General features: G+C 34.0%; 112 protein-coding genes and 3 pseudogenes (2 of these 115 only partly in view). 53 read left to right on the forward strand and 62 right to left on the reverse strand.

The window, feature by feature from the left end; all coding sequences use genetic code 11:
- From J3D55_RS18575 to gldB, 3 genes are all read right to left on the reverse strand, one after another.
- Positions 1-464: the beginning of a cystathionine gamma-synthase gene (locus J3D55_RS18575; RefSeq protein WP_259133084.1), read on the reverse strand. 676 nt of this gene lie to the left of the window's left edge; 464 of the gene's 1140 nt are visible here — the first part of the coding sequence; its start codon is at positions 462-464; its stop codon lies beyond the left edge, outside the window.
- A gap of 97 nt (positions 465-561) precedes the next feature.
- Entirely contained in the window at positions 562-888 is a 327-nt protein-coding gene (gene gldC / locus J3D55_RS18580; protein ID WP_259133085.1) for a gliding motility protein GldC, read from the reverse strand.
- Between the two features lie 50 nt (positions 889-938).
- On the reverse strand, positions 939-1922 hold the full coding sequence (gene gldB / locus J3D55_RS18585) for a gliding motility lipoprotein GldB (RefSeq protein ID WP_259133087.1): 984 nt from the start codon (positions 1920-1922) through the stop codon (positions 939-941).
- A 51-nt stretch (positions 1923-1973) separates the two neighbouring features.
- On the opposite strand from gldB, the gene J3D55_RS18590 reads away from it, so the two are divergent.
- The 10 genes from J3D55_RS18590 to J3D55_RS18635 all read left to right on the forward strand — a co-directional run bounded on the left by J3D55_RS18590 (position 1974) and on the right by J3D55_RS18635 (position 10481).
- Positions 1974-2612, forward strand: coding sequence for a leucine-rich repeat domain-containing protein (locus tag J3D55_RS18590; protein WP_259133089.1), 639 nt, complete (start codon positions 1974-1976; stop codon positions 2610-2612).
- 3 nt (positions 2613-2615) lie between these two features.
- Positions 2616-3137, forward strand: coding sequence for a GNAT family N-acetyltransferase (locus J3D55_RS18595; RefSeq protein WP_259133091.1), 522 nt, complete (start codon positions 2616-2618; stop codon positions 3135-3137).
- Positions 3138-3209: 72 nt separating this feature from the next.
- Complete coding sequence (locus J3D55_RS18600) at positions 3210-4199, forward strand: leucine-rich repeat domain-containing protein (RefSeq protein WP_259133093.1); 990 nt, start codon at positions 3210-3212, stop codon at positions 4197-4199.
- Positions 4200-4220: 21 nt separating this feature from the next.
- Positions 4221-5012, forward strand: a complete 792-nt coding sequence (gene nadE, locus J3D55_RS18605) for an NAD(+) synthase (RefSeq protein ID WP_259133095.1) — start codon at positions 4221-4223, stop codon at positions 5010-5012.
- Between the two features lie 87 nt (positions 5013-5099).
- Positions 5100-5597, forward strand: coding sequence for a ribonuclease domain-containing protein (locus J3D55_RS18610; protein WP_259133097.1), 498 nt, complete (start codon positions 5100-5102; stop codon positions 5595-5597).
- A 64-nt stretch (positions 5598-5661) separates the two neighbouring features.
- A complete protein-coding gene (locus J3D55_RS18615; protein ID WP_259133099.1) occupies positions 5662-6201 on the forward strand; it encodes a matrixin family metalloprotease in 540 nt (179 codons plus the stop codon).
- The gene (locus J3D55_RS18620; protein WP_259133102.1) at positions 6198-6506 is read left to right on the forward strand and encodes a barstar family protein; all 309 of its coding nucleotides are present in this window, start codon (positions 6198-6200) and stop codon (positions 6504-6506) included. Before J3D55_RS18615 ends, J3D55_RS18620 begins: the two co-directional genes overlap by 4 nt.
- 859 nt (positions 6507-7365) lie before the next feature.
- Entirely contained in the window at positions 7366-7566 is a 201-nt protein-coding gene (locus J3D55_RS18625; protein WP_259133104.1) for a hypothetical protein, read from the forward strand.
- Between the two features lie 210 nt (positions 7567-7776).
- Positions 7777-9357, forward strand: a complete 1581-nt coding sequence (locus J3D55_RS18630) for a helix-turn-helix transcriptional regulator (RefSeq protein ID WP_259133106.1) — start codon at positions 7777-7779, stop codon at positions 9355-9357.
- Positions 9354-10481 (forward strand): tetratricopeptide repeat protein, encoded by a 1128-nt coding sequence (locus J3D55_RS18635; protein ID WP_259133108.1) that lies wholly within the window; start codon positions 9354-9356, stop codon positions 10479-10481. The genes J3D55_RS18630 and J3D55_RS18635 overlap by 4 nt, the downstream gene beginning before the upstream one ends.
- Positions 10482-10568: 87 nt before the next feature.
- Here the strand turns inward: J3D55_RS18635 and pafA are convergent, their stop codons facing one another.
- Entirely contained in the window at positions 10569-12215 is a 1647-nt protein-coding gene (pafA, locus tag J3D55_RS18640) for an alkaline phosphatase PafA (RefSeq protein ID WP_259133110.1), read from the reverse strand.
- 389 nt (positions 12216-12604) lie between these two features.
- Here pafA and J3D55_RS18645 point away from each other — a divergent pair, with 389 nt between their 5' ends.
- From J3D55_RS18645 to J3D55_RS18705, 13 genes are all read left to right on the forward strand, one after another.
- Positions 12605-12931, forward strand: a complete 327-nt coding sequence (locus J3D55_RS18645) for a hypothetical protein (RefSeq protein ID WP_259133112.1) — start codon at positions 12605-12607, stop codon at positions 12929-12931.
- Between the two features lie 3 nt (positions 12932-12934).
- Positions 12935-13474 carry a GNAT family N-acetyltransferase gene (locus J3D55_RS18650; protein WP_259133114.1) on the forward strand — a complete coding sequence of 180 codons (540 nt, stop codon included), beginning with the start codon at positions 12935-12937 and terminating at the stop codon, positions 13472-13474.
- A gap of 76 nt (positions 13475-13550) precedes the next feature.
- Positions 13551-15269: a S41 family peptidase gene (locus J3D55_RS18655; RefSeq protein ID WP_259133124.1), complete on the forward strand. Its 1719-nt coding sequence runs from the start codon at positions 13551-13553 to the stop codon at positions 15267-15269.
- 292 nt (positions 15270-15561) lie between these two features.
- Positions 15562-16146 (forward strand): TetR/AcrR family transcriptional regulator, encoded by a 585-nt coding sequence (locus J3D55_RS18660; protein WP_259133126.1) that lies wholly within the window; start codon positions 15562-15564, stop codon positions 16144-16146.
- A gap of 152 nt (positions 16147-16298) precedes the next feature.
- Positions 16299-17036, forward strand: a complete 738-nt coding sequence (locus J3D55_RS18665) for an SDR family oxidoreductase (protein ID WP_259133128.1) — start codon at positions 16299-16301, stop codon at positions 17034-17036.
- A 4-nt stretch (positions 17037-17040) separates the two neighbouring features.
- Positions 17041-18096 carry an aldo/keto reductase gene (locus tag J3D55_RS18670; RefSeq protein WP_259133131.1) on the forward strand — a complete coding sequence of 352 codons (1056 nt, stop codon included), beginning with the start codon at positions 17041-17043 and terminating at the stop codon, positions 18094-18096.
- Between the two features lie 273 nt (positions 18097-18369).
- Complete coding sequence (locus tag J3D55_RS18675; protein WP_259133141.1) at positions 18370-19347, forward strand: SDR family oxidoreductase; 978 nt, start codon at positions 18370-18372, stop codon at positions 19345-19347.
- 292 nt (positions 19348-19639) lie between these two features.
- Positions 19640-20434: a helix-turn-helix transcriptional regulator gene (locus J3D55_RS18680; RefSeq protein WP_259133143.1), complete on the forward strand. Its 795-nt coding sequence runs from the start codon at positions 19640-19642 to the stop codon at positions 20432-20434.
- A 157-nt stretch (positions 20435-20591) separates the two neighbouring features.
- Entirely contained in the window at positions 20592-21470 is an 879-nt protein-coding gene (locus J3D55_RS18685) for an NAD(P)H-binding protein (protein WP_259133145.1), read from the forward strand.
- Between the two features lie 189 nt (positions 21471-21659).
- Positions 21660-22580: a helix-turn-helix domain-containing protein gene (locus J3D55_RS18690; protein ID WP_259133147.1), complete on the forward strand. Its 921-nt coding sequence runs from the start codon at positions 21660-21662 to the stop codon at positions 22578-22580.
- A 75-nt stretch (positions 22581-22655) separates the two neighbouring features.
- Positions 22656-23237, forward strand: a complete 582-nt coding sequence (locus J3D55_RS18695) for a TetR/AcrR family transcriptional regulator (protein WP_259133149.1) — start codon at positions 22656-22658, stop codon at positions 23235-23237.
- Between the two features lie 50 nt (positions 23238-23287).
- Complete coding sequence (locus tag J3D55_RS18700) at positions 23288-24079, forward strand: SDR family NAD(P)-dependent oxidoreductase (protein WP_259133152.1); 792 nt, start codon at positions 23288-23290, stop codon at positions 24077-24079.
- A gap of 165 nt (positions 24080-24244) precedes the next feature.
- Positions 24245-24925, forward strand: a complete 681-nt coding sequence (locus tag J3D55_RS18705) for a metal-dependent hydrolase (RefSeq protein WP_259133153.1) — start codon at positions 24245-24247, stop codon at positions 24923-24925.
- 86 nt (positions 24926-25011) lie between these two features.
- On the opposite strand, the gene J3D55_RS18710 is transcribed toward J3D55_RS18705, so the two are convergent.
- The 5 genes from J3D55_RS18710 to J3D55_RS18730 form a co-directional block, all read right to left on the reverse strand.
- Entirely contained in the window at positions 25012-25938 is a 927-nt protein-coding gene (locus J3D55_RS18710) for a malate dehydrogenase (protein ID WP_259133155.1), read from the reverse strand.
- 130 nt (positions 25939-26068) lie between these two features.
- A complete protein-coding gene (locus J3D55_RS18715) occupies positions 26069-26620 on the reverse strand; it encodes a biliverdin-producing heme oxygenase (protein ID WP_259133157.1) in 552 nt (183 codons plus the stop codon).
- Positions 26621-26647: 27 nt separating this feature from the next.
- Positions 26648-28840 (reverse strand): ATP-binding protein, encoded by a 2193-nt coding sequence (locus tag J3D55_RS18720; protein ID WP_259133159.1) that lies wholly within the window; start codon positions 28838-28840, stop codon positions 26648-26650.
- A 168-nt stretch (positions 28841-29008) separates the two neighbouring features.
- The gene (locus tag J3D55_RS18725) at positions 29009-29986 is read right to left on the reverse strand and encodes a hypothetical protein (protein ID WP_259133162.1); all 978 of its coding nucleotides are present in this window, start codon (positions 29984-29986) and stop codon (positions 29009-29011) included.
- 147 nt (positions 29987-30133) lie between these two features.
- Positions 30134-31147 carry a nucleoid-associated protein gene (locus tag J3D55_RS18730; RefSeq protein ID WP_259133165.1) on the reverse strand — a complete coding sequence of 338 codons (1014 nt, stop codon included), beginning with the start codon at positions 31145-31147 and terminating at the stop codon, positions 30134-30136.
- Between the two features lie 207 nt (positions 31148-31354).
- On the opposite strand from J3D55_RS18730, the gene J3D55_RS18735 reads away from it, so the two are divergent.
- From J3D55_RS18735 to J3D55_RS18750, 4 genes are all read left to right on the forward strand, one after another.
- On the forward strand, positions 31355-31501 hold the full coding sequence (locus J3D55_RS18735) for a hypothetical protein (RefSeq protein WP_259133167.1): 147 nt from the start codon (positions 31355-31357) through the stop codon (positions 31499-31501).
- A 17-nt stretch (positions 31502-31518) separates the two neighbouring features.
- Positions 31519-31875 carry a DUF7674 family protein gene (locus tag J3D55_RS18740; protein WP_259133170.1) on the forward strand — a complete coding sequence of 119 codons (357 nt, stop codon included), beginning with the start codon at positions 31519-31521 and terminating at the stop codon, positions 31873-31875.
- 78 nt (positions 31876-31953) lie between these two features.
- Entirely contained in the window at positions 31954-32085 is a 132-nt protein-coding gene (locus J3D55_RS18745) for a hypothetical protein (protein ID WP_259133171.1), read from the forward strand.
- 50 nt (positions 32086-32135) lie between these two features.
- Positions 32136-32531, forward strand: a complete 396-nt coding sequence (locus J3D55_RS18750) for a DUF7674 family protein (RefSeq protein ID WP_259133174.1) — start codon at positions 32136-32138, stop codon at positions 32529-32531.
- Between the two features lie 51 nt (positions 32532-32582).
- Here the strand turns inward: J3D55_RS18750 and J3D55_RS18755 are convergent, their stop codons facing one another.
- Together J3D55_RS18755 and J3D55_RS18760 are read right to left on the reverse strand one after the other, a co-directional pair.
- Positions 32583-32744, reverse strand: coding sequence for a hypothetical protein (locus tag J3D55_RS18755; RefSeq protein WP_259133176.1), 162 nt, complete (start codon positions 32742-32744; stop codon positions 32583-32585).
- On the reverse strand, positions 32719-33099 hold the full coding sequence (locus J3D55_RS18760; protein ID WP_259133178.1) for a DUF255 domain-containing protein: 381 nt from the start codon (positions 33097-33099) through the stop codon (positions 32719-32721). Before J3D55_RS18760 ends, J3D55_RS18755 begins: the two co-directional genes overlap by 26 nt.
- Before the next feature lie 126 nt (positions 33100-33225).
- On the opposite strand from J3D55_RS18760, the gene J3D55_RS18765 reads away from it, so the two are divergent.
- Both J3D55_RS18765 and J3D55_RS18770 read left to right on the forward strand, forming a co-directional pair.
- Positions 33226-33423, forward strand: coding sequence for a hypothetical protein (locus J3D55_RS18765; RefSeq protein WP_259133180.1), 198 nt, complete (start codon positions 33226-33228; stop codon positions 33421-33423).
- Positions 33411-33734 carry a hypothetical protein gene (locus J3D55_RS18770; RefSeq protein WP_259133182.1) on the forward strand — a complete coding sequence of 108 codons (324 nt, stop codon included), beginning with the start codon at positions 33411-33413 and terminating at the stop codon, positions 33732-33734. The genes J3D55_RS18765 and J3D55_RS18770 overlap by 13 nt, the downstream gene beginning before the upstream one ends.
- A gap of 253 nt (positions 33735-33987) precedes the next feature.
- Here J3D55_RS18770 and J3D55_RS18775 read toward each other — a convergent pair whose 3' ends face one another.
- A complete protein-coding gene (locus tag J3D55_RS18775) occupies positions 33988-34527 on the reverse strand; it encodes a hypothetical protein (protein WP_259133184.1) in 540 nt (179 codons plus the stop codon).
- Between the two features lie 138 nt (positions 34528-34665).
- On the opposite strand from J3D55_RS18775, the gene J3D55_RS18780 reads away from it, so the two are divergent.
- Together J3D55_RS18780 and J3D55_RS18785 are read left to right on the forward strand one after the other, a co-directional pair.
- Positions 34666-35430 carry a helix-turn-helix domain-containing protein gene (locus tag J3D55_RS18780; RefSeq protein WP_259133185.1) on the forward strand — a complete coding sequence of 255 codons (765 nt, stop codon included), beginning with the start codon at positions 34666-34668 and terminating at the stop codon, positions 35428-35430.
- A 28-nt stretch (positions 35431-35458) separates the two neighbouring features.
- Positions 35459-35557, forward strand: a complete 99-nt coding sequence (locus J3D55_RS18785) for a helix-turn-helix domain-containing protein (RefSeq protein ID WP_259133187.1) — start codon at positions 35459-35461, stop codon at positions 35555-35557.
- Positions 35558-35697: 140 nt separating this feature from the next.
- Here the strand turns inward: J3D55_RS18785 and dnaK are convergent, their stop codons facing one another.
- Positions 35698-37590: a molecular chaperone DnaK gene (dnaK, locus tag J3D55_RS18790; RefSeq protein ID WP_259133189.1), complete on the reverse strand. Its 1893-nt coding sequence runs from the start codon at positions 37588-37590 to the stop codon at positions 35698-35700.
- A 477-nt stretch (positions 37591-38067) separates the two neighbouring features.
- Here dnaK and ppk1 point away from each other — a divergent pair, with 477 nt between their 5' ends.
- The 6 genes from ppk1 (at position 38068) to J3D55_RS18820 (ending at position 46546) form a co-directional block, all read left to right on the forward strand.
- Positions 38068-40140: a polyphosphate kinase 1 gene (ppk1, locus tag J3D55_RS18795; RefSeq protein WP_259133197.1), complete on the forward strand. Its 2073-nt coding sequence runs from the start codon at positions 38068-38070 to the stop codon at positions 40138-40140.
- A complete protein-coding gene (locus J3D55_RS18800) occupies positions 40137-41021 on the forward strand; it encodes a Ppx/GppA phosphatase family protein (protein WP_259133199.1) in 885 nt (294 codons plus the stop codon). Before ppk1 ends, J3D55_RS18800 begins: the two co-directional genes overlap by 4 nt.
- A 550-nt stretch (positions 41022-41571) precedes the next feature.
- A complete protein-coding gene (locus tag J3D55_RS18805) occupies positions 41572-42225 on the forward strand; it encodes an NAD-dependent epimerase/dehydratase family protein (protein WP_259133209.1) in 654 nt (217 codons plus the stop codon).
- Positions 42222-42374: a hypothetical protein gene (locus J3D55_RS18810; RefSeq protein WP_259133211.1), complete on the forward strand. Its 153-nt coding sequence runs from the start codon at positions 42222-42224 to the stop codon at positions 42372-42374. Before J3D55_RS18805 ends, J3D55_RS18810 begins: the two co-directional genes overlap by 4 nt.
- Before the next feature lie 228 nt (positions 42375-42602).
- Positions 42603-45644, forward strand: a complete 3042-nt coding sequence (locus J3D55_RS18815) for a choice-of-anchor I family protein (protein WP_259133215.1) — start codon at positions 42603-42605, stop codon at positions 45642-45644.
- 95 nt (positions 45645-45739) lie between these two features.
- On the forward strand, positions 45740-46546 hold the full coding sequence (locus tag J3D55_RS18820) for a HEAT repeat domain-containing protein (protein ID WP_259133220.1): 807 nt from the start codon (positions 45740-45742) through the stop codon (positions 46544-46546).
- A 39-nt stretch (positions 46547-46585) separates the two neighbouring features.
- Here the strand turns inward: J3D55_RS18820 and J3D55_RS18825 are convergent, their stop codons facing one another.
- The 7 genes from J3D55_RS18825 to J3D55_RS18855 form a co-directional block, all read right to left on the reverse strand.
- Positions 46586-47200, reverse strand: a complete 615-nt coding sequence (locus J3D55_RS18825; protein WP_259133225.1) for a response regulator transcription factor — start codon at positions 47198-47200, stop codon at positions 46586-46588.
- 453 nt (positions 47201-47653) lie between these two features.
- The gene (locus J3D55_RS18830; protein ID WP_259133241.1) at positions 47654-49222 is read right to left on the reverse strand and encodes a flotillin family protein; all 1569 of its coding nucleotides are present in this window, start codon (positions 49220-49222) and stop codon (positions 47654-47656) included.
- 26 nt (positions 49223-49248) lie between these two features.
- The gene (locus J3D55_RS18835; RefSeq protein WP_259133243.1) at positions 49249-49812 is read right to left on the reverse strand and encodes an NfeD family protein; all 564 of its coding nucleotides are present in this window, start codon (positions 49810-49812) and stop codon (positions 49249-49251) included.
- 483 nt (positions 49813-50295) lie between these two features.
- Entirely contained in the window at positions 50296-50544 is a 249-nt protein-coding gene (locus tag J3D55_RS18840; protein ID WP_259133245.1) for a NifU family protein, read from the reverse strand.
- 45 nt (positions 50545-50589) lie between these two features.
- A complete protein-coding gene (locus J3D55_RS18845) occupies positions 50590-51696 on the reverse strand; it encodes an Mrp/NBP35 family ATP-binding protein (protein ID WP_259133247.1) in 1107 nt (368 codons plus the stop codon).
- Between the two features lie 121 nt (positions 51697-51817).
- Positions 51818-52546 carry a hypothetical protein gene (locus tag J3D55_RS18850; protein ID WP_259133248.1) on the reverse strand — a complete coding sequence of 243 codons (729 nt, stop codon included), beginning with the start codon at positions 52544-52546 and terminating at the stop codon, positions 51818-51820.
- A gap of 4 nt (positions 52547-52550) precedes the next feature.
- A complete protein-coding gene (locus J3D55_RS18855) occupies positions 52551-54509 on the reverse strand; it encodes a hypothetical protein (RefSeq protein WP_259133251.1) in 1959 nt (652 codons plus the stop codon).
- A gap of 352 nt (positions 54510-54861) precedes the next feature.
- Between J3D55_RS18855 and J3D55_RS18860 the strand changes: the two genes are divergently transcribed.
- Positions 54862-56379, forward strand: coding sequence for a GH92 family glycosyl hydrolase (locus J3D55_RS18860; protein ID WP_259133263.1), 1518 nt, complete (start codon positions 54862-54864; stop codon positions 56377-56379).
- Positions 56348-57667, forward strand: coding sequence for a glycoside hydrolase domain-containing protein (locus J3D55_RS18865; protein ID WP_259133265.1), 1320 nt, complete (start codon positions 56348-56350; stop codon positions 57665-57667). Before J3D55_RS18860 ends, J3D55_RS18865 begins: the two co-directional genes overlap by 32 nt.
- 275 nt (positions 57668-57942) lie before the next feature.
- Here J3D55_RS18865 and J3D55_RS18870 read toward each other — a convergent pair whose 3' ends face one another.
- Both J3D55_RS18870 and J3D55_RS18875 read right to left on the reverse strand, forming a co-directional pair.
- Positions 57943-58656, reverse strand: coding sequence for a phytanoyl-CoA dioxygenase family protein (locus J3D55_RS18870; protein WP_259133275.1), 714 nt, complete (start codon positions 58654-58656; stop codon positions 57943-57945).
- 198 nt (positions 58657-58854) lie between these two features.
- A complete protein-coding gene (locus J3D55_RS18875; RefSeq protein ID WP_259133278.1) occupies positions 58855-60108 on the reverse strand; it encodes a dicarboxylate/amino acid:cation symporter in 1254 nt (417 codons plus the stop codon).
- Positions 60109-60330: 222 nt separating this feature from the next.
- Here J3D55_RS18875 and J3D55_RS18880 point away from each other — a divergent pair, with 222 nt between their 5' ends.
- The 5 genes from J3D55_RS18880 to J3D55_RS18900 all read left to right on the forward strand — a co-directional run bounded on the left by J3D55_RS18880 (position 60331) and on the right by J3D55_RS18900 (position 66197).
- Positions 60331-60822, forward strand: a complete 492-nt coding sequence (locus J3D55_RS18880) for a BON domain-containing protein (RefSeq protein WP_259133281.1) — start codon at positions 60331-60333, stop codon at positions 60820-60822.
- Positions 60823-60827: 5 nt separating this feature from the next.
- Entirely contained in the window at positions 60828-61247 is a 420-nt protein-coding gene (locus J3D55_RS18885; protein WP_259133283.1) for an SH3 domain-containing protein, read from the forward strand.
- A gap of 85 nt (positions 61248-61332) precedes the next feature.
- On the forward strand, positions 61333-62070 hold the full coding sequence (locus J3D55_RS18890; protein ID WP_259133285.1) for a TonB-dependent receptor: 738 nt from the start codon (positions 61333-61335) through the stop codon (positions 62068-62070).
- The gene (locus tag J3D55_RS18895) at positions 61991-64048 is read left to right on the forward strand and encodes an outer membrane beta-barrel protein (RefSeq protein WP_259133287.1); all 2058 of its coding nucleotides are present in this window, start codon (positions 61991-61993) and stop codon (positions 64046-64048) included. Before J3D55_RS18890 ends, J3D55_RS18895 begins: the two co-directional genes overlap by 80 nt.
- A 286-nt stretch (positions 64049-64334) precedes the next feature.
- Positions 64335-66197 (forward strand): CocE/NonD family hydrolase, encoded by a 1863-nt coding sequence (locus J3D55_RS18900; protein WP_259133292.1) that lies wholly within the window; start codon positions 64335-64337, stop codon positions 66195-66197.
- Between the two features lie 233 nt (positions 66198-66430).
- Here J3D55_RS18900 and J3D55_RS18905 read toward each other — a convergent pair whose 3' ends face one another.
- From J3D55_RS18905 to speB, 3 genes are all read right to left on the reverse strand, one after another.
- Positions 66431-67039, reverse strand: a complete 609-nt coding sequence (locus J3D55_RS18905; protein WP_259135136.1) for an alpha-ketoglutarate-dependent dioxygenase AlkB family protein — start codon at positions 67037-67039, stop codon at positions 66431-66433.
- 182 nt (positions 67040-67221) lie between these two features.
- On the reverse strand, positions 67222-68082 hold the full coding sequence (locus J3D55_RS18910; RefSeq protein WP_259133294.1) for a bifunctional helix-turn-helix domain-containing protein/methylated-DNA--[protein]-cysteine S-methyltransferase: 861 nt from the start codon (positions 68080-68082) through the stop codon (positions 67222-67224).
- A gap of 68 nt (positions 68083-68150) precedes the next feature.
- The gene (speB, locus tag J3D55_RS18915) at positions 68151-69005 is read right to left on the reverse strand and encodes an agmatinase (protein ID WP_259133296.1); all 855 of its coding nucleotides are present in this window, start codon (positions 69003-69005) and stop codon (positions 68151-68153) included.
- 182 nt (positions 69006-69187) lie between these two features.
- On the opposite strand from speB, the gene J3D55_RS18920 reads away from it, so the two are divergent.
- A complete protein-coding gene (locus J3D55_RS18920) occupies positions 69188-69847 on the forward strand; it encodes an HAD family hydrolase (RefSeq protein WP_259133298.1) in 660 nt (219 codons plus the stop codon).
- A gap of 135 nt (positions 69848-69982) precedes the next feature.
- On the opposite strand, the gene J3D55_RS18925 is transcribed toward J3D55_RS18920, so the two are convergent.
- The 7 genes from J3D55_RS18925 to cmoA form a co-directional block, all read right to left on the reverse strand.
- On the reverse strand, positions 69983-71374 hold the full coding sequence (locus tag J3D55_RS18925) for a type III PLP-dependent enzyme domain-containing protein (RefSeq protein WP_259133300.1): 1392 nt from the start codon (positions 71372-71374) through the stop codon (positions 69983-69985).
- Between the two features lie 110 nt (positions 71375-71484).
- A complete protein-coding gene (locus tag J3D55_RS18930; protein ID WP_259133302.1) occupies positions 71485-72360 on the reverse strand; it encodes a tyrosine-protein phosphatase in 876 nt (291 codons plus the stop codon).
- 194 nt (positions 72361-72554) lie between these two features.
- Positions 72555-73184, reverse strand: a complete 630-nt coding sequence (locus J3D55_RS18935; RefSeq protein WP_259133304.1) for a thiamine diphosphokinase — start codon at positions 73182-73184, stop codon at positions 72555-72557.
- Complete coding sequence (locus J3D55_RS18940) at positions 73174-73806, reverse strand: tetratricopeptide repeat protein (protein ID WP_259133306.1); 633 nt, start codon at positions 73804-73806, stop codon at positions 73174-73176. The genes J3D55_RS18935 and J3D55_RS18940 overlap by 11 nt, the downstream gene beginning before the upstream one ends.
- 1 nt (position 73807) lies before the next feature.
- Positions 73808-74377: a cob(I)yrinic acid a,c-diamide adenosyltransferase gene (locus J3D55_RS18945; protein WP_259133308.1), complete on the reverse strand. Its 570-nt coding sequence runs from the start codon at positions 74375-74377 to the stop codon at positions 73808-73810.
- A 452-nt stretch (positions 74378-74829) separates the two neighbouring features.
- Positions 74830-75549 (reverse strand): methyltransferase family protein, encoded by a 720-nt coding sequence (locus J3D55_RS18950; protein WP_259133310.1) that lies wholly within the window; start codon positions 75547-75549, stop codon positions 74830-74832.
- The gene (cmoA, locus tag J3D55_RS18955) at positions 75546-76286 is read right to left on the reverse strand and encodes a carboxy-S-adenosyl-L-methionine synthase CmoA (protein WP_259133311.1); all 741 of its coding nucleotides are present in this window, start codon (positions 76284-76286) and stop codon (positions 75546-75548) included. The genes J3D55_RS18950 and cmoA overlap by 4 nt, the downstream gene beginning before the upstream one ends.
- 286 nt (positions 76287-76572) lie before the next feature.
- On the opposite strand from cmoA, the gene J3D55_RS18960 reads away from it, so the two are divergent.
- Positions 76573-77064, forward strand: a complete 492-nt coding sequence (locus J3D55_RS18960; RefSeq protein WP_259133313.1) for a DinB family protein — start codon at positions 76573-76575, stop codon at positions 77062-77064.
- Between the two features lie 454 nt (positions 77065-77518).
- On the opposite strand, the gene J3D55_RS18965 is transcribed toward J3D55_RS18960, so the two are convergent.
- The 3 genes and pseudogenes from J3D55_RS18965 to lptB all read right to left on the reverse strand — a co-directional run.
- On the reverse strand, positions 77519-78472 hold the full coding sequence (locus J3D55_RS18965; protein ID WP_259133315.1) for a helix-turn-helix transcriptional regulator: 954 nt from the start codon (positions 78470-78472) through the stop codon (positions 77519-77521).
- Positions 78473-78559: 87 nt separating this feature from the next.
- Positions 78560-80288: pseudogene (locus J3D55_RS18970) on the reverse strand (ABC transporter ATP-binding protein).
- 509 nt (positions 80289-80797) lie between these two features.
- A pseudogene (lptB, locus tag J3D55_RS18975) lies at positions 80798-81523 on the reverse strand (LPS export ABC transporter ATP-binding protein); the annotation flags it as partial.
- Between the two features lie 330 nt (positions 81524-81853).
- Here lptB and J3D55_RS18980 point away from each other — a divergent pair.
- Positions 81854-82582, forward strand: coding sequence for a hypothetical protein (locus J3D55_RS18980; RefSeq protein WP_259133327.1), 729 nt, complete (start codon positions 81854-81856; stop codon positions 82580-82582).
- A 90-nt stretch (positions 82583-82672) separates the two neighbouring features.
- Here J3D55_RS18980 and hemB read toward each other — a convergent pair whose 3' ends face one another.
- Positions 82673-83662 carry a porphobilinogen synthase gene (gene hemB, locus J3D55_RS18985; protein ID WP_259133329.1) on the reverse strand — a complete coding sequence of 330 codons (990 nt, stop codon included), beginning with the start codon at positions 83660-83662 and terminating at the stop codon, positions 82673-82675.
- A gap of 121 nt (positions 83663-83783) precedes the next feature.
- Between hemB and J3D55_RS18990 the strand changes: the two genes are divergently transcribed.
- From J3D55_RS18990 to J3D55_RS19000, 3 genes are all read left to right on the forward strand, one after another.
- On the forward strand, positions 83784-84134 hold the full coding sequence (locus J3D55_RS18990; RefSeq protein ID WP_259133331.1) for a T9SS type A sorting domain-containing protein: 351 nt from the start codon (positions 83784-83786) through the stop codon (positions 84132-84134).
- Between the two features lie 115 nt (positions 84135-84249).
- A complete protein-coding gene (locus J3D55_RS18995; protein ID WP_259133333.1) occupies positions 84250-85161 on the forward strand; it encodes an ABC transporter ATP-binding protein in 912 nt (303 codons plus the stop codon).
- A gap of 2 nt (positions 85162-85163) precedes the next feature.
- Positions 85164-86474, forward strand: coding sequence for an ABC transporter permease (locus J3D55_RS19000; protein ID WP_259133341.1), 1311 nt, complete (start codon positions 85164-85166; stop codon positions 86472-86474).
- A gap of 173 nt (positions 86475-86647) precedes the next feature.
- Here the strand turns inward: J3D55_RS19000 and J3D55_RS19005 are convergent, their stop codons facing one another.
- The 9 genes and pseudogenes from J3D55_RS19005 to J3D55_RS19045 form a co-directional block, all read right to left on the reverse strand.
- The gene (locus J3D55_RS19005; RefSeq protein ID WP_259133343.1) at positions 86648-87313 is read right to left on the reverse strand and encodes a porin family protein; all 666 of its coding nucleotides are present in this window, start codon (positions 87311-87313) and stop codon (positions 86648-86650) included.
- Positions 87314-87329: 16 nt separating this feature from the next.
- Positions 87330-88203: pseudogene (gene sucD / locus J3D55_RS19010) on the reverse strand (succinate--CoA ligase subunit alpha).
- 91 nt (positions 88204-88294) lie between these two features.
- Positions 88295-89197 (reverse strand): UDP-3-O-(3-hydroxymyristoyl)glucosamine N-acyltransferase, encoded by a 903-nt coding sequence (locus J3D55_RS19015; protein WP_259133346.1) that lies wholly within the window; start codon positions 89195-89197, stop codon positions 88295-88297.
- Positions 89198-89387: 190 nt separating this feature from the next.
- On the reverse strand, positions 89388-89954 hold the full coding sequence (gene efp, locus J3D55_RS19020; protein WP_047399744.1) for an elongation factor P: 567 nt from the start codon (positions 89952-89954) through the stop codon (positions 89388-89390).
- A gap of 16 nt (positions 89955-89970) precedes the next feature.
- Positions 89971-90303 (reverse strand): hypothetical protein, encoded by a 333-nt coding sequence (locus J3D55_RS19025; protein ID WP_259133349.1) that lies wholly within the window; start codon positions 90301-90303, stop codon positions 89971-89973.
- A gap of 13 nt (positions 90304-90316) precedes the next feature.
- On the reverse strand, positions 90317-91111 hold the full coding sequence (gene lpxA / locus J3D55_RS19030; protein ID WP_259133351.1) for an acyl-ACP--UDP-N-acetylglucosamine O-acyltransferase: 795 nt from the start codon (positions 91109-91111) through the stop codon (positions 90317-90319).
- Positions 91112-92509 (reverse strand): bifunctional UDP-3-O-[3-hydroxymyristoyl] N-acetylglucosamine deacetylase/3-hydroxyacyl-ACP dehydratase, encoded by a 1398-nt coding sequence (locus tag J3D55_RS19035; RefSeq protein ID WP_259133353.1) that lies wholly within the window; start codon positions 92507-92509, stop codon positions 91112-91114. It lies immediately after the preceding gene.
- Positions 92502-93533 (reverse strand): UDP-3-O-(3-hydroxymyristoyl)glucosamine N-acyltransferase, encoded by a 1032-nt coding sequence (gene lpxD, locus J3D55_RS19040; protein ID WP_259133355.1) that lies wholly within the window; start codon positions 93531-93533, stop codon positions 92502-92504. Before lpxD ends, J3D55_RS19035 begins: the two co-directional genes overlap by 8 nt.
- 72 nt (positions 93534-93605) lie before the next feature.
- Entirely contained in the window at positions 93606-94832 is a 1227-nt protein-coding gene (locus tag J3D55_RS19045; protein WP_259133357.1) for an HD domain-containing protein, read from the reverse strand.
- 303 nt (positions 94833-95135) lie between these two features.
- Between J3D55_RS19045 and J3D55_RS19050 the strand changes: the two genes are divergently transcribed.
- The 3 genes from J3D55_RS19050 (at position 95136) to J3D55_RS19060 (ending at position 99293) form a co-directional block, all read left to right on the forward strand.
- Positions 95136-96776, forward strand: a complete 1641-nt coding sequence (locus J3D55_RS19050; protein ID WP_259133360.1) for a S41 family peptidase — start codon at positions 95136-95138, stop codon at positions 96774-96776.
- Positions 96777-96907: 131 nt separating this feature from the next.
- The gene (gene porX, locus J3D55_RS19055; protein ID WP_259133362.1) at positions 96908-98452 is read left to right on the forward strand and encodes a T9SS response regulator signal transducer PorX; all 1545 of its coding nucleotides are present in this window, start codon (positions 96908-96910) and stop codon (positions 98450-98452) included.
- 76 nt (positions 98453-98528) lie between these two features.
- Complete coding sequence (locus tag J3D55_RS19060) at positions 98529-99293, forward strand: exodeoxyribonuclease III (RefSeq protein WP_259133364.1); 765 nt, start codon at positions 98529-98531, stop codon at positions 99291-99293.
- Positions 99294-99352: 59 nt separating this feature from the next.
- Here the strand turns inward: J3D55_RS19060 and J3D55_RS19065 are convergent, their stop codons facing one another.
- From J3D55_RS19065 to J3D55_RS19145, 17 genes are all read right to left on the reverse strand, one after another.
- Positions 99353-99724: a septal ring lytic transglycosylase RlpA family protein gene (locus tag J3D55_RS19065; protein ID WP_259133366.1), complete on the reverse strand. Its 372-nt coding sequence runs from the start codon at positions 99722-99724 to the stop codon at positions 99353-99355.
- Between the two features lie 402 nt (positions 99725-100126).
- Positions 100127-100846 carry a hypothetical protein gene (locus J3D55_RS19070; protein WP_259133376.1) on the reverse strand — a complete coding sequence of 240 codons (720 nt, stop codon included), beginning with the start codon at positions 100844-100846 and terminating at the stop codon, positions 100127-100129.
- Positions 100847-100880: 34 nt separating this feature from the next.
- Entirely contained in the window at positions 100881-101513 is a 633-nt protein-coding gene (locus J3D55_RS19075) for a phage tail-like protein (protein WP_259133378.1), read from the reverse strand.
- Between the two features lie 412 nt (positions 101514-101925).
- Complete coding sequence (gene rimO / locus J3D55_RS19080; protein WP_259133380.1) at positions 101926-103227, reverse strand: 30S ribosomal protein S12 methylthiotransferase RimO; 1302 nt, start codon at positions 103225-103227, stop codon at positions 101926-101928.
- A 95-nt stretch (positions 103228-103322) separates the two neighbouring features.
- Complete coding sequence (gene rfbC, locus J3D55_RS19085) at positions 103323-103868, reverse strand: dTDP-4-dehydrorhamnose 3,5-epimerase (protein ID WP_259133381.1); 546 nt, start codon at positions 103866-103868, stop codon at positions 103323-103325.
- A gap of 40 nt (positions 103869-103908) precedes the next feature.
- Positions 103909-104481 carry a sugar transferase gene (locus J3D55_RS19090; RefSeq protein ID WP_259133383.1) on the reverse strand — a complete coding sequence of 191 codons (573 nt, stop codon included), beginning with the start codon at positions 104479-104481 and terminating at the stop codon, positions 103909-103911.
- Positions 104482-104491: 10 nt separating this feature from the next.
- Positions 104492-105628, reverse strand: coding sequence for a DegT/DnrJ/EryC1/StrS family aminotransferase (locus tag J3D55_RS19095; protein WP_259133385.1), 1137 nt, complete (start codon positions 105626-105628; stop codon positions 104492-104494).
- Between the two features lie 15 nt (positions 105629-105643).
- Complete coding sequence (locus tag J3D55_RS19100) at positions 105644-106234, reverse strand: acetyltransferase (protein WP_259133387.1); 591 nt, start codon at positions 106232-106234, stop codon at positions 105644-105646.
- Between the two features lie 9 nt (positions 106235-106243).
- Complete coding sequence (locus J3D55_RS19105; RefSeq protein WP_259133389.1) at positions 106244-106846, reverse strand: sugar transferase; 603 nt, start codon at positions 106844-106846, stop codon at positions 106244-106246.
- Between the two features lie 10 nt (positions 106847-106856).
- Positions 106857-108068: a glycosyltransferase family 4 protein gene (locus J3D55_RS19110; RefSeq protein WP_259133391.1), complete on the reverse strand. Its 1212-nt coding sequence runs from the start codon at positions 108066-108068 to the stop codon at positions 106857-106859.
- Positions 108069-108071: 3 nt separating this feature from the next.
- Complete coding sequence (gene wecB / locus J3D55_RS19115; RefSeq protein ID WP_259133400.1) at positions 108072-109208, reverse strand: non-hydrolyzing UDP-N-acetylglucosamine 2-epimerase; 1137 nt, start codon at positions 109206-109208, stop codon at positions 108072-108074.
- 2 nt (positions 109209-109210) lie between these two features.
- Positions 109211-110884 (reverse strand): glycosyl hydrolase family 28-related protein, encoded by a 1674-nt coding sequence (locus J3D55_RS19120; RefSeq protein ID WP_259133402.1) that lies wholly within the window; start codon positions 110882-110884, stop codon positions 109211-109213.
- Entirely contained in the window at positions 110881-111999 is a 1119-nt protein-coding gene (locus J3D55_RS19125) for a polysaccharide biosynthesis C-terminal domain-containing protein (RefSeq protein ID WP_259135151.1), read from the reverse strand. Before J3D55_RS19125 ends, J3D55_RS19120 begins: the two co-directional genes overlap by 4 nt.
- A gap of 2 nt (positions 112000-112001) precedes the next feature.
- On the reverse strand, positions 112002-112424 hold the full coding sequence (locus tag J3D55_RS19130) for a WxcM-like domain-containing protein (RefSeq protein ID WP_259133404.1): 423 nt from the start codon (positions 112422-112424) through the stop codon (positions 112002-112004).
- Between the two features lie 5 nt (positions 112425-112429).
- The gene (locus tag J3D55_RS19135; protein ID WP_259133406.1) at positions 112430-113464 is read right to left on the reverse strand and encodes a polysaccharide biosynthesis protein; all 1035 of its coding nucleotides are present in this window, start codon (positions 113462-113464) and stop codon (positions 112430-112432) included.
- Between the two features lie 8 nt (positions 113465-113472).
- The gene (locus J3D55_RS19140) at positions 113473-114480 is read right to left on the reverse strand and encodes a glycosyltransferase (RefSeq protein ID WP_259133408.1); all 1008 of its coding nucleotides are present in this window, start codon (positions 114478-114480) and stop codon (positions 113473-113475) included.
- A gap of 156 nt (positions 114481-114636) precedes the next feature.
- On the reverse strand, positions 114637-115343 hold the 3' portion of the coding sequence (locus J3D55_RS19145; RefSeq protein WP_259133410.1) for a glycosyltransferase. 121 nt of this gene lie beyond the right edge of the window; only the last 707 of its 828 coding nucleotides appear in the window; its start codon lies off the right edge, out of view; it ends in the stop codon at positions 114637-114639.

Below are 115343 nucleotides of genomic sequence, written 5' to 3' on the forward strand. Positions count from 1 at the left end.
GCCTTAATATCAACCAATTTCATCAACGGATTGGTTGGTGTTTCAATCCAGATCAGTTTTGTCTTGTCTGTAATAACGTCTGCGATTTTCGAAGCATCATCAAAATTCACGAAAGTAAATTTCAACTGATATTTTTCAAAAAGTCTTGTAAACATTCTGTACGTTCCACCATACAAATCATCAACTGCAACTACCTCATCACCAGGATTTAATAATTTTAAAACACAGTCGATAGCAGCCAAACCAGAACCGAAAGCCAAACCTCTTGCTCCGTTTTCAATGCTTGCCAAAGAGTCTTCCAAAGCCTGTCTTGTAGGGTTGGCCGCTCTTGAATATTCGTAACCGGAATGTACTCCCGGACTTTTTTGTGCGAATGTAGACGTTAAAAATACAGGAACGTTCACAGAACCCGTTGCAGATTCGTGATGTTGTCCTCCGTGTATAACTTTTGTATTAAAATTCATTGTTTTATAATTTAACAATATAACAATTTACCAGTTTACCAATGCTTAAAAAATTGTTACATTGTTATACTGGTAAATTGTTACATTTTATTATTATTTACATTTTTATTGCAGATTTAATAGCAAATTCTTCCGCGATCTGCTCGATCCACTGTGCCACATCTTCCTCTCCTGTTGCTCTTTGATACGTACTTCCAAGAGAAACTAAAATCTGATGCATAAACATTTTCATTTGGTCAACCGGCATTTCTTTTGTCCAAAGGTCGATTCTTAAAGCTTCCATTGCTTTTTCGTCCCAAACAGAAATCATGACAGCTTTTGTTTCTTCTTTTTCCACTCCGCCATCTGCTGCATTCCAAGTCATTAATTCCGGGATGTGGTTTTCATCCAATTCTACATCTATCGTAATCTGAGTTTTTCTCATAACTTTCTATTTATTTCTAAAATTTTAAATTCTACTAATTCTTTTAATTTCTATTTAAGTTTCGGCTTATATCCCGACTGATTAAATATCACTGTTGCATCCATTTTCAGGAAATCGAGAAGTTTTGTCTCAGGTTTTTCCTGAAAATAAGCTTTACACACTTGCCATCCTGCAAAAATTCCGACCTGCGGTGAAGATTCGTTGTCGATTTCCGTATAAAATTTTGAGAACGGTCCCGGTGCAATAAAACGGTCTTCCAATCTGTGATCGTCGCCAAAAATCAGGTTATTTTCTACGAAATAGTTCCAGATATTGGCTTCGTTAGAAACGGTCCATTCGTATTGTTTTTGGGTATAATTCATTTTCAGATAATCCGGATAAGTCGGCAAAAATGCGTCTTTAAGGATCATTATTTTCCCGTTAAAAATCATCACATCGATAAATTTCTGATGATCTGCAGATTCTTTTACAAAACCTTCCGCAAACATCTGTGCTACTTTCGGAACGATATTATTAGGGTTCATTGATTTCTGAAAATACAGTTCCAATCCTTTATAATTAGCGTTTCCATCTCCCATGAAACCTGAAATATCTATAAACAAAAGATTTCCTTTAGCATCATAAAAAATCGGATCCTGAATCATCTGTAGAGACGACGAAAACAAAAATACTTTCGGACTTTTGAATTCCGGGAAATAAAATTTGATATGAGAAAACAAATCCTGAAGGTCGGACTGAAGCTTTTTCTCGTCTATTTTCCCGATAGCTTCTTTATAAATTTTGATTTCCTCGGGATCGGCTCTTCGTTTTCCGAAATCAGCATCGCTTACCGTTCCCTGAAACCACGGAAACTTAGCTTTAAACTGATCCAAAGGAATATTCTGGTCATACAAATCTTTAGAAATATCTGTGATTTCTACCTTTTCTGCTGGGTTTTTGACTTCCACGTTCCATTGATTCTGAGTTTCTTTTTTACAAGAATTCAACCCCAAAACTAATACCGAAGAAAGCGCAATAATTCTGAAAATCTTCATATTTTTACACGAAATTAAAGTTTACAAAAATAATGATTTAAACATAACATAATGATGAAAAACAAAATAATTACATCTCTCTTTTTGATTTCGGCAATCCCCCTTTTTTACGGTCAAAATCTTGTTTTTAAAGATAAAAATTTTGAAAAAGCGGTGGTTGAAAATTTCGACATCAATAAAGACGGTGCAATTAATCAGTTTGAAGCCGACCGAGTTGAAAATTTATTTTTAGTAAAAAAAGAAATTAATGTTGCCGATGATATTTCTTACTTCAAAAATGCAAAAATGATTATCCTTGATGACAACATCATTCCCAATGTTTCCCTTAAAAATATGGATCATGTACAGCTTTTTTCCTGTACCGGCTGTAAGATTTCAAATTTTAAGGCTGAAAATGTAAAAAGTCTGGCTTCATTATATCTAGACAACAATAATATTGAAAATATTTCGCTAAAAACGACTCCAAGAATTGACCAATTAACCGTATCTTTAAATAAAATTAAGACCATTGATTTAAGTGCGCTCAAAAATCTAAAAAACTTAAATCTTGAACATAATCAGATCCAAAAACTGGATATTTCGGAAAATCTGAATTTGCAGACTTTAAATGTCAAACAAAATCCATTGAAGGAAACCGACATTAAAAAAGGCGCAAAAGATGTTAGCATTTTTGGATTTCAGCAACAATAAACCATGCATCTAGAAACGAAAAGACTGATTTTGAGAAAATTTGAAGAAACAGATTTTGAACGTGTGTTTCTCATTGACTCGAATCCGGAAGTCATGAAATACATCGGAGTTCCTCCTCTTTCAGACATCGGCCAATCTAAAAATATTATTAAAATGATCCAACAACAATACCTGGACAATGGTATTGGAAGACTCGCTGTGATTGAAAAGGAAAGTAATTTATTAATTGGCTGGAGCGGATTAAAATTTTTAACCCAAGAGATCAATGGTTATAACAATATTTATGAACTTGGTTATCGTTTCATGCCGGAATATTGGGGAAAAGGCTATGCACTAGAATCAGCAAAAGCTTCTTTGGATTATGGTTTTAATGATCTCAATATAGATATAATTTATGCGATGGCTCATTGTGAAAATGAAGGTTCAAATCACATTTTAAGAAAATTAGGCTTCGAAAAAACCGGTGAATTCACAGAACCGGACGGACTGTGTTTCTGGTATGAACTAAAAAGAAAAAATAATTAAAGTACAATCATTGTGGGCTGTCAACAAACAAAACATTTCTTAACATTTTTACTGATTTTTGCATTAACAACCATGTCATGTCAGGAAATTATTTTTAAAGATAAAAACTTTGAGGCTGCCTTGGTTTCAGAAAAATTTGACTTAAACAGAAACCGAAAAATTGAGAAAGATGAAGCTGAAAAAATAGAAAAAGTCTTTAATATGAATGGTTTTGAAGTGACTTCTCTCGAAGATATTTATTTGCTTCCCAACCTCACTTTTTTTTCGATAAACGGAAAAAATTTAAAGAATATCAGCTTGAAAAATCTCCCGAAACTGGAAGTTTTTAAATGTTGGAATTGTCAACTTGACACTGCCGAATTTTCAGATATGCCTAATCTTAAAGAAATTAATCTTGTAAAAAATAATCTTACATCATTATCTGTAAAAAATGTCGGTAACCTGACAAAATTAAATTTATCTGAAAATCAACTGACTCATTTTGAGCCTAAGAATTACCCCAATCTGGAACAGTTACAAATTTCAAATAATCAACTTAGCACTATTGATTTGTCTTTTAATAAGGCTCTACAATGGTTTTCTGCGCCTGTTAATCAGCTTACCAAGTTAGACTTTTCCCAAAATCCTCAGTTGTATTATATTTTGCTGTACCGAAATAAAATAAAGTCGATTAACATAAGTAAAAATCCTGAACTAAAGATTTTAAATCTGAACCAAAACCTTCTTTCAAAGATAGATATCACTGCGAATAAAAGTCTTACACACTTAGAACTTACAGATAACCAATTAATTGAAATCAATACAGATTTTAATCTTGAACTTCTGAATCTAAATTTAGAAGGGAATAAAATTTCTCATCTTAGTGTTGTTAAAAATACTAAACTTACCTATATTACAGCTTCTGGTAATCCTCTCAAAAACCTCAATATTTCAAACAATCCCAGTTTGAAATCCGTTGATCTTATCGGAAATCCAAAGATCGTTAATATCAACAGAACCAAAGGATCAAACACTGAGATTTTATGGGATTATCCGAAAAATGTTCCCCCACCTGTTAAATAATATAAACTTAAAATATAAACAATGCAGACACAAAAAGTAATAGATCATATTGTAAGCTGGCTGAAAGATTATGCAACGAAAGCGAATGTAAACGGATATGTAATTGGAGTTTCGGGAGGTGTAGATTCCGGTGTGGTTTCTACACTTTGCGCAATGACGGGATTGGAGGTTTTACTTTTGGAAATGCCGATCCGTCAGAAAGAAGATCAGGTAAACAGAGCGCAGGATCATATTGCAGATTTAAAGAAAAAATTCCCGAATGTTCAGGGAAAAACGATCAATCTGACTCCTGTTTTCGAAAGTTTTGAAAATGTTGTTCATGATCATGCGGAAGGAAAATGGAGCAATAATCTGGCTTTGGCAAATACAAGATCGAGATTCAGAATGCTGAATTTATATTATTTTGGTCAGCTTCACGGGCTTTTGGTTTGTGGAACAGGAAATAAAGTAGAAGATTTCGGAATCGGATTCTATACAAAATATGGCGACGGCGGTGTTGATGTTTCGCCAATCGCTGATCTTTATAAAACTGAGGTTTATGAATTGGCAAGAGGTTTAAATCTTATCGAAAGTATCCAAAATGCAATTCCTACGGACGGACTTTGGGATGCTGAAAGAACAGACGAAGACCAAATCGGGGCAACGTATCCTGAACTGGAAAAAATTCAGAAAGAATATGGTACAAAAGCCGTTGATGATTATGAAGGTCGCGACAAAGAAGTTTTCATGATTTTCGACAGAATGCATAAAGCGGCAAAACATAAAATGGTTCCGATCCCGATTTGCGATGTTCCGGAGGAATGGAGAGCGTAAATTAATGTAACAATTTATCAGTGTAAAAATGTAACAATATTGATAAACTGGTAGATTGTTATATTGCTACATTTTAATTTTAAAAATATGAATGGTAAAATAAGATCTCTTTTGTTCGTCTTTATAGGACTTCTTTTCGGAATGTCGGCGATGTATGTTTACAATAATTTTATTGCGGATAAAAAAACAGTTTCAACAAATACAGCCATTGTTGAATATGGAAAAATAAATGATAATTCAGGAAATTCTTCTCAACAATCTATCGATCAGTTGACGGAAGAGAAAACGGTAATTAATTATGTAAAACAAAATCATAAGCTTCCGGATTATTACCTCACAAAAAATGAAGCCCGACAACAAGGCTGGAATCCTGCAAAAGGAAATCTTTGTGACGTTTTGCCGGGAAAAGCAATTGGCGGAGATACATTTGGCAACAGAGAAGGAAATCTTCCCAACGATGAAAAATATTTTGAAGCGGATGTGAATTACACTTGCGGAAACAGAAATTCTGACCGGATTATTTTCACTAAAAACGGTGATGTTTATCTTACTAAAAATCATTATAAGAGTTTTGAGAAGCAGTAGATTTTGTTTCATCCTATTATTTTTAACCTTCATTATTTCCTGCTCAAAAAATCAGCAGAAAACGATGAAGGAAGAAAAACCGATTACCATTTTGGTGCAGCCGTTTAAAGACATCCCATCTGAAAAGGTTCAAATGGTCACTAATGAAATCAAAAAGGTTTATCCATACATCAAGATTTTAGATCCGATCGATTTCCCCGAAAACACTTATTATAAAGAAAGAAATCGTTATAGAGCAGATTCTATAATTAAATTTTTATCTAAAAATGCAAAAGAAGGTTTTGTAATTATTGGTTTAACCTCAAAAGATATTAGTACAACCAAAGGAAAAATAAAAGATTTTGGAGTGATGGGTTTAGGCTTCACACCCGGAAAAGCTTGTGTTGCTTCAAATTTCAGATTAAATAAACAAAATTCTAACGAACAATTTTTTAAAATAGCCATTCATGAGCTTGGTCATACGCAAGGTTTAAGACATTGCCCGGAAAAAACTTGCTTTATGAGAGATGCGCAAGGTAAAAATCCCACCGATGAAGAAACCGACTTTTGTAAAAAATGTAAACAAGTTCTAATTAATAAAAACTGGAAATTCAATTCAATATGAGTACAATATATATAGATTTTACAGACATAGGAGATTATGAAGACTTTTATGCTCAATTAAAAGAAAAAATTGCCCTTCCTGAGCATTTTGGGGATAATCTGGATGCACTTTCTGATGTGATTACGGGTGCGCTGGAAATGCCGCTTCATATCGAATTTGTGAATATGACGGTAGATCAACTAGAAACTTTTGAAGACCTTCTAACGACTTTGGAAGATGCGGAAGACGAAGCAGAAGATTTTAGTTTTACCTATTATCTGGAGCAATATGAAGATGACGAAGAAGATGTTACAGATGAAGAATAATTAAATATCAAATTAGTTTAAACTAAGAGTCTGTTTTAAATTTGATTCAAACATTTTAAAATTTACTGCTGATTTTTTAATGCAACGATTTATTCAACAGTACTTAGTATAAAATGAGCAAAGATGAATCAACAAGTTGATTTGATGAAGCGCTGTTTTCACGCTTTGCGAAGTAAATTTTATTTGCCTTTGCCTTCTAAAAATAATGCGTAATGTAAATAGAATCTTTGCGTTAAAAAGAATAACAGATTCTGTTTGAAAAGATCTTAAGTCTTTCAATGTAAAAACTTTCACCTTCAAAAAAATACATTTTCAAACAGGTTACAAAATTTGTAATATAAAATTTAAACAGGCTCTAATTCATCAATAAAAAACAAAACTCGCAGAAAGATTCTGCGAGTTTTTTGGTCTAAGTTTCTTTTAAGTGTGTTGGTATTGCCTAATTTTGTTTTATGAATATAAAACCTTGTGAAACTTCCCCTCTCACGAATAACTGTAACACAAATAATTCCCTATAGATAAAGACGATACATCAATCCGACTCTCAACAGACGACAACATCTTTACCTTTTGACCGACCATTTTGTAAATTCTTTTATCTCTTTTCATCCAGATTCAGATGATATATTTTTGTAGTTCAGACATTATTAGAAATTGCCAACGGAAGAGAAAAATCACTCCGTTTCACAGCAATTTCTAAACTAAACTTGAGATTCTTATTGAATTAACACATTCTATTCATTAAAAAAGAGCCTTCTCCAATTATCGGAAGTGCAGGGATCTAAAAAAAAGCCAATAACTAACCCGCTGTTTGCGGAGGATCCCGAACACTACCTTTGAAGAAGGCTGTGGAATTAGGATGTGTCATCTATATAAATCCGGAGAAAAACTTCCGGACAAAGGATTCAGCATTGCTGTCCTTTTTATTACTATTTTCGTTCGTAGGGATGACATCAGTTACGGAATTTTACAATTTCCTGTTACTGCTATTGGTCATCAATACGTATTTTTCAAAGAGCAAAACGAGAACAATTTCCAAAATTTTCTTCGTTATGGATAAACGTTTTTCTTAATGTATCAGATTAATATTTTGGATTTGGTTTGAACAATATTAATATTATATTTACCTATTCAAAAGCTTTTAGCTTATAAAATTCACGAAATTTAAAAGAACAAAAACAATAAACAATTAAAAATCAACAATATATAAAAACACCATTTTGAAGATATTCTTTTTGTGATTGAGAAGAAACCACATAAAAACATTCTTTTGAAAAAAGAAACATTGACAAAAAACATCCAAATATTGCTCATCCTTCTGTTTTCGGTTTTCCTGAAAGCACAATCTGGTCCCGATTTTAATATTTTGGCGGATAAAGCTTTTCAAAAATTATATCAAAATCCGGACGACTGCATCACTTATTCTCTAAGTATTTTAAACAGTGACCAGAATATTGAGCATAAAATAATCTTAAGAAATATCATTTCTCAGGCTTATGCTATGAAAGGCGATTATCTGCAGTCTGTAAATATTGCGAGCCAGAGAGAAGAATTTCAAGAGAAGAAAAATCTATCTTATTTTATGCAGGTTTTTGGGGATTATAATCTCGCAGATCAGTATCAAAACCTTGATCTTTACAGACAGTCTCAAAAAATTATTTTCGATCTTTTATCCGAAGATAAATTGGTAAGAAGTGATAATAAGATAATGAGAATCTTAATTGCAAAACTTTATCAGCTTCAGGCTCTTAATTTGGGGATCAACAGAAATCCGGCTTCAGCTCTGGAAAACTTAAAGAAAAGTGATCAATATATTGATTATCATAATGAAGAAAATAAAATCACAAGCCTTGAAAATAAGATTTTCCGTTCTTCTTATCTGATGCAGCAAAGCAAACCGGAAGAAGCAAAAAAAATTCTCTCCGGTGTCATTTTAAGTATTGAAAAACAGAATGACAATCCTTTTTTATCTGCTTTAGCCTATGAAAATCTTTCAAGATATTATTTTGTAAAAGGGGATTACAATTCGGCAATTAATGAGCTTGAAAAAGGACTTTCAGAAATAGAAAACCTTTCTTATAATCCTTTGAAATACAGAATTTATGCCTCTTTATCTAAAAATTATTTAGCGCTTCACAACAACGAAAAATACCATCAATATAACAAACTTTATGTAGATTCCAGAGCACAAATAGATGTAAGTACAAAAGAAGCAATACGATATATTGTAAAACTTGTTGAAAATTCGCAAAATAAAAGCCTTGAATTTCAAAAACAAAATCAATCAAGCCGTTTCTGGATTCTTGCTTCTATTTTTTTATTGATTATCGTCAGTTTATTTATCTATTTTTTAGCCTTAAAAAGTAAGAATAAAGATTTAAAAAAGCAGTTTGAATTCTTTGAAAAACAGAAGAAAAAAGAAAAATCAATTCAGATTCAGGCTGATGTTCCGAAAGAAGACGAAATTCTCAACGTAAATAAAGTTTCTAAAGAAAAAGAAGACGAAATTCTACAAAAACTAGAAGAATGGGAAGAAACTGATGAATATTTAAGCAAAAATATGTCACTTTCTATGCTTTCTGCACAAATAGGAGTAAATACAAAATACCTTTCTGAGGTCATTAATAATACGAAAGGAAAAAATTTCAACGGATATATTAATGAATTGAGAATCAACCACATTGCTCATTTATTAAAAACAGAACCTACTTATCTAAATTATAAGGTAAGTTATCTTGCAGAATATTCGGGATTCTCTTCTCACAGCGCGTTTACAACGATTTTCAAATCTGTGACAGGAATGTCTCCAAACGTATATATTCAAGAAATAAGTAAAAGCAGAACATCATGAAATTAGTGTTAAAATTTATTTCGGTTGTATTTTTGATCTGTCAAATCACGGTTTTTGCACAGAAAACTTCTGATTCTGTTCTTTTGGAAAAAGCGGATCTTGAAATTTATGACAATCCCGATAATGCGATACGTATCGTTAAAAATCTGCTTAAAAAAGAGAAAGACATCAGCAAATCTATTTCGCTTTACATGCTTCTTTCTACCGCGAATATTGCAAAAAGAGATTTTAATGAATCGCTTAAATATATTTTAAAAGCTAAAGAATTAGGAGCAAAAACGAACGATTTGAAAATCCAGACAAGAGTTTTAATTTCTGTTGCGATACAATATCAGCAGATGGAATTATTCAGTAAAAGTCTGGAAACATTGGACGAAGCAGACGAATATCTCGCAAAAATTCCGGATGATTCTTACGAAAAAAATAGTGAAACCGCCAGAAGCTACGCTATTCGAGGGATGATCTACAAAAGCCAGTCGAATTCTGAAATTGCTCTCGAAAAGTTCTTAAAATCTATTGAAAGCTTTAAAAAAATAAATTCTCCAAAAACGTATGCCAATATGAGTATTGTTTTCTACAATATTGGTCATTGTTATCTTAATCTTAATCAAATCGATAAAGCCGAACAGGCATTTTTGGAATCTGCTAAATATGCTCAAAATAATCATGCAAAAAGTCTGGAAGCCTTCGCTTTGAAAGGAATGGCAGAAGTTTACAAACAAAAGCAGCAACATCAGACTGCTCTTGATTTCTTAATGAAAGCTGAAAATCTGTGTAAAAACACGAACGACTTGGTTCTTAATGAAGGGATTTTTAAAGAAATGGCGGATAATTATCTGGCGCTGGGAAATCAAAATCAATATCAGATTTACAATAAAAAGTATTTTGAAATGCGCTTCAAAAGAGAGCAAAACGAACTGAACTCCATTAACCAAGCCATTGATAACCATAATAAGGAAACTTTAATAAAAAGTGAAGAACTTACCACTCAATTTAAATATTGCCTTGCTTCTGTGATTGGTCTTGGAACGTTGATTATTGTGTTGCTTCTCACATTTATTTTTAAATTCAGAAGACAGAACAAAAAGTATCATAAAGAAATTCAACGGTTGATAAGATCTTAATTTTTATCGTTTTATTTAAAATTTAAAGCAATAAAAAATCCTTAACCGAAACAGCTAAGGATTTTTAAGTTTTATATAATTTCAAAATTATTTTCCAATAACTTCAGTAATCGGGTTTCCGACATTTCCGCTTGGAAACTGAATTTTTAATAACGAAGAAACAGTCGGTGCAATATCTGTCATATTGTATGCCTTATTGCTTTCTCCATGCTGAATTCCCCATCCCATAAAAATCAACGGAATGTGCGAATCATAAGAATTCCAAACGCTGTGCGTAGTTCCTGTTTTTGAATATGGAGGAAGCATAGAGTCGTGAGAAATCAATTGAATATCGCCACTTCTCTGTCTGTTGATCCCGTTGATAATTCTTTGTTTAATAGGTTCCGGAATAGTAGATTCCTGTACTTTTTCTACAGAAACAGCATATAAAACCGTAGAATCTTTTTCTAATTCTTTAATGGTAAAATTTCTGATATCATCCAATTCCAGCTTATTATCTCTCATTAATTTTCTGTCGAAATAAACCTGATAATTTTCCACCGAATTGATTAGTTTATCAACCCCGAATTTATCTTTTAATTTTTGATTGATATCTTTTTCCATTCCTTCTCCGAAGAAACCTGTGGTTATTTTATGTTCCTGTAAAAAGCCTACAGAATGCGCTCCACCGTGGTCTGCAGAAAGGAAAACCGTGTACTGCCCTTTTCCGACTTTCGTATCCAGATAATTGAAAAACTGAGCTAAATCCTGGTCTAATCTTAAATAAACATCTTCCACTTCAATAGAATTAGGACCGAATTTGTGACCTGCATAATCTGTTGAAGCTAAGTTAATAGCCAACATATCCACAACATCATCACTTCCTAATTTTTCTCCTTCTACAGCGGCTTCAGCCAACTTTAAAGTTAACGTATTTCCGAAAGGTGTATAACGAATATTATCTTTTTTCGCCTGATAATCAGCCGGTAAATTACTGTAAGGGAAAGTCGGCGTTTTTGAACTTCCCAACAAACCTTCCCAAGAAGAATTATCCGGTGAACTTTCTGTGTACTGATTGATCGGAAGCAAAGTATTCCAACCGTTTGCCACCAATTTATCCGGTAAATTCTGGGAGTTGAAAGATTTTACCCATTGAGGAAGATCATTCATATACCAAGAACTTGTAATAAAATCTCCTGAAGAATCATCAAACCAAAAAGCTCCGTTCGGATTGTGACCCGCCGGAAGAATAGAAGCGCGGTCTTTCAAGGAAACACCGATTACTTTCCCCTGAAAATTGGTTGCCAATCTTAATTCATCAGAAATAGTGGTCGACCAAAGATTTTTCGGAGAATGACTTCCCACTTTTGCATTGGTCGTTCCTACCGGTTTTACGCTTTCGTCTGTTGTACAATATACATTTTGTCCTGTTTCCTTATCTGTCCAGTCATTTCCTGCAATCCCATGAATCGCCGGAACAGAACCTGTATAAATACAAGTATGCCCCAAAGCTGTAATCGTGGGAACATAAGGAATATGAACGTTATTTAAAGAATATCCTGTATTCAAAAGTCTTTTGAAACCATCATTGCCGTATTTGCTGTAAAAACGGTACAAATAATCCCACCTCATCTGATCTACCACCAAACCTACAACGAGTTTTGGTCTTTCTAACTGAGAATTTTTGTTCTTCTGCGCATTGATTGTAAGTACGGACAAGAAAGTAGCCGTCGCAATCGAAATTTTCCTAAGCATTCAGTAAAAATTTTTGTTGACGACAAATTTACATGTTTTGAAAATTTTGGTATGTGAAATTTTAATTAATTTCGACCTTGTATATATTTATTTACAAACCCATTAAACTAATAAAAAAATTTAACCACAAAAGATACAGATCTATTATTAATCAATTAAAATTCTGCTCATTATGAAAGTAAAAACTCATAAAAGAATAAAATCTTTGATTCTTTTAAAACTAATGTGTTAACCTTTTGTATTTTTTGTGATTAACTGATTGTTAACAATTTGTTTAAAGACGAAACTTTTACACACATTTTATAAATTCATCCCCTTTTTAAAAATGATTTATTTAAATTTGGGGAAACACAACAATGTTCTTAATGTTCCCAAAAAACACTTTATTCATGAAACTCATCAGACCTTTTTTATTATTCATTTCAATTATATTGTTTGGATGGTTATTTATGAGCAACATCAACCTCATTAATGTTGCCAAAACGCTGAACGACGCAGAAATCAATTCGGAGATCACAAAAGTAAACGATTTTACTAATATAGATCAGCTCAAAAAATTTACCATTGAAAAGATCAATTACATGGAAGTTATCCGCGAAAGATTTTCAGAAAATGCGTTGGTAAGAGTTGCCGTTATTTCGGTTTTGGTGCTGTTACAAATTGTTCTTTACTCTACAAAAGGGAATTCCTTTAATTCTAAAACAATAGATTTTTAATCTATGGAAATCAAAAAACTAGAAAAACTAACTGAAAATCCGACACTCAGTTGGGGATTCAACGGCTATAAAACTGATAAAATATTCGTTGTTTCTGCTATTGAGGTTTCCAATACATTTGAATTTAGTATAAGAGAAAAAAATCAATCGTACACAAAAATTTGGGAAACAAATTCCGCTGATATTGATGATTTAAATAAAATTATTGAACAAAATCATTCTTTCGGCGCTTTTCATGAAGGTAAAATCGTCGGCTGGATTATCTGTGATTTCAGAGCATGGAATAACAGTCTTTTCATTGAAAATATCTTGATCAGCGAAGAATTCAGAGGGCAAAATATCGGAAGATTATTAATAAAAGCGGTTAATCGGGAAGCAAGAGAATTGCAATGCCGAATGGTCGAGCTTGAAACGCAAAATACCAATTATCCGGCGATACAATTCTACAAGAAAGCAGGTTTTGCCATTACAGGAATCAATACAAAACTGTACAAAGACTCTACAGAAACAGCTGTATTCATGAGTTTTGATGTGATGAGTTGAAAATAATTCTCTCATCGATGATAATAAATATTTTTAATTAATAGATAAATATTATATTTATAAATTACTTATTATCATGAAAAAAGCCACATTTATTTTATTCTTTTGTCTATTTCAGCAATTTATTTTCGCTCAGAAATATCAATACAATGATTTCATGAAAACATGGAATTTTATTAAATATTATCATCCCGATGTCGCAAGCGGAAAAATTGATGCCGACAGTTTGTTTTTAACTACTCTTAAAAATATCAGTTCAAAAGATGATTTTAATTCCGTAATAGGGAAATTATCACAAAATTTAAATAAAAACTTTAAAAATCAGGCTCCTACAGAGACTTCAAAAGATGTTCTGACAAAAAATCAGAATTTCGACTGGTTTCAGAAAAACGGAAAAATAAATTCCGAAAACAAATCTTTTTTGAATTCTATTTATAATCATCGATACAATTTTGAACTTTTAAAAGAAGGAAAATCGGTAAGTGATGAAAAAAAATATTCGCTTCCGAAAAATGAGAACCTTTCGTCTGAATACCGTTTGCTGACATTGGCGAAAATCCAGGGAACTGTCGATTATCTTTTTCCACACAAATACATTATGGATAAAGGTTTTGACGAATATTTTAAAAATGTTTTAGATGAAAATTCAAAAATAACGTCAAGAAAAGATTTTGAAATTGTATTGGCAAAATTGGTTTCAAAATTTAAAGACAGTCATTCATTCAGTTTTTACAAACAGTTGAATTATAAGAAAGATATTTTTCACGGCAATTATCTTGCGCCATTTGATTTTCAGATTGTTGACGATCATATTTTGGTAACAAAACTTATTTTTCCGGAAATCTGTTCAAAAGATCAGATCAATGTTGGAGACAGAATTACTTCCATTAATAGAAAAACGATTCCTCAAATCCTCAAAGAAAAAGGAGAATTGTTATCGACTTCCAATACTGAAAAACTGGTGTACATGCTTTCAAAATATGAAAATAATCTGATCTGGACAGATGATCTTCAACAAAAGACTTTAGAAGTAAAATCAGCGAAAACCAATAAGAAATTTTCCACAAAAATTGATATGATTGACGCTTCAAATAAGGAAAAATATGATTTGATCGTAACTTATTTACAGGAGAAAATCAAGAAAAGAGAAAATCGAAAAATTAATAATAATGATATTGCTTATTTTAAAATCAATCACACCTACCAGTTTATTAATGAGCTGAGCGACGACAAAATAGATACAGTGATGGACAGTATTGTAAGCAATGCTGCACAAAAAAAGGCGATCGTTTTCGATATGAGAGCGTATCCCGATTGGGGCGGTTTTGTGAATCATTTTATCTACAAATACTTCTCTCCTACTGAAAATTATTTTTACAAATATTATGCTCCCAATCTTAAAAACATCGGTACGTTTGTGTATTTGGACGATTCGAGTCATTATTTTACTCAAATTAAAGATAAAAAAACGCATCAATATCAGGGGAAAGTTTTCATTCTCGTTAATCCCGAATCGCAAAGTGCAAGCGAATGGTACACGATGAGTCTTCAGAAAATTTTCCCGCAATCTTTAACAATCGGTCAGCAAACAGCCGGTGCAGACGGAGATTTGGTGAAAGTAAATCTTCCGGGAGATTATCTTTTGGAATTTACAGGAAACGGAATTTTTTATCCTGACAATTCCCAAACCCAACAAACAGGAGTCAGAATTAATGAATTGATTATATATACAGATCAGGATTTTCTTGAAGGTCGCGATCTCGAATTTGAAAGGGTTTTGAATTCTTTTAAATAAGATTTGAATTAACGATTTGTTGGTTCTTCGCAAAGGCGCAAGACACTTCGACAAACTCAGTGTGACAAAAGGTTTACACTATTCAACGAAATCAATTTTATCGAAGATAAAATCTTTGCGCCTTAAAAACATCAAGTTTCAATTACTTGCGCCTTTGCGTATTCCAACAAACCAAAATAGCCAAGCAAGCTAGATCATAAAACTTTATCGACAAAAACTATGAAAGATATTTGAAATTTAATTTTGTACTAATCGGTACAATTATATACCTTTGTCTCATCAAAATAAAGAAATGGCAGGAAGACCAAAAATATTCGACGAAAATCAGGCAATTGAAAAAGCGATTGAGGTTTTCAGAAACAAAGGCTACGACACAGCTTCTGCAGAAGAATTACTGAATGCCATGGGAATCGGAAAAGGAAGTTTTTATTTAGCTTTTAAAGGTGGAAAACAGGAATTGTATGTAAAATCTATTGAACAGTTTTCTGAAAGTTTTTATAAAAGATTGGCAGAAGGAATTGAAGAATCCGAAAACGGAATTGAATTCATCAAACAGTTTTTTTTAAGTCAGGCTTATTCTCCCGAAAATGAAAAAGAAAGAGGATGTTTTTTAGGAAATTCTTTGGTTCAGTTATCTGAAAAAGATGCAGAAATAAAGAAAATCTCAATAAAGATCGTAAAAAAATTACAAGAGCTTTTTGCAGAAATTATTGAAAAAGCACAGGAAAATAATCAAATCAAAAGCACAGAAAATCCAGAGATTTTGGCTTGGCATTTAACCAATTTATGGAACGGGATTCATGTAACAAGACGCATGGAAAATTCTCCGGAAATCCTTAAAAGTATTATTGAATTGAATTTAAAATTACTGGAATAAACTGGTTGGGAGTTGGGTGATGGAAGCTGGAAGTTAATTCCTGACCGTCTATTTACTGAAGTTATAACTTCCATGATTAAAAAATTTTCTCAAATTTTGTACCAAATAGTACAATATTAAAAATTAATATAAAATATTTAAAAACAAACGTTATGAACATTACAAACAACACAATTTTAATTACTGGCGGAGGTTCAGGAATCGGTTTAGAAATCGCAAAAGCATTAAGCCCTGCGAACAAAATTATCATCGTTGGAAGAACCAAAGAAAAATTAGACGCTGCAGCGAAAGATCTGGAAAATGTATTCACCATTCAGGCGGATATTACGAATGAAAGCGATGTCAACAGATTATATGAAGAAGTAAAAACAACCTTCGGAGGTCTGAATATTTTGATCAATAATGCCGGTCACGCTCATTATTACACGATTTCAGAAAACTCTAACACGCACGATAAAGCATTAGATGACTTTACCACCAATTACTTCGCACCCATCAGACTGACAGAAAAATTTCTTCCTTTATTAAAAGAACAAAATGAAGCTGCCATTGTGAATGTTTCATCCATCGTGGGATATGTTCCTGGCTATCACCTTCCGACATATTCTGATTCAAAAGCGGCTTTGCATTCTCACACTCAAGTTTTGAGATTTCAATTGGCAAAAGATACCAATATAAAAGTTTTTGAATTGATGCCTCCATTGGTAAACACAGATTTCTCTGCAGAAATCGGAGGAAAAGAAAACGGAATTCCGGCTTCAGATGTTGCCAATGATTTGGTAAAAGCTTTTCAGGAAAATATTTATGAAGTTCGTGTAGGAAATACAGAATTGCTGTACCAAAATTTCTTTGCAGGAACGGAAGGTGCATTCAGTACTTTTAATAATTAAGAGAATGAAATACAAAATTTTTGGCAAGAAAACGGGGCTTAGAGTTTCAGAACTGGCTTTAGGAACCGGAACTTTCGGGACAAAATGGGGTTACGGCTCTCAACCCGAAGAAGCGCAAAGAGTTTTTGATCGATACATCGAAGCAGGCGGAAATTTCATAGACACAGCCGATGGATATCAATTGGGAGAATCAGAAGAATTATTAAGCAAAATGATCGCCGATAAACGCCAAAACCTGGTTTTAGCAACGAAATATACAATGGGTGGTCGCGAATTGTTAACTTCAGGAAACAGTCGAAAAAACCTCATCCGCTCGGTAGAAGCAAGTTTAAAAAGATTGAATACAGATTACATCGATCTTTACTGGGCCCATCTTTCGGACGGACAAACACCGATCGAAGAGATCGTTCGCGGCTTCGATGATTTGGTAAGAGACGGAAAAGTTTTATATGCAGGATTTTCTAATTTTCCTGCATGGAGAATCGCCAATGCTTCATTAATGGCTGATTTGCGTGGATGGTCGCCGATCGCAGGAATTCAGATTGAATATAATTTGATTGAAAGAACTCCCGACAGAGAATTGCTTCCCATGGCTGAAGCACTTGGTTTGGGTGCAGCTTTCTGGTCGCCTCTTGCCGGCGGTACCCTTACCGGAAAATATCGTAATCCCGAATCAGCGGAAACTTCCCGCAAAAAAGAATGGAACGGATATCTTTTAAAAGACGAAAAAAGTTCCCGTGAAACCGCTATTATCGACACTCTTGCCAAAATAGCAGAAGAAAAAAATGTAAAAATCGGTCAGGTTGCTTTAGCTTGGTTGCGTCAGAAACATGACCGTAGCTCGTTATCAACCGTAACCATTCTTGGTGCCAAAAATATCAGTCAGCTTGATGATAATCTTGAGTCGTTATCCGTAATTCTTTCAGACGAACAAATCCAACAACTGAATGAAATAAGCAGCATCGAACTCGGTTCACCCCACGAAATTATCACTAATTCTCAACAAACGATTTTTGGTGAAAGTTCAGGACTCGTGACACAGAAAACTCCTGTCGCCTAATTCGACAAGTTTCAATATATAAATTTCATAGACCGAGCTGGCGTAATCTTTTTTGCGCTGGCTTTTTTGTTTTCTACTTTTGGAAAATTAAAGACAATTAAATATTTTATTTTCCCCACAGATAACGCACATGATTGTCCTAAAAAAATCTGCGTTATCTGTGAAATCTGTGGGAGATTAAAACATGAACTTCACAACAAACAAAAATTGAACTCCACAACAAAGCCTTAACCCAAAATAAACCCCAACTTTGTACTGTAAAATTTAAACAAAATGGAAAACTTACAGACAAATAAAAAAGTATTGGTAACGGGAGGAACAGGATTTTTGGGAGTTCATACCGTTCTGCAATTATTGCAACAAGGATATGAAGTGAAAACAACTCTTCGTTCATTAACAAAAAAAGACGCCATTCTAAAAGCATTAGAAGAAGGCGGAATTACAAATTTTTCAAACCTTTCATTTATTGAAGCCGATCTTACGAGCGACAACAATTGGGATGTAGCCATAAAAGATTGTGATTACGTTCTTCACGTGGCATCGCCCTTCCCTGCTCAAGATCCGAAAGATGAAAACGAACTCATCATTCCTGCAAGAGACGGAGCTTTGCGCGTTTTGAAGGCGTCGCGTGATGCGGGAGTAAAAAGGGTGGTTTTGACCTCTTCTTTTGCGGCAGTCGGTTACAGTAAGAATATTGCAGACCATGTTTTCACGGAGGAAGACTGGACGGATACCAATAAAGAACTTCCGGCTTACATCAAATCAAAAACTATCGCTGAAAAATCGGCTTGGGAATTTATCGAAAAAGAAGGTAATGGTTTGGAATTGACGGTCATTAATCCTGTCGGAATTTTCGGTCCTGCCATTGGTGGAATTACTTCTGCTTCGTTGGATATCGCAGTTTCAGGGATTTTAAACGGAACGATGAACCAAACTCCGCCTTTCACGATGGGTGTTGTTGATGTGAGAGATGTTGCGGACATTCATATCAAAGCGATGCTTCATCCGAATGCTTCGGGAGAGCGTTTTATTGCGACTTCAGATGGTATGATGAGCTTTTATGATGTTGCCGAACTGTTCAAAAAAGAAAGACCGCAATACACTTCCAACATTCAGAATTTAGAACCGATCGGAAAAGAATTGTACAAAGAAATGTCAAACAAAAAAGCAAAAACCATCCTCAACTGGAATCCAAGAAGCCGTGAAGAAGCTTTGTTGGCAAGTGCTGATAGTTTGATGGGAAATCAGTAAATTTGTAAGACAAGTCATTGTAAAACCAACAGTTAAACTTGGTCAAATTTACATCGACATCGGAAAATGGAGCGTTAAGAAAATTTAAATTTAATCCGTTAAAAGACTCTCACTGTTCGAAGCACGACACAAATATTGAACAGAAAAACCAATAGTAAATTCGCACAAGTTTTGGGGATTTTAGGAGTAAGTTTAAATTTTTAGCGGAAGTTTCCAAGTCTTGAACTTTTGTTTCTTTTGTTTGACTATGTCGAATCTTATTTCAAGGCAAAAGAAATTAATTATAAAAAAAATGAAATTCAACAACATACAATCCTGTCATCTCGGACCAGAAATATCACCGGAACAGTTTATTCCGGAGCATTTCTTTTTATTTTTACTGAAAGGTTCGATGGTTTCGTACGATGGTTACAAGCATTACACAATGAAACAGGGAGATTATTGTATTGCAAGGAAAAATCATCTGGTTCGTTACACAAAATATAAGGAAGACGGGGATTTTGAAAAGGTGATTATTGCTTTCGACGAAAAATTTTTAAATAAATTTCTGGAACGCCATTCTTATCAAGCCGAACCGACGGACAATGATGATTCTTTTTTGTTCATTAATGAAGATAAATTAGTCAGGAATTTTATTCAGTCCTTAGAACCTTATTACAACGGAACTGAACAGCTGGATGATACTTTTGTTGATATAAAACGTGAAGAACTTCTCATGATTTTACTAAAGAACAATCCTGATCTGAAAGATATTTTCTTCAATTTCAATGTTCCGCATAAAATTGATTTGGAGTTATTTATGAACCATAATTTTAAATTCAATATCAGCTTAGAACGTTTTGCTTTTATGACAGGACGAAGTTTATCGACTTTTAAAAGAGAATTTAAAGCCATTTTCAACACCACTCCTGGAAAATGGCTGATGAATAAACGTCTTCAGGAAGCCTATTTCCTGTTGGATAAAGAACATAAAAAACCGACAGATATTTATGTTGATCTCGGTTTTGAAGATCTTTCTCATTTTTCTTTTGTTTTTAAAAAAGAGTTTGGAGTTTCGCCTTCGGAAGTTGGGAAACAGAAAGTATAAGATTTTTTGAGGGCAGTTTTTCCGCTCTTTTTTGTTTTCAGTCTCTCTTTTTTCGGCTACACAAAAAGTAGATTCGGCTACACCCCGCTTCTCCACAATCCTGAACTTTGTCTCAATAAAAAATCAAACAAAATGAAAATTATCGTAACAGGTTTCTTTGGGAAATATCAGTAAACCTTTAACAAAAGAATTAGTAGAAAAAGGTCACGACGTAACGGTGATCAGCAGCAGTTCTGAAAGACAATCAGAAATTGAGGCTTTAGGTGCAAAAGCTGCGATCGGAACAATGGAAGATGTAGATTTCTTAACCGAAACTTTTAAAGGTTCAGATGTTGTTTACGCAATGGAAGCATTAAATGCAGGAGTTTTTTTTGATCATCATATTAATATTATTGATGCCAATATTCAAATTGTTAAAAATTATAAAGCAGCGATTGAAAAATCCGGAGTGAAAAATATTATTCATTTAAGCAGTATCGGAGCGCATACCAACGAAGGAAACGGGATTCTGAAATTTCATTATGAAGCAGAAAAAGTATTGAATGAACTTCCGGAAAATGTATCCATAAAATTCATGCGTCCAGTTGGATTTTATTATAATATGTTTGCGTTTATTCCGACAATTAAATCTCAAAATGCGATCATTCAAAATTACGGTGGTGACGATCAGGAACCTTGGGTTTCACCTTTGGATATTGCTTCCGTTATTGCTGAAGAAGTTGAAAAACCTTTTAACGGAAGAGAAATTCGATATATTGCCAGTGAAGAAATTTCGCCTAACGAAATTGCAAAAACTCTGGGTGAAGCCATCGAAAATCCTGACTTACAATGGATCACAATTCCCGATGAAGACTTATTGAACAATCTTATAAAAGTCGGAATGAATCCTGAAACCGCAAAAGGCTTTGTAGAAATGAATATGGCGAGACGAGGCAGCGTTTTGTATGAAGATTATTTGAAAAACAGACCGGTTTTAGGCAAAACGAAGGTGAAGGATTTTGCTGAAGATTTTGCAGCGGCTTATTATAAGAGTTAGATTTTTCTTTTGTCTTGAAACCTATTTAAACAAAAAAGATTCTTCGACTTCGCTCAGGATGACATTGCTAATACTAACTTTTATATTCATGGTTTTTATGCGTGTCAGTCTGAGCGGAGTCGAAGACTTTATAAAAATGTAAGTGATATTTAAAATAAAATCTCCGAAAATAATTAACTTAGTCATACAATGAAACAGCCGGTAAGAATAAAAACCATCAGCGAATTCCATGAATTCCGTAAGCTTCCGAAACCTGAACATCCGTTGATCAGTGTGGTAGATTACAGCACGATTAAACATGATGTTGATGTGAATGAACTAAGCTGGATTCTTGATTTTTATTCGATTTCCATCAAAAGAACGTCCAATGCCAAAATGAAATACGGACAACAGGAATATGATTTTGATGAAGGTGTAATGTTTTTTATGGCTCCCGGACAGGTTTTTGGAGTTACAATTGATCCGAATACTAACGAAAAAGCAAAACATACGGGATGGATTTTACTCATTCATCCCGATTTTTTTTGGAATACTTCTTTAGCCAAAACCATCAAAAATTACGAATATTTCGATTATTCTGTGAACGAAGCTTTATTTCTATCCGAAAAAGAAGAAAATACACTTCACAGCGTTATTGAAAATATTCAGCAGGAATATCATTCTAATATTGATAAATTCAGTCAGAATATTATTATTTCGCAGATCGAAACATTGCTGAATTATGCAGAACGCTTTTATCAGCGACAGTTTATCACCAGGAAAATTTCCAATCATAAAATCCTTGATTCTTTGGAGGATGTATTGATTGACTATTTTAATAATGAAGACCTGATCACAAAAGGGCTTCCTTCCGTACAATTTGTCGCCGATCAACTGAATGTTTCACCAAGCTATCTTACAGGATTATTAAAAGTTCTCACCGGACAAAACACCCAACAGCACATTCATGAAAAGCTGATTGAAAAAGCAAAGGAAAAACTATCCACCACTCAATTATCCGTCAGCGAAATTGCATACGAATTGGGTTTTGAACATCCTCAGTCTTTTAGTAAATTGTTTAAAAATAAGACGAATGTTTCGCCGCTGGAGTTTAGGCAGTCTTTTAATTAATTCAATTTTTTAAGCTAAATTTTAATTCAAATAAAATATTTTTTCTATTTTTGTATCGATCATTACAAAATAAAAATGCGAGGAAGACCTATTATTCATGACAATTCGGAATTGATTCAAAAAGCACAGGATATTTTTTGGAAAAAAGGCTATACTGCAACTTCTCTGAATGACCTTTTAACGATTACAGGAGCGGGAAGCGGAAGTTTTTACAATACTTTTAAAGGTGGGAAAAAGCAGGTTTTCAAAGAAGCTATCAATCAAAGAAGACAGGCTTTTGCAGAATTTCAAAATAAATTGGAAAAAAGCAGATTCCCAATCGAACTAATTAAAGATTTTTTCAGAAGTATTGCGAATGAAAATGAAGTCTCTCATTTGAAAGGCTGTATCATCGCAAATACAGTTGTAGAAATGACATATATTGATGAAGAGCTCGAAAAGGAAGCCGTAAAAATCCTCAAAGAAGTTGAAGAAATGTATACCAAAGCTATTAAAAAAGCTCAGGAAAAAGGAGAAATAAAAAACCAAACCGAAGCATCTGTCTTAGGAAAATATCTGATCACTTTTTGGTGTGGCTTAAATACATTGAGAAGAATGTATCCTGATAAAAAAGTACTTTCTCAACAAATAGAAATGCAATTGGCTGTCATCAGCTAATTTTTTTAACCATTTATGGATCGATCATTACAAAATAAAATTTAATTAAAATGAATTTACAATTAACCTCAAAAAAAGCTTTTATTAGTGGTTCTACACAAGGAATTGGTTTTGCCATTGCTCAACAATTATTAGAAGAAGGCGCAGAAGTTATCATCAACGGAAGACAAGAAGAGAAAACAGAAAATGCGGTTTCACAACTAAAACAACAATTTCCCAATGCAAAAGTTTCAGGAATTGCTGCTGATTTTTCTAATAATAAAGAAGTAAAAAATCTGCTTGAACAATTGAATAATATTGATATTCTTATCAACAATGTCGGAATTTTTGAGCTTAAAAATTTTGAATCTATTTCCGATGAAAACTGGTTGCATATTTTTGAAATTAATGTAATGAGCTCAGTGAAATTATCAAGACATCTTCTGTCTACAATGCTGGAAAAAAACTGGGGAAGAATTATTTTCATCAGCAGTGAATCGGGAGTGAATATTCCTGAAAATATGATTCATTATGGAATGACAAAGGCTTCAATGATAGCCATCAGTAATGGTTTATCGAAACTTACAAAAGGAACCGAAGTAACTGTTAATACCATTCTTGGCGGACCTACTTATTCCGACGGAGTTGCTGAAACAGTCGAAAAAATTGCTAAGACTCAAAATATAAGTATTGAACAAATGAAATCTGCAATTGTACAACAAACAAATCCGGATTCTCTTCTCCAAAGATTTATTGAGCCTAAAGAAATTGCCAATCTTGTAGCTTATCTTTCAAGTCCGATTTCTATTGCTACCAATGGAGCAAGTTTGAGAGCCGATGGTGGGGTTTTGAAAACTCTTTAAATAAACTTTATAAAACGTAGTTTGGTGCGTTTTGTATTTTTGAACATCTTATGAAAGTAAAAGATCAACTCCAGTTTCACATTTAATAACATATAGTTCTAATAATTAAGTACATAAAAACCCATTTGGCTAGTAATTTGCTGCAATAAAACAAACTAATTCATTATGGAAATAACGTACTACGGACATTCTTGTTTCTCGGCAAAGATTAATGGGAAGCACATTCTTTTTGACCCTTATATTACACAAAACAGTTTGGCAAGCCACATCGATGTAGACAGCATTAAAGCTGATTATATCTTCGTTTCGCACGCACATTATGACCACATTTTTGATGCTATACGAATCGCAAAAACCACAGGTGCCAAAGTAATCGGGAACTTTGAAATTTATAACTGGCTCACTAAAAACGGTGTAGAAAATGCGTTCCCAATGAATCCGGGAGGTAAATTTGCTTTCGATTTCGGTACAGTAAAATGTGTTAGTGCACAACATTCAAGCAGTTTTGAAGATGGAAGTTACGGCGGTATAGCATGTGGATTTATCATCAGCAGTGACAATGGAAATTTCTATTACAGTGGTGATGCTGCGTTATCTCTCGATATGAAATTGGTTGTAGATTTTGTACAGCCCGATTTTGCAGTATTTCCGATAGGAGATCTATTAACAATGGGCGTTGAAGAAGCCATTGCAGCAGCTAAAATGATTGGAGTATCAAATGTTTTGGGAGTACATTATGACACATTTGGCTTTATTATTTTAGATAAAGAAAAAGCGCTTGCTGATTTTAAAAACAACGGTTTACAACTTCATCTCCCTGAAATAGGAGCTACAATAGAATTATAAACAAATTTATCCTTCTAATAAAACGAACAAATAAAAATGGCCGGAAAAATTTCCGACCATTTTCTATTTATATAAAGCTTAATAAATTAAAACTTCAAATCACCATTCACTTCTCTTACAGCCTGCGCTGCTTCAGCGAATTTCAATTGCTCTTCAGCAGTCAATGTGATATTTACGATTTTTTCTACCCCGTTTTTCCCGATGATTGCAGGAACACCAAGACAGATATCGTTTTGTCCGTATTCACCTTCAAGCATTAGAGAACAAGGGATCATTTTCTTTTGGTCACATGCAATCGCCTGAACCATTACAGAAACAGCTGCACCTGGAGCGTACCAAGCAGAAGTTCCTAATAATTTTGTAAGAGTTGCCCCTCCTACTTTCGTTTCTTCGATTACATATTTTTGTTGCTCATCGTCTAAGAATTCAGTTACAGGAACACCGTTTCTTGTCGCTTTGCTCAATAGAGGAAGCATACCTGTATCACTGTGAGCAGCGATTACCATTCCGTCTACGTCAGAAATTGGAGCTTCCAACGCTTCAGCCAATCTGTATTTGAATCTTGCAGAATCCAAAGCACCACCCATTCCGATGATCTTGTGCTTAGGAAGACCAGAAGTTTTGTGTACCAGATAAGCCATTGTATCCATTGGGTTAGAAACCACAATAATGATAACTTCCGGAGAATGTTTTACTAAGTTTTCAGTAACATCTTTTACGATTCCAGCGTTGATACCGATTAATTCTTCTCTTGTCATTCCCGGTTTTCTTGGAATCCCTGAAGTGATAACCGCTACATGAGAACCTGCAGTTTTGCTGTAATCTCCTGTTGTTCCGGTAATTTTCGTATCAAATCCGTTAAGAGAAGCCGTCTGCATCAAATCCATTGCTTTACCTTCAGCAAATCCTTCTTTAATGTCTACTAAAACTACCTCTGAACAGAAGTTTTTCATTGCGATGTATTCTGCACAGCTTGCTCCTACAGCGCCTGCACCTACTACAGTTACTTTCATTTTGATTTATTTTTAAATTATTTTAGTTTAAAATTGAAAACCCCCAAATTTAACAATTCCTGAAAAATTGAGCAATCTTTCAGGAATTTAATTATCTTCAAAAGTGATATTTATATTGTATTGAAAAAAATTAGTTTACGTTTAATAAAAACGTGTATAATTTTTTAGCTCCTGATAATACCTCATCATACTTTTCTTCCGTCACTTCCGTGTCAAGAACTTCTTTGAAGTTTTTCCACATCGGTCCTGTATTTTCCTGATAGCATCCGAAGAAATTGAACGTCACATCATCAAAACCTTCCGTTTTAGAAAGCTGTTTGGCGATAACATTTCCACCCAAAGTAGAACCTTCGATCACGTACATTGCTCCCAACGCTTCATTTTCATTAGAAAATTCAAGTTCGTGAGAAGCAGATTGGTTTTCCAACGCAAGACTCGCCAAATCTTTTTCAATTAAAGGAAGTTTTTTTCTGTTGCTCAACTGAAGTTTTTCAGAGAACTTATCCGAAAGACTGTTGAAGATTTTATCTTCAGAGTGAAGAAGCATCAGATAATTGGTACCGATGATCTTTTTATAGTCTTCAAGCGTAAAAGTTTTATTAAAAATTTTTTCTGAGTTGAAAAGCTTTTCCGCAGCGTCGTGATATTCTGCTGTGTTTTGTTTAAGATATTCAGATACCATAATAAGGATTTAAAAAGTTCCCCAAATTTACGGTTTTTTAAACGTTAAAATGAAGGAAGTCCCATCTTTATCACTTTCATAATCTATATTTCCTCCGATTCTTCGCATAATTCGGTGAACAATCGACAATCCTACTCCATTTCCTTTGAATTTCTTGGCATTATCCATCCTGTTGAAAATTTTAAACATTTTATGCTTATTCTCGTCAGGAATTCCGATTCCGTTGTCTGAAATTCTGTAAATAATGATGTCTTCTTCTTCTTTTCCTTCAATTTCAACTTTAGGATTTTCCTGTTGAGACGAATATTTTATTGCGTTGTTGATGATATTTAAAAACACCTGATGAAGCATCGTTTTATCCGCCAAAACATCGGGACAATCTTTAATAATGATCTCACTTTTCGGACTGTCAAAAGTAATTTTAGCGTTTTCAGAAATTTTTTCGATGATGCGGTATGTTTCCTGTCTTCCCAATTCGATTTCGCTGTGTTTTGCACGGCTCAACTGTAAAACATCATGCATCATTTCCGCCATATTGTCGATCTCTTCAATAATAGAATTTATTTTTCCTTTGCTTTTTTCGGAGCCGTCTGTAAGACTTTTTAAAAGCATTTGGGCATTCAGTTTCATCACGGTTAAAGGTGTTCCTAAGTCATGAGAAATCGTGTACGAAAAACTGTCCAGCTCTTCATTTACTTTTTTAAGCTCATCATTAAGCCTTTTTATCGTATTATAATTTTTATGTGACGTTTCAAGAATCAAATCACGTATCGCCTGTAAAGCTGCAATATTTCTCGAATTCCAGCGTTTTGAATTTCCTTTGATATTTTCTGTAAAAATCTGGAAAGAAGTTCTGGGTGAAACGATTTGTTTTTCTTCCCCGTTTTGCGAAAATACTCCTATTTTTTTCTCTGGATTTCCTGCCCAATTGATATGTTCGTCAAACTCTTTTCGGAACCAGATCAGCAGATTATTTTTACTTCTTTCAACAAAATAAATAACGATTCCGGCTGCATTTTCATCAAGACCCAATTCTTCACCGTGATCTTTCAGAAAACTTCTGCTTACATAAATAGTATCGTTCGTATTCTCATATGCCCACTGAACAATTTTTTCAATCGTTTCACGAGTCGGTGTAGTACCTTCCGTAACAATATTTTCGTCTGCAACAATAGCTAAACCATCTGCTTCCGTAAGATTTTTAATCTCCAATTTATTATCAATTAAAGAATCAAATAAATTGTTGTTTTTTAAAAATTCTGCTTTTAGCTGTGAAGACTTTTCATTCAGTTCCAAACGGTATTTCAGTTCGTTTTTAGATTTAAAAGAAGAATACGCATTGGAAGCCAATGCTGTAAAAATCCCTGCCTGAACTCTGTCTTCAAGGTCGATATGTTTGGCTTCAGGATTTTGGCACGTCACCAATCCCCAAAGATGATCATCAATAATAATGGAAACACTGAAACTTGAAGCTGCTCCCGAATTTTTTATGTATTGCCCATGAATAGGCGACATTGCGCGGGAAGCCGAATACGTAAGATCGATTATTTCGTCTGATTTGCTTAAAATAGGAACAGTTTCTGCGTACACATCACTGAAAATTCTTTTCCTTTTTTTAAGATATAATTCTCTCGCCTGTCTCGGAATATCGGATTCAGGATAATGAAGTCCCAGAAAGCTCTCCATATTTTCGCTTCTTCGTTCTGCGATTACTTTTCCGGAACCGTCCATCATGAATTTATAGATCATCATTCGATCATAATTCACAATGCTCGAAAGCGTATTTAAAAGCTGTTCCCAGATTTCCTGAGCATCATCGATAATGTAAAAATTATCGTATTTATTAGAAATTCGTTTGTTAGGATTTTCTAAAACCGCTTCAAATTCAAGGAAAATATTTGTTTTGCTTTTGAAAACCGAGAAATGATATTCTTTACCATTGATAAAAATTTTATCAAAATAAGTCTCATTTTCTCTTCTGGTAAATGTATTTAGGGAATTATAAATATCCGAATCGATAATACTTTTAAAACTATCAGGAAAAGCTGTAATTTTTTTATCGAAAAGCTGCTGTGTGTTTTCGATATTAAAAATATCCTCAATATTCTTGCTAAAAAAAGTAATGGAATGAGACTCTGCATCAATGCCAATCAGATAACCAAAACTTTGTATATAGCCTGGAATATGGATAGGCTCTTCATGACAGTCTACAAAATTCATATAATAATTTTGATCTATCAAAGATAACGCTTTTTTTAAAGGAATATTATATTTTGCAATGAAATGCATACCACAAAAGCAAATTAAGCGGTAACTTAAAAAAGATAATTTAATTAAATATTGTTTATTAACGTAAATTTCACAAAATTTATTACAATTTTATGCTAATTATAAAATCGGTTCTTGAGACATTCGGGGAATTATAATTTTCTGAGGGTCATTTTCATCATACATGATTTCAATTTTTCCTTCTTTTGGAACAGAGGCAAGATTAAGAAGATCGACGATCTTTTTGTACACTGCAATATGTTCTTTTCCTTTAAAATCTTTAAAACTTACCTGAAACATGATTTGAGGCTGGTTATTAATCGTCAATCCGGTCTGGCTTACAGTGATAATTTTTGCATCGGCATTTCTTCCGGCAAAAAGAATACGTTCTTCTTTGGTATTTTTAAAAAATTTCCCAATGATCATTTGATATACCACAATCGTTAATAAAAACATCACTCCACTGAAAATAATCGGGTGCATAAAAGTGAGAAAACGCCACCCAAAATCGAATGATTCTTTGGTATAGAAGTAGTAATACAAACCGATAACATAAGCAATCATAAAAACCGTAAAGAAGATTCTGAATACCATTCCGATCCCATTGAACTTTGTTTTTTGTCCGGCTAATATAAAATACGGATCTTGTGAAGTATCCGGATTCAGTAAAACTTTCACGGTATTACCAACATTAAATCTTTTTTCCTGAGGTTTTATGTCATGAAACATCATCTCATGTTCAATGAAAATATTCCTGAGATTCTGAAAAGAAAGTACAATCTGAATGATATTGATGTTCGATTTAGCATTATATTTTATCAATTTATAATCTAAAATTTTTGCATTTCTCGAAATTCCATTACTTAAAATATGACTGATTGTATTTTTAGCCTTAAAAGTTTTCAGGAAAAGATTATTGATGAAGAAAATAAGCACATACAGCCAAATCGCTAAAGAAATGCCAAGATAAATATAACTTACTAACACAGAATTTCTTGGTTCTGTTGCAACTTCCGAAGTCATCGTGTAAATAAAAATCGGAAACGGAATACAGAAAACCAGCATGTATATCGCCCAGAAGATGATCATGAACTTCATAATTAATATTTTGTGATTGTTATAAAGTTATGATAAACCTGTGTAAACTAAAAAAAATTAACCACAAAAGAAATAAAATAATTAATGCGTAATCTTTATTTCTTTTGTGGTTAAACCTTGATATTATTAACCGTTCAAATTTTTGATTTAAACCTCTTTTTCGAAGTAAAGCATATAGTATTTTCCTTTTTCATCTTCTCCTTGAGCCAACTTCTGACGGTCTCCATGAATGTAGATGTGGAAGTTTTTGTCTAATTTAATGATGCTTTTGAAATGTCTCTGCGTTTTCTTCACCGCCGCTTCACTGATCGGGAATTCTTCTGCAATATTAATCTGCATATCTTGCTCATAATCTGTTTTAAAATTATTAAAACTCTCGATCACATGCTCATCAACCAATACTGCATTGGCAAATTCATCCAGCTTAAATTCTTCTTTTTCTTTGAAGAAATTGATGGATTTATTTAAGAAATCTGCCTGATCTGCTTTGGAAACTTCAAATTCCTGAGGCAATTGTTTTGTGATATAATCTTTGTACACCATCAACGCTTCCTGCGTGTGAAAATATTCGTCGTCGCGCTGTTTTATTTTTAAGAAATCCTCAAACCAGTAGTACATATCTCCGTTTTTGTTGTTGTCAACCACAGAAAGTACGTATCCGGTTTCTTTGTCGTTATTATAAATCAAGGCAGCTTTATCGATTTTAGACAAACCGATTCCCTGATCTTTTTCGATGTCAAAAGTTTCATCATTTGGAGAAATTTTCAGGAAAGACTCTCTTTTTTCGGTTTTAAAAATACCGATTTTATCCACTCTTTCCGTTCCTTCTCTTTCGTCTTCAAAATAGACGATAAATAATTCCCCACCCTGAACTCTAGGATTTTCAGCAGCTTCGAAAAGATGTTTTGCAATGTTTTCAGATTCCCAAAGAAACTTCGCTTTATCATCAAAAATTTCAGATACAGAACTGAAAACCGGATTATTCACCAAATAAGAATCACTGTAAAAATGAAACGTTTCCTCTGATTTGAATGAACCTAAGAAGTAATCTTCAAGCAATTCTGCCATTCCTTCTTCCAGCTGCAATTCTTCCTGAGAAAGCGTTAAAGATTCTCCGTTGATTTTATTTCCGACTCTGTGTACTACTATTTTTGAAAACATCCTTTACATATTTTGGATTGCAAAGATATTAATTATCTCAACAATCAACAGTATTTCATTCTGATAAAAACCTTCTCATTTTGACATGCTTTTTCTTATTTAAACTTTATATTAAAAACAATCAAACCACTGTATTTCAATTAATTAAATAAAAATTATTTTTAACGGAATACAATTTGGCATTATGATTTTCAAAACAGAAACAAAATGGACTTAAAAACATTAAACAGAATCGACAAGCTAAGAAGGTTGAAAAGCAGAGGACCGGAAACCCCAAAATGGCTGAAATCTTACCGAATGTTGGTATTGGCTTTTTTGGCGATGTTGGTTTGGCTCTTTTTTGAAAAATTTTAATTAAATCAAATTTAAATATGAATTATTTACAGGCTGTTCAGGAAATTACAACCGTTATTCCCGAAATTGAGAGTGAACTGAAGGAAACTAAATGTCAAAATTCTTATAGTGTCATCCAAACATTTACGGACAGAATTAAAAAGATGATCCGACAAAACGACAGAAATATTTTATTCAAATGTTTAAAAAAGATGGATGAAATTTACCGAAACGGCGATACTGTATTAAAAAATGCTGTAGAAACCACTTTCATTTATTCACTGGACAATTGTACTGCTTTTTGTAGCGAAGAATACCGAAAAGTGATTTTTAGTCACATTTCTCAGGATCTGCAGAAGATCTATTCGAGACAGATTTACAGCCATGGCACATAGTTTTGTTACATATTTAAACTATTTCATTACAAATTATAAAAATCGACAAAATAAAAAATCATTCAAAATCAACATTTTATGAAAACTAAAATAAGAAAAATATCCGACTGGAAAACCTTCAAAACAACGACCAACAGACACAATATTGAAATTCTGGCAACTCACATCGCCGTGATTATCGGTGTATTTGTTTTTGCTGCCATTTTATAAACTTTGGTACGGTTTTCGCCACAATAGAAATGTTCTGAAAAATATTAATTATGATGAATGTACAAATGCGAGCTATTAATCAAAAAATAGCTATTGAATATTTAAAATTTTTCTATCCACCCCTTCGAAAAGAAATCACAAATTTGTCTGTACAAGACAATTTTCCGGGTGTGATCCAGGCAACGGTAAATTACCTGAAAGACCTTCTACAAGAGTCGAAAGTGAATATTGTCGCCCATCATCTCAAGCTCATGGATATGATCTATAAAGGCGGGGATTCTTATGTAAAAGACATGATTGAAAATCTTTTTGTAAGGTCATTTGAAAGCTTTAAAAAGCATTCAAAAATCCAACACTGGAAGCTTCTTTATCAATATATGCCTATGAATTTTCAGTTGATCTACAACGATCAGCTAAAACAGGATAGGATGTTTTTTGGAAAATAAGATTAAATTTGAAAATAAAAGCGGCGAAACCAAAGATTTCGCCGCTTTTATTTAATTCTTCTTCGTAAAAACTTTTTGTATCGTTTGAAGTTCGTTTTCATTCATTTTTGAAGATTTCTTCAGTTTTGCTACAAAAGTATCTACTTCTTCAGCTGTTGAAGGGCATCCAAGATTTTCGTTTTTATCATTAAATGAATCCGCAAGAAACCTCACCTTTTGGATTTACAACCAACCAAAACGGAAGTCCGGCATCTTTTCCTTTATACTTATTCATCAGCTCTTCTCCACCCGGATTTTCAAGCGTTTTTTTCTCTCCTCTTTCCTGAACATCTACATACGTCGTAACGAATTGCTTATTAAAAATAGGTTTTGTTTCCGGCAAATTCATATTATTTTCCATTACGTGACACCATTTGCACCACGAAGCATGAAATACAAGAAGGACGTTTTTATTTGTTGATTTGGCTTCAGTAAGAGCTTTCTTTAGTACAACATCAGCTTTTTCCTGAGCGAAGTTTAATTGAAATAGGAACAATCCTACTATCATCAATATTTTAGAAAATTTCATTTGAACTTGATTTTGGTTTTAAAATTACACTAATGTAAAGATTTTTTTTGTAATATTTTGTTGTGGATAAATGATTCAAAATCAATAAAGAAATTCTTATATTTGTTTAATAAATCTTATTACACAATGAATATTTCTGCTGAAAAAAATGAAATCATAAAGTGGATAAATTCTTTGGAAAATCCATCTATTATAGAAGAAATTAACAAAATCAGAAAAAGAAAATCTTTTGATTTTGAGAAAGAATGGGAAAGAGGAATTTCTATTGATGAAGCCAGAAAAAGAACTTCAGAGTTTATAAAATCATTAGATTGGAAAAAGTAAATATTATCTTACACCCAAGCGTTACAGCATTTTTTGAAGAACTTATCACTGTTTTATACGAAAAAAATTATTTTGGATTTGAAAGTGATGCTCAAGCTTATGTACGAAAAATTTATGATTTCATAGAATATAATCTTCCTATTTTTCCCTATAAAAAAACTCCTGAAAATTTATTAAGTTTAGGTTCAAAATATATTTTCTACAAAGCCAATCAAAATACAACTTGGTATATCTTTTTTGAAAATTCTGAAAATCGTTATCTGATAACTTTCATTACCAATAATTATTCTGAAATTATTCAGTTTTTATAAATAAAAAAATCCTCTCGCTTACGCTCAAGGATTTTATATTCAATCAGTCTGTGACTGCCTATTTTATTTTTTAATATAATATTCATAAAATTAACCACTTACATATTTTAAAGGTACAAATACGATACAAATATGTATATTTTTAAACCTTTTTAGAATAGCGGTTCGTTGTTTTTCTCGCTTTTCATGCAGTAGCTAATTATCTCCCGTGATTGTCAATAAAGCAGATACGTGAATATATTTCATCATTTATTTAACAGCCGCCTTTTCGGGGGACACGTTGAAAAATTACTTTATTATCCCGTTCTACATATTCGCCCGATATTATTGGGTATGCATACTTGGGTGCGTGCGATACGTAATGGCTTTTTATAATTATTTTGTCGTTAACTTTCAGGCTCTGCAATTGCTCAAGTTGAGACTTTTCCGGCTCAAATCTTACAATATAATCGTCACCATTAATCCTGACCATCACTCCGAAACCTAATCTTGAGCCTGGCGGAAGAGAAAGAGAGGTTACAACTGCCTCCATATTGGTATAACCTTTAAGATTCTCCCTTATTTTAGCTTCAGCGTCATACACTTTTTTACCTGCAGGAGACGCTTCCCATTTTTTGAACATTATACCGGCAGGAGTAGCCTCCCATTGTTTCACTGCAGCTTTCTTTTCAGCAGCAGAGAGGGTCTTGGGGATTGATTTTTTAGACGTTTCATTTCTAGTTTCACAATTAGCAAATACCAGTCCGCTTACCACAACCAGCAGTAAGATCAGCACATAAATAATTTTTTTCATGTTTCTTGTAGATTTAATTAATAACATTGTTTATACTCCTTTTAAAGTTTATGCCTCAAAATTACTTTACTATTTTTCTGCTTGTGCGCTTAAAATTGTAAATAAAAATGTAAACTTTGTAAATAAAAACTTGACACTATGTTTAATAGCAGAAATCTCCTTTCAGGAAAACGCAAATACTTGCTCGGATTCATACTTCTCTCATTTATCTGTGTAATCTATGCAGCTTTCAGCAGTGAGGATAGTGACGACTTTGACTTTGCCAGAAGGGAAGTTTTGCTCCGCAGAATCGGACATGAAATACTTCTACAGTCGGGTGATCGTACATCAAGAGTCCTTCCTGTGAAAAAAATTGCAAAAAATGAATATCTGATCAGCTTTGAGAAGGAGATTACTTTTCAACCTGACTCCTTGGTGAATACTACTCAACGTTTGTTAGCCAAAGACCCATTTACAAATGATTATGTTGTTAATGTACTTAACTGTGGCAACTCCAGTGTAGCTTATGGATACGCTATATCTAAAAATAAACAAGATGATATTGTATCCTGTAGAGGAAGAAAGCAACCCGTCGCCTGTTATATGATCAGCATTAAATTCAGACCGACAGGAATAAATATAGTAAAAAATGGATATCTTCTGGGCGGTCTGTCATTTTTAGCATTTGTTGGTTTTATTTTTTTCAGATCTGCTAAGCCTCGGAAAACTTTACCTGAAAGTCAGCATACAGATATGTTAACTTTGGGCTCCGTGTTGTTCGATGCGAAAAACCGTAAGCTTATTAAAAATGAAAATACAATAGAATTGACAGGAACTGAAACTCGTCTGTTACTCATTTTCGCACTATCTCCTAACGAAACTATAGAGAGAAACCAGGCTGCAAAAAGAGATATGGGAAGATGAAGGTGTTATTGTAGGGCGTAGTCTGGATATGTTTATATCAAAACTTAGAAAAAAACTGGAATTTGACCCGAATATCAAAATTGTAGTTATACGCGGAAAAGGATATAAGCTTGAAATTAGCGCTTAGAAATACCAGGAATATTTATTTGCTGTAATGCGTAATATGGTACAATCAATTAAACGATAAATAAATATATAAACAAAAACCGCTATAGACCTTTGTCCATAGCGGTTTTATATGTTTTATTAATTAATACTAATCAATAATTATTTTACTTCTTCGAAGTCTGCATCCTGTACATCTTCTGCACCTCCTGCATTTCCAGCATTTTGTGCTCCTGCATCTGCACCTTGAGCTCCTCCTGCTGCATACATTTCTTCTGAAGCTGCCATCCAAGCTGCATCAAGAGCTTCAGTTTTAGCTTTCACATCATCACCCTTTTTAGCTTCGAAAGCTGCTTTCAATTCTGTGTGAGCTGCTTCGATTGCTGCTTTTTTATCTGCAGACAATTTATCACCAAACTCTTTCAATTGCTTTTCAGTCTGGAAGATCAATCCGTCAGCTTTGTTGAAAACCTCAACTTCTTCTTTTCTCTTCGCATCAGATGCAGAGTTTTCCTGAGCTTCTTTCTTCATTCTTTCGATTTCTTCGTCAGAAAGACCAGAAGATGCCTGAATTTTAATAGTCTGCTCTTTACCAGTACCTTTATCTTTAGCAGAAACGCTAAGGATACCATTTGCATCAATATCAAAAGTTACTTCAATCTGAGGAACTCCTCTTTGAGCTGGTGGAATATCTGTTAAGTCAAATCTACCAATTTCTTTGTTGTCGTTGAACATTGGTCTTTCACCCTGTCCTACTCTGATGCTTACAGCCGGCTGGTTGTCAGAAGCTGTAGAGAATACTTCAGATTTCTTAGTTGGGATCGTTGTATTCGACTCAATTAATTTAGTGAAAACAGAACCCATCGTTTCGATACCTAAAGAAAGTGGTGTAACATCTAATAAAAGAACGTCTGTTACATCACCTGTAAGAACTCCACCTTGGATCGCTGCACCAATTGCTACAACCTCATCCGGGTTTACACCTTTTGAAGCTTTTTTACCAAAGAATTTCTCAACTTCTTCCTGAATGATCGGGATTCTTGTAGAACCACCTACCAAAATTACTTCATCGATATCAGAAACTGATAAACCTGCATCTTTCAACGCTTTAGCAACTGGTTCCATAGAACGTCTTACTAGAGAATCAGATAATTGCTCGAATTTAGCTTTAGTTAAAGTCTTCACTAAGTGTTTAGGACCTGTAGCTGTAGCTGTAATATAGGGAAGGTTGATTTCAGTTTGTGGAGAAGAAGACAACTCGATTTTTGCTTTTTCAGCAGCTTCTTTTAATCTTTGTAATGCAATTGCATCAGATTTAAGCTCTACCCCTTCTTCAGCTTTGAATTCGTCTGCCATCCAATTGATGATCACATCATCAAAATCATCGCCTCCTAAGTGAGTATCTCCGTTTGTAGACAATACTTCAAATACACCATCTCCTAAATCAAGGATAGAGATATCGAAAGTACCACCTCCAAGGTCATATACTGCGATCTTCTGATCTTTGTGAGCTTTATCCATACCGTAAGCCAAAGCAGCTGCAGTAGGCTCGTTGATAATTCTTTCTACTGTAAGACCCGCGATTTCACCAGCTTCTTTTGTAGCTTGTCTCTGTGCATCATTAAAGTAAGCAGGAACAGTGATTACCGCTCTTGTTACCTCTTGCCCAAGATAATCTTCAGCAGTTTTCTTCATTTTCTGAAGCGTCATTGCAGAAATTTCTTGTGGAGTATATTCTCTATCGTCGATTTTTACTTTTACCGTGTCATTTGGTCCAGCTACTACTTCGTAAGGTACTCTTGAAATTTCTTTAGCATCTTCTTTAAAGTGAGTTCCGATAAATCTTTTAATAGAATATACGGTTTTCTTTGGATTCGTTACAGCCTGTCTTTTTGCAGGATCTCCTACTTTTCTTTCACCATCTTCTGTAAATGCTACGATAGAAGGAGTCGTTCTTTTACCTTCTGCATTAGGGATAACAACAGCATCTTTACCCTCCATTACTGCAACGCAAGAGTTAGTTGTACCTAAGTCAATTCCAATTATTTTACTCATAATATTTTATATTTTTTCTAATTTTTAAAATTTTAATTTACAATCAGTATTTCTCAATATTTATACCATTCAAAATTTTGTGACAAATTGACATATTTAATACAAAAAACATAGAGCTCATCCTGTTTTCAAAACTAAATAGAAGAGAAATATTTTGCTCTCATCCTGTTTAAACATCGTTTATTTAATGATTGTAGTTTTGTCATTCCTTTAAATAGGCATTAGTATTTTTCATCAATTTTGTCACTTTCTATTTATGGCTTCTTTTATTTCATTATTTCTCTCGATTTGATGAAAATTATCAACCAAACCCTTTATTTTTCGTTTGTTTTTAATAACTTTAATTTCTTACAACAAAAAATAAAACCTTCTCGTCTTCAGGATTATTTGATCTGTTAAAATTTAATCAAATCTTAACGTTGAAAAGCCCTCTGAGATGCGCTGAATGATTATTTTTGATAAATTATAAACTAACGAATGTCATTACACTTTAATCCGAGAGATATTACATGGCTTGCCTTCAACGAAAGAGTTTTACAGGAAGCGATGGATGAAAATGTGCCTTTGCATCTGAGAATTCGTTTTCTTGGGATTTTTTCAAATAATTTAGATGAATTTTTCAGAGTGCGGGTTGCCGGATTAAAACGTGCCATGGATTTTAAGGAAAAAGTAATCGCTGAATCTTTTTATCAGCCACCATCCAAAATTCTTCAGAATATCAATGAAATTGTAATGAGATTGCAGTCGAATTTCGATAAAACCTGGAGGAAAATTCAGGTCGAAATGGCTGACCAAAGTGTTTCTATTAAAAATTCAAAAAATTTAAGCGCAGGACAAAAAGAGTTTGTCAGAAAATATTTTGATGAAGTGGTAGAATCAAATGTAATCCCTATCCTTCTTCATGAAAATACACCGATGCCTTACATGAGAGACAAAAGTCTTTATTTAGGCGTTGCGATGAGAAAAAAAGACTGGCAATATTCGAGTAATTATGCTATTATTGAAATTCCTTCGCGTTTTGTGGGAAGATTCGTTCTTCTTCCGTCAGAAGATGTTGAAGAAAAAAATGTAATGCTTTTAGAGGACGTGATTACATTCAATTTGCCCCACATTTTTTCTTATTTCGGGTACGACGAATTTTCTGCCCACGCTTTTAAAGTAACAAAAGATGCAGAGCTCGATCTTGATAACGATATAAGAACCAATTTCGCAGAAAAAATAGAAAAAGGCTTAAAAAACAGAAGAAAAGGGAAACCTACGAGATTTGTTTTCGATAAAGATATGGACAAAGCACTTCTTGAAATGCTTATCCGAAAATTAAATTTAACCAAAAAAGACAGCATCATTCCCGGCGGAAAAATTCATAATTTTAAACATTTCATGGATTTTCCTGATGTTTTCGAAAAATATGAAAGACCCGTGGAAAGAACTTCTTTTACACACCCGGCTTTTGAAAACACCGAAAGAGTGACCGATGTTATTCTAAAGCAGGATGTCCTTCTTACCTTTCCTTATCACAAATACAATCCGGTGATCGACCTTCTTCGTGAGGCAGCGATGGATCCGGATGTAAAATCTATTCAGATTACCGCCTACCGTTTGGCGAGCAACTCAAAAATTATTAACGCATTGATTTATGCTGCAAGAAACGGTAAAGAAGTAATTGTAATGCTTGAACTTCAGGCGAGATTTGACGAAGAATCTAATCTTAAATGGAAAGAAATGCTGGAGCCGGAAGGAATCATTGTTTTGGAAGGAATTCCGAATAAAAAAGTTCATGCCAAGCTTTGCATCATCAAAAAAAGATCACACAACAAAACCATTCAGTATGGTTTCATCAGTACAGGGAACTTCAACGAAAAGACGGCAAGAATCTACGGAGATCATTTAATAATGACTGCAGATCGTGGAATAATGGCAGATATTAATAAAGTATTCAATGTGCTGAAAAGACCAAAAGAAGATTTTCTGTCAGTTTTAAGAACCTGCAAAAATCTTATGGTGTGTCCGCAGTTTATGCGTGAAAAAATCGTTCATCATATCGATAAAGAAATTGAGGAAGCTAAGGCGGGAAGAAAGGCAGAAATGATCATTAAAGCCAATTCTGTAAGTGACAGATCTTTAATTGAAAAATTGTACGAAGCTGCAGAAGCAGGAGTTCATGTGAGAATGATTGTAAGAGGAATCTATTGCGTTATCAATCAGAAAGAGTTTAAGGAAAAAATAAAAGGCATCAGCATCGTAGACGAATATCTGGAACACGCCAGAGTTATGTATTTCTACAACAAAGGTGCAGAAGACATGTATATCTCTTCTGCCGACTGGATGACCAGAAACCTGGATTACAGAATTGAAGCTGCCGCAAAGATCACCGATAAAAGCCTGAAGAAAGAATTGAAAGATATTCTCGACATTCAGTTGAAAGATAATGTAAAAGCTCGTATTTTAGACAAAAAATTGAGCAACGAGTACATTCATAATGATAAAGAAGAATGCCGTTCTCAGATTGAAACATACAGATATTTAAAAGCTAAAACGAACAAAAAATGAAGATTGCAGCCATAGATATAGGAAGTAATGCAGCCAGATTGTTGATTAATGAAGTAAAAATTAATAATAAACAGCCCGAATTCATTAAACTTAATCTTTTGAGGATACCTCTAAGATTGGGAATGGATGTTTTCACCCTTGGAAAAATCGGTGAAGAAAGGGAAAAAATGGTCATCGACTCGATGAAGATTTTCAGCGATTTAATGAAGATTTACAAGGTCGAACATTACAGAGCCTGTGCTACGAGCGCAATGCGTGATGCTGAAAACGGACAAAAAATCATCGAAGAAGTAAAGAAAACTTCGGGAATCAATATCGAAATTATTACCGGTGACGAAGAAGCCTCTTTGGTTTTTGAAAACCATATTGCAGAAGGACTCGACAAAGAATTTGCCTATTTATACATCGACGTTGGAGGTGGTTCTACGGAGCTTACGTTCTACGAAAACGGAAAAATGAAGTATGAAAAATCTTTCAATATCGGAACGATCCGTTTGCTGAATAATTTGGTAACGCCCGATAACTGGAAAGATCTTAAAGAAGAAATAAGAATCAATATCAACAGCAAAAAACCAATCGTAGCCATCGGTTCGGGAGGAAACATCAACAAAGTTTTCTCGATGAGCAAGACCAAAGACGGCAGACCGATGTCGCTGTCTCACCTTAAAAAAGTTCATAAAGAATTCGACGATCTTACCGTTGAAGAAAGAATGACAAAACACAACATGCGCGAAGACAGAGCCGATGTTTTGGCTCATGCTTTGAAGATTTTCAACAATGTGATGACTTGGTCGGAAATCAACAGGATTTTTGTTCCGAAAATATCTGTCGCAGACGGATTGATACACAATATCTACAGTCAATTGCACGACAAAAAGTAATTTTACGACATATACATTTCAAAACCGGTCATTTTTTGGCTGGTTTTTGTTTTTTAAATCATCAAAAATCTCTATTCTCAATCATTTAAACCCCAAAACGCTCAAACCCAATTTGGAGCTTTTTCCCGCTTTCCGTTGCAATCTTTTTTTTCAAAAAAGGATTTTCTCTACAATCGGGGCTAGGATTTTTGTTGTTTTCTCAACATTTCAGAGCTAATTCAACACTTTATTTTTCATCTTGAATCTTTTCTACAGCAACTAAAACCTTGACAAGGTTCACTCCATCCTGACAGAATTTCAAAAACCTTTTCAAAAATATAATCACACCCTTCCAAAATGATAATACTTTAATTCATATTTAAAGACATTTCTTCACTTAGAAAAACCCAGTCTACACTTGTTATTACGCTCGAAATGACCAAATTCCATTCAATCTGATAATGCTAATATGACCCGAAAAAAAATATTCAAAAAAACAGTACAATTTTTGCTATACGTTTAAAGTAAAAGCAAATGACAGAACGTCATCAACAATAATAATAGTAAAGAAATGAACTCAATAAAAATAATTCTCACAGGAGCAACAGGAATGGTAGGTGAAGGTGTTTTAATGGAATGCCTGGAGAACCCGAACATTTCAGAAATTTTAAGTGTAAGCAGAAAACCTTCCGGGAAAAAACATGCGAAGCTTAAAGAATATATTGTCTCAGATTTTCTGCAAATCGATCTTAATGACGAAAATTTCAAAGGGTATGATGCCGTTTTCTTCTGCGCCGGAATCAGCAGTGTAGGAATGAACGAAGAAGATTACACCAAAATCACTTACGATACCACAATGCATTTTGCAAAAGCCGTTCTCAATCAAAATCCGGATATGGTGTTCAACTACGTTTCCGGGGCACACACCGACAAGACAGAAAGCGGAAAGCAGATGTGGGCAAGAGTAAAAGGAAGAACCGAAAATGCATTGAGAAAATTGGGTTTCAAGGCTGCCTATAATTTCCGTCCCGGATTTATGAAACCCGTTGAAGGTCAGGAAAATGTAAAATGGTTTTTTAAACCTGTTATTTGGATTTTTCCTATGTTATTACCATCAAAATCATTAACTTTACATGAGGTAGGTATAGCAATGATTAACGCAGTACAAAAGGGATATCCAACCTCAACATTAGAAATCAAAGACATTAAAAACCTGGCTATATGAAAGAAATGTTAAAAAGAATTTTTCTGGTTGCTTTTATTTTATTGGTTCTGACTGCAATTTCGGGATTTTTTTATCTGCAAAAACATCCCATGGAAGGCAATAAATTCACCGGAAAAAATCTGAACTATTCAAGACAAGTTTCCAAATAAGCGGATCAACTTCATAAAAAACAAATGAGCCTTAAGACTTTACTTTGGGTTGATTGATCGCTCTTTATTTTTTACTTTTTCCCTTTTTCGTTGTTTTGTATTTTCACTATCATACTTTTAACAAAAATCATCAATCGCAACCTATTTATTAATCATTTCTTAAAATTAGCTTAAAATGTTTACAAAGTAGAAACTTCATTTTTGCATAAATTTAAAGTACGTACAAAAATGATTAATAACTACTTGTTAAAAGGATCTGTAATTGCCGCATTTTTCCTTCAGGGAGCGGTTTTCGGACAGACATCTCTTATCCATTACTGGAATTTTAACAACAATGCTTCCGCAGCTTCCATCACAACGCCTACCTCAACTTTGGTTGGTGGTTCTCTGAATGCAGCTGTAAGCGGAACTACCGATGTAGATTTTGCAGGCGGAACAGGACAAAACTTCGATGTTAACAATTTGAATGCAAGAAACGGAGATGCTTCCGGAACGCATTTGAGATATAATTTCCCTATTAATGGTAATTTGCAGTTCAATTTACCGACAACAGGTTACAATAATGTTGTTATAAAATTTACGACGAGAAGATCCGGTTCTGGAGCGGGAACGCAAACTTGGACGTATTCTACAGACGGAACGACTTTCGTGCCTTATCAGACGGTTTCTCCACAGGATGCCAATCCACAATTAATTACATTCGATTTTTCAGCGATTGCAGGAGTTGCGAATAATCCGAATTTTAAATTAAAAGTTGTTTTCTCCGCAGGTACAGGCGGAACCGTAGGAAACAACCGTTTCGATAATTTTACGGTAGACGCAGCAGCAGTTGGTGGAACAGACACTACTCCGCCGACGGTGGCTTATCTTCCGACAAACAGCACAAACAATGCCTCAACGACTGTAAATCCTACGATTTCTTTCAACGAAAATGTAAGATTAACAGACAACTCAACGATCAACGATTCTAATGCACAAACGCTTGTAGATTTCCGTCTTGGAAATGCTTCAGGTACTCAAGTTCCCTTCACCACGACTTTCGCTAACAATAAAATCACTGTAATCCCGACTTCAGGATTGCTTCCAAATCAGGCTTATTATTTAGCTTTAAAACCAAATATGGTGGAAGATACAAGTGATAATGCAGTGACGACAACGACTTCAACGATATTCACAACAGCGGGAACGTCTATTTCTTTAGATAAAAACTTCATTAAAGTCAATGAAAATCAAGGAACTTTAGCATTTAAAATCAATGTTAACAATCCTTCAACTTCTACGGTGAATCTGGTTGTAAAACCTGCGCCATTTAGTACAGCAGACAGTAATGATTTCACTTTAACGAATCAAACCATTAATATTACACCGTCAACAACGAGCTATACTGTAAATATTCCTATTCTTGATGATACTTTGCAGGAACAACAGGCAGAATATTTTGTAGTAAGCCTTGAAAACCCTGTCGGATCAACCATTTCAGGTGACAACAATGCGACGGTTTATATTGTTGATAATGATAAACCAGCTCCTGTTCCTTCAAACCAAATTTCATTAAACTATATCGGAAGTTTTGATCCTTCCGGAAACAGCACAAGTTCTACGGAAATTGTAGTTCATGATCCTACGACACAGAGATTATTTACGATCAGTTCAATTACGGATGTTTTTGATATTATTAATTTCAGTAATCCGAATACTCCGACCGTTATCAACACCATCAATATGGCTCCATACGGTGGAATCACGAGCATCGCTGTGAAAAACGGAATCATCGCTGCAGCTTCTCCCAATGCAAATCCACAACAAAACGGTTCGGTTGTTTTCTTTGATATTAACGGAAATTTCCTGAAGCAAGTTACGGTTGGAGCGTTACCGGATATGATTACTTTCTCTCCGGACGGAACAAAAGTAATGACTGCGAACGAAGGTGAACCAAACGATGCTTACACGGTAGATCCGGAAGGAACGGTAAGTATTATCGACATCTCAGGAGGAATTGCAAGCCTTACACAAAGCAATGTAACGACGCTTAATTTCAATGCTTTTGATTCTCAATTGGCTGCGTTGACGGCAACAGGTTTAAGAAAAGTAAGAACCAACAATACTCTTTCTCAGGATTTAGAACCTGAATATGTTACCATAAGTTCTGATAGCCAGAAAGCTTGGGTGACGCTTCAGGAAAACAATGCCGTTGCGGAAATTAATTTAGCTACAAAAACGATTACAAGCATTTGGGGATTAGGTAAAAAAGACATGAGCATTCCTGGAAACGGTTTTGATGCTTCTGACAATAATGGTGAAGTTTTAATTGCAAACTGGCCTGTAAAAACCTATTATACTCCAGATTCTGTTCAGAATTTTAAAGTCGGAAATACTAATTATATCGTAACCGCGAACGAAGGTGACGAAAAAGATCTTGGTGGTTTCAGCGAAAGAACAACGGTTGGAGCGAATGATTATACGTTGGATGCTACACTTTTCCCTCAATCGGCTATTTTGAAAGCGTCTTATAACTTAGGAAGATTCAGAGTTAGCAATGCGACAGGAAATACGGACGGAGATGCAGAATTTGAAGAAATTTCGGCTTTAGGAGCACGTTCTTTCTCGATTTTCAATGCAGATACAAAACAGATCGTTTATGACAGTGGCGACAGATTTGAAAGATATATCGCAGCCAATCATCCATTGATTTTCAATGCTGATAACGAAGCAAACGGTGCAAAAAACAGAAGCCGTGCAAAAGGTCCTGAACCGGAAGGTGTTACTTTAGGAAACATCAACGGACAAACGTATGCTTTCATCACACTGGAAAGAACGGGAGGTGTAATGGTGTATAACGTTACAGATCCCAACAATCCGACTTTTACAGACTACAAAAATTCTCGTACGACTTCGGCTTACGGTGGCGACAACGGTCCGGAAGGAATCATCTACATCGCTCCTGAAAATACGACAACAGGAAAAGGGTATGTAGTTATTGCCAACGAAATCAGCGGAACGTTGTCGATGTATGAAATTGCACAAGCGCCGACATTGGCAACGGGTGAAGTGAAAACTGAAAAAGCAACGTTCAACGTGTTCCCGAATCCGGTTGCAAAAGGAAATACACTGTATTTCAACAGAGCTCAGGATTACGAATTGTACGATATGTCCGGTAAATTACTTGGAAAAGAGAAAAATGCTTTAACGATTGAAACTTCGAAACTTTCTACAGGGGTTTATCTTGTAAAAACTTCTGAAGGACAAATAAAAAGAGTAATTGTAAAGTAGAATATATTATTATTTAGTTGATTGAAAATGAAGCCTCGATTTTTCGGGGCTTTTTTGATACAAGAAAATTTATTAGTTTTAAACTTTATAAAAGCATGAAAGAAGAATATGATATTTTAATTCAAAAAGCCTACAAAGCAAAAACAGAAACCAATTACTGGAATCAAATCACTCCGTTAAGACAATTTGTGAATGAAGAAATGATCTCGGAATGTTTTCAATTAATTGATTCTGATGATGTAAAATATAAACAAATCGGAATTGATATTTTGTGTCAGTTGGGACGAAAAAGAAAGGGTTTTGTTAAAGAATTATTTGAAAAAGTTTTTGAAATTTTTGAGACATCGACCGACGAAAATTTAATTTTCACGAGTCTATTTGCCATTGGTCACAACAATGAATATTTGAAAGTTAAACAAATTAAGGCTTTAGAAAAATTTCAAAACTCAAAGTCAAAAAATATAAGATATGCACTCACTTTTTCTTTACTTGGAATTGAAAACGAAAAAGCTATTAAAATGCTTATCAATTTAGCTCAAGACCGAAGTCCGCGAGTACAAGATTGGGCGACTTTCGGGTTGGGAACACAAATAGAAACTGACAATGAGGAAATTCGAAATATTCTTTACAAAAACTGTTTTTCAAAAGACGATCAGACGAAACAGGAAGCCCTAAAAGGTCTTGCCAATCGAAATGATGAAAGAGCAAAAGAGATTATTCTGCAAGAACTCAAAAATGGAAATTTTGGAGGTCTTTTATTTGATACTATTTTAAATATTAAAAATGGCGAAGAATATATTTCTTACCTGATTAGTATCTATAATAAATTTAAAGATGATAAAAGCATCAATAAACAATGGCTTTCTGAGCTTAAGAATTGTATAGAAGTATTGAAAGAATAAAAAAATCCGGCGAAAAATTTTCATCGGATTCTTTATATTTTAATGCATATCATCATAAATCCTCACAAGATCTACTACATTTTTCACTTGCAGTTTTTCAAAGATCTTTTTCTTGTAGGTGCTTATGGTAGACATTTTCAGGTTTAAACTGTTTGAAATTTCGATATTCCCATTTCCTTCTGCCAGTAATTTAAAAATCTGAAACTCCCTTTTGGAAAGCCTTTCCACAGAATGACTGTCGGTAGAATGAGTCACCAATTTTTTCATCATGTTGATCGTATAGTAATACCCTTCTTCAAAAATAGAACAGACACCTGTCAAAATTTCAGCTTCTGTAGCTCCTTTGTTGAGGTATCCAGCCGCACCTTCTTCTATATATTGAATCCCGACATTCTCATCGTAAGTAGAAAAAATAAGGATTTTCAGATGTTTCTGCTTCTTTTTGAGTTCTTTTACCATTGCCTTAAAAATACTTTCCGGTATGTCGATGTCAATAATCAACAAATCATATAGCTTTTTAGAAACTTTTTCTTTGGTTTCCATATATGTTTCGGCAAAATCTATCTTGCAAGGATATGGAAGTTTTGTTTCCAGTACCAGAGCCGTACCTGTTCTTACAACATAATGACCATCAGCAATGAGTATATTTTTCATAGTTTAGTTTTAGATAAAATTTTCCATAAGAATAGCATATTCAGTTATCTACGGAAAAAATCGTTTTTTGGATTTTTCATTCACAATTTGCAATACAAGTAGTAGACCAAATGTCTTACTTTTCTAAAATAAATTCTTTATTTTAAAGGGTTTTAAGGATATTTTAATATAATTTCTCTAATCCTGAAAAAATTTCAGAATCTCCGGTTTTGGATTATTTCCTCTATTTGCTGTTGTAATTTTGGCTTTTAAACAGTGGTAATAAAAAGAATATTACAAGCACACATCCCCATATCGCATTGTAAATAAATTTTTTACAAAAATAAGATATAAAAAATTCACCGAGAGATAGAATTATTACTATAAAAATTTTCATAATTTTCCACTATCATTCTAAAATAAACAAAAAAGACAGATATAAATACCTGTCTTTCAATATATAAATTAAATTAATTATAATTCTGAATTATCTCCCTTTGGTGTCATATCATCAAAATTTGTTTTTTCTTTTTTCTCAGGAATCGTAATTATTTCCTTTTTCACCTCTTCAGGTTTCCCTTTTAAATAACTAGGCAAATCTAATCCCGCCATATTAAACAGGTCATTCAAAGGAGGAACTGTCTTCATCATTCCCGAAACAAAATTCGCTGTTGAAGTATTTCCGTCCTTATTATTTCCGCTATCCCAAACCGTAACTTTATCGATTTTAATATTTTTAACCGCTTCCACCTGAGTTCTAACCAACTCCGGAAGTTTCTCGATCAGCAATAACTGGAATGCACTGTTCGTGTCGCCTCCTGCAGCCTGTATAATTTTGTCGTAACCTTCAGCTTGCTTCGTTAAGATTTCGTACAAACCTTTTGCTTCGGCTTCCATTTTCGCAAAAATAGCATCGGCTTCTCCTTTCGCCTGCAACCTGATTTTTTCAGCTTCAGCTTGTGCATCGATGATGGCTTTTTGCTTTGCAATTTCTGCATGTACCACAATATTCGCCTGTTGAGTAGAGCGCTCTCTTTCTGCTCTTGCATCTTCAGCTTTTTGCTCGGCAAGGTAAGATTCTTCCAATGATCTTGCTGCCTGTACTTTTTCTGCCGCCGTTGCTATTCTCAATGCTTCCGCTTCTTTTTCCCTTCTTTCGGCATCAGAATTGGCGATGGTAATTTTCGCTTCGTTTTCTCCTTTTACAGCGATTGAGTTGGCAAGAGAAGTGGCAATTCTGGCTTCTTTCGCCGCTTCAGCTTTCCCGATCGATTCATCTTTCATCGCAGAAGCAATGCTTACTTCCCGGTCTTTTTGAGTAATTGCTATTTTTACGTCTCTGTCTCGTTGCGTTTCGGCAATCTGAGTATCTTTTTCCCTATCTGCAATCGCTTTTCCTGTTTCTCCGATCTTCGTTTGTTCTGCAACACTTATAATCGCTTCATTGATGGCTTTTGCGGCCGCTTCTTTACCTAAAGCTTCGATATATCCGGATTCATCTCTGATATCGGTAACGTTTACGTTAATCAGTTTTAAACCGATCTTCTTTAATTCCGTATCAACGTTTTTAGAAATATTATCTAAAAATTTATCTCTGTCTGAGTTGATTTCTTCAATAGTCATCGTTGCGATCACCAAACGAAGCTGTCCGAAAAGGATATCTTTAGAAAGCTCCTGAATCTGCTCCTGCGCCAATCCTAATAATCTTTCTGCTGCATTTCCCATAGAATCTGTCTCTGTAGAAATTGCAATGGTAAATCGACAAGGAACATCTACACGGATATTCTGTCTTGAAAGCGCATTGGTAAGATTGGCTTCAATAGAAATCGGTTTAAGATCCAGATAAGCATAATCCTGAATTACAGGCCACACAAAAGCACCACCACCGTGGATACATTTTGCAGAGCTTCCGCCCGTTTTACCATAAATTACTAAAATTTTATCCGAAGGACATCTTTTATATCTTGAAATAAGAGCCAAAAATGTGACGAATAGTACGAATACAATAACTACTACGAGAATTAATGTTCCTGGTATTTCCATAAATAAAGAATAAGTATGTTAATAAATTAAATTTTTGCTACAATAAGTGTTTCATCGTAAATATAAATCACTCTTACTGAATGATTCGACGGAATGTTTTCCTCAGATTCTGTCATCGCCTGAAGCTCATGACTGGTTCCGTTTAACGAAATGATAATTTTCCCTTTTCCGCTCATTTTCGCAGGAATCGTAAGATAAACTTCGCCCACTTTACCGATAAGGTTTTCCTGATGAAAGGTATTGTCTTCGGTAAGTTTTAAAATCTGAATTATTAAAAAGAAAAATAAAGCAACAAATACAGTCCCAACTAATAGGGAAACAAAAATGAGCAGCCCTTTACTTTCTATCGAATCATAAAATGCAACTCCGCCCCATCCGAAACCTAAGAGAAAATTAATCATGTTTCGTAAAGAAAATAACTGAAAAGGGGAATCATTGTGCATTGCATCACTAAAATCTGTTCCGGCAGTAGAATGATCACTTCCAATAAAAGTAAGAATCGTCTGAATTAAAAAGAATAAACTCGAGCCAATGGCAATATACCAGAACCCTTGATGAAGAGAATCTAAGTTTTCGATAAATCCAAACATAATTTGCGTGTTTTCTCAAATATAATGAAAAAAAATGAGATTTTTAAATGAAAAAATTAAAAAGACAAACTATAATATTATTTTAATATTGATCTGTTGAATATTTCGAAAATAAGCTTAGAACCTGTTTAAATTTTACATTACAAATTAGACTTAAAGCTTCTTTCAAATGGGAATCCGTTATTATTTTTAACGCAAAGATATTTTTACATCCCGCTTTATTTTAGAAAGCAAAGGCAAATAAAATTTGCTTCGCAAAGCGTGAAAATAGTGCTTCATCAAAATCAACTTGTTGATTCATCTTTGCTCACTTAAATTAATATTGAATTAAAACTTTGCGTTAAAAAATCAGTATTTCCTTTTTAAATGTTTGAATTAAATTTAAACAGACTCTAAAACTGTGTCAAAAGAGTTTATTAAAAATTAAGCACAAAAAAAGACAGACCTAAAAAGCCTGTCTTTAAAAAATATATTTTTATTTTTTTACTCTACGTTTATTACTTTTTCAATTTCCGGAGCGTGTTGTTTGATCGTATTTTCAACTCCTAATTTTAAGGTTGAAAAGTTTAATGAACATCCTGAACAGTTTCCTAAAAGTTTCACATAAACCGAGTTGTCTTTCACATCGATAAGCTCAATATCACCGCCATCTTTATTCAAAAACGGACGAATGCTTTCCAAAGCTTCCATTACTTTCGTTACAGTTTCTTCGTGTTTTATATTTGTTTCCATATTTTTTTCTTCAATTCAATTCGGGTTTTTCAAAATTGAAACTCATTATTTTGCTTTCGGTGAACATCCTGCCATTGTAGAAATCTTTACGGCTTCAGTAGGAGGAAGATTTTTGTTTCTTTCTAAAAGGCTTTCTATCATTTTACGGGCAGTTTCTGTGTAGATTTCTGCAATCTTAGAACCTTCCTGCAAAGCAGCCGGTCTTCCTACATCTCCTGCTTCTCTGATGCTCTGAATTAAAGGAATCTCTCCCAATACAGGAATCCCAAGATCATCTGCTAAATATTGCGCTCCCTGTTGTCCAAAGATATAATATTTATTGTCCGGCAATTCTTCCGGTGAAAAATACGCCATATTTTCCACTAATCCAAGAACAGGAATATTAATGCTTTCCATCTGGAACATCGCGATCCCTTTTCTTACATCCGCCAAAGCCACGTGTTGAGGGGTACTTACAATCACCGCTCCCGTTACAGGAACTTCCTGAATGATTGATAAGTGGATGTCACCCGTTCCCGGAGGTAAATCAATCAATAAAAAGTCTAATTCTCCCCAAGCTGCATCTCTGATCATCTGGTTCAACGCTTTTGAAGCCATCGGACCTCTCCAGACAACCGCCTGATTAGAACCCGAAAAATATCCTATTGAAAGCATTTTCACGCCATAATTTTCGATAGGTTTCATCAAGCTTTTTCCTCCAACTTCTACAGTAATCGGTTTCTCGCCTTCCGTATCAAACATCGTAGGAACTGAAGGACCGTAAATATCCGCATCCAACAACCCTACTTTAAAGCCCATTTTTGCTAATGTTACCGCCATATTCGCAGCAACAGTAGACTTACCAACGCCTCCTTTTCCGGAAGCAATGGCGATAATATTTTGAATTCCCGGGATTTGTTTCCCTTTGATCTGACTTTTCTGGATTTCGCTTGGTTCCGGAGAAATGATCTTTAATTTTAAATTAATTTCTTCTCCAAACTCACTTGCAAAAGCCTGTTTCATTGCTGCCTCTAGCTTTTTCTTTTCGTGCATTGCAGGTGAATGAGCCGTCATATCAATATATACATCGTTGCCCATAACCTGAAAATTACTTACCAAGTCATCAACTTCTATCTCTTTAAGGAAATTTTGTACCTTTTCTTTCGTCAACATATACTAAATAAATTGTTTACAAATTTACGCAATTTTTAGCTATTTAGAATAAGTAAAGAGACTGATAGATATTTTCTTTTGCAAATCTTAATTTTATAGTAACTTAGGAAACTTTACTTACTTATCTGAAAAACGGTACTGTCAACTTCCATGTTGAGCTTGATTTTAAAAGCCATGAAGTGGAAAAGAAAAACAAAGAAGTCGTTTCAAAAATCAAAGTAGAATACGTTAAAAAAACGCTGGATGAAACGGTATCTTCACTGATATGTAAAATAGCGAGAATACCGATGCATATTACACTCAAGACAATTCCCCATCCGCAGATTCTGTAATAAATGTCTCTGCTTTTTTTCTTTAGGATTTCTTCAGGAGTTTCGGGTTTTTCGTCAGTTTTTGGGAAAAATGCAAAGCAATAAACAGAGAAAAGTGCAAAAAGCAATCCTGCACTTGCGTAATGTACATACGAAAACCATCCTTTATAATTTTCATTTTCTATACAGATATACATATTTCCTCCATAACCTTCAAATTTTGTAGGGAAAGCAGCAACTAGAATAGCCAAAACTCCACAAAGATTTGAAACCAGATTTTCATATTTCCGTTTTCCTCTGTATGTTCCGAATAAACCACCCATAATGCAAAGCGTTCCGACAAAAATAATATGTCCGAAACTGTAATAATAATGACTGATGCTTACTTTGAAGGGAGACTGGTCATTCAGTAAAAACGTTGTGAGGAAAAGCATCAGAGAAAGACAAAGTCCTAATAATCCGATGAACATTCTCAGCTGCTGATAAGAAATCACGGCTTCATCCGGACCTCCGTTTTGTTGATTTGAATTGGTACTCATGGTGTTATAGTTTTATGGTTATTTTATCAATAATTCTCACATTATTATCCGGATCTGGTTTGAAATTATCTCTCACAAATCGTTTCGGATCTTTTGCCAGCATTTCTTTTTGTATGCTTCCTGCATTTTTCTTTTTCAGTAAATTCATCCATTTATATGCTTTTTTTATAGCGATGACATAGATGACAATTTCTGTGTCTGTTATTTTAAATTTTAAAAAGTTTTTGTTCCCTTTATTCACTTTTGCCGAAGAAACTTCCGTTACATAAAGCTTAAAAACGAAATAACCGAAAAATATATACAGTCCGAAAAGAGCAGATTGAAGAATCCCTGAAACAATCCATTGGAAAAGAAAATATTTATGGACAAGAAAAATTCCCAGAAAGTTTTTTATACCATCTATATCTAAAAATTGCAAAGTGTTATCACTTAAAAACTCCAATTTAGCACCATAATACTTAGGCAGTAAAAACAATATAAATAACTGAATAGCAAATGAACATGTAAATAATACGGCACGTAACATTCCGCTTATCCATTTTTCTTTACTCGAGCATTCATGATTGGTCACTTTGCTGATAATTAAACTTAATATAGACGGAAGCAAAAACAATATCAGTTTTTTAATAATTGAATCCGTACTGCAAAAAATATAGGTCGAAATAAACGAAAACAGCAGCATTAAAGTAGTAAATTCATAATTAATGATGAAGAAAATAAGATTCCAGAATACTTTTTTACACGATTTTTCTTTTGACGGATATACCTCATCAAGCTTGTAATTCAAACCTGTAGTTTTGGCATTCTGCAGTACGGGAATTGTAATTTTTTCCTTTAAAAAATCCGTAACATGCCCAAAAGCTCCACCTCCACCGGAAGTTATAAAATGTTTCACTTCATTATCAAATTTTTCACCATCTTCTTCCAGTTTGTAGTTTGCATAATGATGTATATCTCCGGTTAAAACCACTTCAAAAATTATTTCTGATATTATATTTTTTGCCTCAAGATTTTTCACGGCAACAGTCAGCGTTCTGATGATGTATTCGAGGCTGTCCATTCTTTGTTTTCTCTTGTACCTGTCGTTGATATCGTAATTGTACCAATACGGTTCTGCAATGAGAAGAATCACATGATTTTTAGGATTTTTCTCTGATATTTTCTTCACATAATCCGTAAAAAAAGTCATTTGAGGAATATCAATATCTCCCAATAATTGGTTATCAATCCCAAAAAGATGCACATGATCTCTCAACTCATAAGCAAAATAACTCCTATTCTGCACCGTTCTGTAATTCCCGATTTTCCCTTGTTGACACATCAACCTGAAAAAAGCACTCAAACCATCGTACCAATCATGATTTCCCGGTGTTGCAATAAGAACCGGACCCGATTTTCCTGTATCCGGAGCCACAAACCTCAACGGACCTTTGAAACGGTCTCTGTAATTGGCTTCCGAACCTACGGGATACACCAAATCACCACCTACAACCAAAGCAGAGCCTTTTTTAAGGGTAATTTCTGTTTCTTCCTGATTGTTTTGATGTTCAGGATTTTTAAAAGAATACGAATAACTATCTCTCGTTACATGATAAAAAACAGTCGTTGTCGAATCAAAACCGTCGCCTGTATCTGCAATGAAATCAAACCAAAACTCATCTTCCGAGGTATTAAAATCATTACAGGTGAGTTCATTACCTTTATCTTTTCCCATTGCGGTCTGAACTTCCCTTTTATCAATAATAGAAAGAATATCCGCAGAAAGGGAAACCATCCTGAAACTATTGATAAGCCCTGTAAAATCGAACCATTTCACAGGTTTTTTAGGTGTAAAATAAAAAGGATACCTTCCGTTAACATGTCTGGATATTTTCAATCTTTTGGATGAACGGAGATCATCTTTAAAATAAAACCCTATAAAAAGAAGGGCAACAAATAATATGAAATAAAAAATGGCTTCCATGGCAATAGTTTTTTAAGGATTGAGCGGTAATCAAGCTTCAGATCATCTCATCTGAAATAATTTTGGTAAAATACTGAGTGGATTCTCACAGAAAATTCAAGAATATTTCTGGAAAATCAGGCAGCGGGAAATATAAAGATGGGCTTAAGTAGCCGTCTTTTTTAATTTGATATTCATGATGATCGTTTTTTTAGCTTTTATCAAATTTACTCATTTTTACCTTTCTTTTTCATAACACTTTCGGGTTATATTTATCCATTTCTCAATGCTATTTGATTTATCAGAATATGTAATGAAATTTTGTTAGTTTTGTTAAAATCTATATCAAGTAAAAACAACATCAAACAAACTAATGAACTCTAAAAAATTCATCTTACTTTTTTTTCTCACATCCCTTTGTTTACAAGCCCAGAATTATTCGCAATACGTAAATCCTTTTATAGGAACAGGCGGTCATGGGCACACATTTCCGGGAGCAATTGTTCCGTTCGGGATGGTTCAGCTTTCTCCCGACACCAGAATCGACGGAAGTTGGGATGGCTGCAGCGGTTATCACTATTCAGACTCTGTGATCTATGGTTTTTCTCATACTCACTTAAACGGAACGGGAGTTTCAGATTACGGTGATATTATGTTGATGCCGACAATGGGAAATCCAAGTTTAAACAGCAAAGATTATTCATCTAAATTTTCTCACAAAAACGAAAAAGCTACGGCAGGATTTTATTCCGTTAAATTAGATAAAAACAATATTGATGTTCGATTGACGACCACAAAAAGAGTCGGTTATCACGAATATACTTTCAATAACGCAGGAAACGCAAACATTATTTTAGACTTAAATCACAGAGATAAATTGCTTGAAGGTGAGGTTAAAATAATTGACAGCAAAACGATCGAAGTTTTCCGCAGAAGTGAAGCTTGGGCAACCAACCAATACATTTACGCAAGAATTGAGTTTTCAAAACCAATGAAAATTTCAAAAAAATTAGCGAATGGAAAAGATGAAAATAATCTTTTCACAGGAACAAAATTAGCGTTGGCATTTTCAACTACTGTTAAAAAAGGAGAAAAAATTAGCGTAAAAGTGGCAATTTCTCCGACAGGTTATGAAGGTGCAGGAAAAAATATGCTGGCTGAAGGTCAAACTAATGATTTTGCTTCGATCCAAAGACAGGCTGTTGCCGATTGGGATAAAGAATTATCAAAAATTGAAGTTAAATCTTCCGATAAAGATAAACTGTCGGTTTTCTATACGGCAATGTATCACGTTTTCACGCAACCCAACATTAATATGGATGTTGACGGAAAATACAGAGGTCGCGACAATAAGTTCTACACCGCAAAAGATTTCGATTATTACTCGGTTTTTTCGCTTTGGGACACTTTCAGAGGGGCGCATCCTTTAATGTCTTTAATTAATAGAAAAAGAACCGCCGATTTCGTTAATACTTTCATTAAACAATACGAACAGGGCGGGAAACTTCCGGTTTGGGAATTGGCTTCCAACGAAACGGAATGTATGATCGGTTATCACGCCGTTTCTGTAATTGCAGACGCAATGGCAAAAGGAATTACAGGTTTTGATTATGAAAAAGCATTTCAGGCTTCTAAAAATTCTGCGATGTTGGATATTTTTGGTTTAAATGCTTACAAGCAAAACAATTATATCGCTATCGATGATGAACATGAAAGTGTTTCTAAAACAGTGGAATATGCTTACGACGACTGGTGTATCGCTCAAATGGCTAAAATTTTAGACAAAAAAGAAGATTACCAATATTTCATGAAACGTTCTCAGAAACTGGAAAAATCTGTACAATCCAAAAAACGGATTTATGCAGCCAAGAAAGAACGGAAACTGGTATGAACCATTTGAACCCACAGAAGTTAATAACAATTATACAGAAGGAAATTCTTGGCATTATTCTTATTCTGTTCAGCAGGATATTCCGGGGTTGATCGCGGCTCACGGAGGAAAAGAAAAATTCGAACAGTTTATTGATGCTATTTTCTCTGCTCCGGACAAAACTACGGGGAGAGAACAGGTGGATATTACAGGTTTGATCGGGCAATACGCGCAAGGAAACGAACCGAGTCACCATATTGCTTATCTTTATAATTATGTTGGAAAGCCTGAAAAAACGGATGCAAAAATCAAGTTTATCCTTGATAATTATTATAAAAATGCTCCGGATGGATTAATCGGGAATGAAGATTGCGGACAAATGAGCGCATGGTACATTTTAAGCTCAATGGGAATTTATTCCGTAACTCCGGGATTACCGGAATGGCAGACAACGAAACCTTATTTTGATGAGGTTAAAATTCATCTGGAAGACGGAACAACAAGAACAATCACGAAAAACACCAGCAAAGACGAGCTTAAAAAACTAGGTTTTGAAAACGCAAAATCTTTCAAAGATTTCAAATATGTTGAATTAACGGCAACTCCTGTTATTGCTGCAGCAAGAATTTTTGATTTGAATACAAAAGTTGAGATCACTGCACTCAATCCAAATGACAAGATTTATTATATCACAATGGATGAAGGTGATGCCAATGTGAGAAAGACATTCAAACCTTACAAAGAACCTTTTACCATTACAACAACAACTCAGATTTCGGCGTATGCAGAAAGAAATGGCGAGAAAAGCTCAATTGTAACCGCGAATTCTAACAGAAGACCAAACAATTGGGATATCACCGTAAATTCTAAACCAAATCCGCAATATGTAGCGAATGGAAAATTATCCTTAATTGACGGAATCAACGGTGACGCCAACTGGAGAAAAGGCGAATGGCTCGGTTATCAGGGACAGACTTTCGAAGCGATTATCGATATGAAGTCACCTCAACAGATTACAAACTTGTCTTCAACATACCTTCAAGACAGCAAAGCTTGGATTTTAATGCCTAAAAAAGTGGAATATTATGTTTCAAATAACGGTAAAGATTTCATCTTATTAAAAACGGTTGACAACACAGTTGATCCGAAAAATGAAACCGCTCAGGTGAAAGATTTTTCGACGGATACTCTTCCTACACAAGCTCGTTACATCAAAGTAAAAGCTTATCATTTCGGGAAACTTCCGGAATGGCATTTAGGAGCCGGTGGAGAAGCTTATGTCTTTATTGATGAGATTTCTGTGAAATAATTTTTTAAAACTTACTCTAAATAATAAACCTCTTTCGCTTGAAAGAGGTTTTGTTTTTTTATTATCGTTGATTTTGTAAATTATGCCTATCTTTTTTAATACATGTTTCGAGAACCTCAACATGACACTGGTAAATTATTCTGTATTATTTTACATGATAATTAAGAAAGTTAGTATTAGCGATGTCATGCTGAGGTTCTCGAAGCATCTTTACTAAAAAAGATTCTTCACTTCACATTCGCTTTGTTCTGAATGACAAAATTTGTAGTTAAAGATCAATTCATTCTCTCCGACCAACTCAGTTCTTGCGGCAATTCCATATCAGAAAATTCTATGTGAATCACTCTTCTTTTTTTACCGTTTGTTGTGCGATTTGAGCCATGAAGAATCAGAGGTTTCATAATCATAATTCCTCCTTTTTCTACATTGCAAATTATTTCTGTTTCTACATTCCAATCGATGGTTTCCGGTCTGTAAATTCCTTTGGCGTGGGATTTTGGAACAACTTTTAAAGCTCCGTTATCGCCATCGGTATCATCCAGATGAATTCTTATGGTGAATACATTTTCAAGAATATTCAAAGGCGGCTGAACGGCAAACTGATTCTGTTTGGTTGTCCAGGGTCCGAAATTGGGCAATTCTACTTTCTTATCAACAGAAATTGTTAAATCCTGATGATAAGCAACATACCAATTCGATTTTTCGGGCTTGTCGAAATAAATACTTTTTACTGCAAAATATTTTTCACCAAAATTTTCTTTAATAATTGTTTTAATATTTTCATTAAAAATCAACTCATTTACTTCCGGAATCTCCTTTAAAAACTGTCTTATCGCAAAAAGATCTTCCGATTTCCTGAACGTTTCTTTTGAGGTATCTATATTTTGAATAACTCCACTAATTCTTTCAATTTCTTCATCAGAAAAAATATTATTGATGACTGTGAAACCGTTTTCGGTAATTGTATTTTTATGATGTTGTAAGTTCATTTTAATTATAAATTTTCATCTATTTTTAACTCAAAATTCCCAAAGATTTTATTTAAATGATCGAAAATATTTTTCGTTCGCAAAGGCATTTCACTCAGCAAAGTAATACAAATTTTATAAAAAAAATGGTCAATAATGAAGATTAAACAAATTCATTATTGACCATTTTTAGCATAAGCTATATTGATAATTCGTTATCTACATATCACCACCACCATGATTTTCCAGCTGTCCTTCCCATTTGGAAACAGCAGAAGTCGCTAATGCATTTCCTAAAACATTCGTCATACTTCTTCCCATGTCACAGAAATGGTCGATCGGCAGAATTAAAGCAATTCCTTCCGGCGGAATTCCAAACATAGAACACGTTGCCACGATGATAACCAGAGAAGCTCTCGGAACTCCGGCAATCCCTTTTGAAGTTAGCATTAATACCAAAAGCATGGTAATTTGTTGTCCTAGTGTCATTTCAATTCCGTAGATCTGAGCGATGAAAATCGATGCAAACGTCATGTACATCATACTTCCGTCAAGATTGAATGAATATCCTAAAGGTAAGATGAAAGACACTACTCTACTGTTACAACCGAATCTTTCCAGCTCTTCCACCAATTTCGGGAAAACGGCTTCAGAACTTGTGGTTGAAAATGCGATCAATAAAGGTGCTTTGATTCTTCTTAATAATTCGAAAAGACGATTCCCAAGGATTAAATATCCTACCAATAAAAGCACTAACCAAAGAATTGACAAGGCAAAGAAAAAGTCTCTTAAATAAATGGCATATACTTTAAAAATCTCAAACCCATTTGTGGCAACAACCGCTGCAATAGCGCCCAAAACTCCAAACGGTGCAAACCACATAATGTAGCCTACCATTTTTAGGATTGCATGTGCTACGATGTCGAATAATTTAATGACAGGTTGAGCATATTCTTCCCCCAAATTCGCCAAAGCGATCCCAAACATGATAGAAAAGACCACAATCTGCAGCACTTCATTGGTTGCAAATGCTTCAAAAATACTTTTAGGAATAATGTGTTTTACAAAATCTTCCATTGAAAAGCCTTTGCTGCTGTTCAACAATTCTTCTGCAGAAGCTGCATCCTGAATCGGAAGCTTGGTAACATGTCCCGGTTCCAGCCAGTTTACCAATATTAAACCAATAAAAAGCGAAATTAAAGAAGCGGAAATAAACCATAACATTGCTTTTGTTCCTACTCTTCCGATCATTTTGATGTCGCTCATTTTTGCAATCCCGACAACCAAAGTCGTGAAAACCAACGGAGCAATAATCATCTGCACCAAACGGATGAAAACAGTTCCTAAAAGCTTAATATTTTTAGAAAAAGGTTCCGCACTTTCCGGATATTGTGTATGTACAAATCCGCCGATTGCGACACCTATAATAAGCGCAATGATAATCGCTATAAAGAGTTTATTTTGTCCTTTCATATCAATAATTCAAGTTTCGCAAATATAATATTTTTACAGTTGGTACAATATTTCATTTTAGGGAAGATTAATATTATGTTAAATCAATCATTCTTTAAATTAATTCTCTGATTTATAAAATATTGCACAGAATTTTATATAAATTTATTTTATTTTTCTTATTTTGGTATGAATTTTATTATTACATTTACTTGTATTAACATATTAAAAAAATATACAATTATGAAAAAAACTATCGCAATGGCAGCATTGGCTTTAGCTGTATCTTTCGGAGCTATTTCTTGTAAAAAGAAAGTTTCTGATGCCGATCTTCAAACTCAGGCTACCACTGTAGTGACAACAAATCCCGGAGCTTCTGTAGAAGTAAAAGAAGGTGTTGCTCACTTAAGCGGAACTTTTGAAACTCAGGAGGCTAAAGATGCAATGATTAAGCAATTGAAAGCTATTAACGGTGTAAAAGATGTTATGGATATGGCTACTGTAGCTCCGGTTGTAACGGCAGCTCCTCCCGTTGAGAATACTTCTGCTGTAGATCCTATGGTACAACAAAAAGTACAGGATGCAGTGAAAGATTTCCCTGCTGTAAAAGTAGAAGTTGTAAACGGAGAATTGACTCTTACAGGAAACGTATCTTCTGCTGATGCTAGAAAAATCAAAGAATCAATCGATGCTTTGAAAATTGGTAAGTACAATAACAAATTAGTAGTAAAATAATTAAGATGAGCACACTACAAGATAAATATTCAAGCGTAATTTCTGCTGCTCAATCTGCGGAAATTTCTAATCTACAAATTCAGGAACAAGACGGAATCCTTTACGTTTCAGGAAGTGCTACAAGTACCGCTGCTAAAGATACTGTCTGGAATGCTTTAGGAGCAATCGATTCTACTTATTCTGCTTCAGATATCAACATCGATGTACAGGTTTCAGGTCTTTCTGCAGGTGCTTCTCTTACGGTTGCCACTGACGAATCCAACCTAAACATCAGACAAGAGCCTTCTACGGAAGCTGCTGTTGTTGGTAAAGCTGCAAAAGGTGCTTCGGTAACTTTGATCGAGCAAACTTCTGACGATTGGTGGAAAGTGAAAACTGACGACGGACAGGAAGGTTACGCTTATTCAAGATATTTGAAAGCTTAATTCGCAAGATTTAACATTATTTAAAATACAGGCATCCCTTTTGAGGGATGTTTTTTTATATTTTAGCGGCTTCAAAAAACAGATAATGAAGAAATTTTTATGGTTGTTGATATTTTCGTTTAATTTTTTAATGTTGAATGGTCAAAAATTCAATATCGACGGAAAAGTTGCTGATTTTGAGAAGAAACCCGTGGAAAATGCAACCGTTTATTTATTAAAACAGCAAGATTCATCCATCATCAATTATACTTCCACCAATAAAGAAGGTCGATTTTTATTAAAAACAAATGAACTCAATGAGCCATCAATTTTAAAAGTTGATGCAGATAAATTAATTTCTTACTCCAAAAAATTTGAAAAAATAGATCAGTCGATCAGTCTGGAAAATATTCAATTGGATAAAAATCAGATTTCTGATATTGAAGAAGTAAAAATTACCGTTTCTCCCGTAAAAATAAAAAAAGATACAATTGAATTTAATGCCAATGCGATTAAAGTTCGTCCAGACAGTAATATTGAAGAATTATTAAAAAATATCAGTGGCGTTGAAATCGATAACGACGGAAAAATTACCGTTAACGGAAAAGAAGTCGATCAAATTATGATCAACGGGAAACCTTTTTTTGACAAAGACGGAAAAATCGCGTTGAAAAATCTTCCTGCCGATATTATTAAAAATATTCAATTTACATCAACCAAAACCAAGGAAGAAGAACTCAGCGGAAAAACTCCGAAATCTGAAAATGCCACGATCAATTTTACAATTGACGAAAAGAAAAATAAAGGATTTCTTTCCCGAATTACGGCAGGTTACGGTTTCTGACAAAAGATATGACGGAAGCGGATTTTTGAGTTATTTCAGAGATAAAAGGAAAATCAGTTTGCTGGCTTCTTCAAACAATATCAATTCTCAAGATGTTGCCAATGACGACACTGGCGGAAAAAACTCTCGAAATTCACAAGCCGGAAATACGATGAAAGGCATCCAAAAATCTACAACAATCGGCATCAATTACAGTGATAAACTAAGCAAAGAAGTCGAGCTCGATGCACTTGGAATTACGCGAACGAACAGCAATCTAGAAACGGCTTCCAAAGTTTCGAAGACAACTTTTCTTCCTAATTCAAATTTAAAAACCGACTCGGAAAATCAGGCTGAAAACGAAACGGAACAATATAACTTTAATTCATCTTTGAAAATAAAGCCGGATACGTTGAGTACGATTTATTTTTCGCCGTCATTTTCACATTCAAAAACGACGAATTTCAGAAATGCAAAATCAACAACCTTTGGAAATGATGAGCTTTTAAACAAAAGTGAATCGGTAACCAATTCTACCTCAGAAAGCAATACGTTCAGCCCGAATCTTCATTATTCAAGAAAATTCAAAAAGAAAGGAAGAACTTTTTATACCAGTTTAAATACTTCGATTTCAGAAAATAAAAACAGCAGTCTCGTTAATTCTCAGACCTTATTTTTTGAAGATGGAAATGAAGTTGTGGCTAAAAGAGATCTCAGAAATCAATTGAATCAAAGCAAAAAACAGAATAACAATTATTCTTTTAATGCAAAATATTCCGAACCGATTTCTGATTCGTTGAATGTAAGTTTTGGGTTAAATTATGATTCTAAAAACTCTATCAACGAAAGAATTGTTAATGATTTTGATCAAATTACAGGACAATATTCTCAATACAATTTGGCTTTATCAAACAGTTCAGACGAAAAAACCAACCAGCTTACTCCCCAAATTACAATTGAACTGAACAAGCAAAAGCTAAATATGTGGGCTTCCGCGAATGTGGATTTCACAGATTTAAAATACAGTTCGATTTTTAACGGAGAACATTACGAATTGCAAAGAAACTTCACACTTCCCGATTACAATGCAGGCTTGCAATACCGAATTTCTCAGAATTCACGCTTAAGCATTTACAACTCGGCAAGCTTTACAATTCCGTCGGCTGCCAATTTGATTCCTTACACAGACGAATCCAACCCTTTGGTGACTTATCAGGGAAATCCGGATCTGAAAAATGCATGGAGCAACAGAACGAGTCTTTATTTTAACAATTTTAATGTTCCCAAAAATATTAGTTATCACATTAATATTGGTTTTACTTACAACAATAACGACACCACCAATTTCTCTTATTATGACGATTCCGGGAAGCAGTTTGTAACGTATACCAATATCAGTGGAAACAAAAGTGTAAATATTGGCGGAGGTTTCAGCAAGACTTTTAAATGGGGCGATAACAGACTTGCAATTAATCCAAAATCGACCTTCAATTACAGATACAATCGTGGATTTATCAACGGACAAGAATTTACCGGGAATTCTTATACTTTCGCTCCGGGAATTAATGTAAGCTATGATAAAAAGGATAAAATCATCATCAAACCTTCTTATAACGTCAATTATTCTTTTTCAAATTATAAGAATTATACCATTGAAAGTATCAAAAATACCTTCCAGACTTTCAGGCTTGAACTGACAAATTATTTTCTTAAAACCAATTTAGTTCTCGGAAACGACTTTGAATACAACACAAGTTCAAACATCGCTGCAGGCTTTAAAAGAGATTTTTATTTTTGGAATACAAGCATCGGATATTCTTTTTACAACAAACAATTTACGGCAAAAGTAAAAGTTTATGATGTTTTAAATCAAAACCAAAGCGTAAAAAGAACGATTTCAGCTTCTTATGTAGAAGATCGTGAAGATTTGATTCTGAAACGTTATGTAATGTTTTCTCTTACCATGAAACTGAATAAGTTTGCGGGAAAGAAAATGTAGTTTTTTTAAGCACAAATTCCACAAATATTTTCACGGATAAATATCAATTTTCTTTAGTAAAATATACATTCTCTTTGTCATTTCGTAGAAATCTAGACTCCGTTATTTTAGTTATTATTTTAAAATAAAGGCTTGGATTCCTCCGGAATGACAAACTTTATCGAAAAGATCTATGGATAAACTTTATGTGTAAACCTTCTTTGTATTTACCTATAAAAATTTAATCTTACAACATACTTTTATTTGAAAACATTTTTATGATTAAATTAGCGTCAAATTTTATGTAATGAAGATTCATTTTTCAATTTTATTCATTTTATGTTTCATTTTTGGGAATTCGCAGAACAAACAACAACCTACGGATACTTTTGTGAAAGATAATTTTACCAAGAAAGAATTTTATATCACGATGCGTGACGGGGTGAAACTTTTCACAGCGGTTTATATTCCGAAAGACATTTCAAACAAAATCAAGTATCCGTTTTTGATGCAGAGAACCTGCTACAGCATTGCTCCTTATGGGGAAAATGAGTACAGAACGAAGCTTGGTCCGAATCAATATTTAATGAAAGACAAATATATTTTCGTGTTTCAGGACGTTCGTGGGAGATATATGAGCGAAGGAACTTTTACCAATATGACTCCGCAAGTCAATCGTAAAACGAAAAAAGATGTCGATGAAAGTACAGATACTTACGACACGATCGATTGGTTGGTGAAAAACGTTAAAGACAACAACGGAAAAGTGGGTCAATATGGAACTTCATATCCCGGATTTTATACAGCAGTCGGAATTTTAGCAGATCATCCGGCTTTGGTGGCTTCTTCTCCACAAGCTCCGATTTCAGATTTCTGGAATGATGATTTTCTTCACAACGGAAAAATGATGTTGGGATATTTCAGAACTTTCCCAGTTTTTGGGGTTCAGAAAACGAAGCCTGAAAACAAAGCATGGTATTCTGATTCTATGATAAAAACCACTTCTGAAGACGGCTTGAAATTTTACAGAGACATGGGAACTTTGAAAGACGGTTATGAAAAATATTACAAAGATAATTTCTTCATGACGGAGATTATGAATCATCCTAATTACGATGATTTCTGGCAAAAAAGAAGCCTTCTTCCTCATCTTAAAAATGTGAATCATGCGGTAATGAGTGTCGGTGGCTGGTTTGATGCAGAAGATCTTTCGGGACCTTTAAATATTTATAAAACGATTGAAAAAACAAGTCCGAAAGCTAAAAATACGATTGTAATGGGACCTTTCTCTCACGGAGCTTGGGCTTACGAACAAGGGAAACATTTCCATAATCAAATCTATTTTGGAGACAGCATCGCGACCTATTATCAGAAAAATATTGAGACTAAATTTTTCAATCATTATTTAAAAGGAGATACAAAAAAAGATGCCGGACTTCCGGAAGCATTGATGTATGACACAGGAGCGAAGCAATGGAGAGAGTTTGCAACATATCCTCCAAAAGAAGGGCAAAAAATGAATTTCTATCTATCAAACGGAACATTGAAAAATGCTGCAGGACAAGGCTCATCAGAATATTACAGTGATCCGAATAATCCGGTGTTGAGTTCTGATAATCTGAAAGATTTTAATGGATTTACTCCTAAAAATTATATGTCGGAAGATCAAAGATTTGCCGAAGGAAGACCCGATGTTTTGACTTTCACAACAGATGTTTTGACAGACGACATGACTTTCGCAGGAGAAATTATGGCTAAATTAAATATTGCTTCCACTTCTACCGATGCAGATTTTGCAGTGAAATTAATTGATATTTATCCTGAAGATTTTAAACCTGTTGAGAAAAAAGACGGTGTGGTTTACGGAAATTATCATCAAATGGTAAGAAGTGAAATTATGCCTGCAAGATTCAGAAATTCGAGAGAAAAAGCAGAAGCATTGGTTCCGAATCAGAAAACGGCTGTGAATTTCAGGTTGCAGGATGTTGTTCATACATTCAAAAAAGGACATAAAATCCAGATTCAGATTTCTTCTACCTGGTTTCCTCTTTTTTCTATCAATCCGCAGAAATTCATGGATAATCCGAATTTTGCCACGAAAGAAGATTACACGAAAGCGTTTATCAAGATTTTTGAAGATAGCGCAATTGAAGTTGAAGTGTTGAAATAAATTTTAAAAGCTGTTCAGATTTGAGCAGCTTTTTTTTTATTTTCTCGCTGATTTTGCTGATCACGCTGATTTTTTTAACGCAATCATCTGCTAAATCTGCTGAATCTGCGAGAGAAAAAATTACACATAGTTTTGTCATTCTGTAGGAAGTTTTTAAAATTTAATCTCTAATAAATGCGCTTAGATTCCTACGGAATGACAAACTTTATGGTTAAAATCTTTGCGTTTAAAAACTACTCCTCAATCGTTCTAAACGTCAAATTCACTCTCGGAGTTTTCACTTTTGTAGTCGGTGGAAGTCGATGCATCCAATTGTCTTGCGTTGTACCTTTCATGACCAATAAACTTCCGTTCTCTAAAAATATTTCTACTTTTTCTTTGGTTGTTTTATGTTTGAATAAAAACTTCCTTTCTGCTCCGAAAGTTAATGAGGCGATTGCTCCGTGTTTTTTCAAATCCTTTTCGCCGTCGCTGTGATACGCCATTCCTTCGCTTCCGTCGTGGTATAAATTCAACAAACAAGAGTTGTAGGTTTCTCCTGAAACTTCTTCACATTTCTGTTTTAATTCTAATAATTCGGGAGTCCAGAATTGTGCATATTTTGTTCGTTTTGAATAGGTGTATTCAAATGCTTTTTCGCCAAACCATGCGACTTTTCTTTTGGTTAAAATTAATTTTCCAAAAATCACGGCTTCATCATTTTCCCACGGAATCTGATTGAATAAATAATCATAATAAAATTCTGATTTTTCTTTTGAGAAAACTTTTCCGTAATAGTGAACGGTTCCGTCATTGGGAAGAATATTTAAAGGAAAATCTGATATATTTTCGAATAGGCTCATCATAAAGTTTAAGGTGTGTGTTGTTGTATTGAATGTTCAGCGTTAGTTTGTCATTCCGTAGGAATCTAAGCAAAGTATTTTTAAAATATAATCGCTAATAAATAGGTCTAGATTCTTACGGAATGACAAACTTAATGCTGATTTTCGTTAAAAAAATGCTGTTCTCCGTGAAAATATTTGTGTTAATTCGTGTTTAAAGAATCAGAGTAAATCTGAGAGCTTTCCCAACCAACAATTAGCTGTTTTCTTTCACTTCCCCATCGATAACCACCAATATTTCCGGAAGCCTGAATCACACGATGACAAGGAATCAAAAAGGCAACGGGATTACTACCGATCGCTGTTCCGACCGCTCGTGAAGCATTTGGATTTCCTATTTTTTCGGCTAAATTTCCGTACGTTGATAATTTTCCCATCGGAATGGTGAGAAGGCTTTCCCAGACTTTTAGTTGAAAATCTGTGCCTTTTAGATGTAGTTTGATTGTACTAAGTTTCGTCCAGTCTTTATCGAAAATGGACAAGGCGTTTTTCTGAAATTCATCTTGTTTTTCAAAAAAAGAAGCATTGGGAAATTTAAGCTGTAAATCTCCCAATGCTATTTCTTTATCGTTTTCAAAAGCCATATAGCAGATTCCTTTTTCTGTGGAAGCTGTGATTACATTTCCAAAAGGGCTCTCGGAAAAACAGTAATTAATGCTAAGACTTTTTCCGCCGTTTTTATATTCTGCAGGAGACATTCCTTCAATATTTACAAACAAATCGTGCAATCTGCTCGTACTTGAAAGTCCAGTCTCGAAAGCGGTATCAAATAAACTCGCTTTTTCGTCCTTCAACAAATTTTTAGCATGTTCAAGACTGATGAACTGTAAAAATTTCTTCGGACTCGTTCCTGCCCAATCCGTAAATATCTTCTGGAAATGAGCCGGACTCAGGTTAATCTTCTCTGCCACTTCATCCAAACTCGGCTGAAGCTTAAAATTGCTTTGAATATACTCTATCGCTTTTGCAATTCTTTCGTAATCTATTTGATTTTGTGTGGACATATCATTTTGTTTTACCTCACAAATTTCCAAAGAATTTCTGGCAGAAAAAATCCGATTCTTGCGAAGTTTTAGTCTTGATTAATATGATAATAAGCAAGCATTTTGTAATATAACTTCGCTGCCAAGAATGCACTTGGTTTCGCATAAGCAGAATCCATTAATTCTACAATATCAAATGCGACAACATTACATTTTTCAAATACTTTTCTTAATAATTCTAATGTCGGATACCATTGTAAACCGCCTGGTTCAGGAGTTCCTGTTGACGGAGCAATCGAAGGATCAAAAGCATCCAAATCGATGGTAATATATACATTTCCTGAAACTTTTTCTAATACATCATTTACCCAGTTTTCGTTATGAGCAATTTCGTGAGCGAAAAATACTCTTCCTTCCGGTAAATATTCAGCTTCTTCGATATCCATAGAACGGATTCCCACCTGAACCAAATTATGCTTTTGATTTGCTTCAAAAACCGCACAAGCATGATTAGAAGTAGAACCATGGAATTCCGGACGCAAATCTGTGTGAGCATCCAATTGAAGAACCGTTAAGTTCTCATATTTCTCACCAACTGCACGAATCGAACCGATAGAAACAGAATGCTCTCCGCCAAAAAGAGTAAACAATTTACCATCATTGTTCAAAAGCTCTTTCGTTTTTTGATAAACCGCTTCTGTCATTGCTTCAGGCGAAGACTTTTCAGTAATTTCTCCAGCCAAATAAACACCTTCCAAATAAGGCTCAGTTTGAGTTTCGATATCGTAAAGCTCCATGTTTTCAGAAGCATCAAGGAACAATTCCGGACCTTTGTCTGCTCCTTTTCCCCAAGTTGAAGTTCCGTCGTAAGGAACCTTTACCAACACTACTTTCGAGTTCTCTAATGATGCATTTTCTTCAGGAATTCCTGCGTATGTTTTCATGTCTTATTTAAAAATTAAATGATTCCTGCAAAGATACGGAAAAGTGAATTGAAGCTTGAAGCTGGAGGCTGGAAGTTTTACCAAAAAGACAAAAAATTAGACCTAATAATTTAGACTTCTATCACCCAGCTTTCAGCTTTTGCTTCCAGACAAAATTACTACCTTTGTTAAAACTTAATTTTATGTCGTTAAAAGCTGTGCTATTCGATATGGATGGCGTGATTGTGGATACAGAACCATTGCACAGAAAAGCCTATTTTAAAACATTCGATGATTTGGGAATCGACGTTTCCGAAGATTTATATACTTCTTTTACAGGTGCTTCTACCAAAAGAGTTTGTGATATTTTGATTAATAAATTTAATTTAAAACAGACTTACGAAGAAATCGCAAAAACCAAAAGAGATTATTTCAAGGATTACTTTGATAATGATGAGGAATTTGATCTAATTCCGGGTGTGAAAGAACTGATTCTGCATTATCATGAAAACAATATCAGATTAATTCTCGCTTCTTCTGCTACCATGACGACCATCAATATGGTTTTCGAAAAATTCGAACTGGAAAAATATTTCAGCGGAAAAATAAGCGGTGCAGATTTAAAAGAGTCAAAACCTCATCCTGAAGTTTTCTTATTAGCAGCTGAAATGGCTGAAGAACCTATTGAAAACTGTATGGTTATCGAAGATTCTACGAATGGAATTCTGGCAGCACACCGAGCAAATATTTTTTGTGCGGCGTACAGAAGTCCGCATTCTAAAAATCAGGATTATACGTTGGCGAATATTGTGGTTTCAGATTATGTGGAACTGGAAATTGATAAAATTTCAAAATATTTTTAAAATAGAAAAGCTCTCAGAATTTGAGAGCTTTTGTTTTGTATAAGTTTTGGCTAAAGCCAATTGAGTGTTTTTCATTGATAAACGGGCTTCCTTCGACAAGCTCAGGATGACATACCCATTTCTATTGATGAGATATTAATAACCCAAAAGTTTCAACACATCTTCCGGTTCCTGTTTTTCACGGAAAATCTCGTATTGAAACTCTCCATTTTCATCTTTCTGGATCAGAATATGTCTCGGTTGAGGCATTAAACAATGGTGAACTCCACCATAACCTCCGATTGTTTCCTGATACGCTCCTGTATGGAAAAAACCGATATATAAAGGTTTAGTATCACTGAAAACAGGTAAATAAATGGCGTTGGTATGCTGCTCAGAATTATAATAATCATCTGAGTCACAAGTCAATCCACCTAAGAAAACTCTTTCATAGGTATCTTCCCAACGGTTTAGCGGAAGCATGATAAAGTGTCTTGAAATCGCCCAAGTATCCGGAAGAGTCGTCATGAAAGATGAATCAATCATATTCCATTTTTCTCTGTCGTTCTGACGTTTCTGAGAAATAATTTTATAAATATTTGCACCACTTTCTCCAACCGTAAAGCTTCCAAATTCAGTATAAATATTAGGTTCTTCTACTCCTTCTTCCTCACAGAATTTTTTAATCTGAGATACGATTTCTTCAACCATATACTGATAATCGTAATCAAACTGTAATGAAGTTTTGATAGGAAAACCGCCACCGATATTCAATGAATTTACTTCCGGAGCAATTTTTTTCAAACGCGCATATACACGAAGACATTTATACAATTCGTTCCAGTAATACGCCGTGTCTTTGATCCCGGTATTAATGAAAAAGTGAAGCATTTTCAGCCTTGCATTCGGGTGTTCAGCGATTTTTTGACTGTAATAAGGAATGATATCTTTGTATCCGATTCCTAATCTTGAGGTATAAAATTCGAACTTCGGCTCTTCTTCAGAAGCAATTCGGATTCCGATGTCAAAAGTTGTGTCGATGCTTTCTGTAAGTTTATCCAGCTCACGGTAGTTATCAAGAATCGGCGTAATATTTTCAAAACCACTATTAATCATATCCGAAATTTTCGCCAGATAATCATCCGTTTTGAAGCCGTTACAGATTACTTCGATATCTTTCGTTACTTTTCCTTCTTTATAAAGAGATTTTACGATATCCATGTCATAGGCTGAAGAAGTTTCTATGGAAATATCGTTTTTCAACGCCTCTTCCAATACAAACTTAAAATGACTTGATTTTGTACAGTAGCAATAGGTATAATTCTTCTTATAATCGGTCTTCTCAAAGGCTTCCTTAAACCAACTCTTGGCTTTTTGGATATTTTGAGAAATTCTCGGCAGGTAGCTAATCTTTAGCGGAGTGCCAAATTTTTCAACAACTTCCATCAAAGGAATGTCGTGAAACAACAAATTGTTCTCAGAAACATTGAACTCCTCAGTAGGAAAATACAACGTCTGATCAATAAGTTCCGAGTATTTTATTTTCATTTCTAAACAAGTGAATTAAGAACTGCAAAATTGCTAAAAAAGTTTGATTTTTAAGCGTTAAATTTATCATAATTTTCAGCAGATTTATTGTAAAAATTTAGCTCAAATTATCAATACGTAAACTTCTGAATGTATTCTTGTCTTTTATTTTCAGAAATACCCAATACCTGTTGAATATAAGCATCAATTGAACCATATTTATTATTGATTTCATTAAAAGAAGCATCCAAATAATCGGTTTCCACCCAGCTTAGTTTTTCCAGTACTTTAACATCCATTTTCGGATACACAAAATGTAAATTATTAGCAAGATTAAGTCGTTTATTAATTATTTTTTTTCTGTAATTATTGGATAAAAGATAATCGTTGTAAATCGTTTCTTTATCGAATTTTAAAATCGTTAAAATCAAAGCAGTTGTGATTCCTGTACGGTCTTTTCCGGCAGTGCAGTGGTATAAAATCGGTCGGTCTGAATCTAAAATTTCAGTGATAATTTTCTTGATGACTTCAGGATTTTCTGTGACATAATCTTTGTAAAAATCAAGCATTCTTTTGTCAGCATCGGCTCCGTTAACTTTTCCTTTTAATACCAATTTTTTCGCCTGATCCAATTGATCTCCTTCGTCTTCAAACGCAGAATAATTTTTATAAATAATTCCAACAGGAAGATTGTCGGGTTTCTGAGCTATTTCTTTTGAATTTCTAAGGTCTATAATTTCTTTTATTCCTAAATTTTCTAATTCTTTGAAAGAACTTTTTTTAAGTTTGTAAAGATTTCCGCTTCTGTAGAATTTCCCGTCTTTTAATGTTCTTCCGTCAACATTTTTAATATTTCCAACGGTTCGGAAATTGTTGACTTTTTTAATTTTACTGTTTTTTTCTATGACATTTTTTCCGCATTCGGGCGTGGAAAAATCCTGCGTTTTACATGAGAAAACACAGAGGATTGAAATGATTAGAAATGATATTTTAATTAGGTTTTTCATTTTTGTTTTCCCACGGATTTCACGGATTTACACAGATGATTGTGATTAATTGATGAGCTTTATTTTAAGTTTTGGCTAAAGCCAATTGTATTTATTCTTTTTTTTTAACGGGCTTCCTTCGACAAGCTCAGGATGACATACCGTTCCTATTGATGCAAATCTTGTGCTTATTTGTGAAAAACATTTGTGTTTAACTACAAATAATTTCGTCCAATAAAAATCAACAAATCTCCTTTTTCATATTCAATAGAAACTTCGTCTTCCACCGCAAAATTTCTCGTTCCTATTCTTGAAGCGATGCTTAAATTTCCTTTTGTTAAAGGCCAGTTCAATCCTGTTGTTGTAATATTTTCAACCGAAGGAAAAGGATATAATGAAATCATTTTACCATTGACATCGTTTACAATAAAATTTTTCGGAATAAAATAATATTCAGAAAACTCATCATAAAACTTTATGTTTAATAAATCCTTAAAACCAAAAGCGACGGTAAGATTTCCTAAAAAATGATCCTGCTCTCCTCCGCTTCCACCTAAAACATCAACACTTTTACAACCTTTTTCTGCAATAATTTCCAATGCTTTATGAAAGTCTGTTTTATCCTGATCCGGAGTGTAGATGAATTTTTCTTCGTACACATTTTCATCCGACCCGGAATGCGAATCGAAATCACCGGAAATAAAATCCAGGTTATCCAAAGGGAAATTCAGATTTTTAAGATAATGAAAAGCGCCGTCTGTACAGGCAATTAAGCCGTATTCTTCAGGTTTTGGAAAAGTTTTTGGAGGATCTCCGTTGATGAAAAGTAATGCTTTATCTTTCATTTAATTCCTTTTTTATTACTTTCTCAGCATTCGAACTTGTAGTAACCATCCATTTTCCAACATTCTTACCAGGTCTATTTTCTTCTACTTTTTGAATAAAATTTTTAGTATCATTCATATCTTCTGCATCTGGCTGCAGTTCGATATATTTTTTAAAAGTCTCTAGCATTCTGCTAACTTCATCGTAAGACAAACCTTCCGTATAAAGTAAATTTCTATACGACTTTCCGATGAAAAAATTTACCCCAAAATATTGTCCAGAATTCTTATCAATTAAATTATATGATTTTTCAAAGTAAGAGATTGCTTTTCTAAAATCAGGTTTCTTCTTTGAGAAATTATTAATTCCGCCATACCAAAGTGCTGCAGCAAATAACGAATCTTTTTTCAAAACTTCCACAATAACTTTTTCTGCTTCATTATTTTTATTTTGCTTCATTAAAGCTAATGCAAGTTGTGATTTGAAAATCAAATTATCAGGTTCTTGCTTTATTCCTTTTCGAAAAACGTTTTCCGCCTCAAAAAATTTATTTTCAGATAGTAGATTGTCGCCATCCTCAAGATAATTCTGAGAAAAAGCAAAACTGGAAAAAAATAGTAATAATAAAACGATTTTTTTCATACTATCTTTCATTCGGGTTCCAGTATTCTTCCGGTTCGTTGTTCAATTTTGAAATATATCTTGCTAAAACAAAAAGATAATCAGAAAGTCTGTTTAAATATTTAATTAACTCAGGACGAACCTCTTCCGACTCATTTAAGAAAACTAAAGAACGTTCTGCTCTTCTACAAATTGTTCGCGCTGCATGTAAAAATGTTGCAGATTTTCCACCTCCGGGAAGAATAAAATATTGAAGTGGCTCTAACTTTTCTTCAAAAGCATCCATCCAATTTTCTAAATCTTCAATTTCTTTTTCGGCAATAATTAATGGAAGTCTTGATTTTCCGTTTGCCAACATTAATTTATCAACAGGAGTTGCCGCTTCTGAACCCACCGTGAATAAATCAAACTGAATTTTCTTTAATTGTTTCAACACCTCTTCATCCTCAATATGACTTTTTGAAATCCCGATGAATGAATTGAGCTCGTCTATATTTCCGTAACTGTCGACTCTTGCACTTGCTTTTGAAACCCTCGTTCCACCGTACAGCGCAGTCTGACCTTTATCGCCTGTTTTCGTGTAAATTTTCATCGCACTAAATTACTTTTTTCTCAGAAGGTTTACAAATTTTGATTTGAGGGACTTTAAATTTCTATTTCCGACAAGAATCATAGCCCAGATTGCAACGGCATCCTTTTGGGTTGCGGTCGGAGCGAAGCGGAGACCGTAACCCAAAAGATATAGTGGAAAGCTGGAAATAGCTCCTGAAAGTTCCGAGTTTAAAGATTTGCATATGTTTCGAGATTCGAGTCTTTCATTGTTTAAAATAGATTTCGCCTTCGTCGAAATGACCTATTCTAATAACGTTTTTTATCTAAAATAAAAATGATCGATCCCAAAAGACCGACCACCTTCAAATTATTTATTTACTTAACATTGCTTAAGTATGAGCCTTTAACGGAAAAATCTGTACGAATATTTTATGAAGAGCTAATTTTAATATTAACAAATATATTATATTATGAAAATCATATTCAGAAATATCAGACAGCCCATTTTCCTGATTTTTTCATGTACCTGATAAAAAAATAATAGGCTGCAAAAACTAAAATGAAAGTCAATGCCAGTAGATTTCTGAAATCATCATTTCCTTTGGTAAGTTGAGGATATTTAAACAGAAGGATTAAAACAATTCCGCAAAGCCAGACAAATTGTGTATTATATTCTTTAATCAGCCATCTTTTCCATTCAAATTGCATGGAAGAGAAGGTTTCATTTAAACCTGAAATATTGGGAATCCATCGGTGAACTTTCTGGGTATAATTTTCAAAATCGGTTCCGAATTTATTTTTCAGAAAATTTTCTTCAGCCAAAACAATACATTGATAAATAAACAGAAAAACAGGCATGATAATCAATGTATAAATCAAAGAATTAGCTAAAATCCCAACCCCTAAAAGCATCAAGATATTCCCTACATACAAAGGATTTCTGACGTGATTGAAAATACCTTCCGTTACCAAACCATCTGCGTAGACTTTTTTATCTTTTCCGCCTCTCACGATATAAGCAAGACCAATTGTTCCACCGCGAATAAGCTGTCCTAAAACCGTAATCGTTAAGCCTAAAATAATAGCGATCCAAAAATGATTTACTCCAAATTTTTCTCCAAACAAAAGAGGAGACGGAATAAATAAAAGTAAATACAAGACAATGAATAAAAAATTTCTGTATTTGAAGAAAAAGTTGCCGATCTGTATCATAATTTTTTTGCAATAATACCTGTGAAATTATACCATCTGAAAAACACTTCAACCTCGCCAAATCCAGCTTCTTGCAACATATTAATGTTTTCGCTGGTTTTATAAGGGATCAAAACATTTTCAAGAGCTTCTCTTTTTTGCGAAATTTCGAGTTCGCTGTAATTATTTCGACGTTTAAAATCGTAGTAATGATCGATATATTCTCTATTGAACGACTTCTCTTCTGTCAGGATTTTTTCAATAAAAATAAATACTCCGTTTTTCACCATTCCGTTGAAAATTTTCCTTACAATTTCCAAACGGTGAATCGGTCTGATAAATTGCAGCACCAAAACCATTGCTACAACCGAAGCATTTTCTACAGGAACTTTTTTGGTGAAATCAGCTACCTGAAGTTCGATATCGCGATTCATATTAAAATTATTGAGCTTTTCTCTGCATTTAATAATCATTTCCTCCGAATCATCAATTCCTATGAATTTAATTCCTTCCTCAACGGTTTTATCCATCAAAAGCATTGTTGTTCCGGTGGAGCATCCGAGATCATAAACATGGGTTCCGAATTGCGCATAATTGCCCGCTAATTCGCTCGTCATTCGTTGCAGCTCGTTATAAAAAGGAACAGAACGACTTACCATATCATCAAAAACACCTGCAACTTTGGTATTAAACTCAAAGTCCGGAAGATTTTCAAGTTTTTCTCTGAAAACCTCATCTGAAGTAATAGTTTCCGACATAAGATTTAGTTTTTAAGGATTATTTAATTCTATTTGAATTGAGCATTATTTGGTTTCGTCCGTATTATTCATTGTTTTCCAACCATACAACTCAAAGCTTATTAAAATATCATTCTTACATTTAATGCTGAAAATTATCCTTTATAATTAAAAATCAAATGAAATTTATCTTAATTAATCATTAACAAAAGATTTTATTTTTTTCATTTCTAAAAATCCTACTGACAAACTGTTGTCATAACCCTGCTTTATCTTTGTATCAACAATAACAAACCATATTAAAATTATGACAACTACAGCAACAATCACAAAACAATTCATGACTTCTGAGCAATTATTAGAACATTGGCAAGGTCATAGAAACTTAACAAGAAGAGTAATCGAAATGTTCCCGGAAAAAGAATTATTCGAGTTTTCAGTAGGCGGAATGAGACCTTTTGCAAAATTGGCATTAGAATTAATCAGCATCGGAGGACCGGCTTTGAAAGGAATCGTGAACAAAAATATGGAAGCGTACAACGAAGAAGCTTTTAACCCGAAAACGAAAGAAGATATTTTGAAAAAATGGGACGAGGAAACGGAAGTAATTAATCAATATTTCAGTGAAATTACAGAAGAGCGTTTCCAGGAAACTTTCAATTTATTCGGTCAGTATGAATTTCCGGTGTATCAGAATATTTTGTATTTCGTTGATAATGAAATTCATCACCGTGGACAAGGATATGTTTATTTAAGAGCTTTAGGAATCGAGCCGCCTTTTTTTTGGGAGAGATTTTAGGTTCTTTAATGCCTTTATGGAGACTAAAATCTTTAATTAAACTTAATATGAAAAATCAATCATAATCTAAAGGGCGGAAATGCTTTCTATACATTAAATTTTGACACAATTTTGTGATCTGCAAATTCGCCTTTTTATTATTAAACCATCTTCAAATTAAATTAATATTGCCTTAAAAACCTCAACAGATAATTTGTTGGGGTTTTAACGCAAAGGTTAAATTTATATCTGCATTATTTTAGAAGACAAAGGCAAATAAAAGTTGCTTCGCGAAGCGTGAAAATAGCACTTCATCAAATCAACTTGTTGATTCATCTTTGCTCACTTCAATTAAAGAACTATTGAATTAAAACTTTGCGTCAAAAAATGAGCAGCAATTTTTAAATGTTTAAATTAAATTTAAATAGACTTTAATATTTCCTTTAAAACCTCAACAAACAATTTGTTGGGGTTTTTATGTATGCTTTTCTGAGATTTTCACTAACAAATCATTCAATTTTGCAGTAAGACCTTCTGGTTCCAAAACCGTTGCATAATCTGCAAAAGTAATCAGCCAACGCGGAAAACCGTCATTAATCCAATCGGTTTCGAAGATCATTTCAACTCCTTTTTCTGTTTCGATTTCTTCAATTAAACCGTAATATTTTTTTGAATTAACCAAATGTCCGATAATTTTCTTCTCAACCAAAAGCCGGACTTTAGTTTTATTTCCATTCGGGTTTTGTCTGTAATCGTTAATCTGACCGTATTCCTGCAAAAAAGGATTCTGGGTTTTAAAAATCTGTAAAATTCTGTCAACTCGAAACTGTCTGAAATCATTTCTGAGCGTACAAAAAGCCATGATATACCAATAATTGAACTCAAAAAATACACCGACCACCTCAATAGTTCGCATAGAAACTTTGGAATCCACTGTTGCATATTTCAACGTCAGCTGCTTTTTTTCGGCAATACTTTCGAGAATAATGGGAATGATATTTTGGATATTATCTTCAGTCTTAGGATGATAATTGTACACATCGATCTGCTTTTCAATATTTTGAATTAAATTTCGATCCGAATATTTCAAGACAGAACGTACTTTTTCCATCGCCGTCTGATAATGATTTCCTAAACTTTGATGTAAAAATTTCTGCATCAGTTTTTCGGCAGTAATGAAACTCAACACCTCTTCTTTTGTAAACATCACAGGCGGAAGTTTGTAACCATCCATTAAAGAATATCCACTTCCCGCTTCACCAATAATAGGAATTCCCGCATTTTCCAAAGTCTTTACATCACGGTAAATCGTTCTGACACTTACATCAAATTTCGCAGCCAAATCCTGAGCTCTTACAATAGGTTTTGATTGTAATTGGGTGAGAATTGACGTGACACGGTCGAGTTTTTTTAAATAATGATCATTCATTTATTGGTTGATAGATGACTGTTGATAGTTGATGGATTCACTGTCAGTAAATTGATATTGTTAGACTGCTAAATTGGTACATTTTATTTAATTATCTTTAAAAGTATTCATCAATTTATCCAGATTTAAACTTCTTGCGGAAGCATCGAAAATTTCTCTGTACGTTCCGTTGGTTTGTACCAATTCATCGTGAGTTCCGCTTTCTACGACTCTTCCTTTTTTCATTACGTAAATGGTATCTGCATCTAAAATCTGTGACAGAGAATGCGAAATAATAATCACCGTTCTTCCTTCTTTTATAGCATCTAAAGAATTTTTAATCTGTTCTGTGGCAATTGCGTCCAAACTCGCCGTTGGTTCATCCAAGAAAATAATGGGCGGATTTTTTAAGAATAATCTCGCAATTGCAATTCTCTGTTGCTGTCCTCCTGAAAGTTGGGTTGCGTCGTGATTATATTTTTCGGGTAAGTCTAAAATCTGTTCGTGGAGATATGCTTTTTTTGCGGCTTCTTCGATTTCTTCAAAAGTCGCATTCATATTTCCGTAGCGAATGTTATCTTCGATACTTCCCTGAAAAATGTGGTTTTTCTGAAGAACTAATCCCAAATCGTTTCTTAAAAAAGTATTTTCAAAATTATTTAAATCCACATTATCCAAAAGAATTTCTCCTGAATCCGGAAGATAAAATTTACACAAAAGATTGATAACCGTTGATTTTCCTGCACCACTCAACCCAACCAAAGCCGTTGTTTTTCCGTTCTCAATTTTCATGGAAACATCGTGTAACGCGTGAGTTCCGTTGGGATAAGAGAAGTTGACATTTTTTAATTCAAAATTTCCTTTGATTTCTTTTTCTACGAAAGTTCCGTTCGGTTCTTTTTCGTTGTCGGCATTTAAAATATCAAAATAACCTTCTGCATAAATCATCGCATCATTCATATCATCGTAAATTCTGTGCAATTGACGAATCGGAGCCGAAACATTATTAAAAAGCATGATATGAAGCATGATCGCACCGATTGTCATTTGCTGATCTAACACCAGATAAACCGTTAAAAGTATAATTAAAACAACGCCAAACTGCTCGATAAAAGTTTTTAAGCCGTCATAAATAAAATTCGTTTTTCGGGTGAACATCTGGCTTTCCATCAACTGCATCTGCAAATCGTACTGTTTTTTTCCTTCAAATTTTTCACGGACAAAACTTTTAATCACCATAATTGAATTAATTAAGTTTAAAAGCCCTGAAGTTTTTTGTTCACGTTGATTTCTTAAAGTCCTTCTTACTCCACCCAATTTTTTCGCCTGTAAAGCACTGATATAAAAATAAATAGGAACAATAATGGTGGAAACCATTCCGACATAAACATTCTGCATATACATGATAATCAAAGCAATAAATGCATTTGAGAACAATGGCAACATATCGATGAAAAAGTTTTGAACCAATCTTGTTAAACTTTCAATTCCGCGGTCGATTCTGATCTGCAGTTTTCCTGATTCGTGATTTTCATCATTAAAATAAGCAACTCTGTACCTCAAAATTTTATCAATCGCCGACTGCGCCAAGACAGAAACTTACATTAATTCTAATTTTTTCACCGTAAAATTTTTGCCCGAAATTGATGAAGATATTTAATAATTCTTTTCCCATTAAAATAACGGAAATTAGCACCAATACATGAATTCCTTCCGACATTGGATGCGGAAGATGAGTGAGTTTTGTAACCTCATCTACGGTATATTTTAAAACCAACGGATTCACCTGCGCTGCAAGAGCTCCTAAAAAAGTGAGGAATAATGTGCCATAAATCATCAATCGATAAGGTCTGATAAATGGAACAAGCTGTTTGTAAATTCCGAATAAAGTGACGGTTCTGTTGAAAGGTTTTGCCATAGGAATTATTTAACTAAAAAACGTACCGTTTCAGAGAGAAAAGGTACGTTTTATTATATTTTTCAGCAAATTAAATTGCTTATTTTACATTTTTATCCCTCAAAAGATTCTGTTGTTAAGTAATGCAACTCAGGTTTACTTGCAGCTTTCGATTCAGCTTCTGCTTGTTCTAAAGTGTAAATTGAATTAATTTCTTTTTTCTGGAAAACGAAAGAATTGTTGGCATTTTTATCCACAACATCATTGAAAATATGCTGAATTTCTGAATTTCCCAATGCTGCAAAACTGGTTTCTTCAAAACCATACATCAATCTTAAATCATCAAACTGAGTGAAATTTTCATCCACAAAACCTTGCAACTGAGATTTAGATTCAAAATTTCCAGCCCAAATATTATAAGCATAATGCTTTTTCTTTGGTTTATCCAAAATACTTTGATATACGAAGTTATCACCAAGATACGCTTCTCTTACCTGCGGATCGTTTGCCAAATCTTCCGGAAGACCTTCCTTCAAAATTCGTCCTTCAAACATGATATACGTTTTATTGGTAATCGCCAAGGTCTGCTGAACGTTGTGATCGGTAATTAAAATTCCGATGTTTTTATCTACGAGACTTCTGATGATTTTCTGAATATCTTCAACGGCAATCGGGTCAACTCCGGCAAAAGGTTCATCCAAAAGGATAAAATTCGGACTTGTCGCCAAACAACGGGCAATTTCCGTTCTACGTCTTTCTCCTCCTGACAAAAGATCGCCACGGTTTTTACGAACATGCTGCAATGAGAATTCTTCAACCAGCTCGTCACATTTCATTTGTTGTTCACGTTTTGAAAGTTTCGTCAGCTGTAAAACGCCCATGATATTTTCTTCCACAGAAAGTTTACGGAAAACGGATGCTTCCTGAGCCAGATAACCGATACCTTTTTGGGCTCTTCGGTACATTGCATCGGTGGTAATTTCTTGTTTATCCAGAAAAATCTTCCCTGAAGTAGGCTTAACCAAACCAACAATCATATAAAACGAAGTGGTTTTTCCTGCCCCGTTCGGACCAAGCAAACCAACAATTTCTCCCTGCTGAACCTGTACAGAAACGCCTTTTACAACTTTTTTAGGACCGTATTCTTTGATTAAGTTTTCTCCTCGTAAAATCATAACGGCAAAGATAAAGTTTTTTTGAATTGAATTTTTAGATTGAAGGTCGTGTGTAAAAGTTTTATGAAATTTTAATACATGCTTCGACTGCTTCGCGCTCAGCATGACATCTCTAATACTAAATGTTTTAATTTACTCATGTCCTACTGAAGTCGGAATAGTCGAAGGACGGCAATCCTTAATCTTATTTATCAAAATATACAGAATGAATTTCCAGTGTCATCCTGAGCGCGAAGCAGTCGAAGGATTTATCAAATATTATCGGAATTTAAAATCAAGTAACCAATTTTTAATTAATTTTATAAAAACTAATCAACACTTATAATCAATATGGAAAACAATCAACAATTAACCGAACTTTTAGCCTTAGATCTCGGACTCAATATTATCAACCGCAGACCTTACGCAAAAGAGGTTTTCAAATGGCAGGATATGGATCTTCTTCCCCATTCTTCGCTTGATACGATGCTTTGTGAAATTTATGAATGGAACGGCAGAAACTGGCGAACGACCAATAATAATCTGATCGGATATTTATTTTCCGGGGATCAGTTGAATACGGTTAAAAATCAATTGGCAAATGTTCAGAAATTTCCGGCTTTAATTCCTGATTTTGAATTTACAAAAGACAGCATGATCGAATTTGGACTTTCCTTACCTTCTCTTTTCAATATCGGAGTAAGTGGAGATATTAAAAATGCAAAAGATTTTTCAATAAAAGTAAATGGTGTGACAAAATCCAGAATTACGAATATCGATTCGCCGGGAATTGAAATTTTAAGAAGTTATTCGGAGTTTACTCAAGATCAATCGAAATCGTATAGAAAAAATATTAAGTTTAATTATTTGAGTGCTTCACTTTTTTATGCAGAAAGTGTAGAAATTAATCTGGAAAAAGAATCCGGAGTTGATCTTGATGTAAGTTTTCAGACTCAAGGTGTAGAAGTTGAGGCGAAAGTTGATACGGACATTCAAAAACATTTTGTTTTGAAATATACTGGAAATCAAGCACCTTTTGCGGCAAAATTTACGAAAGGGAAGGATTTTAATATTTCGTAAAAATTATAAATTATGAGTTATGAATGATGAGTTTTAATTGTGTAAAATATTAGACAATAAAGAAACTTATAATTCATAACTCTTAATTAATTACCTGTTCAAAATCATCGCTGCTTCTTTTGCAAAATACGTGAAAATCATATCTGCGCCGGCTCTTTTGAAGCACGTTAAGCTTTCGATAATTGTTTTATCATTATCCAGCCAGCCGTTTTGTGCAGCCGCTTTTACCATCGCATATTCTCCGCTTACGTTGTACACTGCAATCGGAAGATCGATCGCTTCACGAACTTTAGAAACAATATCCAAATACGGAAGTCCCGGTTTTATCATGATGATATCTGCACCTTCTTCGATGTCTTTGAAGACTTCGTTTAATGCTTCACGAGAATTATGAAAATCCATCTGATATGTTTTTTTATCTTTCGGAATTTCCATATCATCTTTCGGAGCACTGTCTAAAGCACTTCTGAAAGGTCCGTAGAAAGAACTTGCATATTTTGCAGCATAACTTAAAATACCAACGTCTGTAAATCCGCTTTCTTCCAACGCCTCACGAATAACCTGCACTCTTCCGTCCATCATATCGCTCGGTGCCACAATGTCAGCTCCGGCTTCTGCCAAAGAAACTGACATTCTTGCCAGTGCATCATTGGTTGCATCATTTACGATTTTACCGTTTTCGATAATTCCGTCGTGCCCGTAAATTGAATAGGGATCTAAAGCTACATCGGGCATTATCACCATTTCCGGAACGGCATCTTTGATCGCTTTGATCGTGTTTTGCATCAGTCCGTTTTTGTTCCAAGCTTCTTTTCCGGTGTTGTCTTTCACGTCTTCCGAAACCTTCATATAAAGATTGACAGCCTTTACTCCTAAAGAAAATAATTCCTTACATTCTTTCACCGTCAAATCGATGCTTCTTCTGAAAATTCCCGGCATCGCCGAGATTGGTTCTTCCTTGTTTTCGCCCTCCATTACGAAGATCGGCATTACAAAATCATTAGTTGTAAGAGAACATTCTCTTACCAAACCTCTGACAGATTCGTTTACTCTAAGTCTTCTATTTCTTGAATGTATCATTTTGGAATACTTTTTGAATGAAATTTAATGCAAATTTACTATAAGTTCTACAAAAAACTATTGCAAGAAATTATAGAATTGTTTACTTTTGTTTTAATATCCCTATAGAAATTATAATTTGATGAAAAAACTTCTACTCTTATTTATCTTTTTAGGCACTTTTGTTGGATTTTCCAACAATATGAAAGCTCAAATTAAAGAGCCCGGTTCCCTCTCTCAGAAATCTGATGACGGTGTACTTGTTGCCTACCCGAATCCTGCGAAGGATTTCCTTATCATGAAGGCAAAAGATTCTAATTTAAGAATCAAAAGTGTGACTTTTTATTCCATCTTGGGTACTCAGGTTGCCAATTATTCAGTCAATATGAATTCGGGAGAAATTAACATCGAAAAATTAAAACCTGGAAAGTATCTGATTCGCTATATTTTGAGCGACAACACAATGAAAGTTACCCAAATAGTAAAACAATAATATAAATCCTGATAATCATCAGGATTTTTTCTTTTAGCTCTACTACTGTTCTCATAATTTTTAATAATTCCGTAACTTTCGGGACTTTATTGTACTAATAGGTAAAAACAAATTAATGCTAAAAGCTGAACATATTAGAAAGACCTACAACGCCGGGAAAAAGGTGGCTTTGGATGATTTTAGCATCCATGTTCCGAAAGGAAGTATTTATGGTCTTTTAGGTCCTAACGGAGCCGGAAAAACTTCTTTCATCCGTATCATTAATCAAATTACTCAGGCGGATTCCGGAGAGATTCAAATTAACGGAGAAAAGCTTAGTCCCAATCACATCAAAGACATCGGTTACATGCCTGAAGAACGAGGTTTGTATAAAAATATGACTGTCGGAGATCAGCTTCTTTATTTCGGAGAGTTGAAAGGGATGAGTAAAAATGATGCTTTAAACGAGGCGAAAAAATGGTTTGATAAATTACACATCGATCAATGGTGGAAGAAAAAGCTGTCTGAACTTTCGAAAGGGATGGCTCAAAAAATCCAGTTTGTGGTAACTGTTCTTCACAGACCGCATTTATTGATTCTTGATGAGCCATTTTCAGGTTTTGATCCTGTGAACGCGAATCTGATTAAAGACCAAATCATTGAACTTAAAAATAACGGAACAACCATTATTCTTTCGACACACAGAATGGAAAGTGTGGAAGAAATGTGTGATTATGTTGCTTTAATTGACAATTCGAAAAAAATTATCGACGGAAGAGTTTTCGACGTAAGAGAAAAATTCAAGAAAAATATTTTCGGAATTACCCTTTCTGAGGTGAATGATTCTCAAATGGAGAGTTTCAAAAATAAATATGAAATCTTCAACATGAGCAATGAAAATAATCTGGTTTCTTTTGATTTAAAAAATGAAAGCAATCAAAACAATATTATTTTAGACCTTGTAAATGTGGGAAAAGTAAGATCATTCGACGAAAGAATTCCGAGTATGAATGAAGTGTTTATTAATGCAGTAAGCAATAATTCTTAATTATGAATAATATTTTTTTAATTACAAAAAGGGAATTTCTTACGCAGGTTAAGAAAAAATCCTTCGTTATATTAACTTTATTGGCTCCGATTTTATTAATTGCTTTTGGATCGGTGATCGGCTTAATGTTTAAGGCGAATGAATCTCACAATATTATTGAAGTTGTAGATAAAAGTGGTTTATTTAAAAATCAGTTAAAATCTGACGATCAGCTTAATTATGTTTTCGTTTCTGCTGCCGATGAAAAATCGAAAATCAATAATTTAAAAGGAAATGAATCTTTAGACGGAATTTTAATTTTACCGGAATTAAAAGATCAAAATTTTGATGATTTAGAAAAGAATGCAAGATTGGTCATCAACAGTAAAATCGGTTTTGATGCGAAACAAAAAATAGTTTCTGATATTACTGATGTTATTAAAAAAGAAAAAATAAAGGAATTAGGCATTGCAGAAATACAGCTGAATAGCCTTGATAAAAGCTTCACGCTAAAAACCATCAACGTTGCCGAAAATAACAAGGAAGATTCTGATCTTGCTTTCGGAGTGAAAAGCGGATTGAGTATCCTTCTAATGTACGTTACTTTCATGTTCATCATTATTTATGGGGTGAGAGTAATGCGAAGTGTTTTGGAGGAAAAAAACAACCGTGTCGTGGAAATTATCATTTCTTCCGTGAAACCTTTTGAACTGATGATGGGGAAAATTTTGGGGGTAACGTTAGTTGCTTTAACTCAATTTCTTGTCTGGATTTCTATGTCTGTAGTTGGAGCTTTGGTTTTAAATACAGGTTTTTCTTCTATTCAAAAGAATATTCCGGGTGGAAGTGAAGAATTGGCGAATAAGCTTGATGTGGCACAGCTTGCAACTCAAATTTCGCATAGTTTATTAGAATTAAACTTTCCTTTAATCATCTTCGTTTTCATCGTATTTTTCCTTTTGGGATATATTTTTTACAGTTCAATTTACGCAGCTATCGGTTCTGCAGTTGACAATGAAACGGAAACTCAGCAATTCACGCTATTTGCTATTTTACCATTAATGTTGGGAATGTACGGAAGTTTTTCATTAATGAATAATCCGGACGGACCGCTTGGATTTTGGTTGTCGATCATTCCTTTCACTTCTCCTGTTGCGATGATTGCAAGAATCCCTTTCGGAGTTCCGGCGTGGCAGATTGCACTGTCGATCGGTCTACTCTTAGGAACAACCATTTTTATGATTTTCCTGGCAGGAAAAATCTACAGGGTAGGAATTTTAATGTACGGAAATAAGGCTACATTAAAGGAAATCTGGAAATGGATCAAAGGATAAGTCCTATAAGATTTTAACACAAAAGTCGCTAAGTATTGATTAAAATAAGTTTGATTTTCTTCGATCTCAAAGGCGTTTCACTCAGCAAAGACTTTTAAATCAAAATAGATATAAAACAAAAATCCCGAAACTGAGTTTCGGGATTTTTTATTGTCTTACAATGAAATAAATTCTTATTTGAAGATATAGCTTAAGCTTACACTAAGAACCTGTTCAGACTTCGCTTTATCAGAACCTTTAGGCTCTTTGTTTAGACCAGGATATGTATTAGAAAGACCAAAATCATATTTAGCCGTAAGTTCTAATTGTCTTTTGTAGCTATAGCCAACTCCTATTCCTATTCCAAAGTTAAATTTGCTTGCTTTTCCATTGATCTCACCATCGGAAGCGGGAGAATCCGGATCATAATATTCTTTTCCTGCTGCAACGTTTTTCACATTCTGACTTAATAAGAAATTAAATCTAGGACCTACCAAACCAAAGAATTCTGACTCAGCTTCTGAGAAATATCCTTTAAAAAAGACAGGTACACTTAAATAATTATTTGCATATACAGCATCATAACCAGGAAAAGCTTTCGCATCCTTGTCTTTACCTGTTTCTCCTGCTCCAAAAAATTCGATTTCGGGCTGTAAGAAAAACTGATTTGATTTACCCATTGGAATTAAAGCCAATGCACCCGCCTGAGCTGTAAATCTAGGACCTGAAGGATTGTGAGCATTTTTCACTCTGGAATAGTTACCTCCTGCTGTAACACCAAATCTTGTACTACCAAAGTCGATCTGGGCGAAAGACATGGTAGAAAGTGCCAAAGCAGAGGCTAATAAAAATTTTTTCATATTGTTATGTTTTATGTTAAGCTAAAATTTTCGCAACAGTTGCACCAATGTCAGCAGGAGAATCTACAACGTTGATCCCGTTTTCTCTCATGATTTCCATTTTAGCCTGAGCTGTATCTTCTGCACCACCTACGATAGCACCTGCGTGTCCCATAGTTCTTCCTTTAGGAGCAGTTTGCCCAGCGATGAAACCTACAACAGGTTTTGTAGAAACCGCTAGCTTTGTACCATCTTGCAGCTTCAGCTTCAAGACCACCACCGATTTCTCCGATCATTACAACTGCTTCAGTTTCAGGATCGTTGATGAATAATTCTAATGCTTCTCTTGTAGTCGTTCCGATAATTGGGTCTCCACCGATACCGATCGCTGTAGAAATACCGAAACCAGCTCTTACCACCTGATCTGCAGCTTCATAAGTAAGAGTTCCAGATTTTGAAACAATACCTACTTTACCTTTTTTGAAAACGAAACCTGGCATAATACCAATTTTAGCTTCATCAGAAGTAATGATTCCAGGGCAGTTTGGACCGATCAATCTACATTCTCTATCAGCGATGTAAGATTTTACTTTCACCATATCTGCTACAGGAATACCTTCAGTAATACATACAATCACTTTGATACCCGCTTCAGCAGCTTCCATGATCGCGTCAGCAGCAAATGCAGGTGGTACGAAAATAATACTCACATTAGCTCCAGCTTTTGCTACAGCATCAGCTACCGTGTTGAATACAGGCTTTCCTAAGTGCTCGCTACCTCCTTTTCCCGGAGTAACACCACCTACAACGTTTGTTCCGTATTCGATCATCTGGCTTGCGTGGAAAGTACCTTCGTTCCCTGTAAATCCTTGTACAATTACTTTAGAATCTTTGTTTACTAAAATTGACATTTTATTATAATTTTAATTTATTTATTATTTTTATTAATGCTCACAAATTTACTTAAATTTCTTTGATTTCGGATAAATCTGCGTAATTTGTTTATTTGAGATTTCTCAGTTTTACCTCTTTTTTAAGATAAGTTTTGAAATCTTCTGCGAACATCCCGATATAAGTTCCTTTTTCAAGATCTCTGTTGACTCCGGTTTTCCCTAAAAGTACAGATCCGCTTTCAATTTTGTTTCCGGAAGCGATACCAACTTGCCCCCACAAAGTCACTTCATCACCAATCACGCAACATCCTGCAATTCCTACTTGTGAAGCGATAAGGCATTTTTTCCCGATAACAGTGTCGTGCCCGATCTGGATCTGATTATCCAACACAGAGCCTTCACCAATTATTGTGGAATCCGTCACTCCCCTATCGATGGTACAACCGTTTCCGATTTCTACATTGTTTTCAATGACAACATTTCCTACTGAGATTAAACGGTCGAAATTTCCGTTTAATTTTCTGTAATAAAATGCGTCACCGCCTAAAACCGTGTTGGATTGGACGACAACATTATCACCGATAACCGTTCTGTCACCAATGACAACATTTGGGAAAATGAGTGTGTTTTTTCCGATTTTCACATTGTTTCCGATTACTGCGGAACGATGGATTTTTGTTCCTTCACCAATTTCAGCATCATGAAGCTCTTCTGTGAAGTTATATATTCTCGTAAAGTGGGTATTGATTTTATTAAAATCTCTGAAAGGATCTTCAGAAACTAAAAGTGCTTTTCCTTCCGGACAGCCTACTTCTTTATCGATTAAGATAATGGTGGCGGCAGAGTTTAAAGCTTTATCGTAATATTTCGGGTGATTAACGAAAACTATATCTCCCGGTCTTACCCTATGGATTTCATTAGTTCCCAACACTTCAAAGTCTTCAGAACCGACAAATTTTGCACCGATAAGATCGGCTATAGTTTTCAGTTTTTGTGGGTGATGAAACGTCATATTTTTTAATGATGTTTAGGTTTTTATCAACTTTGTCAAGGTTTAAAAATCTTGTCAAGGTTTGTTTTTCAAGTTACATTGCAGCCCGACTTGAAGGCCCTTCGACAAGCTCAGGGTAAACTACAATTGCTGCCATAAAAAATGAAAGCTGAAAGTTATTGTACTTCCAGCTTCCTAATATTTTGAATAATTATTCTTTTACTCTTTCTAAGTAAGAACCGTCTTCTGTGCTTACTTTGATTTTGTCTCCCGCTTCGATGAACAGAGGAACCATTACTCTTGCTCCTGTTTCAACGATAGCGTTTTTAAGAGCGTTGGTAGCTGTGTTTCCTTTTACACCCGGATCAGCTTCGACAACTTCTAGGTAAACAGACTGAGGAAGTTCTGCAGACAAAGGCGTCTCATCAGCTTCTTTTAAGATAATGGTAACTTCTTCACCTGCTTTCATCAGATTAGAGTTTTCAATCATTTCTTTGTTTAAATATAATTGAGAGAAATCATCATTATTCATGAAGTGAAAACCATTCTCGTCATCATAAAGATATTGGAATTTTCTTGTGATCACTTTTACCTCATCGATCTTGTGACCTGCAGAGAAAGTATTATCAAGAACTTTTCCGTTTGTTACTGATTTTAATTTTGTTCTTACAAAAGCAGGACCTTTACCTGGCTTTACGTGCATAAACTCAACAACTTTGAAAATATCATTGCTGAATTCGATGCAAAGTCCTTTTCTTATATCGTTACTTGTTGCCATTAATTTTTATATGTATTTATTTTCTTTTATTAAATTGTATTCCCTGCGCTTGCGGCAATCTGTTAAATGTATTGTTGTTGAATGTATTCACATTATTATTTAATCTGTTTACATTCGTCTGAACTTCAGAATTGTATTGATTGGCGCTTCCAAAAATTGAAGTTCCGGTATTATTCTGCTTCAGAATATCATTTAAATTATTCTTAGCAATGCTGTCATTAGACTTTTCAGGAAGTTTTCTTTCCATGATGGAAGTCCTTGTTGTTTTTTCAGTTTTTAATCCTTCTGTTTGCTGTCCAAACAACAAAGATGAAGCTGAAAGCGTTATAAGTAAGATTAAAATTTTCATTTGTAATTGATTATTAATTACTGTCTTTTCCTGTTCCGTATCCTTTTACGATACCTCTTGGAGAGTTCTGAATAAACTGAAGAATTTCGTCTCTTTCGGCAGTCGGAAGCATTTCTTTTTCAATATGCGAAATAGCCTGAGAAACGTTCATTTTCATCTGGAAAATAGCTCTGTAAATTTTTTGGATTTCAAAGATTTTCTCATTCGTAAATCCTCTTCTTCTCAACCCCACAGAATTGATTCCTGCATAAGACATAGGTTCTCTCGCCACTTTCACATAAGGCGGAATATCTTTTCTCACCAAAGTACCACCGGAAATCATCACATGTTTCCCGATTTTACCAAACTGATGAACAGCCGACAAACCTCCCATTACGGTATAATCGCCGATTTCTACGTGTCCCGCAATACCGCAACCATTTACAATGATAACGTGGTCTCCGATAACACAGTCGTGAGCAATGTGAGAAGTTGCCATAATAAGACAGTTGGAACCGATTTTAGTAAATCCTAAAGCTTTAGTTCCTCTGTTTACGGTTACACATTCTCTGATTGTCGTATCATCACCGATGATTGTCTGTGTATCTTCACCATCAAATTTAAGATCCTGAGGAATCGCTGAGATTACAGTTCCAGGAAAAATTCTGCAATTTTTCCCGATTCTTGCTCCATCCATAATGGTAACATTAGAACCGATCCAAGACCCTTCCCCGATTTCTACATCGCCTGCAATCGTAGTAAAAGGTTCTACAATTACATTTTTGCTGATTTTCGCACGTTTATCTACGGCTGCTAATTGATGAATCATTTAATCAACTTTATTTTTTGCAACTTGGGCCATTAATTCTGCTTCTACAGCTACCGTATCTCCTACGTAACCGTACCCCTGCATATGAACGATACCTCTTCTGATAGGTTCTATCAATTCAATCTTGAATATAAGCGTATCTCCCGGAATTACTTTTCTCTTGAATTTTACTTTATCAATTTTAATAAAATAAGTAGAGTAATTTTCCGGATCCGGTACACTTGCCAATACAAGAATTCCTCCTGTCTGTGCTAAAGCTTCCACTTGCAAAACTCCCGGCATTACAGGTTCTTTAGGAAAATGCCCAACGAAGAAAGGTTCATTCATTGTTACATTTTTAAGACCTACAACATGAGAATCTGAAAGTTCAAGGATTTTATCAATTAATAAGAACGGAGGTCTGTGAGGCATAAGCTTCATGATTCCGTTGATATCAAAAACAGGTTCTTTCGTTAAATCAAAATCAGGAACGTTTTTCTTCTTTTGCAATTTCCACTGACGGTTCAGCTTTTTAGCAAATTGAGTATTTACAAAGTGTCCTGGTTTGTTTGCGATAACTTTTCCTTTAATTTTCACTCCAGCCAACGCCAAATCACCGATTACATCCAGTAATTTGTGTCTTGCAGCTTCGTTGGGATAATTTAAGGTTAAATTATCAAGAATTCCGTTTGGTCTTATTGACACATTGTCTTTACCAAAAGCTTTTTTCAGTTTTTCTGTAGTTTCAGGCGTAAGATCTTTATCTACATAAACAATTGCGTTAGAAATATCTCCACCTTTGATCAAACCGTGATCTAAAAGCATCTCTAATTCGTGTAAGAAACTGAACGTTCTTGCAGATGAAATTTCTTCCTTAAACTCAGAAATATTTTTCATAGTAGCATTTTGAGTTCCTAAAACTTTAGTCCCAAAATCTACCATTGTTGTAATCTCGTACGTATCCGAAGGAATAATCGTGATTTCTGATCCCGTTGCAGGATCGCTGTACGTAAGAACTTCTTTTACTACAAGATATTCTCTTATTGTATTTTGCTCAACAACTCCAACAGTTTCGATAGCTTCAACAAAAAACTTTGAAGAACCATCTAAAATCGGAGGCTCAGAAGCATCCATTTCTAAAATGGCGTTATCTATATCACATCCTACCAAAGCCGCCAAAAGGTGCTCACAAGTATTGATCTTAACTCCCAGCTTTTCTAATGTCGTCCCTCTTTCTGTAGCTACAACATAATTAACGTCAGCTTCGACTTGAGGGTGTCCCTCCAAATCTGTTCTTACGAATACAAAACCTGTATTTTCTTTTGCAGGTTTCATGGTTAGTTTTACTTCTTTACCTGTGTGAAGTCCGATTCCGGAAAGTGTCACTTCTTTTTGAAGTGTTTTTTGCATATCACTCATTAGTTTTATCTTTTGAGGTATTCTCAAGATTATTAATTCTACCTACAATTTCAGTGAAATTTCTGAAATGGACATAATTCCTAAGGTAGTCGTTATAGCTGATTGCCGGTGAACCGTACAATGTTTCTTTATCATTAACGCTAGAATTCACCCCACTCTGAGCCTGAATTTTCACCTGATTTCCTATTTTAATATGACCTACAACGCCCACTTGTCCTCCAATCTGGTTCCAATCTCCGATAATCGTGGATCCTGCAATTCCGGCTTGTGCTGCAATGACGTTGTTCTGACCAATTTTCACGTTATGAGCAATCTGAATCAGATTATCAATTTTAGTTCCTTTTCCGATGATGGTAGAACCGATGGTTGCTCTGTCGATACTGCAGTTTGAACCGATTTCTACATCATCTTCAATGATTACATTTCCCAGTTGCGGAATCTTTTTGAAACCTTCCTGAGTCGGTTGGAAACCAAATCCGTCACCACCTACAACCGTATTGGAATGAATGACACAATTGTCACCAATAATGCAATAATCATAGATTCTCGCTCCACTGTCAATCTTACAGTTTTTTCCGATTCTCACTCCTTTACCGATGTAAACCTGAGGATAAATCTGAGTTCCTTCTCCTATTTTAGCCTTTTCAGACACATAAGTGAATGCGCCGATATAAACTCCATCACCAATTACGGCGGTATCATGAATCGAAGAACCATCTTCCACCCCTTGTTTTCTGCCCTGCATTTCCTGATACAGGTTCATTAAAACCTGGAAAGAAAGATAGGCATCCTTTACCGCAATTATAGTAGGATTATAAATATCTTTTGCTAAAAGATTTTCCGAAACAATAATGACAGAGCATTTTGAAGTATCCAAATAATGAGAAAATCGATCTTGTGCTATAAAAGAAAGATGCCCTGATTCTCCATTTTCAATTGGTGAAACTCCAGTAATAAGTGCGGTCTCGTCACCTATTATTTTTCCGTCAATAAAACTTGCAATTTGCGAAGCTGTAAATTCCATATTCTGCAAAGATAAGAAATTCTGTAATTCGCAAACATTTTTTAATTTTCAGATCGTGAATTTTAATATTCTTTAAGAAATTATGTCATCAATATCTCTTGGGAAAGTAAGGATATATCTTGTCGTCTTATTTACCATCAAACCTGATAAAAGCTGGTCTTCTGATTCTTCCAGCCTTATTTTTTTACCATTTTTCTTCAACAGATAAATTGGCTGTTTTTCGGTATCATAAGGAAGAAGTTTTCTCTTAATTTCATGCACCAGTTCGTTTCCATTATCGATTCCAAAAAATTCATTGGTGTTTTTTATTTTTTCCTCAATGAATTCCCTACCAAATGAGTGGGATGATATAATTGTCTTCGGAAGATTTCTCTGAATCACGCATTTACACCAATAAGACAAGATCACATCATCTGCATTTTGCCAAGATTTCATAGCCTGAATAACATCGTTGTCATCCAATTGCGTAAATCTTTCCACATCTTCATCGGTTGCCGAACTTTTCCCTCGATGTAAAAAATATTTCAAATTTTCGGTTGCAGGTAAATCAACTCCCTGCGAAACCAAAAGTTTTGCTCTTTCTAAGATTTTAACCAAAAGAAATTCTGCCAACGCCGAAGTTTTGTGATAATAAACCTGCCAATACATAAACATTCTTGCCGTAAGAAAGTTTTCCACAGAATACACTCCTTTTGCATCCACTACCAATTCTCCTTCATCGCAAACATTCATCATAGAAATAATTCGCTGCGTATTGATGCTTCCTTCAGAAACGCCTGTAAAAAAGCTGTCTCTGTTTAAATAATCAAGTCTGTCGACATCCAACTGAGAAGAAATAAGCTGATTGAAAAACTTTCTGTGATATTTCCCCTGAAACATTTCAATGGCAACCGATAATTCTCCGTTAAATTCTACATTTAATCGATTCATCAATAATAATGAAAGATTCTCGTGATGCCAATCGTCCATCAACATACTTTCCAACGCGTGAGAAAACGGTCCGTGACCAATATCGTGCATCAAAATCGCCAACATTGCTCCTTTCTCTTCATCTTCAGAAATTTTCACGCCTTTCTGTTTCAATGTTTCCAAAGCAGTAAACATCAAATGCATCGCCCCCAAAGCATGATGAAATCTTGTATGCGTCGCACCCGGAAAAATCAGGTTCAACAATCCGGTTTGTCCTATTCTTCTCAATCTTTGGAAGTAAGGATGCTCGATGATATCAAATAAAATGGCGTGGGGAATTCTGATAAATCCGTGAACAGGATCGTTGATGATTTTTAACTTATTCTGCATTGAAACGTCAGTATTTGTACACAAATTTAGGGATTTTAAATTTTAGGGTTGATTAATTTTTATTAAAAATGGATTGATTTATAAACAAATGGGACGAATATTTTCATGAATGATACGAATGTTATTCATATAGTTTGTCAGTCCTGAGCAATCCAGACGCAGTTTATTAAAATTATGCTGTGAATTACTTTGCCGAGATTCCTCCGGAATGACAAACAGAGCGTTTATAATTTTGTTATTAGTGAAAACATTTGCGTCAATTGTGTTTAAAAATTATCTTTGATAAAATTCCAATATCCATTAATGAGAAAATTCTCACTTTTCATCTTATTACTCTTAAGCTTCAATTTTTCGGCGCAGATTTTATCTGAAACTCAAAAACTGGAATCTCTTTGTAAGGTTTGGGGATTTTTGAAATATTATCATCCGAATGTTGCCCAAGGAAAATTCAATTGGGATGAACAGCTTTTTCAGAAAATTGATGAGCTTGAAAACATTAACGAGAAAAGCAAGTTGAACGAATTATATTCAAATTGGATCGACAGTCTTGGAAAAATTGATGAATGTAAAGAATGTTCGAAAGAAGAGAATAAAGTTTATTTTCTGAAGAATTTTTATTTAAACTGGATGAATGATCAAAATGTTTTTTCCGAAAATGTGATTCAAAAGCTGAATTACATTCAGAATAACAGAAACTTTGGAGAAAATTATTATTTCGGGATCAACGGAAGAAAGGTTTATTTCAGAAATGAAAACTCTTATGGTTCAAAATTTATTTCAAAACAGATCAGTCTTTTCGAATTATTCAGATATTGGAATTATGCAGAATATTTCTTTGCTTACAAATACAAAACCGATCAAAACTGGAATGATGTTTTAACAGAAATGATTCCAAAATTCCTGGAAATTAACAATGATGTAAATTATCATTTGAATTTAGCAGAATTGGTCACCAAAACTGATGATTCGCATGCTTATCTTTTGTCCTCGTTAATCAGTCTGAATCAATACGGTAGAAGAAATGTTCCGGTAGAATATTCTTATGCAGAAGGAAAACTGGTGGTTACGAAACTTAATTCCAATACATTTAATGAAGAAAATCCTTTGAAAATCGGCGATGTGATTTATGATATTAATGGCTTAACGATTCCTCAAAAAGTAAATGCTTTCGGAAAATATATTCCCGCCTCCAATTCTTGGGGGAAAATTAAAAAAGTAAGAAAGCTGTTTTTAATGACCAATAAAGATTCCACAAGTCTTAAAATTGAAAGAAACGGACAAAATTTAGCTTTAAAAGTAAAAACGTACCTTTTAAAAGATATTATTTCTGAAAAAACAATTCAACCCGAAAGGTGGAAATTTCTGGGTGAGGAAAGAAAAATCGGCTACGTAAACATGGGATTGATTCAGAGAAAAGATCTGGACGAAATGTTTAACAATTTAAAATCGACAGAATCCATCATTTTTGACTCCAGAAATTACCCGAAAATGACGATCTTACCATTGAGTAAATTATTGCTTCCAGAAAATACCATTTATTACAAGTTCAATTTTCCGGAAACAAATTATCTCGGTAAATTTTACAGCCGAAAAAACAGTATCGGAAACAGAAATACTGAATATTATAAGGGAAATGTGGTAATTTTGGTTAACGAAAATACACAAAGCCAGGCTGAAACTACGGTAATGATGTTAAAACAACATCCTAAAGCGAAAGTGATCGGTGGTTACACTTCGGGAGCAAATGGCGATGTCATTATATTCAATATTGCTGATTTGGAGACGAGTTTCACGGGATTAGGAGCTTATTACCCGAATGGAACGGAAACCCAGAGAATCGGTATCATTCCTGATATTATTATAAAGCCAACGGTAAAAGGCATTCAGGAAGGAAAAGATGAAGTGCTGGAAAGAGCTTTACAATATATAAAAGACGGTAATTGAATGAAACAAAATCAATAATATTCCGTTATGTTTTCATTTAACTTATATTTAACTTAATAGCTGCTTAATTTGGCAGTTTTTGGATAGAATTGGTCAACAATTTGATACTATAACCATGTAAAAAATAAATTATGTCGGAAAAGATATTATGGATAGATGATGAAATAGATTTACTTAAACCTCACATCGTTTTTCTTGAAAAGAAAGGTTATCAGGTAACGCCTGTTAACAACGTAAACGAGGCACTTGAACTCATGGATTCTGAGAAGTTCGCATTAACACTTATAGATGAAAATATGCCCGGAATTTCCGGCTTGGAAGCAATTCCTATGATTAAGGAGAAAGATAATTCTCTAAAAATTGTAATGGTGACGAAAAGTGAGGAGGAACATATTATGGAGGAAGCAATCGGATCTCAGATTGCCGATTATATTTTAAAACCTGTAAACCCAAACCAAATTTTACTTTCGTTAAAGAAAAACCTTCAGGAAGATAATCTTGTTGAGCAGAAAACAATTCTGCAATATCAGCAGGAATTCAGAAATCTTTCTATGGAACTTTCTTATTTGAGAACGTATCAGGATTGGGCAGATTATTATAAGAAAATCGTTAATTGGGAACTTAAATTTGATAAAGTAGCAGATAACGAATTTGCAGATCTTTTGCAATCTCAAAAAGAAGAAGCCAATATTCAGTTTGCGAAATTTATCGAAAACAATTACGAAGATTGGTTGAATGGAAATGAAAAACCATTAATGAGCCATACTCTTTTCAAAGAAAAAGTAAAGCCACAGGTTGAAAAAGAGAAAGTGTTGCTTTTAATGGTCGATAATCTGCGTTATGACCAATGGAAAGTAATCGAACCATTATTCACAAAATACTACAACAAAATTTCAGAAGATTATTATTACAGTATTCTTCCGACGGCAACTCAATATGCTAGAAACTCTTTCTTTGCAGGATTATTACCTTCTGAAATTGAAAAACGTTTTCCTGATAAATGGTTTAATGATAATGAAGAAGGAAATAAAAATGAATTTGAGCGTGATTTCCTTGAAGATCAAATGAAAAGAATTGGTTTAGGCTCTAAGTCGATGAAATATCTTAAAGTCTTGAATGCTGATTTTGAAAGAAAAATCTATGACGACTTCAACCAGCATAAAAACAACGATCTTTTGGTAATTGTTTACAACTTTATTGATATTCTTTCTCACGCGAAAACGGATAATCATATCGTTGATCAATTAATTCGTGATGATAAAACTTTCAGATCATTAACCTTAAACTGGTTTGAGAATTCATCATTATTAAAGATTATCAAGATTGCTGCAGAAAGCGGTTTCAAATTGGTTATCACGACAGACCACGGAACGGTTTATGTTAAAAAGCCAAGTAAAGTTGTCGGTGACAGAGAAACTTCTACGAATATCCGTTATAAAACAGGGAAAAGTTTAACCTATGACACGAGTGATGTTTGGGCAATTACGAATCCTGAAAAACTGTTTTTACCAAAAGGAAATTTAAGTTCTAAGTACATTTTTGCCAAGAACAATATCTTTTTAGCGTATCCAAAAAATTATAATCACTTTGTAAATTATTATAAAGAGACCTACCAACACGGAGGAATTTCATTAGAAGAATGTATAATTCCTTTCAGTATTTTAGAACCTAAGTAGTTATTTACTTTGGTAATAAGGGGGCGGAAAAAATCAAAGATTTTTTCCGCTTCTTTTTTATTAATATTTTTGAAGCATGAAATTAATCACTTACAACGTAAACGGAATCAGAGCAGCTTTTACTAAAGATTTTTTAGGATGGCTGAAAACCGCTGATCCTGATATTATCTGCATTCAGGAAAGTAAAGCAGGAAACGACCAGATAGACATCGAAAGCCTTGAAAAACTGGGATATCACAGTTATTGGCATTCAGCGGTAAAAAAAGGCTACAGCGGCGTTGGTATTGCTTCGAAAATTAAACCCAATCATGTAGAATATGGTTGCGGTATCGAAAGCTACGATAATGAAGGGAGAATCATTCGTGCAGATTTTGACGGATTTTCTGCCATCTCGGTCTATGTACCTTCTGCTTCCAACATTGACAGGTTAGAATTTAAAATGCAGTTCTGTCACGATTTTTTAAATTATATTAAAAACTTAAAGAAAGAAATTCCTAATCTTATTATTTCCGGGGATTTTAATATTTGTCATGAAGCTATCGATATTCACAATCCGGTTGGTTTAAAGAATGTTTCCGGCTTTTTACCCATGGAAAGAGAATGGATGACCAATTTCATTAATGAATGCGAACTGATCGACAGTTTCAGGCTTTTCAATAATGAACCCGACAATTATACTTGGTGGAGCTACAGACAGAATTCGAGAGCTAATAACAAAGGCTGGAGATTGGATTATAATTTCGCTTCTTATTCCTTAAAAGATAAGCTCACAAGAGCCGTTATTTTAAAAGAAGCTGTGCATTCCGATCATTGTCCTGCTTTGGTAGAATTAAGCCTTTAGCACAAAAAAGAAAATCCAACTGAATCAGTTGGATTTTTCTTTTAATTTAAATCATAAATTTAATCGACAATTTCATATTCCACCGGAATCGTACCTCTATCGGTATCTCCGATTTCACTGAACGCTGCTTTAGACATGTCTAAAGATCTTGATGAATGGTAAGGTCCTCTATCATTTACTCTCACTATTACCTCTTTCCCATTATTCAGATTGGTAACTCTAATATTTGTACCAAAAGGAAGCGTTCTGTTTGCTGCGGTGAACTTTGCATTATCAAAGATCTCTCCGCTTGCAGTTTTTCTACCGTTAAACTTTTCGTGGTAGTACGATGCATAACTTGTTTTTTTCGCATCCATGGCATTATTCTTGAAAGAATAAATACCAAAGCTTGAAATCATCATTATGATTACGAGAATGAATCTTTTCATCATTTTGAACATTTTATTGGTTTTGACTCAGCAAATGTATCATGAATCTTTTAAAGAGCCTATTCTATTTGTTAACAAGTGTTAACTAAAACCAAAAATTATCTTAATATATATTATAACTCCCTATCAATAGGGGTTTTAAGAGGTATTGTTAAAGAGTGTTAAAAAAACAACTCAAACGTTAACAATTTTAACAAAAATCAAGATATTTAGATACTTTTAACATATAATTTGGTTTGATAATCAATTAGTTAAATAAATTTATGATTTTAAAATTTAACGCTGCTAATATCATTAAAAAACAATCTGAGATCTTACAGAAGTAAAATTAAAAAAGTACTAAAATAAAAAAAACCAATGAGAAATTCTCATTGGTTTTATATATTATAAAAGATTAATCCTTTATTATTTTAAATATTCCAATACATAGTCATAAGTACCACTCGGGTATACTACAGACATACTAGGAGAACCTGTGATAGCATTTCCAGCACCAGTTCCTAAAGTGTAAGAATATAAACTCTTATCAAAAACTACACCAGTACCCGCTTTATAAATAGTAACTGAATATAAAGAAGTCATACCTGTTGGTGAAGGAATATCAACTGCTGTTGAAGTTCCACTTGCAGTGAAAGTTCCTTTAATTGCATAAACTGCAGCAGTACCAATTTGTGTATTAGTAATGGTTTCAGTTGTACCAATTATAGTTTTACTCGTAGCATTTAATGGTTTCCATGTACCTGTAGCAGTTGCAAATCCATTTCCAAGTCCTCCCGTTGGATTAGAGAAATAATAATATCCTGGCGCAACAGCCGTAGTGACACCAGAAACACTGTTACCAGTACCCATATTGTAAACAATCATCCCATCATACGCTGTAGGGAAATTATCTTCATCTGTAACAGGAGTGGCGAAAGTAAATGTAGTTAAATTTGTTCTAGGAAAGACTAATCCTTTACCATCGTTAGTACTATCATTAAAACCACCTTGAATACCAGATGCATCTAAGAAAGCACTTTGAGATTGGATATTACCACTAGCAAAACCATTACTTCTTAATTGTGCGTTTGTATATTGAAACATTGCCAAACCTGAGGCAAGAGTTAGTATAAACTTTTTATTCATGACTAAATGTGTGTATTAAGTTAATATTAAAAAATTATTGTGCAGAATATGATTGCCAAGCAGTACCATCATATACAAAAGCAACACCTCTACCATTAACTGCTAATGAGTTTGATGAAGTTGCACTCACACCAGATATCGTAAGGGTACCGCCTCCAACTTTCACAAGTGTAACAGTTTTACCTTTACTTGCAGCAGTCACAGGAATTGTTGATAAATCTGCATTTGTAGTAATAAAAACATACCCATTTAAATCACCTGCTGCTAAATCAGCACCAGAAGCAGAAGTTCTAACACTTACAGGAGTAGCAGTAACAGTTCCACCACCAAATGCAATCCAAGTATTAGTAGTAGTTCCATCATAATAATAGAAACCAACTGCTGTTACATTAATTGCTTTTCCTGTTGCTGCACCATCTGCAATTGAGGAAACAAATGTAAGTGCACCGTTTTGTGCGGCAGTATATACAGCATCTTTTGCCTGTAATTGGCCTCTTGTGATACGAGGGACTAGTAATGCGTCTGGTCTTGTTGCATCTGCAGGTGTACCGACAACATCTAAAGTAGCAGCTGGAGTGGTTGTGTTAATACCCACACGCCCTTGCTGTGCCTGAGCAATTGCTACGAATCCGACTAACATAGTCGTTGTTAATAAAAATTTTTTCATAAGTTTTTAAAGATTTTAAATTACATTTTCATCAATGATAATTATATTCAAATGGGAAACTTACCCCAATTGTGCCTTTCAATAAATAAAAAATAAAATATTTTATGATACAATTTCAAAAAACATTTAAATTTTACTTGATTCTATAAATATCTAAGCTTTAAATGAATAGAAGTATAAAAACTATTCATACCGGCAAAGTTAATATTTATTATCTAATTTACACAATATTAAATAAAAAAGTTTCGTTATTTTAATTTCAAAAAAACAAAAACACCTGTAAATCAAGTAATTAAAACAAATTGTATTATTAATTAATTAATGTTAATATTCATCAACTCACAAATAATTTTATTTTAATGAGAATTATCTCCAAATTATTTAATAAAATGTAAACTATTTGAGAATAATTTTAAATTAATTCTCCATATAGGTCAAATTCTTCTGCTGAAGTAATTTTCACGTCAGCAAAATCTCCGATTGAAATGTAAGTATTCTCTGCAGAAACCAACACAGTGTTGTCTACGTCCGGAGAATCATACTCTGTTCTTCCGACAAAATAGTTACCTTCTTTTCTGTCGAATACACATTTATATATATTACCAATTTTTTGCTGATTCTTTTCCCATGAAATCTGAGACTGAACTTCCATGATCTCTTCTACTCTCGCTTCCTTAACTTCCTGTGGAACATCATCTTCCAGCACATAAGCTCCGGTATTTTCTTCATGAGAGTAAGTGAAGCATCCCAATCTATCGAATTTCTGTTCTCTTACCCAATCTTTCAGCTCTTGGAAAATTTCTTCAGTTTCTCCGGGATAACCAACAATAAGCGTAGTTCTAATTGCCATATCCGGCACTTTTTCTCTGAATTTTCCTAAAAGAGCATTTGTTTTCTCATGCGTAGTTCCTCTTTTCATCGACTTCAATAAATCTGAATTGATATGCTGAAGAGGAATATCGATATAATTACAAACTTTCGGTTCTTCACGGATAATATCCAGAACATCTTCCGGGAAACCGCTTGGAAAAGCATAATGAAGACGAATCCATTCGATTCCTTCTACTTTTACCAATTCTTTTAAAAGCTCTCCCAATGCACGTTTTTTATAAATATCCAACCCATAATAGGTAAGATCCTGAGCAATCAAAATCAATTCTTTTGTTCCTTTTTTGGCTAATTTCTGAGCTTCAAGAACCAATTTTTCAATCGGTGTAGAAATGTGATTACCTCTCATTAAAGGAATTGCACAAAAAGAACAAGGTCTGTCGCATCCTTCAGAAATTTTTAAGTAGGCATAATGCTTTGGAGTCGTTGTTAATCTTTCTCCAACCAATTCGTGCTTATAATCTGCCCCTAAATGCTTCAATAAAATAGGAAGATCTCTCGTCCCGAAATACTGATCTACATCAGGAATTTCTCTTATCAAATCTGGCTTATATCTTTCTGAAAGACAACCTGTAACAAAAACTTTCTCTACCTCTCCTCTATTTTTCGCTTCTACATAATCAAGAATAGTATTGATAGACTCTTCTTTTGCATTGTCGATAAATCCGCAGGTATTGATCACCACAATATCTCCTTTGTCTTCATGAACAACCTCTTTACCATTGGCTTTAAGCTGGCTCATTAAAACTTCAGAGTCATAAACGTTCTTGGAACATCCAAGCGTTACTATATTAATTTTCTTCTTACCTACAGATTTTGTGCGCATCTTTTTGATTTTGAGTTTGCAAAGATACAAAATATTAAAGAGCCTTACTTAAAAAAAAGAAAACCACTTTAATAAATTGGCTTTCAATATGATATTTAAAAATTCTTTTCTTTAAAAGTTGGTGCTGTTTTATCTTTTTCAGAAAGAACAGCATCCTTGTCTTCAATTTTCCAGTCGACATTGAGATCAGAATCGTTGTATTTTACACTTCCTTCTGATTCTTTATTGTAAAAATTGTCGCATTTATAAGCAAAAACCGCAGTTTCACTTAAGACAGAAAAACCATGCCCAAAACCTCTCGGAACGTATAGCTGCAGTTTATTTTCATCTGTAAGTTCGATACCAAACCAATGTCCGAAAGTTGGAGAATCTTCTCTTAAGTCTACTGCCACATCCCAAACTTTCCCTTCCAGACAAGAAACCAGCTTTGCCTGCGCATGTTCTCCTTTCTGCAAATGAAGACCTCTTAAAACACCATACGAAGATTTTGAGATATTATCCTGAACGAAGTGACCATTCATTCCGGTAAGTTCTTCGAATTTTTTCTCATTAAATTTTTCGAAAAAGTATCCTCTATCATCTTCAAAAATGGTAGGTTCTATAATATAACAGTCCTTTAAAGGGGTTTCTTTTATTTTCATAGTTCAAAATTGGTTAAAAATAACCTTAATTGTTTTAATTTTATTTTATAAAAACTTTAAAAATAGTCTTCGACAAGATTTTAACATCATTAGCAAAAGACATATTTTCCAGATAATCTAAATTCATTTTTACTTTATCCGGAAATAAAATCTCATCATTATAAAATATGGGATCTTTTTGTTGTTTTAATATTGCATCCTCATTACTGTACTTAATACTTGCGTCTGAGGTTAATCCCGGTTTTAGTTCTAAAATTCTTCTTGAATCGCCTTCTAATTTATCATAATATCCTTCAATATCGGGACGAGGTCCTACAAAACTCATTTCACATTTCAGGATATTGAATAACTGTGGCAATTCATCAAGTTTAAATTTTCTTAATAATAATCCTATTCGGGAGCTTTCCCTTTCATTATCATCAATCGTTTTAAACTTATAAATAGTGAAAGCCTTTCCAAATTGTCCGATTCTTTTCTGGCAAAAAACACCATTTGATTTTGTATCCAGGCTTGCAATAATAAACAATATGATTAATAAAGGTAAAAAGAGAATAATTAAAAAGATTGATAAAATACAATCCAAAACAACTTTCCAATACCTATACTTACCCATTATTTACAAATTATTTTCCAAAAAAATCGTTGATCACTTTTGCAATTCTCAGTCTTTCATCTTCTGTAAGATTTGATCCTGAAGGAAGGCATAAACCATCATTAAACAGTTTCTCGGAAACACCGCCTCCGTAAAAAGGAGCATTTTCGAAAATCGGCTGCAAGTGCATCGGTTTCCACAATGGTCTTGATTCTATATTATCTTCCAGAAAAGCCATTCTTAATTCTTCTCTTGTTTTTCCTGTAATCTGAGGATTGACAGTAATTGCAGAAAGCCAATGATTAGAATAAAAGTCTTCAGACGGTTCGGAAAATACAGTTACCCCATCAATATCTTTAAAAATATTAACGTAAAAATCGTGCATACTTCTTCTCGCTTCCACACGGCTGTTTAAAACTTCCATCTGACCTCTTCCTATACCTGCAACAATATTACTCATTCTATAATTATACCCAATATGAGAATGTTGATAATGAGGAGCATTATCTCTTGCCTGTGTAGAAAGGAAAACGATTTTATCTTTATCTTCCTGAGTGTGACAAACCAAAGCACCACCTCCTGAAGTAGTAATGATTTTATTCCCATTAAAGCTTAAAACCCCAAAACGCCCGAAAGTTCCACAAGGTTGACCTTTATATGTCGAACCTAACGCTTCCGCTGCATCTTCGATTACTTCAATATCAAATTCTTTTGCAATAGCAATAATACCATCCATTTTTGCAGGCATCCCATACAAATGGACTATAATAATTGCTTTTGGCTTCTTTCCTTTTTTAATTCTGTCTCCGATCGCCTGTCTTAAACCTGCAGGACACATGTTCCAAGTTTCCGGCTCACTGTCTACAAAAACAGGTGTTGCACCACAATATGCTATCGGATTTGCAGACGCTGAAAACGTCATTGACTGGCAAATTACCTCATCACCATATCCAACTCCACATTCAATTAATGCTAAATGAAGCGCCGCCGTACCTGCTGATAAAACTGCAACTTTGGTATCTTCTCCTAAGAAGTTTTCCAGGTCTTCTTCAAAACCATTCACATTCGGTCCCAAAGGAGCAACCCAGTTTTCAGCAAAAGCTTCGTTGATGTATTTTAATTCGTTACCTCCCATGTGTGGTGAGGATAACCAGATTTTTGAATTCATTTATGTATTTTAAATCTATTTTATTTTTTTTATTATTCTCCCAGGATTTCCAACAACTACCGAATAATCAGGAACATCTTTTAAAATTACAGCACCGGCACCTATCACACACCATTTTCCAATATTAATATTCTGAATTATAGCTGCTCCAATACCAATATGTGACCCTTCACCTATATAAATATTTCCTGCTAATGCTACATTTGGTGATATGTGCACAAAATCTTCAATATGACATTCATGATCAATGGATGAATTGGTATTAATAATACAATGCTCACCAATAAAACCATCTGCATTGATTGTAACGCCCCCCATGACCACTGTTCCTTTACCTATTTTTGATGTATGGGAAATTATTGATTTGGGATGAATCAGTTTTTCTACTTTATTAGCTATTTTTTCTGCGATCTTTTTTCGAGCAAGATTATCTCCTATTGTTATTATTAAAGGTTTTTCTTTATCAATAATATTATGAATTACAGGAAATCCATAACATTCTGTTTTATTAACATCATGATCAATAAAAGCAGTTATTTCAATACCATTTTCAATAGCAATATCTGCTACAACTTTACCGTGTCCGCTGGCTCCAAATAAATACATATTAGTTTTTTAGTTCCCTTTAAAAGGCTCTGTGGTGGCATGACCATTTGCAGATATCCCTTCTTTTAAAAATACTTTTTTTATTGTTAAGTAAATTATCTTCAAATCTACAACAAATGATACATTATCCACATACCAAACATCAAAATCAAATTTCTGTTTCCAGGAAATTGCATTTCTACCATTAACCTGCGCCCAACCTGTTATTCCTGGTTTTATCTCATGTCTTCTTGCCTGATGTTTATTATAAATTGGTAAATATTGAACTAAAAGCGGTCTAGGCCCAATCAACGACATATCTCCTTTGATTACATTTAGTAATTGAGGAATTTCATCTAAAGAAGTGCTTCTTACAAACATGCCGATAGATGTCATTCTTTCCGCATCCGACAAAAGATTTCCTTCTGCATCTTTCTTATCATTCATTGTTTTAAACTTAATGATACTAAAGATTTTTGCATTTTTCCCCGGTCTTTTCTGGAAGAAAAAGGGTTTCCCGTCATTGGCAAAAGCAAGACCAATCATGACCAATAAAAAAAGAGGGCTTAAAAGTAAAAAAACTAATAATGCCAAAGAAAAATCAATGATCCTTTTGAAAAAGTTTTTATACACTTTATCTTTTTTAGTTTAACGAATTTATTATTTTTTCATAAGATTTTTTCACCTGAAATTCTTTTTTAAGAAAATCCCAGCTGTTTTGTCTCATTTCTTCAAATTTGGAACTTTCCATTTCGGTGAATATATCTATCGTTTTGGTCATATCATTAATATCACCAGAATAAACCGATACACCACAATGGTTGTTCACAATATCTGATCCGATATCTGTATTTCTATCGGTAGCGGCAATTACCGGCATTTTGTACTCGAGATATGAAAGTAATCTCGAAGGATAATTCGGAATCAGAAAATCTTTATGTAAAAATATCAAGCCTATATCACAAACCTGAACAAGAAGATCATAATCATTTTTAGGTAAAGCAGATAACAGGAAGACATTTTGTGGCTGAGTCACATCAATCCAATTTTTTATTTTCCCATATTCTGTTCCTGACCCTACAATGATGAAGAATATTCTCTCATCATCTTTTTTGGCATCTAATGTTTTGATAAGAAAATCTATTCCCTGAGGTTTCCCTAAATTACCCCCATAAATAAATACTTTTTTATCTAAAGGAATTTTGTATTGGGATTTAATTGTATTTCTTTCCTGTTCTGAAAGTTCCTTAAAATCCTGTAGTTCAATCGAATTAGGATTAATTTCAATTTTATTTTCAGATATAAAAGAATTCTGATGTAGAATAAAATCAGCGTTTGCCTTAGACATACAGCCAATTTTGTCTGAAATACGGTACAATTCTTTTTCTTTATTTCTAAAATATTTGTATAAAACTCCTTTTTTGGTCATTAACTGCATATCCACAGCATTTTGAGGAAAAATATCTTTCAGTAATAAATAAGTTTTCGCACCATCTCTCTTTTGAATAAACTTAATAACATTCGTAAAAGTAATAGGCGGTGTGGAATAAATGACCAAATCAAACTTTACATCAGAAAAATATTTTTTAATAGACATTAGAAATAGCTTTTCTATTGATATTGTAGAAATCCCTTTTTCTATAAAATTGGTTTTTTGGATGTTTAATGTCCTTACATTCAGAAATTTTGTATTTCCTTCACTTTTTAAACTTGTTTTTTGATTTTCACGTCTTTCAGTAGGTGATACGATGTAAAGATGATGACCATGACCTGAAAACTCACGCATCAGATCCTGATAAAGACCACGCTGACTCAGCGTATCTATTTTTGCTAAAGTAAGAAACAATATATTCATCACCTATTTCTTACTCCACACTACTCTGTTGACATAGTCCGTATAGCTCAGAATAATTCTTACCATCTTTTCAGAGACATTTGGCATAGAATAATCTGAAACCGGTCTGTAATTTCTGTCTTCCCCTGTTTTTTGCTGCTGAAGCTGAACGAGCCCCTGCAAAATTCTTTCAGGAGATAATCCTACCATCATCACAGATGCTTCTTCCATCGCTTCAGGTCTTTCGTGAGCGTCTCTTATATTGAGCGCCCTGAAATTTAAGATCGAAGATTCTTCTGAAATTGTTCCTGAGTCGGATAAAACAGCATAGCTTCTCATCTGCAAAGCATTATAATCATGAAAGCCAAGCGGTTTTAAGAATTGAATTTCAGGTCTCACTTCGACTTTCATTTTATCGATCATGTTTCTTGTTCTTGGATGGGTAGAAACAATAATGGGAAAGCCAAATTTCTCGGCAATAGCGTCAAGACTTTCAATTAATCCGTTAAAATTTTTCTCAGAATTAATGTTTTCTTCTCTGTGTGATGATACAACAAAATATTTTCCTTGTTCTAAATTTAATCTTGCTAAAACATCAGAACTTTCAATCTGAGGCAGATAATGATTCAACACTTCAAACATCGGAGAACCTGTTTTAATGATTCTGTCTGCAGGAAGCCCTTCTCTTAATAAATATTCTCTTGCAATATCAGAATAAGTAAGGTTGATATCTGATGTATGATCTACAATTTTTCTGTTGGTTTCCTCCGGAACTCTCTGATCAAAACATCTGTTTCCTGCTTCCATATGAAAAATAGGAATTTGTCTTTTTTTGGCAGGAATTGCACAAAGACAAGAATTTGTATCTCCTAACACTAAAAAAGCATCAGGACTTAATTCTTCCAAAAGCGGATCTATCTTAATTAAAATATTTCCAACGGTTTCTGTGGCTGTTTTTCCGGCTGCTTCCAGAAAATAATCCGGTTTGCGAAGTCCTAAATCTTCAAAGAAAATTTGATTAAGTTCATAATCATAATTCTGTCCCGTATGGACGATAATATGTTCAATAGCTTCAGAAGCATCCAAAGCCGATAATACTCTTGATAGTCTAATGATTTCCGGTCGTGTTCCCACAACGGTCATTACTTTTAATTTTTTCATAATTATTTGGTTTCAAATACAGGAATAGCGGGAACCTGTACCATTGTTTTTATAGTAAACAATGTAAAATTATCTGCTACAAAGATATCAGTATCTCCTAAAACATCACTAACAAGCGAAGCTTTAATTTTTAACTTTTTACCATTTGTAGGAATAAAAGCTGTAATAGTAGTAAATCCTATATTTGTTCCATATGTTCCGGACATGTACGCTTGCTTATAAGTCTGTCCGTTATCTTCTGAAATTTCAAAAATAATTACTCCCAAAAAATCTGATACTTTAGGATTATTTACGATAAATGACACACCAGCAACTTTATCATTTGTATTAGTATTTATAGATTCGGAAGGATTTCCAAATAGGCCAGAAGATTTATTAATCCTAACGAAATTTAGTCTTGAATAAGGATTAAGAATATTGGCATTTCCCGATGTTTTTGCTTTAACGGATTTTATTTCTCCAAAATTATTAAACACTTTATAAGAGTTTTCATATTTTCCCGTAGGTGTTTTTAATGTTGTCCCATGAGAAAGAGCTCTGTCTGATAAAAATTGATTTAAGGTATTTGAATCATTCTGCCTCACATCACATTCGTCTATATACAAATTGTAAGGGTCATAATTATAAATCATCATTGATTTAATTATGTAGGGTTTATAGTCTTTTATACCATCAAAATTATTCCCTTTTATGAAAATCTTATTTTTTTCGCTTCCAGTGGTTTTGCCTGAATATTCTGAATAGCTGCCATCACTTTTTACAAATGCAGAAGATACTGAAACACAGTCTGAAATAACACTTTCAAAATGATTACCTTCAAAATTAACGGTGCAATGACTAATTTCCAAATCAACAATATTAGCAGGTTTACTACCATTTGCATAAGGAATATTGCCCTCCATATTGTTATTGATTATATTGACAGGATCTTTAGAAAATCCTCCTCTTATCACTCTTGAATTATCGTGGCAAGAATTATTTTGAAAAGTGAATCCCCATGTCAAATTTCGTCCTCCGGAAGGCGAAACTTTACCTTCAGGCAAATCTGAAAAATAAATACATTCGTCATTCTGAGAAAAGGCGTTTTGAAAAAATTGTACAAAAGCAACATTATACTGGTTCGCAGATTCAAATTTTACAGCGTAATTAAATCCTCTGAAATGGCATCTTTCAACAATAAATGGCCAAGTAGGACCTGTAAATTCAGATTGAAATTTTATGGCAGTTGTATTTCCTTTTGTTCTTCCATCTTTTGCAAGAAATTGGATATTCGCAATTCTAATAGGATCTGCTACCGTTTTTTCAAAAATTATTCCTGCTGAATTTTTAGGAACTATTAATGTACATCCAATAAAAGGTTCGTCATTAGCAAAATTTCCGTTCATTTTTGCCCAACTTTCTTCTCTTAGTAATGCACCTGTCCCAATCAGTTGAATTCCCCCTTTTCTAAAAATCAATGGTTTATCCAGAAAATATTTTCCATCGGGAATTACGATGGTTTTTATAGAGTTTTTTTCAGCAAAATCAATTGCCTTTTGAAGATTATCAGAATCTAAAGTTTTACCATCACCAATACTTCCAAATTTCTTGATGGATAAAAAATTACTTGATAAATTCTGTGCATTATAATGGATTGAAAAAATCAAGCATACTAAACAATACAATATTTTTTTCATACCTCAACAAAATAAGTATCCGAATCTTCAGCATTAAATGGCTCATTAATCCAAAAAATAGTATACAGATCTTCTGTTCCTACATTTTTGATATTGTGGGTGTACCAAATAGGCATATCAACATAGGCAGGTTCATTTCCGCCTAAATAAAAATCTAACACCTCATTGGTATCAATTTTTCTTAACTGAATAAGAGCTTCCCCTTTTATTACCGCAAATCTTTCGATTTTTCTTGTATGAAAATGATTTCCTCTTGTAATTCCGGGAACTGTCGTGGAAAAGGAACATTGTCCACCAATTCCTAAACGGATAACTTCCACAAAAGCTCCTCTCGGATCTGTATGCTGAGTAAATTTAACCGGATAATGATCTTTAATATCAAAATAACAACGGAAAGTATTGAAAAGATTAAGATCAAATTTTGAATTTAATTCAGGAATTTCACCGTTGTCAAAGTATAATTTTTTATAGTTTTCAAGTTTTGCCAATACCTCCGAAACTTTATTTACGGAAGTATGAGGAACTTCATATAATTCTTTTGTTTCAGCAATTTCGATCTGATTAATAATTTCTTCCACAAGCTCACCTACATAAATAAGGCTTACTTCTCCGTCGTTATCAATAACAGGCATTTCACCATGCGTCAGTTTGTGGCAAAATGTCGCTATAAATGAATTGTAATTTGGTTTTCCAAAAGGTCCGAAAACATTCGGGATAATCATTCCGGTGAATTTTCCTCCGGATTTTTCTGCCCAATCAGCCAAAAGCGATCTTCCTTCTTTCTTTGATTTTCCGTACAGATTATCTTTTTCTTCCTGAGATGAAGAGGAAAATAAAATATGAGGGGTAGATTTTGTTCTTTCTAAGGAATCAATAATTTTCTTTACCAATTCCATATTATTATTGTAGATAATTTCCGGATCGGGATGACGATTCATAGCTGCCAAATGAACAATGACATCACATTGTTTTACAAACTCATCTAGTTTTTCGGGATTTTCAAAAAAATCTCTTTCAAAATAAATTCTCTCATATTGATCAGGCTTTAATCCTAATGTATTGTACAAATGTGAACCTAAAAAACCGTTTTGACCGGTAATTCCAATTTTTTTCATCATTACATATTTTTAAAATAATCTAAAGGGAAACGATACTCATCATTAATTTCGCCTAAAGCATAATTAACCATTACTAATAGTTTTGCTTTTTTTTCTCTTGCCTGAATTGCTGAAGCATAACCATTTGGGATATGAAGTACGTTCAACTTTTTTGCATTTAATTCAAATTCCAGAATCTGAAGATCTTTTGAAGGGCTTTCCCAATTATCAATTTTAATTAACTTAATAATAAAAACACCTTCGGATGCTACAAACCAGCGTTGTTCAGTTGTATGTCCTGTCCATCCTCTTGTATATTCAATACTATTATTTTCAATAAAATAAATTCTTTTTATTGATGAAGCATCAAAATTATTATTGAAAAAAAGATTGCCCCTTTCATCAGAATATTTTTCTCCTTCAATAATTTCTGGAATATTCATGATTTTTAATCCGGATATTGCATCAGATCTTCACCCAATACTTCCTTCCTTATCAATGGAAGTTTTAGAAGAAGCTTTTTCATGCCTTCTACATCTTCCTGTTTTGTATTATGTGAGTGGTAATCTTCTATTTTTGAAACTTTTTCTTCTCCTTCAGAAAAATACTGAGCATAATTTAAGTCTCTGTTATCCGCAGGAATTCTATAAAAATCTCCCATATCCTCTGCCTTTATCATCTCTTCACGAGTACAAAGTGTTTCATACAGCTTTTCACCGTGTCTGGTTCCGATAATTTTTATCGGAGTGTCTGCTTTAAACATTTCTTTTAGTGCCTGAGCCAGATCTCCAATTGTTCCTGCAGGAGCTTTATTTACGAAAAGATCTCCTGAATTACCATGTTCGAATGCAAATAAAACCAACTCTACAGCTTCTTCTAGTGTCATCAGAAACCTTGTCATATTAGGATCTGTGATTGTAATTGATTCTTTATTTTTAATTTGTTTTACAAATAATGGAATTACAGAGCCTCTCGAAGCCATTACATTTCCGTATCGGGTAAGGCAAACAGTAGTATTTTCAAGATTTCTGGATGCGGCAACGGCAACTTTTTCCATCATCGCTTTGGAAATTCCCATTGCATTGATAGGATATGCCGCTTTATCTGTACTTAAACAAATTACTTTTTTCACATTATTTCGAGCAGCAGCATCAATTACGTTTTGAGTTCCCTCCACATTTGTTTTTACAGCCTGCATCGGGAAAAATTCGCAGGAAGGAACTTGTTTTAATGCAGCAGCATGAAAAACATAATCTACTCCTCTCATGGCAGGTTCGATGCTTCTGTAATCTCTTACATCACCGATATAAAATTTTAATTTATCATTTTTAAACTGATTTCTCATATCGTCTTGTTTTTTCTCATCACGGGAAAAAATACGAATCTCTTTAAAATGGTCTGTATCCATAAACTTTCTGAGAACAGCAGTACCGAATGAGCCTGTACCTCCGGTAATGAGAAGAGTTTTATTTTGTATTTCCATAATTTTTTTTAAAATAAGCAAGAAATTAAATTATTAATTTCATTAGTCACTTTTGATTCTGAATTTATTGTATTTTTTTGTAAAGATAAAGATAATGCTTCAGTTATGGAATTAACATCTAAAGGATCGAATACAAGACTAGGTTTACATACAGCATAAGTATATGGTAAATCTGAACTAATGATTTTGCATCTGTTTTCAATAGCTTCTACTAAGCCTAAACCAAAGCTTTCTGTAAGGGACGGGAAAATAAGATATTCTGACTCTGCATATAATTTTTGTAAGCTTTCTCTTTCTACAAATCCTATATTTTCAATAGGATATCCCTGGTTTCGCTTAGTATTAATAATATTTAACATTCCTTCTGCTTCATCAGGGATCGTTAAAATAAGTTTTCCTTTTTTATGCAAGTCATAAAATCGGGAAAATGCTTCCATTAATCTCCCATGATTTTTATGCTGAGAAACATTGCTTATATAAATATATTGATGTTCTTTTTTAGGTAAAATAGCTTGTGAATCAAACGGAGGATAAAATGGCAATGTTAAAATTGTATTTTCCGAGATTTTATATTTCTGAGAAAGTCTTTCTTTAACCAAATCTGTCTGTACTACCCAATAATCTGTATTTTTCTTAAAATTATTTAATATTTGGGTTTTAATATAGTATATTTTCTTTTGCACGAAAGGCATTTCTTTTGGCAAATCAAGAAAAAGAAGCTGATGAAAGTAAGTGTATACTTTGGCTGAAGTTTTAATATTTGGAGGCAAATTACCAAAGCACAGAATTGTAGAAAATTTGTTTTTATTTTCTTTATAAAAACTACGTCTCTTCATCAATGAAGCTTGTGAATAAATAACTTTATTAGTCGATTTTATTTTTATGCTTTCATCTTGTATTCTAAAATCCAAAAGATAAAAAACCTGCTTATCGGTCTTTTCTAATTCGGCAATGAGATAGTCTAGTAAAACTTTGCCACCACTGTTGTTTATATATATTGCATCAATAAGAATCATTTTGCAGCTAAAATTTTTTGGTACAAATCAATATACTGATTTACAATTATTTCAGGACTGTATTTCTTCACATTTTCTTGTCCTTTTAAAATTAATTCTTTTCTTATATCATCATCAGATATAATTTTTATTATTGAATTTCTTATTTCCTCTGTATTATAAGGATCTATAAGTAATGCTCCGGTTTCCGGCAACATCGTTCATAGGGCGAAAATCAGAAGTAATAACGACACAGTTTCTTGCCTGTGCTTCTAATATTGGCAGCCCAAATCCTTCATACAAAGACGGAAAACATAATATGTCGTTTTCATCATATAATTTCTTCAGATCATCATCTGAAATATTGACATAATTATTATAGTCCTGATTATTTCCTTCTAAAATACGCAACTGAATCTCATCCAATTTTCCTACAATCGTAAGTTGAACATCCAGATCTATGCAAGCTTGTAAAACTCTTTCGATATTTTTATTTGATCTTGTGCCTACGATCAGAATTTTGGCTTTACCCTGATCTTGTTTTAATTCAAAAGGTAAAATATCAATCGTAATACAATTGGGAATTACCTGAATTTTATTTGCAACAGAAGGTACTAATTTTATGATTTCCTGTTTCGTTTTCTCGGAAATTACAGTAATGTATTTTAATTTTTTTAAAGGTAAATATACCCAGATTAAATAATACAAGAGTTTTTTGATTCCTGTATATTGATATAAACCAGATAAATCGTGAACAGTAAGTAGTGTCTTTCTAGAATCCAATGCTAATGAAACCCAATGTATATCTCCGGTAATATGATTGATATCTCCCTGATTTTTTTTGAAATAATCAAGAGCTTTAAAAAATTTCGAGAGAGAATAAG

The organism is Chryseobacterium ginsenosidimutans, from assembly GCF_024807225.1.
GTDB lineage: Bacteria > Bacteroidota > Bacteroidia > Flavobacteriales > Weeksellaceae > Chryseobacterium > Chryseobacterium ginsenosidimutans.

What these genes read in the sequence shown, in the direction of transcription:
- J3D55_RS18760 (WP_259133178.1), bottom strand. Translation starts at nt 33,099, where the DNA reads ATGAAATTTTCTAAAATATTGATGATAGTAGGATTGTTCCTATTTCAA.
- J3D55_RS18980 (WP_259133327.1), top strand. Translation starts at nt 81,854, where the DNA reads ATGGAAAACAATCAACAATTAACCGAACTTTTAGCCTTAGATCTCGGA.
- J3D55_RS19005 (WP_259133343.1), bottom strand. Translation starts at nt 87,313, where the DNA reads ATGAAAAAATTTTTATTAGCCTCTGCTTTGGCACTTTCTACCATGTCT.
- J3D55_RS18745 (WP_259133171.1), top strand. Translation starts at nt 31,954, where the DNA reads ATGAAAACTAAAATAAGAAAAATATCCGACTGGAAAACCTTCAAAACA.
- J3D55_RS18700 (WP_259133152.1), top strand. Translation starts at nt 23,288, where the DNA reads ATGAATTTACAATTAACCTCAAAAAAAGCTTTTATTAGTGGTTCTACA.
- J3D55_RS18895 (WP_259133287.1), top strand. Translation starts at nt 61,991, where the DNA reads ATGCCACGATCAATTTTACAATTGACGAAAAGAAAAATAAAGGATTTC.
- J3D55_RS18820 (WP_259133220.1), top strand. Translation starts at nt 45,740, where the DNA reads ATGAAAGAAGAATATGATATTTTAATTCAAAAAGCCTACAAAGCAAAA.
- nadE (WP_259133095.1), top strand. Translation starts at nt 4,221, where the DNA reads ATGCAGACACAAAAAGTAATAGATCATATTGTAAGCTGGCTGAAAGAT.
- J3D55_RS18800 (WP_259133199.1), top strand. Translation starts at nt 40,137, where the DNA reads ATGAAGATTGCAGCCATAGATATAGGAAGTAATGCAGCCAGATTGTTG.
- J3D55_RS18780 (WP_259133185.1), top strand. Translation starts at nt 34,666, where the DNA reads ATGTTTAATAGCAGAAATCTCCTTTCAGGAAAACGCAAATACTTGCTC.
- J3D55_RS18875 (WP_259133278.1), bottom strand. Translation starts at nt 60,108, where the DNA reads ATGAAAGGACAAAATAAACTCTTTATAGCGATTATCATTGCGCTTATT.
- J3D55_RS18825 (WP_259133225.1), bottom strand. Translation starts at nt 47,200, where the DNA reads ATGAAAAATATACTCATTGCTGATGGTCATTATGTTGTAAGAACAGGT.
- J3D55_RS19070 (WP_259133376.1), bottom strand. Translation starts at nt 100,846, where the DNA reads ATGAATAAAAAGTTTATACTAACTCTTGCCTCAGGTTTGGCAATGTTT.
- ppk1 (WP_259133197.1), top strand. Translation starts at nt 38,068, where the DNA reads ATGTCATTACACTTTAATCCGAGAGATATTACATGGCTTGCCTTCAAC.
- J3D55_RS18990 (WP_259133331.1), top strand. Translation starts at nt 83,784, where the DNA reads ATGAAAAAACTTCTACTCTTATTTATCTTTTTAGGCACTTTTGTTGGA.
- J3D55_RS18740 (WP_259133170.1), top strand. Translation starts at nt 31,519, where the DNA reads ATGAATTATTTACAGGCTGTTCAGGAAATTACAACCGTTATTCCCGAA.
- J3D55_RS18945 (WP_259133308.1), bottom strand. Translation starts at nt 74,377, where the DNA reads ATGAAAATTTACACGAAAACAGGCGATAAAGGTCAGACTGCGCTGTAC.
- J3D55_RS18830 (WP_259133241.1), bottom strand. Translation starts at nt 49,222, where the DNA reads ATGGAAATACCAGGAACATTAATTCTCGTAGTAGTTATTGTATTCGTA.
- J3D55_RS18850 (WP_259133248.1), bottom strand. Translation starts at nt 52,546, where the DNA reads ATGAGTACCAATTCAAATCAACAAAACGGAGGTCCGGATGAAGCCGTG.
- J3D55_RS19065 (WP_259133366.1), bottom strand. Translation starts at nt 99,724, where the DNA reads ATGATGAAAAGATTCATTCTCGTAATCATAATGATGATTTCAAGCTTT.
- J3D55_RS18610 (WP_259133097.1), top strand. Translation starts at nt 5,100, where the DNA reads ATGAATGGTAAAATAAGATCTCTTTTGTTCGTCTTTATAGGACTTCTT.
- J3D55_RS18905 (WP_259135136.1), bottom strand. Translation starts at nt 67,039, where the DNA reads ATGAGCCTATTCGAAAATATATCAGATTTTCCTTTAAATATTCTTCCC.
- J3D55_RS18655 (WP_259133124.1), top strand. Translation starts at nt 13,551, where the DNA reads ATGAAAAAAGCCACATTTATTTTATTCTTTTGTCTATTTCAGCAATTT.
- J3D55_RS19025 (WP_259133349.1), bottom strand. Translation starts at nt 90,303, where the DNA reads ATGAAAATTTTAATCTTACTTATAACGCTTTCAGCTTCATCTTTGTTG.
- J3D55_RS18925 (WP_259133300.1), bottom strand. Translation starts at nt 71,374, where the DNA reads ATGAAAATAAAATACTCGGAACTTATTGATCAGACGTTGTATTTTCCT.
- J3D55_RS18775 (WP_259133184.1), bottom strand. Translation starts at nt 34,527, where the DNA reads ATGAAAAAAATTATTTATGTGCTGATCTTACTGCTGGTTGTGGTAAGC.
- pafA (WP_259133110.1), bottom strand. Translation starts at nt 12,215, where the DNA reads ATGCTTAGGAAAATTTCGATTGCGACGGCTACTTTCTTGTCCGTACTT.
- J3D55_RS18750 (WP_259133174.1), top strand. Translation starts at nt 32,136, where the DNA reads ATGATGAATGTACAAATGCGAGCTATTAATCAAAAAATAGCTATTGAA.
- J3D55_RS19045 (WP_259133357.1), bottom strand. Translation starts at nt 94,832, where the DNA reads ATGCAGAATAAGTTAAAAATCATCAACGATCCTGTTCACGGATTTATC.
- J3D55_RS18865 (WP_259133265.1), top strand. Translation starts at nt 56,348, where the DNA reads ATGCAGCCAAGAAAGAACGGAAACTGGTATGAACCATTTGAACCCACA.
- J3D55_RS18680 (WP_259133143.1), top strand. Translation starts at nt 19,640, where the DNA reads ATGAAATTCAACAACATACAATCCTGTCATCTCGGACCAGAAATATCA.
- J3D55_RS19125 (WP_259135151.1), bottom strand. Translation starts at nt 111,999, where the DNA reads ATGAAAAAAATTGGAATTACCGGTCAAAACGGTTTTTTAGGTTCACAT.
- J3D55_RS18920 (WP_259133298.1), top strand. Translation starts at nt 69,188, where the DNA reads ATGTCGTTAAAAGCTGTGCTATTCGATATGGATGGCGTGATTGTGGAT.
- J3D55_RS19110 (WP_259133391.1), bottom strand. Translation starts at nt 108,068, where the DNA reads ATGAATATATTGTTTCTTACTTTAGCAAAAATAGATACGCTGAGTCAG.
- J3D55_RS18805 (WP_259133209.1), top strand. Translation starts at nt 41,572, where the DNA reads ATGAACTCAATAAAAATAATTCTCACAGGAGCAACAGGAATGGTAGGT.
- J3D55_RS18940 (WP_259133306.1), bottom strand. Translation starts at nt 73,806, where the DNA reads ATGAAAAAAATCGTTTTATTATTACTATTTTTTTCCAGTTTTGCTTTT.
- lpxA (WP_259133351.1), bottom strand. Translation starts at nt 91,111, where the DNA reads ATGATTCATCAATTAGCAGCCGTAGATAAACGTGCGAAAATCAGCAAA.
- J3D55_RS18735 (WP_259133167.1), top strand. Translation starts at nt 31,355, where the DNA reads ATGGACTTAAAAACATTAAACAGAATCGACAAGCTAAGAAGGTTGAAA.
- J3D55_RS19095 (WP_259133385.1), bottom strand. Translation starts at nt 105,628, where the DNA reads ATGAATTCAAAAATCTGGTTATCCTCACCACACATGGGAGGTAACGAA.
- J3D55_RS19000 (WP_259133341.1), top strand. Translation starts at nt 85,164, where the DNA reads ATGAATAATATTTTTTTAATTACAAAAAGGGAATTTCTTACGCAGGTT.
- J3D55_RS18615 (WP_259133099.1), top strand. Translation starts at nt 5,662, where the DNA reads ATGAAGGAAGAAAAACCGATTACCATTTTGGTGCAGCCGTTTAAAGAC.
- J3D55_RS18855 (WP_259133251.1), bottom strand. Translation starts at nt 54,509, where the DNA reads ATGGAAGCCATTTTTTATTTCATATTATTTGTTGCCCTTCTTTTTATA.
- J3D55_RS18965 (WP_259133315.1), bottom strand. Translation starts at nt 78,472, where the DNA reads ATGAATGATCATTATTTAAAAAAACTCGACCGTGTCACGTCAATTCTC.
- J3D55_RS18725 (WP_259133162.1), bottom strand. Translation starts at nt 29,986, where the DNA reads ATGAAGTTCATGATCATCTTCTGGGCGATATACATGCTGGTTTTCTGT.
- J3D55_RS18910 (WP_259133294.1), bottom strand. Translation starts at nt 68,082, where the DNA reads ATGTCCACACAAAATCAAATAGATTACGAAAGAATTGCAAAAGCGATA.
- J3D55_RS19140 (WP_259133408.1), bottom strand. Translation starts at nt 114,480, where the DNA reads ATGATTCTTATTGATGCAATATATATAAACAACAGTGGTGGCAAAGTT.
- gldB (WP_259133087.1), bottom strand. Translation starts at nt 1,922, where the DNA reads ATGAAGATTTTCAGAATTATTGCGCTTTCTTCGGTATTAGTTTTGGGG.
- lpxD (WP_259133355.1), bottom strand. Translation starts at nt 93,533, where the DNA reads ATGGAATTTACAGCTTCGCAAATTGCAAGTTTTATTGACGGAAAAATA.
- J3D55_RS18785 (WP_259133187.1), top strand. Translation starts at nt 35,459, where the DNA reads ATGTTTATATCAAAACTTAGAAAAAAACTGGAATTTGACCCGAATATC.
- J3D55_RS18860 (WP_259133263.1), top strand. Translation starts at nt 54,862, where the DNA reads ATGAACTCTAAAAAATTCATCTTACTTTTTTTTCTCACATCCCTTTGT.
- J3D55_RS19060 (WP_259133364.1), top strand. Translation starts at nt 98,529, where the DNA reads ATGAAATTAATCACTTACAACGTAAACGGAATCAGAGCAGCTTTTACT.
- J3D55_RS19090 (WP_259133383.1), bottom strand. Translation starts at nt 104,481, where the DNA reads ATGGGTAAGTATAGGTATTGGAAAGTTGTTTTGGATTGTATTTTATCA.
- gldC (WP_259133085.1), bottom strand. Translation starts at nt 888, where the DNA reads ATGAGAAAAACTCAGATTACGATAGATGTAGAATTGGATGAAAACCAC.
- J3D55_RS18810 (WP_259133211.1), top strand. Translation starts at nt 42,222, where the DNA reads ATGAAAGAAATGTTAAAAAGAATTTTTCTGGTTGCTTTTATTTTATTG.
- J3D55_RS18870 (WP_259133275.1), bottom strand. Translation starts at nt 58,656, where the DNA reads ATGAACTTACAACATCATAAAAATACAATTACCGAAAACGGTTTCACA.
- J3D55_RS19015 (WP_259133346.1), bottom strand. Translation starts at nt 89,197, where the DNA reads ATGACGTTTCATCACCCACAAAAACTGAAAACTATAGCCGATCTTATC.
- J3D55_RS18900 (WP_259133292.1), top strand. Translation starts at nt 64,335, where the DNA reads ATGAAGATTCATTTTTCAATTTTATTCATTTTATGTTTCATTTTTGGG.
- J3D55_RS18995 (WP_259133333.1), top strand. Translation starts at nt 84,250, where the DNA reads ATGCTAAAAGCTGAACATATTAGAAAGACCTACAACGCCGGGAAAAAG.
- J3D55_RS19135 (WP_259133406.1), bottom strand. Translation starts at nt 113,464, where the DNA reads ATGGAAATACAAAATAAAACTCTTCTCATTACCGGAGGTACAGGCTCA.
- cmoA (WP_259133311.1), bottom strand. Translation starts at nt 76,286, where the DNA reads ATGTCGGAAACTATTACTTCAGATGAGGTTTTCAGAGAAAAACTTGAA.
- J3D55_RS18635 (WP_259133108.1), top strand. Translation starts at nt 9,354, where the DNA reads ATGAAATTAGTGTTAAAATTTATTTCGGTTGTATTTTTGATCTGTCAA.
- J3D55_RS18710 (WP_259133155.1), bottom strand. Translation starts at nt 25,938, where the DNA reads ATGAAAGTAACTGTAGTAGGTGCAGGCGCTGTAGGAGCAAGCTGTGCA.
- J3D55_RS18835 (WP_259133243.1), bottom strand. Translation starts at nt 49,812, where the DNA reads ATGTTTGGATTTATCGAAAACTTAGATTCTCTTCATCAAGGGTTCTGG.
- porX (WP_259133362.1), top strand. Translation starts at nt 96,908, where the DNA reads ATGTCGGAAAAGATATTATGGATAGATGATGAAATAGATTTACTTAAA.
- J3D55_RS18840 (WP_259133245.1), bottom strand. Translation starts at nt 50,544, where the DNA reads ATGGAAACAAATATAAAACACGAAGAAACTGTAACGAAAGTAATGGAA.
- J3D55_RS18960 (WP_259133313.1), top strand. Translation starts at nt 76,573, where the DNA reads ATGACAACTACAGCAACAATCACAAAACAATTCATGACTTCTGAGCAA.
- dnaK (WP_259133189.1), bottom strand. Translation starts at nt 37,590, where the DNA reads ATGAGTAAAATAATTGGAATTGACTTAGGTACAACTAACTCTTGCGTT.
- J3D55_RS18880 (WP_259133281.1), top strand. Translation starts at nt 60,331, where the DNA reads ATGAAAAAAACTATCGCAATGGCAGCATTGGCTTTAGCTGTATCTTTC.
- J3D55_RS18885 (WP_259133283.1), top strand. Translation starts at nt 60,828, where the DNA reads ATGAGCACACTACAAGATAAATATTCAAGCGTAATTTCTGCTGCTCAA.
- J3D55_RS18600 (WP_259133093.1), top strand. Translation starts at nt 3,210, where the DNA reads ATGTCATGTCAGGAAATTATTTTTAAAGATAAAAACTTTGAGGCTGCC.
- J3D55_RS18935 (WP_259133304.1), bottom strand. Translation starts at nt 73,184, where the DNA reads ATGAAAGATAAAGCATTACTTTTCATCAACGGAGATCCTCCAAAAACT.
- hemB (WP_259133329.1), bottom strand. Translation starts at nt 83,662, where the DNA reads ATGATACATTCAAGAAATAGAAGACTTAGAGTAAACGAATCTGTCAGA.
- J3D55_RS19050 (WP_259133360.1), top strand. Translation starts at nt 95,136, where the DNA reads ATGAGAAAATTCTCACTTTTCATCTTATTACTCTTAAGCTTCAATTTT.
- J3D55_RS18665 (WP_259133128.1), top strand. Translation starts at nt 16,299, where the DNA reads ATGAACATTACAAACAACACAATTTTAATTACTGGCGGAGGTTCAGGA.
- J3D55_RS19100 (WP_259133387.1), bottom strand. Translation starts at nt 106,234, where the DNA reads ATGTATTTATTTGGAGCCAGCGGACACGGTAAAGTTGTAGCAGATATT.
- J3D55_RS18625 (WP_259133104.1), top strand. Translation starts at nt 7,366, where the DNA reads ATGTGTCATCTATATAAATCCGGAGAAAAACTTCCGGACAAAGGATTC.
- J3D55_RS18690 (WP_259133147.1), top strand. Translation starts at nt 21,660, where the DNA reads ATGAAACAGCCGGTAAGAATAAAAACCATCAGCGAATTCCATGAATTC.
- J3D55_RS18705 (WP_259133153.1), top strand. Translation starts at nt 24,245, where the DNA reads ATGGAAATAACGTACTACGGACATTCTTGTTTCTCGGCAAAGATTAAT.
- J3D55_RS18765 (WP_259133180.1), top strand. Translation starts at nt 33,226, where the DNA reads ATGAATATTTCTGCTGAAAAAAATGAAATCATAAAGTGGATAAATTCT.
- J3D55_RS18695 (WP_259133149.1), top strand. Translation starts at nt 22,656, where the DNA reads ATGCGAGGAAGACCTATTATTCATGACAATTCGGAATTGATTCAAAAA.
- J3D55_RS18595 (WP_259133091.1), top strand. Translation starts at nt 2,616, where the DNA reads ATGCATCTAGAAACGAAAAGACTGATTTTGAGAAAATTTGAAGAAACA.
- J3D55_RS19035 (WP_259133353.1), bottom strand. Translation starts at nt 92,509, where the DNA reads ATGAGTGATATGCAAAAAACACTTCAAAAAGAAGTGACACTTTCCGGA.
- J3D55_RS18890 (WP_259133285.1), top strand. Translation starts at nt 61,333, where the DNA reads ATGAAGAAATTTTTATGGTTGTTGATATTTTCGTTTAATTTTTTAATG.
- efp (WP_047399744.1), bottom strand. Translation starts at nt 89,954, where the DNA reads ATGGCAACAAGTAACGATATAAGAAAAGGACTTTGCATCGAATTCAGC.
- J3D55_RS18660 (WP_259133126.1), top strand. Translation starts at nt 15,562, where the DNA reads ATGGCAGGAAGACCAAAAATATTCGACGAAAATCAGGCAATTGAAAAA.
- J3D55_RS19075 (WP_259133378.1), bottom strand. Translation starts at nt 101,513, where the DNA reads ATGAAAAAATTTTTATTAACAACGACTATGTTAGTCGGATTCGTAGCA.
- J3D55_RS18950 (WP_259133310.1), bottom strand. Translation starts at nt 75,549, where the DNA reads ATGATACAGATCGGCAACTTTTTCTTCAAATACAGAAATTTTTTATTC.
- J3D55_RS18815 (WP_259133215.1), top strand. Translation starts at nt 42,603, where the DNA reads ATGATTAATAACTACTTGTTAAAAGGATCTGTAATTGCCGCATTTTTC.
- J3D55_RS19130 (WP_259133404.1), bottom strand. Translation starts at nt 112,424, where the DNA reads ATGAATATTCCAGAAATTATTGAAGGAGAAAAATATTCTGATGAAAGG.
- speB (WP_259133296.1), bottom strand. Translation starts at nt 69,005, where the DNA reads ATGAAAACATACGCAGGAATTCCTGAAGAAAATGCATCATTAGAGAAC.
- rfbC (WP_259133381.1), bottom strand. Translation starts at nt 103,868, where the DNA reads ATGAAAATAAAAGAAACCCCTTTAAAGGACTGTTATATTATAGAACCT.
- J3D55_RS18645 (WP_259133112.1), top strand. Translation starts at nt 12,605, where the DNA reads ATGAAACTCATCAGACCTTTTTTATTATTCATTTCAATTATATTGTTT.
- J3D55_RS19120 (WP_259133402.1), bottom strand. Translation starts at nt 110,884, where the DNA reads ATGAAAAAAATATTGTATTGTTTAGTATGCTTGATTTTTTCAATCCAT.
- J3D55_RS18650 (WP_259133114.1), top strand. Translation starts at nt 12,935, where the DNA reads ATGGAAATCAAAAAACTAGAAAAACTAACTGAAAATCCGACACTCAGT.
- J3D55_RS18675 (WP_259133141.1), top strand. Translation starts at nt 18,370, where the DNA reads ATGGAAAACTTACAGACAAATAAAAAAGTATTGGTAACGGGAGGAACA.
- J3D55_RS18730 (WP_259133165.1), bottom strand. Translation starts at nt 31,147, where the DNA reads ATGTTTTCAAAAATAGTAGTACACAGAGTCGGAAATAAAATCAACGGA.
- J3D55_RS18845 (WP_259133247.1), bottom strand. Translation starts at nt 51,696, where the DNA reads ATGTTGACGAAAGAAAAGGTACAAAATTTCCTTAAAGAGATAGAAGTT.
- wecB (WP_259133400.1), bottom strand. Translation starts at nt 109,208, where the DNA reads ATGAAAAAATTAAAAGTAATGACCGTTGTGGGAACACGACCGGAAATC.
- J3D55_RS18720 (WP_259133159.1), bottom strand. Translation starts at nt 28,840, where the DNA reads ATGAATTTTGTAGACTGTCATGAAGAGCCTATCCATATTCCAGGCTAT.
- J3D55_RS18670 (WP_259133131.1), top strand. Translation starts at nt 17,041, where the DNA reads ATGAAATACAAAATTTTTGGCAAGAAAACGGGGCTTAGAGTTTCAGAA.
- J3D55_RS18620 (WP_259133102.1), top strand. Translation starts at nt 6,198, where the DNA reads ATGAGTACAATATATATAGATTTTACAGACATAGGAGATTATGAAGAC.
- J3D55_RS18715 (WP_259133157.1), bottom strand. Translation starts at nt 26,620, where the DNA reads ATGGTATCTGAATATCTTAAACAAAACACAGCAGAATATCACGACGCT.
- J3D55_RS18930 (WP_259133302.1), bottom strand. Translation starts at nt 72,360, where the DNA reads ATGAAAAACCTAATTAAAATATCATTTCTAATCATTTCAATCCTCTGT.
- J3D55_RS18590 (WP_259133089.1), top strand. Translation starts at nt 1,974, where the DNA reads ATGATGAAAAACAAAATAATTACATCTCTCTTTTTGATTTCGGCAATC.
- rimO (WP_259133380.1), bottom strand. Translation starts at nt 103,227, where the DNA reads ATGCGCACAAAATCTGTAGGTAAGAAGAAAATTAATATAGTAACGCTT.